Genomic DNA, 114615 nt, shown 5'->3' with positions numbered 1-114615 from the left:
CTCGAGGTGGTGTTCGGGCTCGCCGTCGCCCTTGCCTTGAACGTGCGCTTTCCCCTGCGTGGTGTGGTCCGCGCCGCCATCCTCGTGCCCTGGGCCATCCCGACCGTCGTTTCCGCCAAGATGTGGGCCTGGATGCTGAACGACCAGTTCGGGGTGATCAACTACGTGCTCATGGGCTTTGGCGTCATCACCACGCCCGTCGCCTGGACGGCGAGCGCCGACACGGCGCTATGGGCCGTACTCATCGTGGATGTGTGGAAATCCACGCCCTTCATGGCCCTGCTCTTTCTCGCCGCGCTGCAGATGTTGCCGCAGGATTGCTATGAGGCGGCCAAGGTCGATGGCGTGGGGCCGGTCCGCGCGCTCATCCACATCACCCTGCCACTGTTGCGTCCCGCGATCATCACCGCTGTCATCTTCCGCGCGCTCGATGCGCTGCGCATCTTCGACCTGATCTATGTGCTCACCTCGAACGCCCGCAGCACCATGTCGATGTCGATCTACGCGCGCCAGCAGCTCGTCGATTTCCAGGACGTCGGCTATGGCTCGGCAGCCTCGACGCTGCTCTTCCTGATCATCGCCATGATCACGATCTCGGTCATCGCGCTAGGACGGCTCGACTTCGACAAGGGGGCCACACGATGATGCCGGTCTCGGACAGGACTTATGTCGTGAGGCGGCTGCTGGCGAGGAGCGCCTTCACGCTGATCGTCTCCGGCATTTTGATCGTGGCGTTGTTTCCCTTCTACTACGCCCTGGTCTCGTCGTTTCGCACCGGCACGGAGCTCTTCATCCCCAGGCTTTGGCCGGAGCGCTTCGACCTGACGAACTACGCGCAGATCTTCACGCAGCAAGCCTTCGGATTGAATATCCTGAACTCGATGCTGGTGGCGATCGTCGTCGTGGCCGTGTCGCTCTTTCTCGGCATGACGGCGGCTTATGCGCTGGCGCGGATGCGCTTCCGCGGTCGCGGCCCCATGCTCTTTCTCATCCTCGCCGTCTCGATGTTTCCGCAGATTGCCGTGCTCTCGGGCATGTTTGAACTGGTGCGCGCGCTCGGCCTCTATGACCGGCTGCCCGGGCTCATGCTCGCCAATCTCGTACTGACACTGCCATTCACGGTCTGGATCCTGACCACCTTCATGCGCGAGCTGCCGAAAGAGCTGGAGGAAGCGGCGATCGCCGACGGCGCCACGCCCTGGCAGACGGCGCGCCTCGTCTTTCTGCCGCTCATGCTGCCGGCGATGGTGCCGACCGGCCTGCTCGCCTTCATCCTCGCATGGAACGAGTTTCTGTTCGCCTTCACGCTGACTTTGTCGTCGGAAAGCCGAACGGTGCCGGTCGCCATCGCGCTGCTGAGCGGCGGAAGCCGGCAGGAGCTGCCATGGGGGCCCATCATGGCCGCGTCAGTGGTGGTGACGCTGCCGCTCATCGTCCTGGTGCTGATCTTCCAGCGCAAGATCGTGGCCGGCCTCACCGCCGGCGCCGTGAAGGGCTAGCCGGCGTCGCAACGGGGGCAAAGGACAGCGCGATCAGATGGGAAGCGACTTCAGTGTCGAGATCGCCGTCATGACGCCGCGCAACTCGGCCAGCCCCTTGAGCCGGCCTACCGCGGAATAGCCGGGGAAGCTGCCCTTGCCGACATCGTCGAGCAATTCGTGGCCGTGGTCCGGGCGGAACGGCAGTCGCCAACGCTGGTCACCGCTATCCAGGCGTCGCTTCTGCTCGACGAGCAACGCTTCAATGACGGCGACCATGTCGGTGTCCCCGCCGAGGTGATCCGCCTCCATGAAAGACCCATCCGGCTCCTTGGCGACGTTGCGCAGATGCACGAAGTGGATCCGGCTGGCGAACCGCCGTGCCATTCCCGTCACATCGTTGTGCACGCCGGCGCCGAGCGAACCGGTGCAGAATGTGATGCCGTTGACGTCGGCGTCGACAACCTCGGTGATGAAGGCGAGATCCTCGGCGCTGGAGACGATGCGCGGCAGGCCCATCAACGGGCGCGGCGGATCATCCGGGTGGATCGCCATGCGGATGCCAAGTTCCTCGGCCAGGGGTATCACCTCACGCAGGAAGCGGGCGAGATTGGTCCGGAGGCCATCGACATCGATGCCCTTATATCGGTCAAGCATCTTGCGGAGCGCGGGAATGTCGTAGCGGTCGAAGGCTCCGGGCAGGCCTGCCATGATGCTCGCGAGCAGCGTCGCCTTGTCCTGGTCGCTGGCCGTGGCGAACCAGCTGCGCGCGCGGGCGAGCACGTCCTCGGAATGGTCGGCTTCCGCCCCAGGGCGCGCGAGCATGAAACAATCGAAAGCCGCGTATTCATGGGCGTTGAAGCGCAGCGCCCGTCCACCGCCTGGCAGGGCATGCGCGAGCTCGGTGCGTGTCCAGTCCACCACCGGCATGAAATTGTAGCAGATCGTCCTGACGCCGCAGGCCGCGAGATTGCGCATGGACTGGCGGTAGTTGTCGAACAGGGACGTGAGATCCCCCTCCCCGAGCTTGATACGCTCATGGATCGGCAGGCTCTCGACCACGTTCCAGTGCAGGCCGAGCGAAGCGTCCGCCCCGATTTCCGCCTTACGCGCCTCGATCCCCTCGACGCTCCATATTTCGCCATAGGGGATCTGATGCAGCGCCGTCACGACGCCGCTCGCGCCCGCTTGGCGGATGGCATGCAGGGGAACGACATCACCCGGTCCGAACCAACGCCAGCTTTGTTCCATCTGCCTGTCCTGCTGTGTATTCCGGTCGATACATCGGGAGGCTAGCCCTCCGATGCTGCATGAAACACTCCTTATAGAAGCGCTTTCACTCAGGGCACAGGTACTTCTCGAAGCAGCCCATCAGGTTTCACGGCGACGCCGTCAGCCGGGCAGAGGCAGCAACGCGGCGACAGGCCCGGTCGCCTCGATCCTTCGCGCCCACTGCGACAGCGCCGGATAGGCCGTGCCGATGTCGACAGCCTTAAAGTGATTCACGATGATCGGGTAAAGGGCGATATCAGCGATGCTCAGCTTGTCTGCCAAATAGGCGCGGGAGATAAGCCGCGCCTCGCATGTCGCGAGGAAGCGCGCCAGCCGCTCGCGGAAAAAGTCCCGCCCGGCGTCGTCGAGACCCGGCACGATGCCCTGGCGCGCCATGAAGCCCAGAGAGGCCGCAGCGTTCACATCGGTCATCACCTGCATCAACCAGTGCATCGTCTCATAGCGCGGCGGTCCCGCCTCCGGCAGGAAACGGCCCGACTTCTCCGCCATATAAACCAGGATCGCGCCGGACTGAGCCAAGACCAAAGGCGGCGATACGCCATGGTCGATGATGGCCGGGACGGCCGCAGCCGGGTTTATCGCCAGGAAATCTGCGGACTTCTGCTCGCCGGCGGCACGGTCGACCGGATGCACGCGGTAGGGCAAATCCATCAATGCGGCCGCCAGCAGCACACGTTGGCAATTGGCGGTTGGAGAGAAAAAGATCTCGATCATGCTTCAATTGCCCCAATCTGCGGCCTATAGATATTGTAGACAGAACAAGGGCAACATTCCATGCAAAATGCCTTTCAAACCGAGTACACGAGTGCTGAGGCGGTCTTCACCGTGGCTGCCACGGCGGCGGGTGCGGTGATCGAACGCGCCAGCCACCCGCTGCGCGGGCCACAGGGTGAACGTCTCAGCACCTTATGCGCATGGATCGGGGCCCGTGACGCGCCCCGGGTTCTTGTTACCATCAGCGGTGCGCACGGCGCGGAGGGCTTCGCGGGCTCGGGGATGCAGGTATCCTGGCTGCGGCGGATGCGCGAGCCCGCGCTGCCACGGGATACGGCCGTTCTGTTCATCCACGCTATCAACCCCTTCGGCTTCGCCTGGCTCCGCCGGACGACCGAGGAGGGCGTGGATCTCAACCGCAATTTTATCGATTTCAGCCAAAGCTTGCCGGATAATCCCGGCTATCGCGAGTTGGCCGATGCCTTCGTGACACCCTCCATCGACGAGGCAACCCTCGCGGGTGCTGAAGCGCGCTTCGCTGACTACAAGGCGCGCCACGGCGAGGCCGCCTATCTCGCGGCTCGCGGTGCCGGCCAGTATTCCAATCCCGAGGGCTTGTTCTATGGCGGCAGCGGCCCGACCTGGGCGCGGCGCACCAGTGAAGAGATCATCGACGCCTACGCGCTTGCCGGGCGCAAGGTCGCCGTCGTCGATCTGCACACCGGTCTCGGCCCCTATGGCTATGGCGAACTGATCGCCGGCGCGGATCCCATGACGGAGCCGGCGCAGCGGCTGGTAGACTGGTACGGGCCTACCTTGACGCAGCCGGCGCTGGGCGGATCGGTGATCGTGCCCCAGCTCGGCATGGCCCATCTCGGTTGGCGTGCACGGATCGGCGAGGGTCTTACCTTCGCCTATCTGGAATTTGGCACACGCGTCCCCTTCTTCATGCAGCGCGCCCTGTGCCGCGACCATTGGCTACATGCTCAGGGCACGCCGGATTGGAACGATCCGCTGACGCGGGGCATCAAGGCCGACATGCTGCACGCCTACATGCCCGCGCGGCCCGACTGGCACGAGATGGTCGCCTTCCGTGCCTCGCAGGTCTTCGATCAGGCGCTTGCCGGCCTCGTCGCGCAATGAGCGGCGCGAAAGACCGCGCAGTCTGATCAGAAGCGGGCGAAGACGCTGCCGAAACCCTCGAGCGGCGTCTCGACGCCGCACAGCCGCAGGGCTCGCCAATACAGCGCGGCATTCACCGACAGGCAGGGCTTGCCGAGCCAGCGCTCGCCTTCGTCCATCAGCTGCGCGGTGGCCAGATTGGTGCCGACCTGCAGCACCGCGTCGCAATCGCTCGCCGCGACCTTTTTGATCGCCGCGATGATCCCCTCCTCGGGCAGATCGGCAATGCTGAGGCCGGACGTTGCGTTTGTCGAATGGATCATGTCGACGGTGAAACCCGCCTCCGTAAAGAAGGCGCGAATGCGCTCGTTCGCCGCCGGCTGAAACGGAGTGATCAGGCCAAGGCGGCGAACCTCTGGCAGATGACCCAGCGCCTCCAGCAGAGCATCGTCGGCCGTGACGAACGGCACGTCGCATTGCTGTTGTAGCTCTTCGCGCAGTGCCCGTCCGCCCGCGACTCCCCGCCAGAAGCTGCCGATGGAGATGCCGAGGATGATGGCGTTCGGCGCGACCGCCGACACCCGCCGGATGGCCGCCGGCAGATCCGGCCCGATCTGCGCCACGACCTCCGCCTGGTTGGCGTCGGAAGTCAACGGCGTGTTCGGCATGTCGATCCGCGCGACGTGGTTGCTGACGCCCCGCACGCGCATTGCCTCCATTTCGGGCTGTGTGCTCGAATTAAAGGCAGGAACCAGAATGCCTATGCGCGCAGTGGCAGCGGGGAAACGAGCCATCGGAGACCTCTCTGTGGATTGTTTTACCTATACGCATGAAAAACAATGATAAATTTTGTATCGTATTTTTGTATGCGAATTGGCATGAGAAATGTATCGTATTCTCAACAGGAGGCCAGCCCAAAGGCTAGGCGAACGAGCTGATCCAGGGGTACCGATCATGAAAAGCCTTATCGCATTCGCTTTCGCAGCCGCCTTGTCCGGTGTGCTGCCGTTGCACGCCGCCCGGGCGCAGGACAACGCCCCGATTATGATCGCCTCGACCCTGCCACTCAGCGGCAATGTCGCGAGTTTCGGAGAGATGGCGCGCTGGGGCGCCGAGCTCGCGGTCGCGCAGGTGAACGCGGCGGGCGGCATCCGTGGCCGCAAGGTGCAGTTCGATGTGCAGGACAACCGCTGCAATCCCGCCGAGGCCGTCAAGGTCACTACGCAGATGCTGTCGGACCCGGCCTATGTCGCGCTGTTCGACGGCCTGTGCAGTTCCGTTGTGCTTTCAGTCATGCCGGTGGTCGAGCGCGAGCGCATTCCGCTCGTGGTCGCCACGGCGTCGGCCACATCGATCTCCGACAAGTCCGGCGTCGGCGGCAATCCATGGACCTTCAAGTTCAACCCGAGCGACGCCACCCTGGCTGTCGCCATGGTCGATTGGCTGAAGAAGCAGGGCCTCGCCGACAAGATCGCCTTTCTGGGCGAGGACACGGACTTCGGGCGCTCGGGCGCGAGCGGCTTCGAAACAGCCCTCAAGGCAGGCGGCGGCAAGCTCGCGGCCGCCGACTTCTACCAGCAGGGCACGGCGGATTTCTCGGCCGTCCTGACGAAGCTGCGCAGCATGCAGCCGAGCGTTCTCGCGCTCTATGCACTGGCCGGCGACCAGCGCAACATCGTCAGTCAGTTCATGACGTCGGGCTTGAAGATGCCGCTGACCGGCCGCCTGATCACCGATGTCATCCCGGCCGAGATCATCAAGTCCGGTGCGATCGACGGCTCGACCTCCGTCCAGCCCTACTCCTTCGAGATCGACACGCCCGAGAATAAGGCCTTCGTCGCCGCGTTCAAGGCAGCCCATGGCCGTGAGCCGAACGCGATCGCCTATTCAGCCTATGACGCCATGCGCACGTTGCTGGACGCGATCGCCCGCGCGCCGTCGGTCGACCGCACCGCCGTCCGTGATGCCTTGAAGGCCACGCGCATGCAGTCGCTGATCGGTGGCGAGATCGTCTTCGACGAGAACAATCTCGCCCACAACTATGCCGTCATCCTGCAGATCAAGGACGGCAAGGTATCGATCGTCGGTCTCAGCAAGACCTGACCACTCAAAGCGAATAATCGGATAACGCGATGGATACCGCTTTCGCGCTGCAACTGCTGGTCAATGGCCTGATGATCGGGGCGGTCTACGCCCTGATCGCTTCCGGCCTGTCGCTGACATTCGGCGTGATCGGCATCGTCAACTTTGCCCATGGCGAGCTTTACATGGTCTTCGCCATGCTCGCCTATTTCGTCGCCGGCTATCTGGAGACGCCGTTCAGCCTGTCCATCGCGCTCGTCATGCTGACCGCGCTCTGCGTCGGCGCCGTGCTCTACGAGGTGCTTCTGCGCCGCCTCGCGGGCAAGGATTTCGAGCGCAGCGTGCTCGGCACCATGGGTCTCGCCATGGTGCTGCAGAACGGGGCGATTTTCCTGTTCACCACGACGCCGCGCATGGTGCCGCATACGCTGTCCTACAGCGCCTACACCTTCGGGAGCGTGGCTGTGCCGGCGCTCAAGCTGCTCGCCGCCGCGCTCGCCACAGCGGCGCTCGGCCTCGTCTGGTGGATGCTGCATCACACCCAGCTCGGACGCGCCATGCGCGGCCTTGCCCAGAGCCACGACGCGGCGATGATGGTCGGGATCGACGTACGCGCCGTCAGCCGGCTCGCCGTCGCCATCGGCGTCGGCCTCGCGGGGCTTGCCGGCGCGGCGCTCGCGCCGGTCTATTCCATCCATCCCACCATGGGTTTCGCCTTCATCTTCAAGGCATTTGCCATCGTCACCATCGGCGGGCTGGGCAATTTCGGCGGCACGATCATCGCCGCCCTGATGATCGGCATGCTTGAGAGCTTCGCCGGAACGCTCGGCTCGCTCGTCATGGCCGACACGCTGAGCTTTGCCTTCATGATCCTCATTCTCCTGTTCAAGCCGGAAGGCTTGTTCGGGCGGGGAGTACGCATATGAACGGGCGCCTTCTTGCCGCCATCCTGATCGTAGCCGGCGTGGCTGTCGGCCTCTTCGGCAGCACCTATGTGCTCACCGTGGGCATCTCGGCGGCGATCTTCGCGACGGTGGCCACGGCCTTCAACATGGTCTACGGCTACACCGGCCTGCTGTGCCTCGGGCAGGTCGCCTTTCTCGGCATCGGCGCCTATGGCTCGGCGGTGCTGTCGAAGGACTACGGCTTGTCGTTCTGGCTGTCCGCCCCCGCCGGCGCTGCCCTTGCCAGCCTGTTCGGCCTCCTCATCGGCTATTCGTCGTTGCGCCTGTCGCGCCATTCCTTCGGCATCGCCACGCTCACCGCCTCTTTGTTGTGCGTGATCCTTGCGCGCAACTGGGTTGAGGTGACCCGTGGCTCGATGGGACTGCCCGGCTTGCCGGCGCCGCATCTCGGCAGCCTGAGCATCGAGCATCCGCGCGATTTCTTCTGGCTGGCCTTCGCCTTCGCCATAATCTCGATCGCTATCATGGCGGCCGTCCTGTCGAGCCGGATCGGCCGCGGCTTTCTGGCGGTGAAGGGCAATGAGGCGCTGGCACGCACCCAGGGGCTCAATACGCTGGGTTACAAGCTCTTGTCACTGGCGATCTCGGCCTTCTTCACCGGGCTTGGCGGCGCGCTCCTCGTGACGCATCTCACCATCGTCGATCCCTCGATATTCGACTTCTACTACACCGAGACCCTCCTCATCATGGTCGTCATCGGCGGGCTCGGTCATTTCTGGGCGGTCATCCTGTCGGCCGTCGCCTTCACGGTCATTCCGGATCTGCTCCTGTTCTCCAAGGACCTGCGCATGATCCTCTACGGCTTCGTCCTCATCGCGGCGGTGCTGAGCTTCCCCAAGGGGATAGCCGGACTGGCGCGCCAACGGGCGGTCGACGGATGGCGCAAGCGCCTTGCCGCCCAGGCACGCCAGGCCGCGCCAGCCACGTCAGGAGGCTCGAGCCATGGCTGAGCCACTGCTGCGCGTCGAAGGTCTCGTCAAAAGCTATTATGGCACCAAGGCGGTGGACGGTCTCAGCTTCACCGTTGCCGGCGGCACCATCACCGGCGTCATCGGGCCCAATGGTTCGGGCAAGAGCACGACCATCGATTGCATCTCGGGCGTGCAGAAGGCCAATGGCGGCGACTGGTTTCTGGCCGGCGCGCGCCTGACCGGGCTGTCGCCGGAAGCGCATTCACGCGCCGGCCTGGTACGCACGTTCCAGATGGTGCGCTGCTATGACGATCTGTCCGTGCTCGACAATCTGCTGGTGGCCGTTCAGGAGCATCAGAACGTCGGCTGGTTCGATGCGTTGCTGCGCACCGGACGGCTCAGGACCGCAGAACGCGAGGCCAGGGAGGCGGCAGTCGCGGCGCTTGGCAAGGTCAACCTCTCCGCCTATGCCGAAGCGCCCGCGCAGGTGCTGTCTTACGGTCAGCGCAAACTGCTCGCCATCGCGGCGCTGATCGTGGCACGCCCCAAGCTCGCCATTCTCGACGAGCCCGTGTCCGGCATCAATCCCACCATGATCGCCGAGGTCGAAAAGGCCCTGCGCGAGCTGCGGGCGCTGGGGACGACGCTGCTGGTCGTCGAGCACAACATGGATTTCCTGATGGCGCTCAGCGATCACGTCATCGTTCTCGTCGGCGGCCAGTTGCTGACGCAAGGGCGGCCGGACGACGTGCAATCCGACCCGCGCGTGCTCGATGCCTATCTCGGCACGGCCATTCCGGAGGTCGCGGCATGAATGGGGCTATCGCGAACGGGCCTATCCTCTCGCTGCGCAATCTGTCGGCCGGCTATGGCGATGAGCCGATCGTCGAGGACGTGTCGCTCGATATCGAGGCACGGACCATCACCACCATCGTCGGCTCGAACGGCGCCGGCAAATCGACACTCCTCAAGGCGCTCTACGGCCTCAATCGCCGGTTCGCCGGCACTATCATGTTGCAAGGCCAGGCGATCGAGGAACTGTCGCCGATCCGCCGTCTGGAACAGGGCCTCGCCTTCGTGCCGCAGGGGCGTTGCAATTTCCCGCTGATGAGCGTGCGCGAGAACCTCTCGCTCGGCGCCTACGGGCTGGCGCGGGAGGTGGCGGCCCGGCGTCTGGACGGGATCTTCGCCCTGTTCCCGGTACTGGCCGCGAAGCCCCATGTGGCCGCGGGCAATCTCAGCGGCGGCGAGCAGCAGATCCTCGAGATGGCCATGGTCCTGGTGAAGGAGCCACGCGTCCTGCTTCTCGACGAGCCTTCGATCGGGCTGTCGCCGAAGAATCTCGGCATCGTGCTGCAGGTCGTGCGCGACATTCAGAACGCCGGCACCACCATCATCATGGTGGAGCAGAATGTGAAGGGCGCGCTCTCGATCTCCGACACCGCCGTGGTGATGGAACTCGGCCGGGTCATCGCCGTGGACACGCCCGCGAGGATCATCGGCGATCCGACCATTTCCCGCGCCTATCTCGGCCGCCGCGCCTCGGCATCCGATGCGTGATCAGCACTCAAACTCATCGAGTATGCGACCATGACCGCAGAAACGCTCTCCGACGATCTTGCCGGTCTGGCGCAGGCCCCGACGGCGGCTTTCGATTTCGCCACCCTGAGCGGGCGCGACAAGTACAAGCTGCTGATCGGCGCCGTCGTGCCGCGCCCCATCGCCTGGGTCACGACGATCGACGGCGAAGGGCGGGTCAATGCCGCACCGTTCAGCTTTTTCAATTGCCTGTCCGCCGACCCCGCCATCCTGGCGATCGGCGTTGAGTATCGCCCCAGCGGCGCGCAGAAGGACACCGGGCGTAACATCAAGAATACGCAGGCGTTCACGGTCAACATCGCCTCCAGTCGACTGCTGGAGGCGATGAATGTAACGGCCGTTCCCTTCGGGGCCGGTATTGATGAGCTGGAGCAGGCCGGTCTTCACGCGCGGCCTGGCGTGAAGGTGGCGTGCCCGGCCATAGCCGAGGCGCCGGTCGCCTTCGAGTGCCGCCACCATGTCACGCTGTCGATCGGCAATTCACGGGAGATCGTCCTCGGCGAGATCGTCTACGCGCATCTGCATGCCGACATTGTCAACGAGCGCCTGCATGTCGATCCCCGGGCTTTGGACGCAGTCGGCCGCATGGGCGGGCAGGGCTACGCATCGACACGCGACTATTTCGACCTCGCGACCATGAGCGAGGCCGAATGGGCGAGCGGCGCCATCCCGACGCGCATACGCTGAGAACGGCGGTAAATCTGCCGCATTCCGGGACGCATACCCCGTCAACCGCTTGCGGCGGCTGGCGCGGGCTATTAGCCTGCGGCATGCCGTACAAATCGCTGTATGAATCGTATGCGATTTTCGGCGTTGGGAAGCAGGACCGGATATGACGAAAGATAAGGCGGCGGCGGGGGGGCGCTCCCCAGCGGTACATAGGGCGCTCAAGCGGGCGATCCTCGACCAGGCGCTGCCACCAGGCACCAAGCTGCCGGAGGATTCCATCGGCGAGCGCCTTGGCGTCAGCCGCACTCTGGTGCGCGAGGCCCTATTGCGGCTCAGCGAGGAAGGGCTCGTCGAACTCAGGCCCAATCGCGGCGCCGCTGTGGCGCGCCCCAGCCTCGAGGAAGGCTACGACCTGTTCGTCACGCGCTTCGCGCTTGAGAAGCTCGTCGTCGAACTGCTGGCCGGCAAGCTCACCGGTTCCCAGCAGGATGCGCTGTCACGGCATATCGACAGCGAGGACGAGGCGCGCCGCCATGGTGACGCGCGCTCCATTCGCCTCGCGGGCGAATTCCATACGCTGCTCGCCTCGATGACCGGCAACGCCACGCTCATCCGCTACGTCAACGAACTGGTGGCGCGCAGCTCGCTGATCCTCGCGCTCTATGGCCGGCCGCATTCATCCGAATGCGCGATTTCCGAACACCGGCAGTTGCTGGAGGCATTGAAGGCGGGTGATGCCGCCACCGCCACGCAGCTGATGACCCACCATCTCGAATCGGTGACGACCCGGGCCTTGCTGACGCGCGACAAGGTCGAGGACATCCGTGATGTCCTCGCCAGCTACGCAGCCGCGGAGGGGCTTTGACCACGGCGGTCAGGCGCTTGCGACGCAGTCGGTCATGTGCATCCGCTTTGAGAATCAACCGATGATTGAGCGCCATCTGGCAGCCCAAAACTCGATCAAGGCATTCACGCCAAAAAATATCCGGACCGCGCCAAGCTTTCGTCCCTGGGTGAGTTGCTTGAAATAGGCTTCGGTGTGAACAGTCGTTTTTTGATCCGGACGCCTGATAAGCCGAACGGAACCACGACAGACCCCGCCTTGAGCCTTTACGCCTCGTTAACGATTCCGGGCGTCTCTTCGTAACGATTGGCTTCGCGGCGAGAGGGATTCTCGCCCCGGGAGAGGGGATGGGAACAAATTCACCCGCCCTTCGATACTGAAAGGACGACCGGCAGTTTCTGGAGGACGCAATGAGCGACTGGCATTTTGCCACCCCTGTTCGCCTGACATTCGGGCCCTCGCAACAGCGTATGATCACCAATGCCTGGGAGGCCGTGGAGGTGCTCCTGAGGGATTGGCCAGGGCGCCGCGATCACAGGTATAAGCTCGCTCTCGTCGCCTGCCAGGACGCCTTGGAGGGTTTTCGATCCGGCCGCATCGCGCGCAAGGCCTTGGTCAGGGCCGCCAGGATGGCGGGCTTCGGCGTCTCCTCACGCTAGCCGGCCTTAGCCGGCGCGCGCCTGGCTCCTGACCGCAGCCAGTGCTGCTCAGGAAGCCTCACGCCATGTTGGGCAGCATGGACTTGGTCACTTCATGACGAAGCGTATCGCCAGCGAGGAAACGCAATGCCTCGTCAACCGCTGTCGCGCCTTGCCGCAGATAGGTCTCATGAGTGTGGCCCGCGGCATGGGGAGCGAGGATGGCATTCGGGAGCGCTCGCAGGGGACTGTCATCGGCCAGAGGCTCCTTGTCATAGACGTCGAGCACAGCCGTGAAGCGTCCCCTTCGCAATTCGGCAATGAGCGCCTCCTCGTCAATCAGGGCGCCACGCGCCGTATTGATGAAAAGCGCGCCGTCCTTTACGCGCGCAAGCTCAGCGGTGCCAATCATGTGCCGGGTTTCCGGGAGCGATGGCACATGGAGGGAGACGATATCGCTCTCCGTCAGGAGGCGATCGAGGCTCGCGAGTTCAACGCCGAGTTCCGCAGCGCGAGCGTCGTCGAGAAAGGGATCATGCATGAGGATACGCGCGTTGAAGGCCCTGAACTGCCGCACCATCATGCGGCCGATATAGCCCGCGCCCACAAGGCCGACGGTCTGCTCGCCGAGGAGGCGGCCAAGAAGGCGCGCGCGCAGTTCAAACCATGGCTCCCTGGCGCGCATTCCCTCCGCTAGCCCAACCGGATGACGCAAGAAATTGAAGACATGCGCCATCACGAACTCGGCCACCGCCTCACCGATGTGAATGGCCGAATGGGTCACGCGGATCCTGTCGCTCTCGATCGCGGCGAAGGGCACGAGCTGTCGGATGCTTCCTGCGGCGTGCGTGACGAGCTTCAGGTTCTGGCATTGCTCTAGAACCGTCTCATCCAGCCGTGGCGTGCCCCAGCCCGTGATGGCGATCGTCGCGCCTTCGAGAAGTCGCGGCAGCGCCGCGGCCGCCAACTCGCCCTCACCCGGGGCGATGACGACAGCCTGTGTCGACAGCCGTTCCTCGGCAGCCGGCGGAATGAGCTGCCCGCGCATCTGCGGTGTCAGCAAGATGGCAACGACCGGCTTTGCATGCTCCGACATGGACGCCTCCTTCCCTGGTACGGCCGCACTGCTCGTGTCAGCCCTCGCTGCACGCCTCAGTGATGCTGAGTAAAATGGCGAATACTCATGTGGACCTCAGAATGCCGCCACATGTATTTGAGTGAGTGCCAACTCCCCGAAAGCAAGAAGCAATCAAGGGTTCTCTATTTCTATTCTAAAAGCCAACACCACCGTTGATCTGGGTGATTTCCCCCGTGATGTAAGACGCGCGGTCTGACGCCAGAAACAGCACAGCGTCGGCCACGTCCTGGGGCACGCCTTCTCGCCGCAAGGGCGTCCGCTCGACAGATGCTGCCCGTCCCTGCGGCGTGTTGAAGGTGTCGTGGAAACGCGTGCCGATGAGGCCAGGCGCCACCCCATTCACACGAATGCCGCTTGGACCGACCTCCTTCGCCAACGCTCGCACGAAGGTGGCGACAGCGGCCTTGCTGGACGCATAATGCGCGGCGCCCGGCCCGCCGCCATCGAAGGCCGCCAGCGATGACATCATGACGATGGCGCCGCGCCGGCGGGGTTCCATCGACCTGAGCACGGCCTGCACGACGAGAAAAGTGCTGAAGACATTGACGGAATACGCCTCCTGCCACAGCTCGAGACTGGACTCGACACAGCGCGCCCGGCGCAGCAATCCGCCTGCGTTAGCGAACAGCACGTCGACTGGCCCGAGCTCGCTTTCGGTTTTCGCGACGATCGCTGCCACCTCCTCCGGCTTGCTCATGTCGGCCTTGAACCCGCGGGCGACTTGGCCCCGCGCGCCGCATTCCACCTCAATTGCACGAGCTTCCTGTTCACTGGTGATATAGGTGAACGCGACCTTGGCGCCCGCTTGCGCAAAGGCTGATGTCGTGGCGCCCCCGATGCCGGAGGCACCACCGGTGATCAGCACGACCTTGCCTGAAAAATCCATCTGCTTCTTCCCTATCTATCTCTGCATTCATGCGTTGTCGCGCAACGTCTTCGTTCGTTTCTGGCATTCATAAAGGACAAGCGCCGCATTATGCGCAGTCGATCCAGCATCGACCGGCTCTCAACGTTGACTGGGGCCAATATGCAGTTCCGCCACATGCGCCCGCGGCGGCAGGCGCATAATGAAGAGGCAAGCCGCGGCGACATCTTCCGGTCGCAGCGCGGCGGCGCGCGCTTCCGGCGCGACAGGCGTTGGCCGGCGATCAAGAAGCGGGGTATCCGTCATGCCTGGCAGGATCGCGCTGGCGCGAATGCCGTTCTGCCATTCCTCTTCCATCAGGGCGTGTGTCAACGAAAGCACCCCGGCTTTGGTCGCCTGATAGGCCGCTCCTGACTTGTCCGGTTTACGCGCGGCCGTGGATGCGATGTGAATGATCAATCCATTCCCGCGGGCGCGCATCCTGGGGAGAAATACTTTTGATAGATTGAACGCGGCAGTCAGATTGCTGTCGATCATCTTTGCCCAGCTATCGGACGTCAACTGATCGAACGCGCGCTCGGGAATATTCGTGCCCACGGAATTGACCAAGGTGTCAACCGTATCGAGATCAATTCCAGCGACGGCCTCCGCCAGGGCCGCGGCATCTGATGCATCCGCGACGAGCGTGGCGACCTTGCAGCCGGGGGCTGCCTCACGGACCAGAGCCGCCGTCATGTCGAGCCCCGCCGAATTGCGTCCGAGCAGGATGAGTGCGGCCCCCGCCCGCGCGGATGCGATCGCCGTGGCCCGCCCCATCCCGCTGCTCGCCCCCGCGATGAAGATCGTACGCCCCGCCAGGTCCTGGTTCATCTCCCGTCCTCCCTCGTCTTGCCGCATGGTCAGCCGCTGCGGACAGTCATGCGTGCCTGCGCGGTTGATCCCCGGACGATCAACTGCGGCGGCACATTGATGAAGGCTTCTTCCGTTGCGATCTCGTCGCCCTCGACCCGCCGGATCAACAATCCCACAATCTGTTCGGCCATGGCCAATACGGGCTGGCGAATGGTCGTCAGGGGGGGATAAACGATCTCCGCCATCGCGATGTCATCGAAGCCGACAATGGAGATGTCGTCCGGCACGCGAAAGCCGAGATCGCGGGCCCCGGCATAGGCGCCAAGCGCGTACATGTCGTTGCCGCAGACCACCGCGGTCGGGGGCTCATCGCGGCTAAGGAGCTCCCGGATACCGATCCGTCCAAGCTCGGACCCCTCCATGTCGCCGAAACCGATGACCCCGCCACCCTGCCAGCGCAGTTCCTCGGGAAGCTCCAGCCCGGCGCGCGCCAGCGCCGCGCGCACACCGCTGACACGATCGATGCGGCTGTTGGTCTTGATCGGGCCTGTGACCACGCCAATACGCTTGTGGCCGAGCCCAATCAGGTGTTGCGCGGCCAGCATGCCGCTCAGCGCCTGGTCGACACTGATGCTGCAGGTGACGCAATACTGTTCGTCGTCACCGATGCGCTGGTCGAACGCCGCGATCTTCAATCCACGCGTGACGAGATCGCGCAGGTGATCGAAATTGAGCGGTGAGGATCCGAGAATGACGCCGGTAACACCTGAACCAAGCAGCGCCTCCGCATAGCGCGCCTCCACGTCGGGATCGCGCTCCGCGTTACAGATCAGCAGACGATAGCCATGGTTCCGCGCCGCGCGCTCGACATGATGCGCGACCGCCCCCCAAAAAGGATTGGCAGCGGACGGAATGATGAGGCCGAGCGATGTATTCAGCCCTGACTTGAGCTGCCGCGCCGCGCTATTGGGCGTATACTTGAGCCATTCGATGGCATCGAGAACACGCTGGCGGGTTTCCGGGCGCATCTTGTTGCCCCGGCCATTGATCACATTCGATACGGTGCTGGCCGACACTCCCGCGACCTTTGCCACATCGTGAATTCCCGGCATTTCCCCACCGCGTTTAAAACTTGTGATCGCTTACTGCAACGATTTACCGATATGATCGATCCAGCCGCTTGTCAAATGCTCGATCGGAGGAAGATCGCGTAAGGCTACGCGAAACAAGGGAGTATAGCTGGGTTGACGACCCGCCTGTTTTGGTGTTTCGTTGCACTAACGATGACCGGCTACAGGTCCATATAACGGGGAGGAAACCCATGTCGGTACTTATGAACCGGCGCGCCGTGCTGCGCCAAGGCGGGGCCTTGATCGGCGCTGCCGCCGCATCCAGCTTGCCACTTGCGTCCAGCTTCGCTCAGGAAAAAGTGCGCGTGCGCTTCGCCGGATATGTTGAATCTCAGGAGCAGCTCACCCAAACGCTGGCCGCGCTCAAGCTTTACACGCAGAAGAACCCGAACGTTGAAATCATTCCCGAATTTACAAGCTTCGGTGCATTCACGGACAAGATTGCGACAGAAACGGCTGGGGGGAATTCCCCTGACATGTTCAGCGTCAACGTCGATTTGCTCGCGGAATATGCGCGCCGGGGTGTGACGACACCGCTCGACGCTTATGTTCCAAATCCCATAAACTTGTCCGACTATCTGCAGAGTGCCGTCAATGCCGCCAAGTTCGACGGCAAGCAGTACGCCATTCCGAATGACGCGATTGGCCCGACCATCATCACCAATGCGTCAGCCTTCGAGAAAGCCGGCATCAAGATTCCCGCTGATATGTGGACCTGGGAAGAACTAGCCGAGACAGCAACGGCTCTGAACAAGGCGCTCGGGCCGCGCTTCTGGGGCGTCGAAGACGCCGGCGGGAACTATATTCCCTGCGATATTTTCCTGCGTTCGCGTGGAAAGTCGATGTTCACCCAGGATCACCGCCTCGGCTTTGAGCTTGAGGACATGGAGGCGTGGTACGCCTATTGGCAAAAGCTGCGTGAAACACGAGCGACGCCGCCCGGGGACGTACAAGCCCTGGCGGGTAATGACGATCCCAGTACCTCGGGCATCGTCGCAGGCCGCGCGGCGATGAACATCACGCTGACTGACAGCTTCGCCGGCTTCCAGGCGCTCAGCCAGGATAATCTCATTCTTCATATGATGCCGAATGGTTTCCGTGGCGGCGAGATGAAGCAAAGGCATTATTGCTACGCCGGCAATTCGACGACGGTTTCCGGCAAGTCCCCCAATCAGAAGCACGTCATCGATATTATCCGCTTCATGCATTTCGACCCCGAAGGCGCGAAGACCTACTATGTCGGCAGTGGCATGATCCCTTGTTCAAAGGCCGCCCGCGATGCCTTCGCGGCGACTGGATCTGAAGCCGATCGCAAGATCATCGCCTATCTCGACGTTCTGCAGAAGGAGCCAGCCGCGCCACGATACCCCGGCGTTCCCGGCATGACCGGCATGCTGACCCGCGCCAATGAAGGGGTCGCGTTCGGGAAGCTCACGCCCAAGCAGGCTGCGGAACAATTTGTCAGAGAAGTGAGCGCGCGACTGAAGAAATAGCGGGTTTTCTTCGAGGGCCCGGCACGCGAAAACACATGCGTGCTCCGGCAATTCCCGCACGCTGTCCATGATCACGGGGATTGCTTCCAGCACGGAAGCCGCGATGGCTGTGCAACAGCCATCGCACCCATTCTCTTAGGGATGAGCAACCATGAGCATGATCGTGCAGGCGAAACTTCCCGCCAATGCGACGTCGGCACATCCCGTTCCCCGCCGGCGCGTAAAGGTCGGCATGGACGCCAACAACAACGTTGCGGCCTTTCTGTTTCTGTCGCCATGGCTGATCGGCATGATCTGCCTGACACTCGGTCCGATTCTGGCGTCGTTCTACTTGTCCTTGACTAGCTACGATATGTTTTCTGCACCGCAATGGATAGGTTTCGACAACTATATCAAGATGGCCTTTGAGGACAGCCGTTACTACCAGTCGCTCAAAGTCACCTTTTCCTACGTCTTCCTGTCCGTGCCCCTCAAGCTGGCCTTTGCGCTTGGCATCGCGATGCTTCTCAATCGCGGCTTGCGCGGCCTCGGCTTTTACCGCTCCGTTTTCTATCTCCCATCCTTGCTGGGAGGCAGCGTCGCCGTCGCCATCATGTGGCGCCAAGTCTTTTCCTATGACGGTATCATCAACCAAGTCCTGCTGAAATTCGGCATCGACGGCCCAAGCTGGATCACGAGCACGGACTACGCGCTCTATACATTGGTCGCGCTCGCGATCTGGCAGTTCGGATCACCGATGGTGATTTTCCTCGCCGGCCTGAAGCAAATTCCGCAGGATATTTACGATGCCGCAGAGGTCGACGGAGCGGGTCCAATCCGCAAATTCGTGAGCATCACGATCCCTATGCTGACGCCGATCATCTTCTTCAACTTCGTTATGCAAATCATCGGCGCGTTTCAGGCCTTCACCCCCGCTTATATTATCAGCGGTGGAAAGGGCGGCCCAGCCGATGCAACGCTATTCTACACTCTCTATCTCTATGAGCAGGCCTTTACCAATTTTCAGATGGGCTATGCCTCCGCCATGGCCTGGGTTCTGGTCGGCATCATCGGAACCGCAACCGCCGCGTCTTTCCTGTCGGCGCGATATTGGGTGCACTACGGCGACGAACGCTGAGTTGAGGAGATCATAGCATGACCGAGGCCGCGACGGCGCAACCGAATCGTCCAAAGCCCGTCAGTTGGCGCGGACTGGCCGTTCATGCCTGTCTCATCACTGGTGCGCTCGTGATGATCTATCCTCTCCTCTGGCTGGCGAGCAGTTCGGTCAAACCGTCCAACCTGATATTTTCCGACCTCAGCCTGTGGCCCGCCCGGTTCAGGTTGCAGAACTACATCGATGGCTGGCGGGGTGCTGCGCTTCCTTTCAGTACGTTCTTCCTCAACTCGTTCATCATCTCCTGCCTTGCCGTCGTCGGTAATGTCATGGCGTGCAGCATGGTCGCCTACGCTTTCGCCCGCCTCAACTTCGCGTTCAAGAAAACTCTGTTCGCGCTGATGATGCTGACGATCATGATTCCGTTGCACGCGACGCTGATACCGCAATACGCGTTGTTCTACAGCCTCGGATGGGTCAATACGTTTCTACCACTCGTCGTGCCGAAATTTCTCGCGGTGGACGCCTTCTTCATCTTCCTCATGGTCCAGTTCATTCGCGGCATTCCGCGCGAGCTTGACGAAGCCGCCACGGTCGATGGCGCGGGACCAATCCGCATCTATTGGTCGGTCATCCTGCCATTGCTCACGCCCGCGCTGGTCACGACAGCCGTCTTCTCCTTCATCTGGACCTATGAGGATTTTCTGTCGCCACTCGTCTATCTCACATCGATGGACAAATACACCGTTCCACAGGGGTTGAGCCTCCTGATGTCGTCCAAGGGCGCGTCATCCTGGGGACCGCTGCTTGCGATGTCGCTCTTGTCACTGGTCCCGTTGTTTCTTGTGTTCTTCATTTTTCAGCGGCGCCTGATCGAGGGCATCGCGGCGACAGGCCTGAAGGGTTGAGGGGAATTCGCTCATGTCCAGGTTTCCTATCACGGTCTTCACCAAGCCTTGGGTTGCCGAGGGCTTGGCCGAACTCGCCGACAAGCTCGCCGCGACCGGTCTCGATGGCGTGGAACTCGCGGTGCGCCCGGGCTACCAGGTCACGCCGGAGACCGCGGCCAGCGGGCTCAAGGACGCGTCACGCATTTTCGCGGCGCGCGGCCTCAGGATAGCAAGCGTGGCGAGCACCGCTGACGAGGCCATGATCGCGGCCTGCGGCGATGCGGGCATACCGCTGATCCGTGTCATGGCGCCGATCGACATGCAGATTGGCTATCACAAGGCCATTGAGAACCATCAGCGTGGCTTCGACGCGCTACTGCCTGCGCTTGACCAGTATAACGTCACCATCGGTGTGCAAAACCACTACGGCTTCTTCGTTGGGAGCAGCACGGGACTGCTCCATCTTCTTGGGAAATACGAGCCGCGCCACATCTGCGCTGTGCTCGACATGGCCCATTGCGCGCTGGATGGCGAGCCTGTTTCCCTGGCGGTCGATATCATCAAGGACCATCTCCACGGCCTCGTGAATTTCAAGAGCGCCTATCGCGCGCGTGTCAACGGCCTCGAGGACGAGGCCGTTTTTAAGGTCAGATGGACCACTCACCGCCACGGCGGCTATTCATGGCGTGAATTTGCCGAATGCCTGCGAGGAATTGGGTTTCGTGGCGCGTTCTGTCTGCCGGCCGAATATTCCAATCCCGCTGGCGGCCCACAACGCATGGGCGATGATGTTCTCCCCTATCTCAGGAAAGACCTCGCCCATCTTCGAGATCTCACGGCGGACTGGTGACACGAACCGGCTTTACCGGGCTCTATGCAACAGACATCAGAGCCAGCCCGTCGGGTCTTCACGGTCGAAGCGAGGCCTTACCACCGCGTCGCGATTGAAGGGGTATCGCGCGATGACGTCGTCGGTCAGTTCGAGGCCGAGCCCCGGCGCGTTGGGCGGCAGCAGGAAGCCATCGACAACCCGCAGTGGCTCCACGAGCAAGGCATGACGCAGCGGGTTCTCGATCGTCGGGAACTCCACCATAAAGCAGTTCGCGGTCGTAAAGGCCGCATGGTAGTTTGATGTCAGCGCTGGTCCGGATCCCCAGGCATGGGGGACGACGCGCACACCGGCGGCGTTCGCCGCGGTCGCAATTCTGCAGAACTCGGCCATCCCACCGCAATGGGCGGCGTCGGGCTGCGCGACATCGAGCGCCGCGCGGTCGAAGAAATGCTTGAACTCGTGCAGCGTTGTCGAGCTTTCACCACCCGAGATCGGCATCCGCGCTTTGGCACGGACTTTGGCATAGCCGTCGTAATCATACGCGGCGCAAGGTTCTTCAAGCCAGGTCAGATCCGCATCGGCCACAGCCTCGGCCACAACAATCGCTTCAGCCGCGCTCCACGGCCGCGGGTTATGCCCCTGCACCATATCCATCATCAAGTACCGCGTCTCACCGATAGTCTCGCGTGCAAGCCGAGCGCGGGCGCCATCATAACGGGGGCCGTAACCGCCGCGGATCTTCACGGCGGTGAAGCCTTTTTCGAGATAGCCGTCGAGTTCCCGGCGAAACTCATCGGCCGTGCCATCGAGCCCGCCGGAGGCATAGATGCGAAGGCGCTCATGCACCTTGCCGCCGAGAAGCTTGTAAGCCGGCAAATCAAGAGCTTTGCCGTTGATGTCCCAGAGAGCCATCTCGATGGCGCTCAGCACACTGACAGCGAAGCCGGCCCTTCCCCAGAACAGGCCGCCCATGTAAAGGCGGCTCCAGACCCCGCCGACATCACTCGCATCGAGCCCGATCGCCATGGTCTCGTAGTGCTCCACGATCGCCTTCGCCGCTTCTGGCGCGAACAGCCCTCCATAGGTCTCGCCAAGGCCGGTGATGCCCGCATCGGTATGCACGCGCACCAGGCAGGCGCAGAACATGGGAATATGGCCGCCTGACCAGGCAACAGGTCCACTGTCAAGCGGCGCGGTCAGCAGGATCGGTTCGATCCGGGTAATTTTCATTGGTGCCTCCCTATGGGCGATCACAAGGTGGATGAGAGAAAGCGGCGCAGCTCTTCCGTGCGCGGCCGTGCGAACAGGTCCTCAGCAGCTCCGATCTCGTGAATGCGGCCGTTGTGCATGAAGGCCACCCAATGAGCGACGCTGCGCGCGAAATTCATCTCGTGGGTCACGAGCACCATGGTCATGCCTGAGCGGGCCAGACCTTCCATGGTGAGCAGCACCTCGCCGGTGAGTTCCGGATCAAGAGCCGAAGTCACTTCATCGAACAGCATGACCTGCGGCGCCATGGCGAGCGAACGCGCGATGGCAACACGCTGTTGCTGCCCCCCGGAGAGCTGGTCGGGATAGGCGTCAAACTTTTCCGACAGCCCGACGGCCGCCAGTACCTCGCGCGCTCGTGCTTCCGCGCGCTCAGACGACCATCGCAGCACGAGCCTTGGCGCCAGCATGATATTACGGCCGACGCTGAGATGCGGAAACAGATTGTAAGCCTGAAACACTATGCCAACATCCTGCCGCAGGCGACGCAGCGCGGAGGGAGCGTGGCTCAACACATGCCCGCCGATGGTTATATTGCCCCGATCGACGCGCTCCAAGCCATTCATGCAGCGGAGCAGAGTGCTTTTGCCTGAACCGCTCCGGCCGATCAAGGCCAGCATCTGGCCCCTCTCCAATCGAAGATTGATGTCCTGCAGCACCTGAAGACTGCCGAAGCGCTTCGAAACACCGTTAACCTCGAGTGCTGACATCGAGCTGCCTTTCAAATCGACGGCTGAGCATCGTCAGGGGAAAACACAGCAGGAAGTAGATGATCGCCGCGCAGAGAAAGACTTTGAACGGCTGGAACGTCGCGTTGTTGATGGCGGTAGCGGCGCGCATCAACTCCGTCATACCGACGACACTGGCGAGTGAGGAATTCTTGATGAGTTTGACAAGGAAGCCGACAGTGGGCGGAATGGCAATACGCAAGGCCTGGGGCAGGATGACATACCAGCGGATCTGCCACGGAGTGAGCGCCAGAGCATCCGCAGCCTCCCATTGCTGGCGAGGCACAGCGAGGATGCAGCCTCGCCAAATCTCCGCGAGGAACGCTGACGCGTAGCAGATGAGCCCGACCGCAGCGGCAACAAAAGGTGGCAGGCGAAAACCGAACAAACCAAGTCCATAGTAGATGAGAAAGAGCTGCACAAGCAGGGGCGTGTTCTGAAACGCTCTGATCCAGACAAGCGCGAGACTGATGCCGACGCGTGAGCCGCCCGTGCGAGCGAGGGCAAGCCACAGCCCCAGCGCGCCACCCACCAGGAAAGCGACGACGGTCAGATAGATCGTCCATTGTGTCGCGATGAGAAGATACCAGACATCATTGAAGCCGAAGCTACGCATGAACAGCACCCGCGATCGTACGCGGCGGCTTCTGCCGGCCGATGAAACGCATGGCGACGGCGTCGAGCATCCATTTGAGCACGAGTGCGAGGGCGAAATAGATCACCCAGATCAGTGCGTAAGTCTCGAACGTTCGATAGGTCTCGGATTGAATTAAATTGGCAGTTCCAGTCAGCTCCTCGACTGAGATGACCGACACGACGCTGGTGCCAAGCATCAGGAGAACGAATTCGCTTGAAAGAGCCGGATAAACGTTACGGAGCGCCGGGGGCAACACGACATAGCGGATCACCTGCCAACGTGTCAGGCCAAGGGATTCGGCCGCCTCGATCTGGCTGCGATGGACAGACTGTAGACCGGCCCTTATGATTTCGGTGGCATACGCGCCAATGTTGACGGACAGCGCGGCAAGTCCGGCAACATAGGGTGACGGCAGCCAACGCATACCGAAGGTCTTGCCGACCTCCGGTATGCCGAAGAATATCAAAAACAACTGCACCAAAAACGGGGTGTTGCGGAAGATCTCAACATAGGTCGCCACCGCAAGGCGCCCATGAGGCGGCCCGTAGGTACGGATGATCGCGCAGCCAAGGCCCAACGTGAGACCGATGACGCCCGTCAGCACTGTCAATTGCACTGTCAGTAAAAAGCCGTCGATCAGCAGTTCGGCGCGGGCGAACACCGCCCCGAACTGGAATTGATAGGTCACGTCGTCGCCCCCGCCCCTGGATTAGGCCTTGTCACTACGGCGGCGCATCTCGGACTGAGGGAGGCCGCCTGCTCTTCTTCGGGTTCACCCTGAGGTGCGCTTAATAAGACGGCAGCTCCGGCATATCAATCTTCAGCCATTTTCTGTGCATGGCTTCGAGAAATCCGTCGGTCTTGTGGTAGAATATCCACGTATTGATCCAGTGCCGCAGGTCGTAATCTGCGTGCCGCGTCCCGATCGTCGGATAGGTCATCGCACCCTCAAACTTGATCTCAAGGTTGAGATCGGGATTTTTCTCGATAATCGACTTCGCGACAGTAATACCCAGCGCAGTCGCCTCGACTTGCCCGGAGGCTAGGGCCTGAAAGGTGGTCGCGTCATCCTCAAAACGTCGAATGTTGTTTCCACCGACAAGCTGCGTCACATACTGGTCCTGGAAACTGCCCCGCGGCACGCCGATCTTGACATCTTTCATGTCCTTCCAGTTCTTGATCTCCTTTGCCTTCGGGCCGATCACGACATGAGGGACGGCGGTGTAGGGAGCTGTCAGGCTGACCACCGCCGCCCGCTGTGGCGTCAGCGTCAGCGTGGCAATGGTGATATCCGCCTGATTGGTCACAAGCGCCGGAATGCGATTGGCACCAGTGACGACAACGAATTCGGCCTCGACTCCAAGATCCTTCGCGATCTGTCGTCCCACTTCGATATCGAGGCCGTCGAGCTTATTGTTGGAGTCGAGCAACGAATAAGGCGTGACATCGTTCTGTACGGCGATGACGATCTTTTTCTTCGAAAGGATACGATCGAGAGCGCCACCATCGGCCTTCACCGTCGATACGCCCGCGACGAATGCCAGAGGGACAAGCAAGGCTGAGAGCAATCTAAGCACTTTGTGCTCCTTCCATGTTTCAAGTCATTGCCAGCTCCGGGCTGTCACGCGTGGCGTGGTCCCTGCTCGGCGCGGCGGTGGATCAACCGGGATAGCCGCCGTGCCACCAGTGCTCGAGCGGATTGGAGTAAAGAATGTGATCTATCGTTTCCTGACTGACGCGAGGCATCGGCGTGCCCTCGACGAAGCGGTTGACCGTCTGCAGCGCCTCGATCGACTCCTCGACAGTTGCAAAGGGGAAATCCGTTCCCCAAAAAATCTTGTTACGCTCAGTGATGCGATATTCCTGTGCGGCAATCAGACTGTTCCAGAATTGCCATGGTCGATAGAATATCGCTGAGACTTCCGTGTAGACATTGACGTTCTTGCGGCAGATGACAATGCACTCTTCAGCCCAGGGATGGGCGAGATGTGCCATGATCATCTTCAGATCTGGATATCGGCGAGCAATCTCGTCGACGTCGGTCGGCTTGCCATACTGGATGGGCGTGCCGGCGGCGAAGGTAGTCCCCATATGCATGGTCAACGGCAGGTTGCGTTTCACGCAATATTCGTAGACAGGAACCATGCGCGGATCGAGCAGGGATACACCGTTGTAAATCGGCCCGAACTTGACGCCCTTGAGATGAAGATCCTCGACTGCATGGACCAGAAGATCCATGGCATCGATACGGCGCGGATCGACGGCGGCGAAGCCGATGAACTTATCGGGATATTTCGCGACCGCGCGCGCGGTCACCTCGTCATTGCCATCGATGCCGGCGCTGTCGTGGTAGCGAAGGCTGAAAATGATCGCCTTGTCGACGCCCCGCATGGCCGCGTGAACGGTGTCCATATCCGCGACCGTGCCGATGGTTCCATGCCGGGCCATTGCCGTACCGCTCACGTAATGCGGTAATACATGCTCATCTTCCCAGATATTGACATGGCAATCGACGATCACGATCCGCCTCCCCTTTTTGATGATGGTTTCAGCCCAACGTACGGACGACTTTCTCTGTGACCGCGATCGTGCGGTCGATATCGTCATCGGTATGGGCAAGCGAAATACTTGATTGCTTTGTCGCCGCCGGAAAATGGAATATTCCTGCGTCTATCATAGCACGACGATATGCAATATCGCGCTCGTTATCGTTGTGAAGCGCTATATCACGCCAGTTGCGTGGCGCATGATCCATAAAGTACAAAGCGAACGCGGATCCCTGGCGCACGAATGTCGTGGGATAGTTGCGCCGCGCGAATATCGCTTCAATTCCCGCCTGCATTCTGGCGCCAAGCCGTTCGAGTTCACCGTATACCTCCGCCTCGCGCGACTTGAGACGGCGAAGGCTGGCGCGAGCCGCCGCCACGTTGACCGGATGGCCATTGTAGGTCCCGGCGATGATGACACGCCGGCTGGGGTCGGGATCGTTGCAAAGCGCCATGATATCGCGCCGGCCTCCGACGACCCCCAGCGGATATCCGTTTGCGACCGCCTTGCCGAAAGTGCAAAGGTCGGGGCGCACGCCGGCTATCGCCTGGTAGCCGCCCAACGCATGACGAAATCCGGTCTTCACCTCGTCAAAGATCAGCACTGTGCCGTAACGGTCGCACAACACGCGCAAGCCTTCCAGATAGCCGGGCAGAGGCTTGACCACACCGATGTTCTGCAGAACGGGCTCCAGGATGAGGGCGGCGACATCACCACGTGCGAGAACCTTCTCCGCGGCGGCAAGATCGTTGTATTCGATCACCCGAACCGTTTTGTCGATGACCTTCGGGACGCCTGCGGTCGTTACGCGCAACGGATATTCTTCGCCTTCCTGGTGATCCTCGACTATATCCTTGGCATCCATAAGATTATACGAGACGTAATCCGACCAGCCGTTATAGCCGCCCTGCATCACCACGACGGTGTCACGGCCGGTCGCCGCGCGAGCGAGCCGCAACGCATAGGAGACAGCTTCCGATCCGGTACTGGTCAGCTGGATCTGATCAAGTCCGGGCACGGCCTCGACGAGCAATTCGGCGATTTCCGCTTCCCATGGCATGGTACCAGCACCGATCAGCGAAGCGCCACTGCCGATGGCCGCTATAACGGCATCGTCGATTTCTTTGTCCGCGTGCCCGAACAGATAGGGCGCAAAACCCGCATGATAGTCGATATACGCATTTCCCTCGACATCCCAGAGGTAGGCGCCCTTGGCGCGTACGAATAGCTTCGCCGGGTTTATCGCGCGATTGATAGACATGGTACCACCGGCAATATACTGGCGTCGTCTGGCCACGGCTTCCGCCACAGTCTCAGTCATCTGGTATTCCTGATTGTCCGTAGGCCACGTAAGCGAATACGTGGCCGTTGGTGTTACGTTACAGTACTGGGGACAAAATCATGCAACGTTGCGCATCGTCGCAACGGATCAACTGTCTTCGGTCGCTGTGAACTCGTCTGGCCGTTCTCGGGGCCGCCTCTGAGGGTCGCTTTGCTGTCCGCTCTGGTTATCGCCACCATAAGCGATGATTTAACGTTAAGTCAACGCCTATCCTGTGGCCCGCCAAACTTTGGCGCCTTCCGATGGGCGAGCCACGCAATCTCGCGGGAATCCAACGATTTCCCCAGATAGTCGGCAACAACTTCGGAATTTCCGGCGGTGTTCCGCTTGCCGCGATCCAGAAATAAATTTAACGTAACATCATCCTATCCGGCGACAGGCGACCGGATGCAAAACCGGACAGCTATGGCCCGTCGTGACAGCGTGAGCAGGAACCCGGCCGACGAGGCCTCGTCTCTCGTGGCGCGGCCTCGGCGCCGGTCAACCCTCAAGGACGTGGCGCGCTTGGCAGGCGTTTCGCCAATGACCGTCTCTAATGTCGTCAATGGCACACTTCGGGGCTACAATGAAGAGACCCGCGACCGTGTGCTTGAAGCCATCGAGCGCGCGAATTATCGGCCGGACATTGCGGCTCGCTCGTTGCGAACGGATCGGCGGATGGCAGTCGGCATGCTCGTGGTCCAAACCGGACGCCGTTTTCTAGCGGACCCCTATATTACCAGTTTGCTGGACGGGCTGTGCGCCGGCCTCAACCAGCGCGGGTATTCCCTGGTCCTGCAGGGCCTGCATGTGGACGAACTGGCGACAGCCTCGCTCGTCCAGCAGCTGCAGACCGACGGCCTCTGCGTGCTCATGTCCGGCAACTTCATGGCGAGTACAGCGTTCCGGGCAACTCTAAAAGCCATGCGCCAGCCGATCGTCATGTTCCAGCAACCCCAACCCGATCCCGACGGCGACATCTGCTCGTTGCGGCAGGACGACTTTGACGGTGGCCGGGTAGTCTGTGAGCACCTGGTGCAACGCGGTGCCCGGCATGTCGTCGCGGTCGTACCGGAGCTGGACTGGCCCGCCATGTCGGCGCGTGTCGCCGGAGCGCGCCACTTCATCGAGGCGTCCGGCGCCCGTACCAGAATGACTGTGCTGACGTCGACCGACGAATCGGCCGCGGCCACCCAAGGCGCGGTTGAGGGCTTCATGGCCTCGCATGCGCGCTTCGACGCCATCTTCGCCGGCAATGACCAGATGGCGATCGCCACGCATCGCCTTTTGACACGTCGCCAGCTTCGCATTCCCGAGGACGTCATGGTGGCTGGGTTCAACGGCCTGGATTTCATCGACTATTTCGGCACCCGCCTGACGACCGTGCGCTCGCCAGCCTTCGAGCTTGGCCAGCTCGGCGCCTATCACATGGTCAAACGGATCGAAACCGGCGCCTTCGACAGCCGCGCGATCACCCTACCGACCGAACTCATGATAGGCACGACGACTTGACCTCGCCGAGAGGCGGATGGGGCACGAAGGGGGCATTCCTCTTGGTCCCCGCGCCTTGAGCGCTCACACCGGGCGATGACATGACATGATGCTCACAGGTCGTGCTGCTTGATATGCTGAAGTCGCTTCTCCAGGCGCTCGACGGCGATGCACGCGACCTGGGCAAGCGCCTCATGATGCTCACGCTCGGTGCTGCGTGACGTGCGCCGCTCGAGTTCAGAGAGGATGTCTCGTTTGGTATAGTGGCGTACGCAGAGGATGAACGGAAATCCGTGTCGTTCCCGATAGGCCGCGTTCAGCCTGCGGACGGCCTCGATCTCCTGGGGCTCCAGCCGGTCCAGCCCGGCGCTTGCCTGTTCGTATTCGGATTCAGGCGTCAATGCCCCCGCGAGTGCTGCCTCGCCGGCGAGCTCGGGATGAGCACGCAGCAGGCTGAGTTGCTCCTCTGCGGTCGCGGCTGCAACGACTTGCATCATTGTCTCGATCATGCTGACAGCATCGGGGAAGCCTTCCGGGCGCCACGCGCGCGCCGCCACCCACGGCGAATGCTCAAAGAGGTCGCCAAACATGGACACGAAAGTCTGCGCATTGGGCGCGGCAATCGCTGGGAATGGTGGTGGCATGTCAGATCTTTCCAGGGATTAGTGTGCGCATGGCGCTGAGAAACCTTCGCCACCGTTGAGCGGCATCCTGCGGAAATATGAGCGCGTGTGGACAGGGGCGTCCTGGCACGCGCCAGGGCAGGCATGAAACGCTCGTGCGGTCAGCCCCGCCTGTGTCGAGCGCGAGGACTATGTGGAACATTGTCGCGCGAGAAGGTAACCGGTTCGCGCAACACTCACGGGATACAAAGGCCTAGGTTCTATCGACATTCAGCACTCTCGGCTGTCATGGCCAGGCTCGTCCCGGCCATCCCGATGGATCGAGGCGCCTTTGCTATCGGGACCACCGGGACAAGCCCGGTGATGACGGTGGTATGTCTTGGGCAACACTTGAATGTCGATTGCCCCTAGGCCATGTCCTGAGCCCAAGACTTCACTGGCGCGGCAGGGCGGCGATGGCCCAGTTCGCCATCTGCGGAAAATGGATCAGCAGCGCGGTCATCACCATCATCGCGCCGACGAACGGGATCGTGCCAGCGAACACGGTACCGATATTGCCCTCTCGCCGCACAGTCTGGATGACGTAGAGGGTCATGCCCACCGGCGGGCTCAACAGCGACATCTCGCACATCAGCACGATGAAGACGCCGAACCAGACGGGATCGATCCCGGCAGCGACGACTATCGGAAACAACACCGGCACCGTTCCGACCATCATCGGCAACGTCTCGAAGAATACACCAAGGAGGAGATAGAAGATCGCGAGGATCCACTTGAGCACCAGCGGATCGGCATTCAGGCTCCCAACCCAATTGCTGAGCGTTTGCGTAATCCCGAGGAGGCCGAGCGCGTAGTTCAGGTAGAACGCCACCGCCAGGATCAACATGGTGATCGCTGTCAGGCTCGCTGTCGCGACGAAGGCTTCATGCAACATGCGAATGGTGAGCCGCCTCTGGAATACCGCCATCGCCATGGTGGCGACAACGGCCAACGCGGCCGATTCCGTCACCGTCGCCCAGCCCGTATAGACTGAGCCCATGATGATCGCGAAGACGACCAGCGGACCCGCGAGATCGACGAGGCGCCTGAGGCGCTCCGCGAAGGGCACGTAAGGCTCCTTTGCCCCGGCGAGTTCCGGCCTCGCCAGGCAGAGTGCGGCGATGACGGCCATGAACAGCAGCGTCAGGATGAGGCTCGGCAGCATGGCAGCCGCATAAAGCTGTCCGACCGAGGTATTGGTCAGCGAGGCGTAAATGATGAAGGCGATACCCGGCGGGATGAGATTGCCGAGCGAGGCGCCGGCGGCGATCGACCCAAGCACCAGCCTTTCGTCATAGCTGCGCTTCTTGAAGGAGGGCAAGGCCACGGTGGTGATCGTGGCCGCGGTCGAGACGGAGGATCCCGACACCGCGGAGAAGATGGCGGAGGCGCCGATATTCGTATGCAGCAAGCTTCCCGGCAGGCGATTGAGCCAGGGCGCCAGCGCGCCATACATCTTGTCGGTCATCCCGCTGCGCACCAGAATCTCGCCAAGAAGGATGTAAAGCGGGATCGACAGGAGGATATAATCCTCCATCGAGCTCCAAAGCTGGCTCCCGTACATTCTGAGATGCACGCCATCGAAATAGGCGCCGATGGCGGTGACGGCGGTGAGGAAAAGGGCGGTCGCCACATGGAGGCCCAGGAACAGCAGGGCGACCATGACGATGAAGCCGGCGACGACGACGCTTATGGAGATCATCAGAACGCCCTCGCCTCTTCAGCCGGCAGCGTGCCCTGGGTCTCGATCTCGATCTGTTCCTTCAGCGAAGGGGGTCCGTAGTAGAGATCGAGCCTGGCAGGATCCTTGACGATGAGGATGGCGGCGTGCGCGGCGCAGGCGGTCGCCAGTCCGGCGAACACGACGAGGCCCGCCAGCCACAGGGACTGCGGGATCCACAGGGGCGTCTGCAGGGGCGTCGCCGCATGCGCCTGCCACCGCAGCGTGTCCGAGAGCACGCCCCAACCCTGCCAGGCTGAGAAGATGGCAAGGGCCGACAGCGAGATTGCGGCGATGAGATTGAGTAGCGTCTGCACCGGCCGCGGGAAATACTGGAACAGGAAATCGACTCGCGCGTGAGCTCTCTGCAGGAGCGCCGCCGAGAATCCCCATGTGCTGGCAATCGCAAGCAGATAGGCGCCGATTTCGTTGACCCCCTGCAGCGACGCGCCGAACAGCCGCCGCCCGATGATCTCATAGGTGGTCGCGAGACAGAGGCCGACCAGGCACCATCCCATGGCGATCTGCATCCAGCGAACAGGCCGCTCGCAATACAGCGCCAGGGGATTGTGCTCCAGCGGCGCCCCGGGTGAGGTGCCATCATCAGAACGTGTCATGATCCAACCGATCGTGGGAGGGCATGGGGCTCTTTCGGGGACGACGCGGGCGCGGGACCGTTATTTGCCTGCAATCTTCAGGCCGAGGGCAGCGCCGATCGAGCCGTTCCAGACCTTGGCGCAGTCGGGGAAAGTCGATGCGCAGCGGCCGGCCCACTCGCCGAGAATCTTGTCCGTCGTGATCTGCTTGATCTTCCCCTTGTCCGCCTCGGAAACTGTGACAAGCGTCATCTTGTAGGGCATGTAGAGCCCAGGCGCGCATTCGCCGCCCGTGCTGCAGGCCAGCGCCTTGTCGTTGGTGGTGACGGCCAGATCCCAGAGCCCCTGCTCAAGGGCCTTGAATTCACTTTCAAGCGCGGCGCGACGATCGGCCGGGAGCTTGTTCCACCAGTCAAGGTTCACGATGTGGGCTTGCACGGAACCGGATACCGAGAGCGGCAGCAGATGATTTGTCACCTCAGGCCACTTGCCCGTGTTAGCCGATGTCGGCGATGTCACGCCGCAGGACGCGACGCCGCGCTCAAGCGCGGAATAGACCTCCGGGAAACTCAGCGTGACCGGGGTTGCGCCCAGATCGGTCAGCAAGCTCGACATGGACGCGGTAAACGAACGCACCTTCTGCCCCTTGAGGTCAGCGAGACTCTTGATGGGCTGGTTGCAGAAGAACACCTGCGGGCCGAACGGCCAGATCGCCAACGCCTTCACGCCAAAGCGCTCCGCGAGCCGGGCATTGAACGGCTCGCGGTAGGCATCGACGGCCTTGCGCAATTCGCCCATGTCAGTCGAGACGCCGATGAGGTCGACGCCCTCGAGAAACGGGTCATCCTTGGCTACGCTTCCGATCTGGGTCGTCACCACCTGAAAGGCGCCGGAACTCGCCGTGCGCAACGCATCCGCGAGGTTCAGCCCAAGCACCTGGAATTCGTTGCGCTGGATCGTGAAGCCTTTCGACCCTAGCGCATTGATGACGCCAATCTCAACCGGATACTGGGCATTCTGCTGTTGCGTCTGGGTCAGCCAGCGGATGGTCTCGGCGCTGGCGGACTGGACGGACGCCAATGGCGTCGATGCCACGAGCGCGAGAACAGCGAGCGGACGAAAGAAGCGGTTCATGGTGAGCTCCTACGTGGCGACAGGTCACGCAACGAGCCATGCAAGGGCGGGACCTCGCCCCATCGGGAAAATTGAATATATGTCATATGGAATTTCGAATAATCGAAAAAGCCGTGACGACCTCACTCTCAGGCCATCTGACGGTGTCGCAGCGGGCTGCTTCGCGCGCCATGCAGCGTCGCCGTCGACCAGTTTACGGCAGAAACGGCCAAGGGCCGGCCCACGCCCGCATCCCACGCCCATGGTCAGTCGCCACAGGAATTCCAGCATTGCACATAGCAATTGATCAATTCGCAGCCGCATGCTGACCGATTGGGCAAATGGCGGGATTACCCTAGCCGGCGTAATCGACAACAAGGCCGATGTCGAACGTGTCCCGGCGCCCTGACGGCGAAAGCGCATTTGCGACGACCATATGGATTGTCGAATGAGTACGCAGTTGCCACACTCCCGCCTGACCATTCCGCCGGAGGACGCCGATGCGCAACCCGCAAAACCCGCTCAGCGCTTTCCATCTCAACGTGCTCACTGTGCTATTCGAGGAAAGGAACGTCACGCGGGCAGCGCGCCGGCTCCGTCTGTCGCAACCGGCCACCAGCCTCGTCCTGAAGCAGCTCCGAGAGATGTTCGGCGATCCGCTGCTCGTGCGTGGCCAGGGGGGCATGGTTCTCACGGAACGGGCGCGCGTTCTGCAGGGCATGGCGGCGAAAGTTCTCGAGGAACTCGATGGCCTGCTCGTCGATCCCGAGGATTTTGATCCCTCGTCGACCCAGCAGACCTTCACGATCGCCCTGCCCGATCAGATTCTGCCGCTCACGCTGAGCAGCGTCATGCAGGAATTTCGGCGACGCGCTCCGCTGGCACGTCTCACCATGCGCGCCCTGGGCCCGGATTTCGATTTCGAGGGCGCGCTCGCCAACGGCACAGTCGACCTCGTCATCAGCAATTGGCCAGCGCCGCCGCCCTCCCTGCGCCGCTCCATCCTGTTCGAGGACGAGTTCGTCTGCCTTGTCGATCGCAATCATCACTTCACACGGCACCCACCATCGGCCGATGCCTATCTCGCCGCCGATCACGTGGTGCCGGCTGACTATGCCATTGCCCACCGTGGCGTCGTCGAAACCCATCTCAGCGTGATACGGGCGGTCCGCGAGCGACGGGTCGTCAGCGCCTATTTTTCAATGGCCCCGTATCTGCTCGTCGACACCGACCTGGTTTTCACGGTGACCCGGCATTTTGCCGAACACTTCGCCAACATCCTGCCACTGGCGATCATTCCATCACCAATCGTCTATCCGCCTATCCAGTTCTATCAGCTCTGGCATGAACGCATGCATCACGCGCCGACGCACCGCTGGTTTCGCCAGGTCATCGGCCGCATGCGGGCGACGGGGATGCGCATTCCACGCGGGGACTAGAGCGCGGTCATGCCCCTCGACAAGAAGCCGCCGCACCCAGACGGGCATGGCGGCTCCTTATCATCGCTTTTCAGAGCGCAAGCCGACTGCGATCAGTGACTGATCATCCACGGGCGGGCCGACGGGAAGGACTTGGCGGCCTGTCCCGCGCTTACCCCCTCGCCGGCACCGCTTCCTTTTCCGCCCCGGCCCTTGAGCGCGAGGGATTTTCCGGAGCAGCATCCGCATCCCGCGCCATGCCCGGACGACCGTCGCGGTTCATGTGCGCTGCGTTCGTTGGCGGCATGGGCAAGGTGTGACGACCGGTTCGCCATGCCGATCGCGGGCGCGGTCAGCAGGACCCGCGGTGCCTCCTCGCCGCAATCCGGGCAATCGCAAGGTGCCGCGAAGTCCGCCATCGGCCGCAGTGCGGTGAAGGGTCCGCAGGCATGGCATTCATAGTCATACACAGGCATGGGCGCCTCACAGATCCGGTGCGAGCGGCATATCGACGGAGCCGTCCAGGAATTTCTGCGGCCCGGATGCGCTCGGATTGATGTCGAAGTCGAAGATCTGCGTCGGCAACCACAAGGTTGCGCAAGCATTCGGAATATCGACGACGCCGGAGATGTGGCCCTGGACGGGAGCCGTTCCGAGGATCGAATAGGCCTGCGCGCCGGAATATCCGAATTTCTTCAGGTATTCGATGGCGTTGAGACAGGCCTGCCGATAGGCGACATGGACATCGAGATAGTGCTGGCCACCCTGCTCGTCGACGGAAATGCCCTCGAAGATGAGGTAGTCATTGTAGTTCGGCGTGATCGGCGACGGCTTGAAGATCGGGTTCTTGATCCCGTATTTCGCCATTCCGCCCTTGATGAGGTCCACCTTCACATGCACCCATCCCGCCATCTCGATGGCGCCGCAAAAGGTGATCTCGCCATCACCCTGGCTGAAGTGCAGGTCGCCCATGGAAAGGCCGGCACCCGGCACATAGACCGGGAAAAAGATCTTCGAGCCGCGCGAGAGATCCTTGATGTCGCAATTGCCGCCGTGCTCACGCGGGGGCACCGTGCGCGCGCCCTCGGCCGCCGCCTTGGCCTTCGCCTCGCCCTTCAGCCGCCCCATATGGGCCGTCGGCCCGAAGGGCGGGTTGGCAAGCGGCGGCACGCGCTCCGGATTTGTCTTGATGAAGCCGACCTCGCGCTCGTTCCAGGTAGCGAGCAGTTTGGGGTCGGGCAGGCAACCGATGAGCCCCGGATGGATCAGGCCGGCGTACCGCACGCCCGGGACGTGACGCGATTTCGTGAAGAGGCCCTCGAAATCCCAGATCGACTTCTGCGCCTCAGGGAAATGATCGGTGAGGAAGCCGCCGCCGTTCTTCTTGGAGAAGAACCCGTTGAAGCCCCACTGGCTCTCCGGCAAGGCCCCGATATCGAGGAGATCGACGACAAGGAGATCACCGGGCTCGGCACCCTCGACACCGATCGGCCCCGACAGGAAATGCACGATCGACAGATCAATATCACGCACATCGGACGCGTCGTCGTTGTTCTTGATGAAACCGCCCGTCCAATCATAGGTCTCGACGATGAAATCATCGCCGGGCTTCACCATCGCCACCATCGGAATATCCGGATGCCAACGGTTGTGAACCTTGTCATTTTCATAGGCCGACTGGTTGAGATCGATCTTGATGATTGTATCGGGCATGGACGGGCTCCCTGGAAAACAGTCTAAGCGTTGGTTAAACCGAGAGAAAACTTGAGATCTTGGCTTCGTCGACGGCCTGGCGATCCTCCTCGTGGACAATTTCGCCATTCTCGATGACGAGGATGCGGTCCGCGATATCGAGGGCGAAGGACAGCACCTGCTCGGACACGACAATGGACAAGCCGCGCTCGTCGCGGATGCGTTTCAAGGTGCGGGCCATGTCGCGGATGATCGACGGCTGAATACCCTCCGTCGGCTCGTCGAGCAGGAGAACCTTGGGCTTACTCGCCAGCGCGCGGGCAATAGCGAGCTGCTGCTGCTGACCACCTGAGAGATTTCCGCCGCGCCGGCCCTTCATTTCGAGCAGCACGGGAAAAAGTTCGTAGATGCTCTCGGGCACCTCCGACTCGCCCGTGGTCGTCAGGCCGGTCTCGATGTTCTCCTTGACCGTCATCGTCGAGAAAATCATCCGCCCTTGCGGCACATAGGCCACGCCCTTGGCGACGCGCTCATAGCTCTTGAGCCCGGTGATCTCGTCGGAACCGACGGTCACATGGCCACTCTTCGTGGGAACGACGCCCATCAGCGCCTTCATGAGCGTTGTCTTGCCCATGCCGTTGCGCCCCATGATGGCGACGATCTCGCCGGGCGCGATACGGAAGTCGAGGCCATGGAGAACCTCGCTCTGGCCATAGGCGACATGCAGGTCCTGGACTGTCAGCATGGCAAGCCCTCAATGCCCGAGATAGACTTCGATGACACGCGGATCATGTTTCACGCGGTCCATCGAGCCCTCCGAGAGAACCTTGCCCTGGTGCAGCACGGTGACGCGATGGGCGATGTCCTCGACGAATTTCATGTCGTGCTCGATGACGATCACCGAGCGGTTCTTGATGATCTTGTGCAGGAGTTCTGCGGTCTTCTTGCGCTCGCTCACACTCATGCCGGCAACCGGTTCATCGAGCATCATGAGATCCGGATCCTGGATCAGCAGCATGCCGATCTCCAGCCACTGTTTCTGGCCGTGGCTGAGAAACTCGGCCCGTTCATCGAGATGATCGGCGAGGAAGATGGTCTCGGCGATGTCCTCGACCCGCGCACGCACCTCCGCGTCGCGCCTGAACGTCAGCGCACCAAAGACGGAGCGCCCGCGCGGAAAGGAAATCTCCAGGTTCTCGAAGACCGTCAGGTCATCGTAGATGGAGGGATTCTGGAACTTCCGGCCGACGCCGGCCAGCACGATGTTGCTCTCTGACATCTTCGTCAGTTCCATGTCGCGGAACTTGATGGAGCCAGATGTCGCCCTGGTACGCCCACAGATGAGATCAAGAACGGTTGTCTTACCGGCCCCGTTTGGACCGATGATAACGCGGATTTCATTCTCGTCCACATAGAACGAGACGTCGTTCACCGCCTTGAACCCATCAAAGGACACGGTCAGAGCCTCGACAGCGAGGACGAACTGCTTCTGCGGATCTTTCGGGGGAATGATCATGTCTCACCTCACTCCGCGGGAGCGCCGTGCAAAGGCTGCTCGGTTTCCGCCGGCCGCCGCCGCGTGACACGCGCGACCAGCGGGGCGACATAGCTGTGGTAGATGCCGGCGAGCCCGTTCGGGAACACCATCACGACGGCGATGAACAGCGCACCGAGCCCGAACAGCCAGAGCTCAGGAAAGCTCTCCGAGAAGGCCGTCTTGGCGACGTTGACCAGAAGCGTGCCGTAGACCGCCCCGAAGAGCGACAGCCGGCCGCCGACCGCGGTGTAGATCACCATCTCGATCGACGGCACGATGCCGACGAAGGACGGCGACATGAACCCCACCTGCAGCGTGAACATCGCGCCGCCGATCGCCGCGAAGGCGGCCGCCAGGCAGAAGGCGAAGATCTTGAAGTTGGCGACGGAATAGCCGGAGAACCGGACCCGGTCCTCCTTGTCGCGCATGGCGACCAGCACGCGGCCGAGCTTGGAGCGCTTTACATATTGGGCGAGCAGGATGCAGGCGATCAGAAGGCCGCCATTGACGAAATAGAGGATCTGCTTGGCGCTGTCTGTGCGGATGTCCCAGCCTTGCAGGGTCCTGAGATCCGTGATGCCGTTGATGCCGCCGGTGTACCCCTGCCGGCCAACGATCAGGATGGTGAGGATCGCCGCGATCGCCTGGGTGATGATGGCGAAGTACACGCCGCCGACACGTCGCTTGAACATGGCGGCGCCAATAAAGAAGGCAAACAGCGTTGGCACCGCGATGATGAGGATCAGCGTCAAAGTCAGGCTCTTGAACGGCAGCCAGAAGAATGGAAGTTCCGTCAGCTGGTTCCAGTCCATGAAGTCCGGGATGCCGGGCGTGGACTGGATCTTGGTGTTCTCGACGCTCGACGCCTCGAGCTTGAGATACATCGCCATGCAGTAGCCGCCGAGGCCGAAGAAGATGCCCTGGCCAAGGCTGAGAATGCCCCCGAAGCCCCAGCACAGCACGAGCCCCAGCGCCACGAAGGCATAGGTGAGATATTTGCCGACGAGGTTCAGGCGGAACGCATCGAGCGTCGCGGGGAGGACCACCAGGATCAGGGCGGCGACGATGAGGATCGAGACGACTTCCAGCGGCTTCATGAAGGCCGTGTCGTCGGCGGATTTGGAGCGAATGACCATGTCTCAGCGCCTGACCTTGAGGACGAACAGGCCCTGCGGCCGCAGCATGAGAATGCCGACCACCGCGAGCAATGTGAGAACCTTGGCGATGGAGCCGGACAGGAAGAACTCCATGATCGACTGCGCCTGCGAGATGGTGAAGGCCGAGGCGATGGTCCCGGCAAGGCTGGCGGCGCCTCCGAAGACGACCACGAGAAAGGTGTCGACGATGTAGAGCTGGCCTGCGGTTGGCCCCGTGGAGCCGATCATCGTGAAGGCCGAGCCGGCGATACCGGCAATGCCGCAACCAATGCCGAAGGTGTAACGATCGACTTTCTCGGTGTTGATGCCCACCGCGCCCGCCATGACACGGTTCTGCACCACGGCACGCACCTGCATGCCCCAGCGCGAGCGATACATCATGACAGCGACGGCGATGGTGATGATGGTTGTCAGGGCCATCACGAAGAGGCCGTTGATCTGGATCTCGATGACATCCGTCACCGGAAGCGAGCCCAGCATCCACTGAGGCAGCTCGACGCCGACCTCGCGCGGACCGAAAACCGACCGGTAGAACTGCTGCAGGATGAGCGAGAGCCCCCAGGTGGCCAGCAGCGTATCCAGCGGTCGCTTGTAGAGCCGTCTGATCATCAGCCACTCCACGGCGACGCCCAGCGCGCCGGAGGCAAGGAAGGCCAGGATCATCGCGATGAAGAAGTAGATCGGCACCAGCGCGGGCAAGTAGCTGTGAAAGAATGTTGAGCACATCCAGGTCACATAGGCGCCAAGGATCATGAATTCGCCATGGGCCATGTTGATGACGCCCATCTGGCCGAAGATGATGGCAAGCCCCAGCGCCATCAATAGGAATACCGAAAATAAGATAAGGCCGGCGAAGCCCTGCATCACGAATATCGATGTAAGCTCGCCGAGCGAATAATCGCCGAACATCTCAGCCTCCCGGCCAATGGACTGATGGGGACGATCGTCAATGGTGAAGGCACGACTTGGGTGAAGACACGACTTACCGCCGCCCAGGCATGAAGCCTGGGCGACCTCCCCCCAGCGTTTCCCGTCTCGATTAGGTCAGCCTTCCCAGCGGCTTATTGGCAGCGCTTATTGATAGCCCTTGGGGAAGGGGTCCGGCTCCATCAGCTCGGCGGTCTCGTAGATCACATCATATTGTCCATCAGGGCGCGCGCGTCCGACGCGGGTCTTGGACCACAGGTGGTGATTGGGATGGATCTTCACATAGCCTTCTGGCGCCTGCTTGAATTCCACCCCGGCGGACGCTTCCGCGATCTTGTCCACGTCGAAGGACCCGGCCTTCTCCACCGTCAGTTTCCACAGCCAGGGCCCGAGATAGGCCGCCTGCGTGACGTCACCGATGACAGTTTTCTCGCCCCACATCTTCTTGAAGGCGGAGACGAACTGCTTGTTGTTCGGATTATCGAGCGACTGGAAATACTTCATGCAGGCATAGGCGCCCGCGATGTTTTCACCACCGATACCATCGATCTCGTCTTCCGTGACCGAAATCGTGACCAGCGTCTGCTTGTTGAGGTCGATACCGGCCGCCTTGAGCTGCTTGTAGAAAGCGACGTTCGAACCACCCACGATAATGGCGTAGATCACGTCCGGCTTCGTCAACTTGATTTTGTTGATGACGGAATTGAACTGCGTATGCCCGAGCGGGAAATATTCCTCGCCGACGACCTTCGTTTTGAGGACGTTCTCGATGTGCTTGCGCGCGATCTTGTTGGACGTGCGCGGCCAGATATAGTCCGAGCCGAGCAGATAGAAGGTCTTGGCACCCTTCTCCTTGGAGACCCAATCGAGGCCCGCGAGGATTTGCTGCGTCGCCTCCTGACCCGTATAGATGACGTTCTTTGACTGCTCCAGTCCTTCATAGAACGTCGGATAGTAGAGCATACCGTTATATTGCTCGAAGACGGGCAGAACCGCCTTGCGGGAGGCCGAAGTCCAGCAACCCATGACGGCCGCGCATTTGTCGTTGACGAGAAGTTTCTTCGCCTTTTCAGCGAAGGTCGGCCAGTCGCTGGCGCCGTCCTCCTGGATGAACTTGATCTTCCGCCCGAGAACGCCGCCTTCGGCGTTGATCTGCTCGATGGCGAGCTTCTCGGCCTGGACAGAGCCCGTTTCCGAGATGGCCATCGTACCCGTTACGGAGTGAAGGATACCGACGGTGACCTCGGTATCGGTGACGGCAAGGCCGGTCGTGTTGACGGCGGAGGTCGCCGGCGCCTGCGCGAAGGCAGTCCGTGGCAAGGCAAGTCCGGCAAATGGCATGGCGGCCATGCCGAGAAGCATCCTGCGTCGAAGATCTGATTGCGGACGATCCTTATCGTACGCCATGGCGTCTTACCCCTCTTGATGTTTTGGGAGCAGGGTCTCTTGCCCCGCGACGCCATCATCGTTGGATAAATGCCGCAGTGCAGCAATACGTAGGATCACGTATACTGCACCGCGAAACACCTGACATACTGGTGCCGGATAACAGGGGGCGGGACAGGTATGAGCGGCCAGCAGCGGATCGACCGGGTCCGTCGCGAATATAATCAATGGGTCACGAACCAGACCCTTGAGGATTTCGCGTTGCGTTTCACGGCCAAGCGCGCGCGCCGGTGGTCGCCGTTACGCGTCGCCAACACGGCGCTCGGGGCAATCTCGTTTCTCGCCCTGGAGGCCATCGGCGCCGCGACAACGCTCAGCTATGGCTTCACCAACGCGAGCCTCGCGATCCTGGCGGTCAGCACCCTGATTTTCATGACCGGCGTGCCGATTTCCTACTATGCGTCACGCTATGGGGTGGATATCGACCTGCTGACACGTGGCGCGGGCTTTGGATACATTGGCTCGACCATAACATCGCTGATCTACGCGTCATTCACTTTCATCTTTTTCGCCATCGAGGCCGTCATCCTCGCCATCGCCATCGAGATGATGACGGGGCTGCCTCGGGCGATTGGCTACCTCGTCAGCGCGCTCGTCGTCATCCCGCTCGTCACGCATGGCATCACCCTCATCAGCCGCTTCCAGCTGTGGACCCAGCCCCTCTGGATCGTCCTGCAGATTGCCCCCTTCATCGCCATCCTGCATTATGAGCCGGATGTACTGTCGGACTGGACGGGCTTCACCGGACGCCATGGCGACCTCGGCGGGGGCTTTTCGCTGATTCTGTTCGGCGCCGCCTCCAGCGTCATGTTCTCGCTCGTCGCGCAGATCGGCGAGCAAGTGGACTTCCTGCGCTTCCTTCCGCGAGAGCGCAGCGGCAAGCGATGGTCCTGGTGGCTGGCATTGGTCTCCGCGGGACCTGGATGGATCATCATCGGCGCGCTGAAGATGCTGGCCGGCTCCTTTCTTGCCGTCTATGCGCTGAAGCAGGGCGTGACGGAGGAGCAGGCCGTCGAACCGGCCGAGATGTATGTGATGGCCTTCGAGACCATTTTCGGCGATCCACGCGTCGCGCTCTATGTCGCCTGCGCCTTCGTCATCCTGTGCCAGCTCAAGATCAATGTGACAAACGCCTATGCCGGGTCCATCGCCTGGTCGAATTTCTTCTCCCGCCTCACCCACAGCCATCCGGGCCGTGTCGTATGGCTTGTATTCAACCTCGGCGTGGCCGTCCTTCTGATGGAACTCGGCGTCTACCGCGCCCTGGAAAACACCCTCGCGCTCTATTCTAATGTCGCCATCGGCTGGGTCGGCGCCATTGTCGCTGACCTGATCATCAACAAGCCGCTGAAGCTCTCACCGGCGCATATCGAATTCAAGCGCGCCCATCTCTACGATATCAATCCCGTCGGGGTCGGCGCCATGCTGGTCGCCACGACCGTCGGCATATCGACCTTTTTCGGCCTCGCCGGCGAGCTGGCAAAGGCGCTGTCGCCCTTTCTGGCGCTGGGCGCCGCCCTCGTCACGGCGCCCCTTATCGCCTGGGGGACGGGCGGGAAATATTATCTGGCGCGGACGCCCAAGAAGAGTTGGCAGAAGCGCGACTCGATCAAATGCTGCATCTGCGAGCACGCCTTCGAGCCCGAGGACATGGCCTCCTGCCCGGCCTATGCGGGGCCGATCTGCTCGCTCTGCTGTTCGCTCGATGCGCGTTGCGACGATCTCTGCAAGCCGCATGCGCGCTATCCCGTGCAGATGCGAGCCGCGCTGACGCGCATCATGCCGGTCAAGCTCCATGGGTGGCTGACGGCCGACGTTACCTATTTCCTGGGCGTGTTCTTCCTGGCGGGCGGCGTCATCGCCCTCACGCTCACTCTGATCTATCTGCAGAGCACAAGCGATCCGTCCGTCGACCCGGCCATCGCCGCTGGTCTCCTCTGGAAGGCCTTCTTCGTCCTCGCCATCATCATCGGCGTCGCCGCCTGGCTGTTCGTCCTCGTCCAGGCGAGCCGCACCGCGGCCCAGGAAGAATCCCGCCGGCAGACAGCGCTCCTGATGAACGAGATCGAGGCGCACAACCGGACCGATGCGGCACTGCAGCGCGCCAAGGACGCGGCCGAAGCCGCCAACCATGCCAAGAGCCGCTATGTGGTGGGGCTGAGCCACGAATTGCGCACGCCGCTCAACGCCATCGTCGGCTATGCCCAGATCCTCGAGAATGACACCGCGATCGCCGCGAAGCAGCGCGGGCAGATCCATGTCGTCCGCCGCAGCGCCGATCACCTGTCCGGCCTGATCGACGGCATTCTCGACATATCCAAGATCGAGGCTGGTCGGCTCGATCTGTCACGCGACGAAATCCCGCTGGTCGAATTCCTCGATCAGATCGTCGGCATGTTCAAGCTGCAGGCCGCTGCCAAGGGTCTCGAATTCTGCTTCGACAGACCCGCAAACCTGCCCGCGGTCGTCTATGCCGATGGTAACCGTCTGCGTCAGGTCCTGATCAACCTCCTCTCCAATGCCATCAAGTTTACCACGGAAGGCAAGGTCACCTTCGCGCTGGCCTATCGCAGCCCCGTTGCCGACTTCACCATAGCGGATACAGGGCCCGGCATCCCGGCGGCGGATCTGGAGCGCATCTTCGAGCCCTTCGAGCGGGGCGCGGGGCGTCCCGGGCAGATGCCGCCCGGCACGGGGCTTGGACTGACCATCTCGAAGCTTCTCGCCGGCGTGATGGGCGGCAGCATCACCGTGACGAGCAAGCTCGGCATTGGCACTGCCTTCAAGGTCAAGCTGCTTCTTTCGGAAGTGACGGATCCCCGCCCGATCATCGGGAGCGAGGACCATATCACGGGCTATGTCGGTCGCCGGCGGACGATCTTCGTGGTCGATGACGACCCCGTGCACCACGACCTCATGCGCGAGATCCTCGGGCCGCTCGGCTTCATCATTCTCCATGCGACCCATGGCGAGGCCTGCATCGACATGGCACGCCACGTCCGTCCGGATCTCTTCCTCATCGACGTCTCCATGGCTGGCATGGATGGCTGGGCCCTGGCGCAGGCCCTGCGCGAGCAGGGGCAGGATCAGGCGCGCATTGTCATGTTTTCGGCCAGCGCTGTTGAAGCCTACAGAGCCGCAATGGCCCGCCCTTTCCATGACGGCTATCTGCTGAAGCCGGTCGAGATCCGCCAGCTTCTCCGCGAGATCCAGATTCAACTCGGGCTCGAATGGGAGCATGGAGACGATCCCATAATGGCCCTGGCACAGGCCCCAACCGGTCACGCGCCCCTCCAGGCCGCCGACGTCATTGACCTCCGGCGCCTTGGCGAGCTTGGCCATATTCGCGGCCTGCAGTCCAGACTGGAGGTGATCGGGCGCGCGAACCCCGCGCAACGCGGCACCGTTGCTGACCTCGCGCGCCTCGTCGACACGATCGATCTTCCCGGCTTCATGGCCGCCCTCAATGCGATGGATCAGCATGACGCATAGCCACGACAGCCGCCGCATCGCCCTGGTGGTCGACGATTCGCCCGAGACCCTGCGTTTGCTGACGGACGCGCTCGACGCGGCCGGCTTCACCGTCATGGTGGCGCTCGACGGCGAATCCGCTCTGAAGATCGCGGTGCACATCACCCCGGATGTGGTTCTGCTCGACGCGGTCATGCCCGGGATGAGCGGCTTCGAGGCGTGCCGACGCCTGAAGCAGGAGCCCCTGCTCGCCCATGTCCCGGTCATCTTCATGACGGGATTGACCGAAACCGCCCATATTCTCGAGGGATTGGCGGCAGGTGGCGTCGACTATGTCACCAAGCCCATCGTCATCGACGAGATGCTGGCGCGCATCCGCGTCCATTCCACCAATGCGCGCCTCACGGAAAGCGCGCAGGCCGCCCTCGACACATCCGGCCGGACGCTGCTCGCCGTCGATCTCTCCGGTGATGTGCTCTGGCTCACGCCCGTGGCGCGCAAACGGCTCGGCCCGACCCTCGTCGAGGGAAAGGCGCGACCATCGGCCCTGCCCGCCAGCCTGACGCGCTGGCTCCGGGACGCTGTTGCGATCGCCGAAAGCGAGCGCCAGCGGGAACTCGTCACGCCCCTGCCTGGCGATCCAAGCTCCACGCTGACATTCATCGGCCGCATGGGCGAGGACGAGTATCTGCTGCGGCTCGGCTCCGGGCAGGTTGATGACGCCCCCGGACGACTGCGGCAGAGCTTCGACCTGACCCAGCGCGAGGGCGAGGTGCTGTGGTGGATCGCCGCCGGCAAGTCCAATCGCGACATAGCCGCGATCCTGTCACTCAGCCCCCGGACAGTCGACAAGCATCTGGAGCAGGTCTACCTGAAGCTGCGCGTCGAGAATCGAACGGCAGCCGCGACGCTCGCGTTGCGATCGCTTGGGCAGTTGTAGCGCCGTCGCTATCCGCTGAATTTCAGGCGATCAGCGCCAGCGTATCGCGATCGGCGAAGGCTATCAGCCTCAATCCACGTTTCCATCGTCGCGGACGAACCGATTCTCGCCCTCGACGTATCAATCAGCCCTAAATTCTCAATTTGCTCATGGATATTCGGGATGGCACGGATCTATCCCATTTCTTCATTTCGCATGATCTGAGAGTGGTAAAATATTTCTGCGATCGTGTGGCTGCCTTACGGAAAGGCCGCGTCGTTGAGCTGGCGCCGGCTGATGAATTATTACGGATTTCCCAGTATCCCTATACGCGACGACTGCATCAGACGGACTTCTTCTAGTCGACGCGATTGATTCCCTCGGGCGCCGACCGCGTTGCAAAAACCAGGCTTTCCTGGAGTTCGTCGCGCATCTTATCCAGATGCCTGATGGCATCCTGCAGATGCGAGCCGTCCATACGCTGGGAAATGGCACTCATGCTGAGTGCGGCAAAAGGCCTGCCGCTTCCGTCGCACAGGGCGGTGGCTACCGTGGTGGCGCCCAGATCGGAGAGGCGCCTGATCGCATGTCCTGAGGCAGCGGTCTCTTCCATCTCCGCCAACAGGATTTCGACCGGGCGCCCGGCCTCGCGATAGGCAGCCTTGTTGCGGACGAGAAGTGTCATGGCCTCGTCCTTCGGCAGGCGGGCAAGCACGGCGAGGCCGCCGGCACCGAGACCGAGCAGCCGGCGCGTACCGACCTCCGTGAGGAGGGTCTTGACCGGAAAGGAGCCTGAAGTCCGGCTGACACACAGCATTTCCGCTCCGGTACGGCGCAGGAAGAACGCCGTATCACCGGTGAGTTCTGCAAGACGCTCAGTCGCGGCCCGCGCGACGGTCTCCAGATCCGGCGGCGGTCCTAGCTGCATGCAGAGCTGCTGCAGGAGCGGCCCCAACACATAACGCCGATCCGATGAGCGCTGATGGGCGAACCCAACATCGACGAGCGCCCGCAACATGCGATGAACTGTCGGCCCGGTTAGTCCTGTCGCTTCTGACAGCTCGGTCATCCCACTCCCAAGACTATTCCGGTTCGCAAGCTCTTTAAGGATAGCTACGGCCCGGTAGATGGATTGAGCCCCCTGCTCCATTCTCCGCTCCACATTATGGAGTTAAAATTAGATTCTTCCATGTCCATTGACATGATTACCCATATTATGGTGATCTCACCCAAGAAAGCAACAGTTAATCCATATTGTGGAGTTTATTATGCTGATGCATACCCCGGTCAATACTTCTGCGGGTGCCCGCTTCCGCCAGGCGCTCGTCGAGGAGCAGCCGCTTCAGATCGTCGGCGCGATCAATGCCTACACCGCTATGATGGCCAAGCGCGTGGGGTACAAGGCAATCTACCTCGCGGGTGCAGGCGTCGCCAACGCCAGCTACGGTCTGCCCGATCTCGGCATTACGACCATCAACGATGTCCTCGCCGATCTGCGTAAGGTGTCGGATGCGAGCGACCTGCCTGTGCTCGTCGATGTCGACACAGGCTTCGGCGGCGCCTACTCGATCGCCCGTCTCGTGCGCGGCCTGATCAAGGATGGTGCGGGTGCGATGCATATGGAAGATCAGGTCGCGCTGAAGCGCTGCGGTCATCGTCCGGGCAAGGCAATCGTCTCCAAGGATGAGATGCTCGACCGCGTCAAGGCCGCCGTCGATGCGCGCTATGATGAGAACTTCGTCATCGTCGCCCGCACCGATGCACTGGCGATCGAAGGGCTCGATGGCGCCATCGAGCGCGCATGCGCCTACATCGAGGCTGGCGCGGACATGATCTTCGCCGAGGCCTTCACGGATCTCGATCAGTACAGGCAACTCGCCAAGGCACTGAACAAGCCCTATTCCGTGCTCGCCAATATCACCGAATTTTCGAAGACGCCCAATTTCACCACCCAGGAATTGCGCGACGCCAGCGTGTCCGCGGCGCTCTACCCGCTGTCGGCAGCGCGGGCGATGAACGCTGCCGCGCTCAACGTCTATGAAACCATCCGTCATGCGGGTACGCAGAAGGGCGTTCTCGATCGGATGCAGACGCGCGAGCAGCTCTACGACTACCTCGATTATCATGCCTACGAGCGCAAGATCGACGAACTCTTCGCAGCCAAGCAAGGCTAACGGCACGAGTCGCCGGCTCCAACGCGGGCCGGCGGAACCGCATAATGAAATTCTAGGGAGGAAGACATGAAGCTATTCGTCAAGGCGGCGCAGTTTGCCGCCCTCGGCATCTCTCTCAGCCTTGGTGCGGTGGGAACGACAAGCGCCGACACCTTCCCGAAGGGGCCCGTGCGTTTCATCGTGCCGTTCAACGCGGGCGGCGGCACCGACGTCGTCGCGCGCGTCGTCGCCGAGGAAATGTCGAAGAACCTCGGCCAGCCGGTCCTCGTCGACAACCGGCCTGGGGCGCAAGGCATCGCCGGCACCAAGATTGGCGCGATGTCGACGCCGGACGGCCAGACTATAACCTTCGTGCTGCAGGCGACACTCGCACTCAATCCGAATCTCTACAAGGCCACGAACTACGATCCCGTGAAGGATTTCGCGCCGATCTCGCAACTGTCGGCGGCGCCCTATCTGATCGTGGTCAATCCCAATCTCGGCGTGAAGGATATCAAGTCGCTGGTCGCCAAGGCGAAGGAAGCTCCCGGCAAGATCAACTACGCCAGCGGCGCGGCCGCCGCCCATCTCGCCTCCCTGCTGTTCCAGAAGACAGTGGGTGCAAAGATGACGCATATTCCCTACTCGGGATCCGGACAGGCCCTGACAGACCTGCTGGCAGGTCGCGTCGGGGTGATGCTATCGAGCCCCGTCTCCGTTCTCTCGCACATCAAGTCGGGCGCCCTCGTGCCACTTGCCGTGACGGGCGCCGAGCGTATCCCTTCCCTGCCCGACGTGCCGACCGTCGCCGAACTCGGTTACCCCGACTTCGATGTCTCCGGCTGGTACGGCGTCGCGGCTCCCGCCGGCACCGATCCGGCGGTGGTCGCCCGGCTGAACGAGGCCGTCGCCAAGGCACTTGCGCAGGATAGCGTACGCGAGAGCCTGATGAAGGCCGGTGTCGAGGCCAAGGGCTCGACACCCCAAGAGTTCAAGGCGCTCATTGACACAGAGATCAAGCGCTGGACCGCGCTGATCAAGGAAGAAGGCATCCCCGCCGAATAAACGCGTGAGGGGTCGCTGGCCACGCCCGCGGCCCCTCTTCCTCAAGTTTCATCAGGAGTTCCCATCGTGCCTCACGCGTGGATCGAAGTTTCGGCCAACATCGCCGATGAGCCGGAAATCCGGCAGCTCAAGGAATTAGTTTACGAAGCAGCGCTGGAAACCGGGATTTTTCCGCTTGGTGGCGTGCGCGTGCGCTTTCAGGTGATCAACGACTATCTCGTCGGGGATCGTCACCCGGACAATGCCTTTGTGCATATCGTTCTGCGGATCGGCGCCGGCCGTGATCTCGACACACGAAAGCGCGCGGCTGATGCCGTGTTCGAGAGGGTCTGCGCTCTGCTGAAGCCTCTGAATGCGCGCGCGCCGCTTGCCGTGGCCTTCGAGGTCCAGGAGATGAGCGAGGAGCTCAACTACAAGTTCAACAATCTGCACGAGCACATCAAGAAGCGGTCGGCGGCCTGAAGCCGTCCTCCAGCCACGCTCGCGGTAAAGGGAGGGTGTCCATGCCGATTACCAAGGACGGCATTGGCGGCGTTTTGTTCATCGCCATTGGTCTGACGGCACTCATGCTGGCGCGTCACTATCCGGCGGGCTCGGCGCTCAGCATGGGGCCGGGCTTCGTGCCGGTCATCGTTTCCTCGCTTCTGCTGGGTTTGGGCGTCCTGCTGTTCTGTCGGGGCATTCTGCACCGGAATGAGGAGCAGGAGCGCGTGACGATCGCATGGCGTCCACTCCTCCTCGTCACGGCGGCCATTGTCGGCTTCGCCCTCCTCATCCAGTTCGGACTTATCGTGGCTGTCACTTATCTCGTGATCGCCGCATGGGTCGCCGACCCGAACAGGTCGATCCGTGCCCTGCCCGCCCTCATCGTGGTCGGGATCGGCATGACCATGCTGATCTTCAAGGTCGGTCTCCAGCTCCCAATCTCTCTGTGAGGCGGTCATGCTCGACGGTCTGATACTCGGCTTCCAAGTCGCCCTGTCGCTGGACAACCTGCTCTACTGCCTCATCGGTGTCACGCTCGGCACCTTCATCGGCATGCTTCCAGGCGTCGGCCCGTTGGTGACGATCGCCATGCTGCTACCGATGACCTATGGGTTGTCGCCGATCGCCTCCATGATCATGCTGGCCGGCATCTACTATGGCGCCTCCTACGGCGGCTCATCCACGGCAATCCTGGTGAATTTGCCGGGCGAATCCTCGTCCGTCGTCACCTGTATCGACGGCTACCAGATGGCGCGCAAAGGCCGCGCGGGCGCGGCACTCGCCATCGCCGCCATCGGCTCCTTCGTCGCCGGCTGCATCGGCACATTCGGCATCGCCCTCTTCGCCCCGATGCTCGGCAGGGCCGCGCTTGCCTTCGGCCCGGCGGAATATGCCTCGCTTATCGTGATGGCCCTGGTGGCGACATCCGTGCTGGTGCAGGGCGCGCTGGTGAAGGGTCTGCTGATGGCCCTGCTCGGTATTCTCATCGGCCTGGTCGGCATGGATGTGAATTCCGGCGCGATGCGATTCACGTTCGGCTTGCCATCCCTAATGGAAGGGATCGACTTCGTCGTCGTGGCAGTCGGCACCTTCGCCTTCGCGGAAATCATCCGGGAACTGCGCCCGACCAAGGACGAGCCTCCCCATCAGGTCGTTGCCGTGGACTCGCTGATGCCGACGGCCGAGGAACTGCGCCAATCCGTGAAGCCAATTCTGCGCGGTACGGGCGTCGGCATGATCTGCGGCGTTCTTCCAGGGATTGGCGCTACCGTCAGCTCCTTCGCCTCCTACATCCTGGAAAAGCGCTGCGCCAAGGATCCGAGCCGCTTTGGCCAAGGCGCCATCGAGGGTGTCGCCGGTCCTGAATCGGCGAATAACGCCGCCTCCCAGACGACCTTCATACCGACGCTGACCCTCGGCGTTCCCGGAAGTGCCACCATGGCGCTGATGCTTGGCGCGCTGATGATCCACGGCATCACGCCCGGCCCCAATATCATCACCGAACGGCCCTCGCTGTTCTGGGGCCTGGTCGCCAGCATGTGGATCGGCAATCTGATGCTGGTGATCCTCAATCTGCCGCTGATCCGGCTCTGGATCGTGCTGCTGAAGGTCCCCTATTCCTGGCTGTTTCCGATGATTCTCATCCTGTCGTGCCTCGGCATCTACACGCTGTCGAACGAACCGATGGATGTGCTGCTCGGCGCCGGCTTTGGAATCTTCGGCTATGTCGTTCTGCAGCTCGGCTTCTCGCTGGCGCCCTTCATCCTCGGTCTCGTACTTGGACCGATGCTGGAAGAAAACCTGCGCCGCGCGCTGCTGATTTCCCACGGTGACCCCCGGATTTTCATCGAGAGCCCAATTAGCGCGGGGTTCCTGCTCGCCTCGGCGGTGATGCTCGCGCTCCTGGTGCTTCCAGCGGTGCGTCGCTCCAAGCCGCATCTTGAGCAGGAAGCCTGAACGGCGCCCCCATGCCCGGCTCCTTCCCTTCCCAGCCTTTCCTAGGACTTTGGATATGAAACTTCTCAGCTTTGCTGTCGGCAGCCACGAAAGCTTCGGCCTGGAACACGAGCGCGGAATCGCAGACCTCGGCGCGCGGACCAGCTTTTCCTCCATGCGCGCGCTCATTGCGGCCCCGGATGGGCTCCAGGCGGCCCGGCGTGTAGCCGCCGAAGCTCCCGCCGATTTCGCGCCAAACGAAATCCGTTATCGGATCCCCGTCCCCGACGCCGACAAGATCATCTGCATCGGCGTGAACTATCCGGACCGCAACGCCGAGTATAAGGACGGATCGGACGCCCCGAAATATCCGAGCATGTTCCTGCGCACCCGCGGATCCTTCACCGGCCATGGTGAGCCCTTGATGTTGCCGCCGGAATCACCGCAGTTCGACTACGAGGGCGAGATCGTTGTCGTCATCGGCAAGGCCGGCCGCCGCATAGCGCGCGAGAACGCGCTCTCGCATATCTTCGGCGTCAGCATCTGCAACGAGGGTAGTGTCCGCGACTGGATGCGCCATGCGAAGTTCAACGTGACCCAGGGTAAGAATTTCGAAAAGTCGGGCAGCATCGGCCCCTGGATCGTCCCCGTTGGCGAGGCCGGTGAGCTCAAGGAATTGCGCGTCTCCTCGTGGGTGAACGACGAGCTTCGTCAGGATGATGTGGCGGGTCGCATGCTCTTCCCGCTCGACTATCTCATCAGCTATATCTCCGCCTTCACTGCACTCCTGCCCGGCGACATCATCGTCACAGGCACGCCGACAGGCTCTGGTGCGCGCTTCGACCCACCTCGTTACCTTGTCGACGGCGATGCCGTTCGGGTGAGCGTCTCGGGAATCGGGACCCTCGAGAACCGGGTGCAGCGTGAGGCCATTTAATCGGAGGTCTTCCCAATGCTGAGCGAGAGCGACATCACCACGGCGGCGGCGGATCTGGTGAACGCCGAGCGAGAGCAGCGCCAGATCGCCCTGCTGAGCTTGCGCCATCCCCATATGGACATGGCCGATGCCTACCGCATTCAGGAAGCCTTCGTCGCCGCCAAGCGCGCGGAGGGGGATCGCCACGTTGGCTGGAAAATCGGCCTCACCTCCCGCGCGATGCAGCAGGCCCTCGCCATCGATACGCCGGATTCAGGCTACCTGCTGGCCAGCATGCGGTTTGACGATGGTGCCACAGTCCCTTCCGGGCGCTTTATTCAGCCGCGCGTGGAGGCCGAGCTCGCCTTCGTGATGAAGCGTGATCCCGGCGTGGGCGCGAGTGTGCATGAGGTTATGGACGCGACCGACTATGTGGTGCCGGTGCTTGAGATCCTCGACACACGCATCGCGCGGCGCGACGCCGCAACCGGCACGCTTCGCAACGTCTGCGACACGATCGCCGACAACGCGGCCAATGCCGGTTTCGTTCTCGGCGGTCGGCCCATGCGCCCGCGGGATCTCGATCTGCGCTGGGCAGGAGCGATCGTCTCGCGAAACGCCGTGGTGGAGGAAACGGGTGTCGGTGCCGGTGTGCTCAATCACCCCGCCAAGGGCATCGCCTGGCTCGCCGACCGGCTGGCCGCCAACGGCCACAGGCTCGAGCCCGGACAGATCGTACTGAGCGGCTCGTTCGTCCGTCCAATCGAGTGTCCGCCCGGCTCGACGATCAATGCCGATTACGGCCCGCTTGGCACCATCGCCTGCCATTTCGCCTGAGAGGTATGAATGCCCGCCCCCGTGAACCCCTTCAAGGCGGCATTGGCCGCGGGACGGCGCCAGACAGGCCTTTGGCTGGCGCTCGGCAATGCGCTGAGCGCCGAACTGGTGGCGCGTGTCGGCTATGACTGGCTGGTTATCGATCTGGAACACGCGCCCAATGATCTGCGTTCGGCGGTCGCGCAAATGCAGGCTATCGCGCCCTACCCAGTCGAGGCGGTTATCCGGCCGCCGATCGGCGAAGCATGGATGCTCAAGCAACTCCTTGACGGCGGTGCGCGAACGTTTCTCATCCCGATGGTGGAAAGCGTGGCACAGGCACGCGATCTGGTGGCAGCGGTGCGCTATCCTCCCCATGGTGTTCGCGGCGTCGGAGCGGCCTTGGCGCGCGCCTCGGGCTTCGGCGATATCGGCGATTACCTCAAAACCGCGAATGGTGAGATCTGCCTGCTGATGCAGATTGAATCCGCGCGCGGTGTAAAAGCCATCGAGGACATCGCGGCGATCGATGGTGTGGACGGGCTCTTCATCGGCCCCGCTGATCTCGCGGCGGATCTCGGCTATCTCGGACAACCAGGACACGAGGCGGTGCGAGAGGCGGTGTGCGACGCGCTACGGCGGATCAAGGCGGCGGGCAAGCCGGCGGGTGTCCTCACCTCCGATCCCGAGTTGCTTCAGCTTTATACCGCAGCAAGAGCGGACTTCGTCGCGATCGGTTCAGACGTCGGCTTCCTGCGTGAGGCGGCCAGCTTGCAGCTGAAAAAATATAATTCAGCATAGGCGGATATATACGTATCTTACCTGGAACACAGGAAAATAAAGAATACAATACTCGAATAAAGCCGGCTATATTAGCTTCCGATCCCATCCAGCTCCTGAGACTTCATTGTCGTGATCGGGCCAGTCCCCTGCGACCTTTTGTGAAGTTTCGGTGAAGCCCCCTCCAGGCAGCGAGGGGCTCACTGGCCATGAACGCGCACCCAGTCTAAATTGCTTTTTGTGTCAGCCGTTCGAATGCGGCGCACGCGCGCTTCCGGGGAAGCGACGCACCAAGGGCGAGGGATGACGGGTTGATGGACATGGGCGGGGTTCCTTGATGAGACTTTCGATCCGTCAGCTCGAAATCCTGCAGATCTTCATCGAGACATGCAGTGCAACGGAGACGGCGCATACGCTTCACATCACCCAATCCGCGGTCAGCCAGTCCTTGAGGGAGATCGAGAATTATTTCTCGATCAAGCTGTTCTACCGCAAGAGCGCGCAGCTCCATCTCACACGAGAGGCGCTGGAACTGATGCCCTATGTGAACGCGGTCATCCGTGATGTGACGCGCCTCGAGCAGCAGGTCGATCTCCTGCGTGGCGCAGATGCCGGGGTCATTTCGGTCGCCGCAATGTCGACCATGACGGCCCGCCTCCTGCCGGAGACCATCGCCCGCTTCAAATCATACCGGCCGCAGGTGCGTTTCCAGCTCGAGCAGCTCCCGAACGGCAGTATCGTCCGCCAGGTGAAGGACGAGATGCTCGACATGGGCGTGACGATCGGACCTGTCGAAGGTCCCGGCGTCGAGGTCGAGCCGGTATGGCGCCTGCCGGTCGTCTGCGCGTCGCCGGCTGGCCATCGCTTCGGCAAGCTGAAGGCGGTGACGCTCAAGGATCTCGAGAGCGAGTCGGTCATCGCGAGCACCGCCGCAACCCAGGCGGGACGCCTGCTGCGTAGCCATTTCGACGCGGAGACCTATCGCCGGATCACCTCGATCGAGACAAACCTCTCCATGGCGACGATGGAACTGGTTCGGCGCGGCGCGGGTGTGGGGCTCATTCACCCCCTCGATTTCATCGATGACGCCGTGGATTCGATCAACCTGACGCCGCTAGATCCGCCGGTCGAGCTGGAGCTTGTCTTCCTGTTCTCAAGCGCGCGGCCGAAGTCGCTGCTTCTCCAGGGCTTTGTCGACGAGGTCCGGGCGACCATCGCCGCCTTCGCCAGCCGCACGGAACAGGCAGGTTTCAGGACAACGCTTCTGCCTGAGGCGGTCAGAGTCGCTTGAGCTTCCGGATTTCCGGAAAGAGCCAGATCCAGGCAAAACCGATGGCCATGGCCCCGACGCCGCCGAGTGCCACGGCGAGAACCGGGCCGACGAGTGCTGCGGTCACGCCCGCCTGGAAAGCGCCGAGATGGTTCGATGTGCCTGTGAACAGCGAGTTCACCGCCGCCACGCGGCCCCGCAATTCGTCGGGCGTCTCCATTTGCACCAGGGACTGGCGAATAACGACGCCAACCACATTGGCTGCGCCCATCAGGAAAAGAATGAGCAACGAGAGGACAAGCGATGTCGAGAAGGCGAAGGCTGCGGTGAAGAGACCGAAGGCGATGGAACTCTTCAGCATGGTCGCCCCGACCCCAGCAAATGTGACCCGCGTAAGCAGGAAGGCGGTGACCAGGGCGCCGGCCGCCGGGGCGCTGCGCAACAGGCCAAGGCCGAAGGCGTCGATGTGAAGCACATCGACAGCAAAAACGGGTAAAAGCGCGACCGCGCTGCCGAAGAGGACCGTGAAAAGGTCAAGCGATATCGCGCCGAGAACGATGCGGCGCGACATGATGAAACTCAGGCCCGACAGGACAAAGTCAAACGACAGCTTCACCCGCGCGTTCGACCGTTCCTGCGGTGGGAGGCTGAGTGCGGCTGCGGCCGCCACCACAAGCAACAGCGCAACGGCGCCATAAGGGATCGCTGGCCCGAAGCCGTAGAAAAGCCCGCCGATCGCCGGGCCAAGAACAACGCAGCCCTGATTGAGGGACGTGGCAAAAGCGACGACGCGGGGGAAATCCTGGCGTGCCACGAGATTGGGCAGAAGCGCCTGTTCGGTCGGCTGCTCGCAGGCCCGCGCCGACGCGGCGATCGCGACGAGGGCGAAGATCGCGGGCACGCTGAGCCAGCCCATCAGCGAGCCGAGCGCCAGCAAGCCCGCGACAACGCACTGAACGATCTGACAGCATGCCACCAGAAGGCGGCGATCGAGACGGTCGGCGAGATAGCCGGCGAGAAAAGTGACGATCAGCATGGCGCCGAATTGCGTGAGGCCAATGAGGCCCAGCGCGAGCGGGCTGCTGGTCAGCATGTAGACCTGGAAGCCGACCACAACCCCCTGCATCTGGAACGCGATGGTGGAGGCCGAGCGCGCGAAGACGAAGAGCAGCACGCTCGACGAACGCCATGGCGCGCGGGTGGAGAGAACGCTGTCCGCGGGGGTCATGACAGCCCCCGGCTTCGCCCGCGCGTCATGCCGGTGTCGGCTCGCGCGTCCGCTCCGCCGGATAGGCCGTGACCGCCGCGTAATGGGCCGCGACCTCGCCGGCCGTGGCGAACCATAGGCCGGGAATGGCCGCGAGCTCCGCCAGCGCCATCTCCAGATACTTGATGCGGTGCGAGGCGCCCATGACCCATGGGCGCAAGCCGATCGACATGAAACGGCCCGTCGTCACGCCGTCCTCGGCCAGCTGGCGCGCGCCGGATGCGATGATGTCAGGATAATGCACCATCGGCACATGCCGGTCCCAGATCGTAAAGACGTCATCGAAGAGCACGTGGTTCGGCACCGACACCAGCCGGTCATAGGTCATCCAGTAAGGCTGCTCGTCGTTGGCCCAGTCAGCGCAGTAGTCGAAGCCGGCCTCCGCGATCAGACGCGGCGTGCGGATGGAATTGCCGAAATCCTGGCTCATCCACCCCCGCGGCCGCTGGCCTGTGGCAGCCTCCAGGCGGCTCGCGGACGTGGCGATCAAACGTGCCTCCTCCGCTTCGGACATGTGGCTGTGCTGCATTTCCGTCGCCGTCAGGCCATGGGCGACAAATTCAGCGCCGAGGTCCGCGAGATCCCTGACCAGGCGCGGATTGCGTTCAGCGGCGACGGCGTTGGTCGGCACCGTGATGCGCATGCCGTGCGCCGTGAGCGCATCGAGAATGCGGAAGATACCGATCCGGTTGCCGTATTCGAACCACGAGTGGTGCAACACATCGGGAGCGCTGCGCGAATTGTAGCGGCTGTCGCGAATGGTCGTCGGGCCCTGTTCCATCTCGTAGTATTCGAGATGCAGGTAGACGCTCACGGCGAGCCTGGCGCCGTTCGGCCAGAGGAGGCGCGGGCGGTCCGGTAGTGCGGAATAGAGGTAGTGGCCATGGTCCATACCTGGAGCGGGCACAGTCATCAGGCGGCTCCCCTGCGATCGGCCACCTCGGCGAGATGGGCATTCAGCTTGTCGAGATGGGTGTCCACGAACCAGCGGGTGATTTCGACACCTGTCGCCTGCCACACCCCCTCGTGCGAGAATATGTAGTCGAACAGTTTCTTCAGATAGCCGATGCGATGCGGCTGGCCCATGACATAGGGATGCAGCGCCAGCGTCATGACGAGGCCCGTTTCCTCACTCTCCCGGTAAAGGCGATCGAACTGATCCTTGATCGAGGCGATGAAATCGGCCGCCTCGATGAACGGCTCGCGGAAGTTGCGGCCATCGTTCGGGTCCATCGAATAAGGCATGGAAATCAGCTGTCGCGACTTGACGTTCATCGGGAACGGCTGGTCGTCGTACATCCAGTCGACGAAGTACTCGATACCGGCTTCCGCCAGGATGTCCGGGGTCCTCAAGCTCGGCGCCCCGGCGGCGGAGTACCAGCCCGTCAGCTTGCGGCCACCGCTATGGGTCTCGAACAGCTCCTGGGTGCGGCGAATGTCCGCGCGCTCCTCGGCCGGGGACAGCTCCGAGATATATTCGGTATTGTAGATGCCGTGCGACATCGCATCATAGCCGCGCGCCTCGCAGGCATCGCGCAACGCGGGGAAATGGGCGTAGGAAGCGACGTTCAGCGACATGGTCGCCCGGATATTGTATTCGTCGAACGCCTCGATCATCCGCCAGAACCCGACGCGCGGACCGTAATCCCGCAGGCTGTAGCCGCGGATGTCGGGATGCGGCATGCGAGGCCACGGGTCCCGGGTATGCGGCCGTCCAGGCAGATATTCGAAGAACTCGATGTTGGGCACGATCCACAGGGCGAGCCTTGCATTGTTCGGCCAGACAAGCCGTGGCCGGTCTCGCAAGGCCGAATAGACGACGCGCTCAGGTCCCATGAGTGTCTCCGGGATGGGTCATTGGTGGTGGCGGGAACCCGTCATTCCCCTGCGATCTGCAGCGACGGCGCCGGGGGCTCGCCACCGAGCGCCTGTCCGTCGGCGCCGAAATAGGTGAGTTTGGCGGGGGGAAGGTGGATGCGCAGCGTGTTGCCGGCCACGGTTTCGGGCAAGGAGAGTGTGACGGGTGTACCAAGCAGCTCGGCCACGACCTCGACCGAACTTCCAAAATAGGTCTGCTTGAGCACGGATAACTCGAAGACATTGGCGCGCCCGGCCGGATTGGGACACAGCACGGCATCCTCCGGCTTGAAGCCCACCGTGCCCGCCGCCTGCGAGCGGGCGGGCATCAAGGCCATGCGCTGACCCTTGACCTCGACGGTATGCAGGGCGTCCGTGCCGGCGAGCGGCGAGGCCGGCAGGAAGTTGAAGCGACCTATGAAGTCGGCGATGAAGGCGGTCGCGGGCGTGTCGTAGATCTCGCGGCCAGTGCCCACCTGATCGATGACACCGCCGCGCATGACGATGATGCGGTCCGAGAGCGCCATGGCCTCGGCCTTGTCGTGGGTGACATAGAGCGTGGTGATGCCGAGTTTACGAAGCAGGTCATGCAGCTCGCTGCGAACCCGCTCGCGGATACGCGCATCGAGATTTGAGAGCGGTTCGTCGAAAAGCAGGATTTCCGGCTCCATGACGATCGCCCGCGCGACCGCGACACGCTGCTGCTGGCCACCGGAGAGCTGCGACGGCAGGCGGTCGGCAAGGCCGGCGAGTTCGAGCGTCTCAAGCACAGCCGCAACACGGGTCGCCACTTCCTTCGCCGGGCGTCGGCGCACTTTCAGGCCCATCGCGACATTGGCGAAGACGGTGAGATGCGGCCACAAGGCATAGGACTGGAAGACCATGCCGATGTTGCGGCGTTCAGGCGGCAGGAACAGGGCCTTCGACGAGACGACGCGGTTGTTGATCGCGATCTCGCCATCGTCGATGGCCTCGAGACCGGCCACACAGCGCAGGAGCGTGGTCTTGCCACAGCCCGACGGCCCGAGGATGGAGACGATCTCACCCTGCTCGATGGTGCATGCGAGATGGTTCACCGCGCAATGTGACCCATGGAACTTGACGATTTGGGAGAGGGAGAGGGCCGGAGCCACTGGTGTCCTCCTATGACGCCATTGTCGGCAGGGAACCGACCAATCGCCGCACGACAATGAGCCCGGCAGAGATCAGCACAAGCTGCACCACCGCGAGGGTGAAGCCGAGCACCGTGCCGGTGGATTGCATCGCGTTGAAAATGGCGACCGCCATAGTCGCCGTCTTCGGCGTGTAAAGCAGGATCGCCGTGGAAACCTCGACCACGATGAAGGCGAAGACCAGCGTCCACGCCGAGATCATGCTCGGGCTGACGATGCCGAACGCGACGCGGCGGATGACGCCGAGCCGGGTCATGCCGACCATGCGACCCGCCTCCTCCAGGCTTGGGTCGATCTGCTGGAAGCTGGTCGACGCGAGCCGCGCCGCATAGCCGATGAAGCGGGCCACGAAGGCGATCACCAGGATGATGGCGGTGCCATAGACCGGCAGCGGCAAGACGGCGTAGGTCCAGAGCAGGCCGACCGCCATCGCGATACCGGGAAGCGCGATCGGCAACGAACTGACATAGTCGGCGCCGGCGACCGCCACGCCTTTCAGCCGCGTGGCGAGATACCCGATGAGAAAGCCGAGCGCGACCGTAATCAATGCGCCGATGGCCGCGAGGCTGATGGTGTTCCAGATGATACGCAGGTAGTTCGGCTCGAACACGGTCACGTAGTTGGCCAATGTCCAGTTCGACAGGCTGAAGCGGGACGTGAGAAATTTCTGGAACGAACCGATCACCAGCGCCAGGCATGGGAGCACCACAGCGAGCGCGAAATAACTGCCGATGGCGATCAGTGCCGCCCATTGCCAGCGGCCGAGCTGCACGAGCTTGGAGGCGCTGCCCTTACCGGTGACCACGACATACTTCCGCGCGACACGGACCATTCGCCGGTAGAGGAAGACGCCCAACATGGTGACCGCGACGAGTTGCGTCGCTAGCGCCGCCACCTCGCCGGGCGGAATCATGCCGCTCTCGAAGCCTTGATAGAGAATGACGGGGATCGTGATGAAGCGCCCCTGCACGCCGAGCATCGCGGGGACGGCGAACTGCTCGGCCGCCAGGATGAAGATCATGAGGAAGGCTGACACGATGGTCGGCCAGAGCAGGGGAAGGGTCACGCGGAACCAGACCCCGACCGGCGTCATGCCGACCGTCCGGCCGGCCTCCTCCAATGTACCATCGAGCCGCATGAGATTGCCAACCGTCAGGAGGTAGGAGAGCGGCACGTAGAACAGGCTCATCACGAAGACGATAGAGGGAAAGGAATAGATATTCAGGAGATTGCTGGTGAGGCCGAGCAGTCCGCGTCCGATCCATGCATTGATCAGTCCGGAATCCGGCGCGGCGAGCGCGATCCAGGCCAACGCCCCGAGCAGTGGCGAGATGAAGATCGGCACCGTGATGAGGAAGCCGATGGTCTCCTTGCCCCTGAGATCCGTACGCGCCACCAGCCACGCGAGGAGGACGCCGCAGGGCGTAACCACGATCGCGGTCAGGAAGGCGAGGTAGAGCGTGTTGAACAGTGGCTGCAGATAGCTGGTCGAGGCATAGACCTTGGCGACATGCGTCAAGGTGAAGGCATTAGTCGGATCGCCGGGATACCCGCCGCTGAGGGCCGCGTAGACGAGGAAGCCGACCGGCACAGCGACGATCCAGGTCGTCAGCAGGAAGGTCGACCAGGAGATCGCGCGGTCGAATCCCGATGTGAGCTGGCTGGACATCTCCTGATCCCCGTGTGCTGAAGATGGCTATCGCGGGCGTTCAGTTGGCGAGGCGCGCCTTGCCGGCGGCGGCGTCCCATTTGGCTCTCACGCCCTCGAGACCCTTGTCGACCTCATCCCAGGAAAAGCTGTAGAGCTCGGCCGGCGCCTGGTACCACGCCTCTCCCGTCACCGCCCGCTTGTCCGCGACGTCGATGCGCGCAGGGCCGAGGCCGAGGCCCTCGTTGACGAGTTGCTGGCCCTTCTTGCTCAGCATGAATTCGATCCAAAGGCGCGCGGCGTTAGGATGGGGCGCCTTGGCGGGAATGAACTGGAAGTCGTTGAGAACAAGACCGGGCGTAGGACATTTCCACTTCAGTGGCGCGCCCGCGCGCTTCAGCTTGTGCAGATTGCCGTCATTGGCGAAGAACGCGACGCTGATGCCGCCGGAAGCCAGGCGCTCGATCATGGTCGGCACGCTCGGGAACAGAAGCGCGTCCTGCTTGACGATCAGCGTCTCGAAGTCCGTCGGTTTTTCCTTGTCGACGAAGGTATAGGCCAACGCCGTCACACCACCGGCCGCCATGCGGTTGATGCCGACTTTCCCCGTCCACTGAAGATCGCCGATCGCGTTCCAGCTGCCGAGGCCAGCCGCCTGAGCGTCGGTGACAAGGTCGCTATTGTAAGCATTGCAAAGCATAATACGATCGAAGGGGTAGTAGGCGCCCTCGCGAAAGCCTGTCTTTATTGCATCCGCTGATGTCGGCTTGTAGTGCGCGATAAGCCCTTCCTTGTCCAAGGCATTGACCGCGCCCGGGATGGCGTTCATGACCACATCGGCCACATTGCGCCCCGATCGCGCCTCTGCGCTGAAGCGCTGCAGGAGTGGTGCGACCGTCGCCTCGAACTCTGTGATCGCGATGAAGGGAAAGAGCTTCTTGAACTCCGGGAAGATGATGCCCGGGAAGTCATATCCCACACGGTAGATGGTGAGCTCCCCCTCTTTCTGCGCGCCGGCGAAGATTTCCACCGGCAGACCGGGGATTTCCTGGGCGGCCTTGTCGTAGAGGGCCTGTGATGCGGCATCGAGCGTAACCTGGCTCCAGGCCGATCCCACGCTGACCGCCAGCATGGACGTGGCAACAGCAGATACGGCGAAAGCAAATCTCGCGACCTCGAACACGGAATCGGCCTTGAATACGGAGGCCGCATTGAGCAAAGAATTGCTTTTTGACTTGTTCATGTCCCGCTCCATCGCCCGACTTCGCTCGGTCATCTTGCAATCGACTCTGGCGCATCGCCGCTCGCCGCCAGAACGCGCTGAATCCATCGACTGTATTTCCGGATATTGTAAGGCGGTTGGCAACTTCACAAGATCAATATTTGTAGATTACGAGGAGAGTTTGTGCAGACCGGGAAGTAGTCGTTCCTAATGCAGGCATTAGAGCGACGCGTCACGGCCTGATTTCATCGCGAAACGCATCAGAGAACGGGATTGGCACGGTGAATGCATCACTGTTCCGCAGACCGGTCAGGCTTGAGGCCAGACACGGTATGCCTCGCACATCGGCAGCCAGCTTCGGGGAGACAGCATTGGGGAGACAGCATTGAGCGCACTCTGGTCCCTGGACGCGGTTCAGCTTTCGGCCGGCTTCCGCGATGGCCGGTTCACGCCCAGCGAGGCGCTCGACGCCATCCTCGCGCGGATCGAGGAGATCAACCCGAAGCTCAATGCCTTCGCGGCCCTCGACATGAGCGAGATGCGCAGCGCCGCCAAAGCCAGCGACGCGCGCTGGCACGCCGGTCAGCCGGCCAGCGCGCTCGATGGTGTGCCGGTGTCGATCAAGGACAATATTCCGGTGAAGGAGCTTCCCTGCACCTGGGGAACGGCCGTGTTCCGGGACTTCGTTCCCAGCGAGGATGAGGTTCCGGTGGAGCGCTTGCGCGAGGCTGGCGCGATCATTCTCGGCAAGACCCGCTGCTCGGAGTTCTCCACCGGGCGCGGCATTGTAAGTACGCCCCTGTTCGGCACGACGCGCAACCCGTGGCGACTCGACCTGACGCCGGGCTCCTCCAGCGCCGGCGCGGCCGCGGCCGTCGCGAGTGGAATGGGCCCGCTGGCGATCGGCACCGATGGCGGCGGTTCGATCCGCACGCCATGCAGCCACAGCGGCCTCGTCGGTCTGAAGCCGACCGTGGGTCGCGTCGCCAGAGGGCGCGGCCTGCCCATTACGCTCGGCGGCCGCGAGGTCGTTGGTCCTATGGCGCGTACCGTGGAAAGCCTGGCGCTGGCTTTCTCCATCATCGCCAAGCCGCATCCGCTGGATGGCGGATCGTGGGCATTCGCCGCGACACCAGACGCGGAGGTCACGGAGCGGCGGCTTCGTATCCGCTACATGCCCCAGGTCAAGCAATATCCGGTCTTCCCCGAAGTGACATCGGCCTGCGAGCGGGTCGCTGAGGCGTTTCGCGGCATGGGGCACACCGTGGAGATCGGCGGCGCGCCTTACGACGAGCAGATCCAGGAGACATCGGCCAGAACGATTGGCGCCGCCGGCCTCGCCTGGCTCCTGGCGGACAAGCATGACTGGAAGGGACGGATCGATCCCTATTACGAGGATCAGGCGGCACGGGGCGCGGCGCTGACCGCCGCCGACTATGTCGCAGCGACCAACGGTTTGCGCCAGGTCCAGTCGCAGGTCGGCCAGTTCTTCAGCGCGTTTGATCTGTTGCTGTCCCCAGTCTCGGGGTCCCCAGCGTGGGGGGCGGAAGAGATGGTGAAGCCGTTCTTCAACGTGTTTACGAGCTTCGTGAATAGTGCCGGCGTACCGGCCATCGCCATTCCGGCCGGCCTCTCGTCGGATGGCCGTCCCATCGGCTTTCAGCTGGTGGGGCCTTTCGGGTCCGATTGGCAGCTCATCCAGCTCGCCCGTGCGTTCGAACAGCTCCATCCCTGGTCACACCGCTGGCCGCAGCTGTGATCAGTCCCGCCACTAATCGCCCCGTCGACGGCATGTCAGGCCGCCAAGCCTTCCTCCCGACACCGCATTGAGGTCTTCGTCGATGCCCACACTCAGCAGTTCCTCCACCGAAGATGACATATACGTGCTTCTCAGGCGCACGGCTGAATTGACCTGGGGGGACATGCGCGCGGCTGAACTCGATGCCGCCATCCGCGCCGCCAGCCACAACGTGAAAGTCCTTTTCTCGGTGCCGCTCGGGCTGCGCGACAGCGAGCCCGACTACTACGACAACGCGTCTGAAGACGGGGGTGACCGCTCATGACACTATGGAGCCGTCCCGCGGACGAGGCTGTCACGGCCATGCAGACAGGGGACCTGCGGGTCGAGGACTATGTCGCCGCGCATCTCGCCCGTATCGAGGCGACCGAGGACCGGGTTCGGGCTTGGGAGGTCCTGGATTACGACGGAGCGATGGCCCAGGCTGAGAAGGCGGGGAAGCTCAAGCCGGCGGAGCGCGCAGGTCTGCCGCTGTTCGGCTTGCCTGTTGGCGTCAAGGACGTCATCGATGTCGCGGGCTTCCCGACGGCCGCCAACTTCGCGCCTTATCGTGACAAGGTACGTGACGAAGATGCAACGGTTATCAGGCGCTTGCGGGAAGCCGGCGCGATCATCTTCGGCAAGAACACGACTACCCAATTTGCGTGGGGCCAGGATCCGTCCAAGACCCGCAATCCACGCAATCTCGACCATACGCCCGGCGGCTCATCGAGCGGCCCACCCGCCGCCGTCGCCGCTGGCCATATCCAGATCGGTGTCGGCACGCAGACAGCCAGCTCGCTGCTCAGGCCCGCGTCCTATTGCGGCGTTGTCGGGCTGAAGCCGACCTATGGGCGGCTGAGCTGCTTTGGCGTGCTCCCCACCAGCTGGACTTCCGACCATCCCGGCTTTGTCACGCGCTCGGTCACGGATGCCGCGGCCGCCCTGCAGGCCACCGCCGGCGCGGACCCCCGCGATCCCCACGCCTCCAAAGAACCGGTCCAGAACTTTGTCGCCGCGGCGGCGGCCTCGCGCAAACCGCGTCTCGGGGTGTTGCGCGATTATGTTGACCGCGCCACGCCCGAGGTGCGCGCAGGCTTCGAAGCCGCGATGCAGCGGCTCAGCGCGGCAGGCGCTGACCTCATCGAGGTCAGGCTGCCTGTGCCGCTCGAAGTCATCCTCGCCCTCCATGCCGTGACGTCAGGCGTCGAGGGCGCAGCCAATCATGCCGAACAGTTCAGCCGACACGCCGAGCACTACCTCCCCACAGTGAAAGCGACATTTCAGGTCTGTTCTCTTCTGCCCGCCGCGGCCTATATCCAGGCTCGACGCGTGCATCGCCAGATCCGGCCGCAGCTCGCGAGCTTGTTTCGCGAAATCGACGCGCTCGTCGCCCCGACGTCGTCCGACATGGCGCCGCGCCTTGATCGGCAAGGGCCGAAACCCCTTGGCGATACGACCTTCCAGGTCATGTCATCCGCCTTCGGCTATCCGAACATCTCCCTTCCGGCGGGCTCACGGGCCGATGGTCTCGCCTACGCGATCCAACTGATCGCAAAACCTTTCGCGGAGATATCGCTCTTGGGCGCTGCCGCATGGTGCGAAGAGGAACTCGGCCGCATCGAGCCTGTAAGGCTCTAGCTGACTGCCCCAAGAGGCGAATTTGAAACCACAATTCGCCTAGCCGTGTCGGGCAGGAATGCCGCGCACATCAGCCAACTCGCGCGCCAGCGTCTCGACAAGTTCAGCAGCATGGAGCGTCCGCGCGAGAGGCGCGCCTTGCCCGGCCCAATGCGCACCAAAGCCATGCTCACCTTTTGCCTTGGCCGCAGCGTGCAGTGCCTTCCCGGCGTCATAAGCGATGGGATAGTCGGGCGGCTGCCGCCCTGAAGCCAGCTCCTGCAGCGCCGTGAAGCGGTTGGCCAAGGCACGCGCCGGCCGGCCCGAGACAAAGGTCGTGAGACGCGTGTGATAGGCCCCTTCGCCAGCCAAAGCTTTACGATAACCTTCATCGGCCGCGGACTCCGGGCAAGATACGAACGCGGTGCCAAGCTGGGCCGCGACAGCCCCGAGATCGAGCGCGGCGGCGATGCCGGCGCCATCCATGATGCCGCCGGCCGCGATAATCGGCACATTGGCCTGTCGCACGAGCTGCCGTGTCAGGGCAAAGGTGCCCAAGCCATCGTCGGGGCCGGCTGGGTCAAACATGCCGCGATGCCCGCCGGCCTCGATTCCTTGCGCCACGATGGCATCGATACCGGCGGCCTCGATCTTGCGGGCTTCATTCAGGCTGGTTGCTGTCGCCAACAGGGTGATCCCTGCGGCTTTCAGAGCCGCGATCGTCTCAGCGGGCGGCAAGCCAAAATGCAGGCTGACAACCGCCGGCCTTGTCTCAAGCAGCAACGCCAGCATGTCCGCATCGTCAACGAAGCTTCTGTAAATTATGCGCAGTTCCTTGGGACCTTCCGCATCGAACTCGGCGAAAAGCGGAGCCAACCAGTCCAGCCAAGCCGCCTCCAGAGCGGGATCGGCTTTCGCCGCGCCATGTGCGAAGACATTGACGTTGAATGCGCGATCGGTCCTGCCGCGCAATTCCTCAATCATCCTTCTGGCACCGGCAGCATCCGTCGCCCCAACGCCGATGGATCCAAGCCCTCCGGCATTCGACACCTCGGCAGCGAGAGCCGGTGTCGAGACCCCCGCCATCGGCGCCTGAATGATCGGCAACAACACTCCGAGCTTGTCCAGCATCTCATTTTCCCTTGAACAGCCAATACGCATCAGCATCCTGCCCCGCAGCGTTGTTGATCTTATGCGGCATCTGGGCCCGATCGAAGAACATCCCCTGATGATGGTCGACACCTATCTGGCGTGCCGGCCGGGCTTCGCCACACTGGCCTTCTCCGAATTCCGCAAGACGCTCGAGCGATTTTCAGACATTAAGGATGGAAGCAAGGCGAAACAGTCCTGAAACTGGTGTGAAAATTGGTCTGGCGCCTTTGGGATCAGCCCATAGAGGCACGGTTGAACGCGAAGTTCTCATTCGCGCGGACTAGGAGGGAATGCTTATGAATCTCACGGACATTCTGGGCTATGCCGCCGCGGCTCTCGTACTGCTGACGTTCTCCATGAAGACGATGGTGCAGCTGCGTGTCATCGGCATCCTAAGCAATCTCTGCTTTATCGCCTATGGCTATGTCAATCATGCAAGCCCCATCCTTATTTTGCACCTCATCCTGCTGCCATTGAACGCCTTCCGCCTGGCGCAGATTCTCTCGCTCAACCGCCGGATTGAGGCCGCGACACGGGGCGGGATCGACATGAGCTGGCTGAGGAGCGTCACAAGGCGTCGGCTCGTCAACGCTGGCGATTATCTGTTCCGCAAGGGTGACAGGGCGGATAGCATGATATTTGTCGTCTCCGGCAGCTTTCGCGTCATGGAGATCGATATCACTATTACGTCAGGGGAGATCGTCGGCGAAATTGGTCTCCTTGCGCGAGATAGGCATCGTACGCAAACAGTCAAGTGTGTGGCGCCAAGCGAGGTTCTTGAGATCACTTATGAACAAGTGAGAGCGCTCTACTTCCAAAGCCCACAATTCGGATTTTACTTGCTGCAGCTTGCCGGCCGGCGCCTCATCGAGAACATCGAACTCCTTGAGAGGAACGGCGCCGCGATTGGCGCGGCAGTTCGATCTCCCACGTAAAAGCTGGTCCACCTGTTGCGGAATGACTCTGCCTACGATGAACGCGCAAATTCTCAACTTGGACGGGAGTATCTGACTGCATACGGGTCGGATTTGCCTGAGCCCACCGCGTCCCAAAATCCCCCCCCTCACCTTCTCCATTTTGATCCTACCCGCCCTGAAGGCGGGCATTCCCGATCGCCAGGGCGAGCCCGCATGCCGTCATCGCGGCGCCCGCGACGGCCAGGGCGGGAAAGCCAAAGCCATGGTCGATCAAGGCCCCGCCGACGGCGGCACCACCGGCATTGCCAAGGTTAAAGCCGGCGATGTTCAATGACGAGGCCAAGGCGGGCGCCGACGGCGAGGACAGCACCACCCGTGTCTGCAGAGGAGCGATCGTGGCGAAAGCCGCGACGCCCCAGCAGAACAACAAGAGGTATGTCGGGGTGAGATGAAACATCGCCCAGCCGAACAGCAGCTGGATGAGCGACAACGCCACCAGGATGGCGATCAACGAGGGCATCAGGGCGCGATCCGCGAGCCGGCCCCCTACGGGATTGCCGAGGGTGAGGCCCGCCCCAAAAACGAGAAGCGCGATGGCCACCGTGTCGGGGGACATACCTGTTGCGTCACGGAGAATGGGTGCGATGAAGGTGAGGATGACGAAGACGCCCCCGAACCCGAAAACCGTCGTGCCAAGGGCCATCCACAAACCCGGACTGCGCAGGGCCGTGAACTCGGACGCCAACCCGTCCGACGGAGGGGCCGGCATCGGACGGATCAACAGGGCGATCGCGACAGTTGCCAGTCCACCGATGGCGCTGACGCACCAGAACGTGGCGCGCCAGCCGAACATCTGGCCGACGGCCGTCCCACCCGGTACGCCCAGGATGTTGGCCAGCGCCAAACCGGTGAACATCAGGGCGATGGCGCTGGCCTGCCGCTCCGCCGCGACCAGGCTGGCGGCAACCACCGCCCCCACGCCAAAGAAGGTACCATGGCAAAGCGCGGCGACGACACGCGCGATCATCAGCACAGTGTAGGTAGGCGCCACGGCGGCAATAACATTCCCAGCGATGAACAGGCCCATCAGGCTGAGGAGAAGCGACTTGCGCTCCAGACGAAGAGTGCCCAGTGTCAGGACCGGCGCACCGACGACCACGCCCAGCGCATAGCCGGCAACGAGAAACCCGGCAGCCGGGATGGAGACCTTGAGATCCATCGCGATCTCTGGCAAAAGCCCCATGATCACGAATTCCGTGGTACCGATGGCGAAGGCTGCCGCGGTCAGGGCGTAGATCTGCAAGGGGAGCGGTGTCCGGAGGGCGCGGTCAGCGGAAGCGGTCATGTTACAGTTTCCTCCGTGCCGCGACGGCCCTGGGTTCCAGTAGCCTTCGTGGATCCGGCGTCGCCTTGGTGCGTCGCTGCACGGTCATCAATCTGGAATGTTCAGTAATTCGACAGTCTTGAGCGCGGGGCCGAAGACGACTCAGCCGTTGAACTCGAGAATGTGGAGACCGCCGTTGTAATCGTTGGTGTAGACCAGCCCGCTCTTGTCGACATAGACATCGCAGCTCTGAATCACCTTCGTGCGGTTGGGCCGCCTGTCCACAAGCCGCGCCGGTTCCGGTGGCACGAAAGCGCCCACTTCCTCGGGCCGGTAGGGATTGCTGATATCGAAGACGCGAATACCGGCGTTCTGATAGGTCGCGAAAATAAGCTCCGAGCTGACGAGGCCATCCGGCCGGTTCTCGTAGATGTTATGCGGGCCGAAATGGCCCCCCTTCGCCTTGTAGTCGGCCTCGGCCGGCTCAGGGAAAGTTGCGACGCTGATCGGGTTTCCGGGATCTCGCATGTCGAACAGCCAGATCGGTTTGAAACCGTCCTCGTAGTTGTCAAGAACCGCCTCGTCAGCCACGACCAGAAGATCCCGATCCGGCAGCATAAGACAATTATGTGTGCCACCGTTGAAGGGAGGGGACCAGTTCTTGTGCAACTTCAGCGCGGGCTTGGTGGGGTCCTTCACATCGATGATGACGAGCCCCGCGTCGCGCCAGGCTCCATAGGCGGTATCACCCGACACGGTGGCATGATGGAGCCCCGCGCGCCTGTCGGATGTCGGGACCTCTCCCGCCGCCTCGTTCATGCCAGGCAGCCAGTAACGTCCCGCCTCAACGGGATTAGCGGGGTCGGACATGTCTATGGTGATGAAGATGTAGTCCGTAAATCCGTCGAGAAGCGCCGAGGCATAGGCGTAGCGCCCCCCAGTGTACCAGATGCGGTGGATGCCCCCGCCCTGGACAGGCATGAAGCCGATCTTGCGAGGCTTCCCCGGTGTGGCGATATCGTAGACGCTCATCCCAGCGGTCCAGTCACGCTCAGTCACGGCGCCCGACGCCGTGCCGACCTTCTTGCCGATCTGGCCGGTGTAGTAGGCCTTCTCGTCCTGGAATTCGGCGGAGGCGAACATGTCCTTGGCGTTGATCACCAGGAGCAGGTCGCCATAGGTCTGCAGATGGATGTTCCATGTATTGGGCGGTGCCGCGAAATATTCGACCGCGACCGGATTACGCGGATCGCGCACGTCGATCACACTGAAACCCTTGGAGAACATGTGGCCGATATAGGCATAGCCTTTGTTGACCATCAGCTGCACACCATCGGGCCTGCCACCCTGGTCGCTGTGCCCGATGAGCGTCATGTTCTTCGCGAAGTCAGGCTTGGGAAGTTGAGGCGCGGACATGGGTGAACGTCCCGTTGTTCGAAGGCCAAGGGAATGCACGAACGGCGATAGTCGGGGAGACGGCACGGGCCGCCTCCCCCGGTGCTCGGGCTACTTCACGCCCCAGATCTTGGCATAGGCATCCGCGTATCCATTGCCCGGGTCATAGATATTCTTCGGGCCACCATCAGATCCGATGTTGGACACAAGAAAAAGGTGTGCCGGGGCAACGAAACCACTTTCCTTTTCCTTGCTGAGCGCGCGGTTCGCTTCATCCACGATCTGCCAGCCCTGGAGGATCAGCGGCTCAGCCACGGTGGCCGCCTGATATTCACCAGAGCGGATACGCTGGAACGCAACCTCGCTACCGTCGCCCGCGGAGATGGCGACCGGATTGTCCTTGCCGCCGAGGCCCGCCGCGGAAAGCGACGGCGCCATGAAGTCGAATGTCAGATCGTTGATGCTCAGCGATGTCGTCCATTGCTTGCCGTAGCGCTGGAGCAGCGATGTCGTCAGCTGAGGCATGCGGTTCGATGCGTCGGCAAGTGGTGTATCGACGATCTCGAGCACCTTGCTGTCGCCGCAGGCCTTGATGACTTCAGCCATCGCATTGGATTTTCTGACGGCGATCTCATAAGTGCTGTCGGTGAAGATGACCGCGCCGACCTTGCCGTTGAGCTCGGCGCAGGGATATGAGGCGGCCGCGCGCGCAACTTCGAGCGGATCCGTGGTGATGTTGGTGAAGATCGGCAGCTTGTCATGCGGGCCCGACTTGCCATAGGCGTGCCAGCCGATGACGACGATGCCCTGCTTGGCGGCCTCCTCGATGACAGCAGCCTGCTCTGTCGCGTCGATGCCGCCGAGGACGATGACGTCGGGCTTGGATGCGATGGCCTGGTTGAGGGCGGTCGCGCGGCCCGCGACGGAGCCCTGGCCGTCACTTTCTTTGTAGGTCCAGCCGATCCGGGCAGCCGCGGCCTTTACCCCTTCGCCCGCGCCCCGCGCGCCGCCGTTACGCTGATCCGTGGATACATAAATGATGCTTTTGCCCGGCAGCGCTTTCGGCCCAGTGGTCGGCCCGCTCCAGGGCGCGTTCGGCGCGCTCAGCTTGGCGACAAAGTCCTTCGCGTCCGATACCGCATCGGCGGATGCGGAGGCGATGCCCAGGGCTGAGACCAAGGCGGAGACAAGACCATAGGTTGCGGCCCACTTCAGTTTTTCGGCATTTTTCATTATATCTTTCCTCCCGAAGTTAGTATCCCCGATAGGTGAATCCTATTTCATCTATCGGCAGATCGATGAATAGTCTGAGGTGAGCTCGGTACACCTCGCGCGACAACTCGGCCGTGACGCTTTTGTGCATAACCCGCGAGGCCGATGGCGATCAGCAAGGTCACGCCATTGAAGAGCGGCTCGATGTAGAAGGCCCCGCCGAACTGCTGGATGCCCGAGATGCCGACCGCGAGGATCGCGACACCGACGATCGTGCCCCAGACATTGACGCGGCCGGGGCGTATCGTGGTCGATCCGAGAAAGGCGCCCACAAGCGCCGGCAGCAGATATTCGAGACCGACGCTCGCCTGGCCGATCCGCAGGCGAGCCGCCAGCAAGAGGCCGGCCAGGGCACCCAGAAATCCCGCCGCGACGAAAGCCCCGATGATGAAACGCCTGTTGGGAATACCATTGAGCTCTGCGGCGCGGGGATTCGCGCCGATCGCATAAAGGCAGCGGCCGATTGGCGTATAGGCCATGATGATCCACATCACCACGCTTATGATCAGAACATAGAACGCGACGACGGGAATGCCGAAAGGCTGCCAGGAATAGAGACCGGTGAACCCGGGGGGCAGCATTCCGACGATCTGGCGGCCCTCCGTGTACCAGAGGGCGATGGCATAGAGCACCGTACCCGTGCCGAGCGTCGCGATGAAGGAATCGATGCGCGCGACCTCGACGAGGAGGCCGTTGAGCAGTCCCAGAAGGCATCCGGCCAAAAGAACGATGAGGACGGCCACGGGCCATGGCAAGCCCAGACGGGTCTGCAAGGCGATCGCCAGGATATGCCACAGAACGATGCCATAACCGACCGTCAGGTCGATGCGTCCTGCCGCCATGGGGATCATCGCGGCCAGCGACAGAATCGCTATGATGGCTTTGTCGCCCAATATCGACCGTAAGTTCAACATTGTCGGAAATGTATTCGGCAACAAGATGGAGAATATGACGATCATGATAAGCGTGAAAATAAGAAGCCCGTAGACCGGGATCAGCCTTTTTATCTTCTGGCCGAGCGACATTTGCTCCAGCTCAACGATGGTCGGCTCCAGAGCTGTCGATTTGATCGATTGCATATGGTTATCGCCCCCCTGCCGTTATCAAAGCCTCATTGGACGAAGAGCTGCCCGCCATCGACGAGGCCAAGGTGACCGCCTCAACACTCATCGCATCCGCGTCGATCTCGCTTTCGATGTTTCCGCCCCGGAACACGAGCGCACGATGGCAAATGGCCGCGACCTCCTCGAAGTCCGTGGAGATCAGGAGAATGGCCCGGCCGGCCTGCAGCTGGCGCGCCAACAGCCTGTAGATCTCGTTCTTGGCCCCGACATCGACGCCGGCCGTCGGATCTTCCAGAATGAGCACGTCAGGCGCGATGTGGATCCATCGCGAGAGCACAACCTTCTGCTGGTTGCCGCCAGACAGACTTTCGATCGGTGCCTCGGGTTCGTTTGGAACGAGCCCAATGTGACGTCCGGCCTCCCGGCATTCATCCGTCTCGATAGCAGGTGACCGCCACGAGAGCGGGTGGCTGCCGACAGCCAGGGGATTGAGATACATGTTTTCCCGAATGGAAAGGCCCGGAGCGACCGATTCGGCCAGACGATCGGCCCCGATCATCCCCAGGCCACCTGCGATAGCCCTGCTGGGCGAAGCATGGTCAAGCGGCTTGCCATGGATCGTGATGTCGCCGGCCACCTTCGGCTCATCACCGATCAGGATTCGGCTAACCACCTCGTGCCCCGCGCCGCGCAGGCCGACGAGCCCCACGATTTCCCCGCGCCGAACCGAGAAAGATACAGGGCCGACGTTTTCCCCGGTAATGTCCCTGCATTCCAGCACCGCCTGGGATGTCGGAGGTGGCGGCAACACGAAGGTGTTCTCAAGCGCGCGCCCCATGATGGCGCCCACGAGACTCTTGGGATCCGACTGCGCGGTCCGGCGCGCGTCCGCAACACGGCCGTCGCGCAGCACCAGGAGACAATCGGAGATAGCGAAGATCTCGTCCAGCCGGTGCGACACGTAGATCATGCTGACGCCGCGCTTCTTCAACCCGCGCAGGACGGAGAACAGCACCTCGACGTCATCCTTCGGCAAGCTGGCCGTCGGCTCGTCAAGAACCAATATGCTCGCGCCGACACCAACCGCGCGCGCGATGGCCACGAGAGATTTCTCCGTCCGCGACAGGTCGCTCATCCTTTTTCGCGGATCGATGGCAGGCGCGATGTCGTGAAGGGACCGACGCGCCTGCTCTTCCACATTGCGCCAGTCGATCAGACCGAAGCGTCGCTTGAAACCCTGCGCCAGGGCGATGTTTTCCGCGACCGTCATCCATTCGATCAGTCCGAGATCCTGATGCACAAAGGCGATCGCGTAACGGTCGCGGCGGAGGTCGTGGGGATTTCCATTCAGCAGCACTTCGCCGCTGTCGGCGGTGAGGACGCCCGCGAGGATTTTCACCAGAGTGGATTTGCCAGCGCCGTTCTGGCCGAGCAGGGCCAGAATCTCACCATGCGGCAACGTCAGATCGACATTCTGCACGGCCTTCGTCGCGCCGAACGCCTTGCAAAGGCCCCTGATCGTCAAGGCATCGGACGCAGTTGCGTCGGCCAGATGTGCCGGCCCTGTCGTCATTGCCGCGCCCCCTCCCAGAATGGCCCGAACTGAACAACAATGCGATACTGGCTATTTTTCAAAAAAAATACACGAACAATCTTATTTTGGCCAGCGTTCTGTGACAAAGAAAAATATGCTGATAATAGCTGCTCGCATTGGCCCTGCGTCAGCGCCAATCAGGGAGGCTATGCTGTCGAAAGGCGTCAACACAGCCGCGAGACTTGAACGGACGACCCGGCCGTTCGCGCTCATTGCAAGTCCGGCGCGCAAATTCGTGCAGAGCACCTCCGGCGAGCTTTCCGTCGCCGCTATTGAATGCGACAGGTGGAGTGAATCCTCGCGCGGCGACCGCCTTCACAAAATGATCCTCGTCGTGCGTGGACAGATCGACGTCGAGGGAGAAGCGGGAGGCTGGCTCGTCGTCCCCAATCACATGATCTTCATTCCCGCCGACCGTGCCTTTAATCTGCGCACCTCGGATGGCATGCGCGCGCATGTGGCGTTTCTCGCGCCGGACGATCACCCCTGGCATCATCACGGCTGCTGGGTCACTCAGGCCAACCCGCTGGTTCATGAACTGCTCACGCTCATGCTGAGCCTGTCGGATCGGGCTCCTGACACCGCCATGACCCTGCGCCAGTTGTTCAGGACCCTCTCGCATCTTTGCCAGGAATGGTTCTCCAATCCCAAGATGCTTTGGCTACCCGTCGCCAGATCCGACGAAATGCGCGCGCTCATCGGCTACATCAGCACGCATCTGTCCGACGTAACCGTGGCTTCCGCCTGTGCCGCCTGTCATCTGGCACCGCGAACGATGCAGCGCCTTTCGCAGGAAGAATTTTCATTTGGATTGAAGTCGCTGATCATCGAAGTTCGAATGATGCGCGCGATGGAGCTCCTGGCTCAGGACAACATGCCGATCGAGGCGGTCGCCCAGAGCGTCGGCTATGCGAGCGTAAGTTCATTCACAACGGCCTTCACCAACCGCGCCGGCCATTCGCCCGGCGAATACCGGCAACGTAACCGTACGGCGCTACAATCCTGCGGGATCTAGATGGCCTTGCGCGCGACAACGCGATCTGGGGTTTGGTTGCCCGTGTCACGATGGCATGGAGAAAGCGGTATAAGGACCCGCCGCGGCCTCCCCACCGTCCAGGGAAAGGGTTTGGCCGGTGATGTGAGATGATTTCTCGTCCGCGAGGAACAGGATCGCCGCAGCGATCTCATCCGGTTTCGCCAAGCGCCCGGATGGCACGGAGCGTGCCCGGGCCGCGACAGCCGCCTCCCCCTTCTCGCGGAGGTAGCGCGGGGTCGCCACCGGCCCGGGAGCGACAGCATTCACGGTCACGCCATCACGGGCCAATTCCACTGCAAGTCCCCGCGTCAAGGCTATGAGAGCCGCCTTGGACGTCGAATAGGGAAGTTGGCGTGGCGGCGCGAACAGGCCTGCGGAGGAGGCAACATTGACCACCCTACCCCACCCCCGGGATTGCATGGACGGCACGAGCCGGCCGCACAGCAAGGCCGGGCCGAAGAAATTGGCTTCCATGCTCCGCCTCAGCTCCCGGTCCAGCCCTTGGCCAATGGGCGCGGAATTGCCCATCAGCCCCGCGTTGTTGACCAGAATGTCGACAGTGAAAGACCGTGCCGCCAGTTGGTCGACGCCCGCTTCGATCGAACACGGCTCGGCGGCGTCCATGACAATGGCGAAGCAAGTCTTCGAAAGATGAGCCAGCGCCGCCGCCAACTTTTGCGCATCGCGGCCGGCAATAGCCACACGGTGGCCCGTGCCGCTGAAGGCCATAGCCGAGGCGAGGCCGATGCCATCGCTGCCGCCGGTCACCAAGACGTTACGGGGTGCGGGGGACGTCTGAGAGGCCGTCATGCCCGAGGCTCCATGAACACCGCTTCGTGCTTGCCGCTCGCGGCGGACCGGTAGGCGGCGGCGAGAACCCGCATGTCCTGCACACCCTTGTCCGCAGGCATCACGACTGGCCGGTGGTCGAGCATCGCGTCAACAAAACAACGATGCTGATTGTACGGGTTCTGCCAGTCGCCCATAGCGGGCGCCGACAGCCCCTCAATGACAATGCGCGTGCCGGGCTTATCATAATGAATAGCCTCACCCGCGAAGGGGCTCTCAGCTTTCAGCGAAATAACGGAATTGTCGATATAGGCGATCGATCCGGAACTGCCATGCACGGACATCTGCTCGCCTTTGACGCACCAGGCTGATTCGATCACGCCCATCGCGCCATCGGCGAACTCGACGATAGCCGACATGATGTCGTCGCCCTCGATGTGATCGCACATCAAGTTCTTACCCACAGCGGCGGTCCGCACGATTGGCTGCCCCAGAAGCCACTGGGTGAGATTGAGATAGTGGCATGCCAGCATGGCAAAGGAGCCGCCCCCAACCGCCGATCGTGATGCCCGCCAAAAATTGGCCGGGCGGTTGCGCCAGGCATGGCCCATGCCGTTCGCGAGCTTGCAGTTGATGGAGCCGACCTCGCCCAGTACGCCCTCATCGATCATCCGCTTAAGGTCGCGAAAGATCGGGTTGTCGAGCGAATTCATATAAAGCGCCAAGGTCTTTCCGCTCTCCCGTGCGATCGCGGCGAGTGTTTCCGCCTCGCCCAGGGTCACAGTCATCGGCTTCTGCAGCAGAACATGCCGCCCCGCCTTGAGCGCGGCGGAGGCCTGCGCGAGGTGGAACTGGTTTGGGGTGGATATGATCACGGCTTCAATATCGCTGTTGATCAGCGCGTCGGTGCTGTTGGCAATCCTCGCTCCGAAACGTTCAGCCAACGCGCCCAGTCCGGGATCGAAAGGATCATGAACCGCGACAAGCTGGCTGCGCGGATATTCGCCATAGAGGGACGCATATTTCGAGGCGACGCCGCCTGTGCCCAGCAGTCCAACCCGCAATGGTCTTGCGGATATCCCGTCAGTCATCGTCATGGCATCTCCCCATATCGCTTTGTGACTTATGACCTGGTGACTTCGTGTGCCGGCCAAGTGTCTGTTCGGCCAAGTGTCTGTCGTTTCTCATCATGCTGAGCCATCGTGCGGGCGTTGGCGGGCCAAGGAGGCAGAATTTCGGCGCCCACGCAAAACGGTCCCGCTCAAGGCGCCGGCGCGACGATGTCCGGCCCGGCCCCCAGCAGCGACCTCGCCCGGCGGAGCGCGTTGGCGACCTCCGCCGGGCGTTCGCTGCCGGGGAGGCGGCGGCCGTGCGTCCAGCTGCCACCGACAGCCAGGACATTGGGCAACGCGCCGTATTTCGCCAACGAAGGCTCACCTATTCCGCCAGTCGGTATGAAGTAAATACTTGGGAAAACATTGGCATAGTCTTTCAGAATAGCGGCGGCATCGTTGGGCTCAGCCGGATAGAACTTGAGCACCTGAAAACCATGCTCCGCCGCGAGCATTACTTCGCTTGGCGTCTGCGCACCGGGTATCAGCGGAAGAGACGTCGTGGCCGCGAATGCCGCGAGGGATGGCGTGAGCCCGGGGCTGATCATGAAGTCGGCGCCCGCCTCAGCCGCCCGCCGGCCCAGCTCCGTATCCATGATGGTGCCCGCCGCAAGCAGGATATGCCGGTGCCTTGTTCGGCAATGATGCAATACATCTGCTGCCCGGGGATGCCGAAACAAGATCTCGATCGCCGCCGCGCCGGCTTCCACGAGATCGTCGACGAGAGCGATCGCCTCGGCCTCCCCTCCCACGGAAACGATGGGCATCACCCGTGCCTCGGCAAGGCGCGCTGCCAAAAAGCGGTTCATCGCGACCTCTCCGCAAGAAAACGTACCACCTCGTGGCGCGCCGGAGCGCCGGCCCGCCCGCCGTAGCGCGTGCATTTGATCGCCGCCGCGGCGCTTGCGAAGCGCAGCGCGTTTTCAAGCGGCATGGCTTCCGCCATCGCCACGGCGAAAGCGCCGTGGAAGATGTCACCAGCCGCGTTGGTGTCGACCGCATCGACGGCGAATGCGGGCATCGAATTCACGGTCTTGTCCGAGAGACACCAGCTAAGCCCGCTCGAGCCGCCTGTCACAATGACGGTCGCGTCGGTCAGCGCCGCCAGGGCCGCGACAGCTTCCTGGGTCGAGGTTGCTGACGACAGGATCGATGCGCCGTCCAGCGAGGCCACGACGTGCGAGGCCCGTGGGAGAAGCATGGCGAGCGCCTCGCGCGGACCGACGTCCAGATCAAGGATGGCCGGATGTCCGCGCAGGCGCGCCGCGTCCAGTGCCAAAGCCGCCGCGGCGGGCCAGCGAACATCAGCGAGCACGCCGCGGAAATCGGAAAAAGCGAACGGGGAGGTGACCGGCGCGGTCAGGAGATCCGGTGCATAGTACGGGACGACGATACGCTCGCCCCGATCATCCAATGTAATCGACGCCAAAGCTGATGCGGTACCCGCAACGCGGCGTATGTGGGTGGTGCTGATCCCCTCCCGCGCCACCTCGGCGACAAGAAAATCGCCGACTGGATCTGTCCCGGTCGACGCCCATAAGGCACATGCATGACCGAGCCTGACGATCGCCGTCGCGGCGCTCGTCGCCATGCCGGCTGCCACAAGACCGCCGCTGTGGGCAAGATACTTCCCAGGCATTGTGGGAAGCCGGCCGACGTGAACCATCAGGTCACATGTCAGCGCACCGACGCACAGCAGCGGAGGCGCATCGATCGTCATTGCTTCGCCGCCTCCTCAAACCCGCAGGCCTTGCTCGACCGCGAGATCGAAGCCGCTGATGACCCCGCGCAGTTCCGCGAGCCCCTTCAAGCGTCCGATCGCCGAGTAGCCGGGGCGCGTATCCGCTTTCGCGACATCGTCCAGCATGAGGTGGCCGTGGTCAGGTCGAAACGGAATCTGATCGTCACGGCGCCCTTCGATCTTGCGCCGCAGCTCTTCGCGCCGCAAGGCAAAGACAACCGCCGCCATGTCGCTGCTACCGCCCAGATGTTCCGCCTCGTGGAAAACGGTATCCGACTCGCGCATCACGTTCCGCAGATGCGCGAAGTGGATGTCGGGACCGAGTTCCCGAACCATCGCGGGCAGATCGTTCTCACTTCGCACGCCCAGTGATCCGACGCAGAATGTCACGCCATTGGATGGTGATCTCACTCCGGATACGATGCGCCGCAGTTGAGCGATCGAACCCGCGATCCGGGGCAAGCCAAAAAGGTTGATCGGCGGATCGTCCGGGTGGATACAAAGCCGAACTCCATGTTCCTCAGCAACCGGCACGACCTCGCGCAGGAATTCGAGCAAGGTCTCGCGGTAGTCGTCCTCATTGATATCTTCATAACGCGCGAAAGTCGCGGCGAACTCTTGGCTGGAATAAGCAACCGTGCCGCCCGGCAAGGGGGCGAAGACCGTCGCCTCGAGCGCGGCGCGGCGCTCGGGGGACATGGCCCTGAAGCGCCGCTCGGCTTCCGCCAACATCGGCGCGTCGTAGGCCGCGGCAGCGTTCTTGCGCCGGAGGAGGAACAGATCACATGCAGCGAAATCCGCCAGGTCGAACCGCAGCGCCAGGCCGCTAGGCAGTGGATAGCGTAAATCGGTCCGCGCCCAGTCGATGACAGGAATAAAATTGTAGCAGACAACCCCGATGCCGGCAGCACCGACCGACGCAATACTGGTCTTGTAGTTATCGATGTGCCGACGGCGATCCGGTCCGCGAACCTTGATCTCGTTGCTGACTGGAATACTTTCGACAACGTCCCATCTGAATCCAGCTGCACCAATGGTTTCAGCGTGACGTTGAACCTCGTCCTCGGACCAAGCTTCACCATCGGGAATATGGTGCAGCGACGAGACGATACCAGCGGCCCCCGCCTGCCGTGCATCGGCAAGCGTGACCGGATCGGATGGGCCAAACCATCGCCAAGTTGCTTTCATGGGTGTATTCCTTCTCCGCACCGCTTCAGCGAACCGCGGAGACCGGCACGTCTTCCATGGCGTCGCCAACTGAAAGCACCTGCTCGGCGCGGTCGAGGATGATCGCGCCATTGCCAAGAAGGCGTCTCTGCAGGTCGCTGACCCTGAGCCCACGCGTCGTGGTGTGGCCCGCGCACGCCATGGCGGCGGCCGTACCGGCAGCTTCGCCCATGGCCATCGCCGTAACCGTGACGCGGCTGGAAGCCAGCGCGGAACTGTCAGCTGAATGGCAACGCCCGGCAACGATCATGTTGTCGATGCCCCGCGGCAGAAGTGTCCCGTAGCTGATATCGTAGGGACGTACGACCTCATGCATGTGGTAGCCGGAAGCCCCCTTGGGATGGCGGTCCCGATACCAGCACCCCAAGGCTATCACGTCTTCCTGGCTGCGTTGCTGATCGATGTCCTCGGCGGTCAATGTGCTGTCCCCGACGATACGCCGTGTCTCGCGTACGCCGGCGAACGGCCCGGTGCTGGAAAGGTAGGCGTCCCGAAAGGCCGGCACATGGCGTTTGAAGAGATCGAACATCAACGCCGCGTCGATGCGGCCTTGAACTTCCGCCCGGGTCAAGTCGACGGGATCGATACCGCTGCCAGCCGCGCGGCACGCGTTGAAATAGACTTCGGTATCCGCCTCAAGCCGGCCGATCCAGGGACCGCCATAGAGCAGAAGATCGCCCTTTCGGTGCGCCTCCTTCAGCACCGCGCTGCATTGATCGCGTGTATCGCGATCAATATGTACGTTGCCGATACGGAAATGCAGGCTCATAGGCTGCATTTCCTCGCTGATGTCAAAGTCGGCACCCGCATAGGCCGCAGCGTCCGCATCTCCGGAGGCATCCACGACCATCTTCGGCGTGATGACACTCAGACCAGCCTTGTTGGCGATGACGACGCCCTCGACACGGCTTCCCTTACGGATGACATCGACAACTTTGGTGTAATACAGAACTCTCGCGCCGCTTTCCTTGAACAGCCGGTCTGCCTGGCGCTTGAAGCCCTCGATATTGAAACGGATCTTGCTCCTGTCTGGCGTCTCGCTCATCTCGCGCAGTTCGTTACTCGGGCTGAAGGCCCGGTTCATGACATTCCCTCCACCGCCCGTCGCCATTCCCGCGAAATCGGAGACGATGCCGCCAACAACCGGCAGGCCACTGCGTAGATCCACGAACCCGTCAAACGACGCGCCGATCACGCCCGTAACGTATCCGCCCGAAAAGCCGAATCGCTCCACAAGCAGAACAGATGCGCCTTCACGAGCCGCCGCGATCGCCGCGACAGTACCCGCACAGCCGGCACCGCAAACAAGGACATCTGGACTGGCCGATACCTCTAGATTTCTGGAATACTGCATGATCCGGTCTCCACGGGCGTTACTGCTTTATCCTTGATAGGGGAACGACGCCGACGGCAGGCTCGGAGCGCCACGCAAAGCAACGCTCACGTAGCCGATCGTCGAGAAACGATGGCTTTACAAAGTCGCGACGGAACACCTCCATGGCGACACAAACAACTTCAAGTGCTGCGGCGGCCCCGCGCTCATCAAGGATTTGAAGCAAGCCGAAGCAGCGGCTAGCCCTTCATCCCGGACATGGTGATGCCACGCACAAAGAAGCGCTGCGCCAACGCGAAGATGATGATGACGGGCAGGATCATAGTGACCGTGCCGGCCATCACAAGATGCCACTGGCTGGCGACATCATCGCCGGTGATCAGGCTGTAAAGTCCCAGCGGCAATGTATATTTGGAGGTGTCGTTGATATAGAGCAATGGCGAAAGGAAATCGCCCCAGCTCTGCTCAAACGCCAGGATCGCCACCACGGCGAGTGCCGGTTTCGACAAAGGCAGGACGACCATCCACCAGATCTGCAATTCGTTGGCCCCGTCGATGCGCGCGGATTCAAGCGGCGCCTTTGGAATGCCGAGAAAGAACTGGTGGAGGAGAAAGATGAAGAACGCGTGGGTTCCCAGGTAAGATGGAATGATCAGCGGTAGATAAGTATTGATCCACCCCATCTCCTTGAAAATGAGGAAGAGCGGGATCATCCTCACCGCAAAGGGGAACATCATCGTCGACAGCATGATAAGAAACAAAATCCGACGGCCCGGAAACCTCAGCTGCGCGAATCCGTAGGCGATGAACGCGCTGGACAATACGTCACCGATAACGGACAGAACAGATACGATCAGACTGTTCATCACGTAGCGGGCGAACGGGAATGCCTCGACTAGAACCGTCCAGTAATTCTCCCAAGCTATCGGACTAGGAAGAATGCGTGTTGGATCATAGAGCTGAGCTTGCGTTTTAAGGGAAGTGGCCACGAGCAGGACGACAGGCATGAGCCAGACCGCGCTCAGCCCGAACAGGGCGATGTAACGTCGCCGCTCCGACCACCATTGCTCAGACGCGGTCATAGTTCACCCACTTGTCGGAGGTTTTCATGATCAGGATGGTGAGCGACAGGATGATTGCGACGAGCACCAACGCCATTGTCGAGGCATAGCCCATCTCAAGATATTCGATACCGCGCCGGTAGAGATACATGATGTAGACCATGGTCTCGTTTGCCGGGCCTCCGCGCGTGAGAATGAAGACGGCCGCGAAGGCTTGAAACGAATTGATGATACCGATGATGAGATTGAAGTAAATTGTCGGCGTCAGCATCGACAGGGTCACGAACCGTGTCTTTTGAAAAGCGCTTGCGCCATCGAGTTCCGCGGCCTCGTAGAGTTCCCTCGGTATTTCCTGCAGTCCCGCGAGGAAGATCATCATCGTGTGGCCAATCTGCCAGACACTGAGGCTGATGATCGCCAGCAAGGCAAAATTCTCGTCGCGTAGCCAGTTTGGGGCGATAACACCGAAAGTGTCGCGCAAAGTCGGATTGATAAAGCCGTATTGGGGATTGAGAAGCCATAGCCAAAGAATGGAGGCGGCGACCAGAGGCACGATGGCAGGCAGATAAAGCGCAAGGCGAAAAATACTGATGCCACGTGCTTGCGTGTTGATCAACATGGCCAGGACCAAGCCTACCGCGATGCAGAGCGGAACCCGTATCGCTGAATATTCGACCGTCACCGCAAGCGTCTTCCAGTATTCCTTATCCTCGAAGAACATGCGCGAGAAATTATCGAGACCAGCCCAGCGCGGTGCGGAGACGACATCATAGTGCGTCAGACTGAGATACATCGTCGCGAGGATCGGCCCTAGGGAGAAAAGCAGGAAGCCGATGATCCACGGGGCGATGAAAAAGTAGCCCCAAAGCGCCTCTCGTGTCGTATTGCTAAGCCCCGGCGAGCGCCCTTCTGCGCGATGGCGCGGAGCGTGCGTTACCTTCCGAAGAAGAGAAATCTCGGCCATTGCTGCGGCTCCAGTCTAGGACGGTAGGGCGCACTACGGCGCCCATCCGCGATCGCTTCGCATTAGTTGGTGCGGGCGAGGATAGCCTTTACGTCAGTGGCTGCTGCCTTTAGAGCGGCCTCGGGCGTTTCTTTGCCCAGAAGAACGGCTTCCTGCATTTGCTGAAGCCTGACGTGGATCTGTTGGAAGGAGCTGGGCGCCTGGCGGGATTGCACGAGGTCGCCATTAGCCTTGAATGCCGCGACGAATTGGGGTGGGACGTCAACCTTACAGTTACGCAGCGGCGTATCCACGCGCTGCTGCATTGTAAAAAACTGACACGCGCCCTCCCCGGCTGCAATGAATTTCAACAGTTTCCATGCCCCCTCGGGATGCTTGGCTTTCGCGGGAATGGCATAACCGGGCGTGCCATAGGCCAGATAGCGCTGCGTTGCATCCTTGTTGTCGCCGTTGATGGGCGCGACAAAAACGCCCACCTTGTCCAGCATCTGCGGCGCGTCCTTCGCCATGATATTATACAGGAACGGTCCATCCATAATCATGGCCATCTTGCCCATGTAGAAGCTGGGCCGTTGGTCCTTGAACGTGGAACCGAATTGACGCACCGCGTTCTGCCAGCTGCCTGCCGTGCGATTAGAGAAACCCTGCATCCACTTCAAGGTGTCCAGCCCCTCGGGGGAGCCAAAGGCGACATCCTTGGCGTCAGCCGTCAACACTTCCCCGCCGTTACGCGATAGCCATTCAATAAACGCATTCTCGGATCCGCTTCCGGTGGCGCAGTTCAAGCAGATATTCAGGCCGAGCTGCGAGATGACAGCCCCATCACGGACGGTGGTCTTTATCGCGGCGTCTTCCAATTCCTTCCAGGTCTTGGGCGGATTATCGGGATCAAGGCCTGCTTTCTTGAACAAGTCCTTATTGTACCAGATCATCAGCGACGTCGGCACCTTGAAGGGGAACTGAATGAGTTTGTCGCCATAGCGGGACCCCTCGATGCCACCGGAAAAGAAGATCTCATCAAGTTTTAATCCGTCACGCGCGACGAGGTCATCCAACGGCCTGAAAGCACCGAGACCGGCCCATTTCGGAAAATCATTCGCTTGGGTCATGTAGAGGTCCGGCACATCGCCGGAGGCCACAGCAGTCAGCATGCGCTGCGCCGTTGTGTCACTACTTAAAGTGACATTTTCGACGGTGTAGCCCGGATTCTGCTTCTCGAACTGGTCGAGCACCGAGCGGAGTTGCGGCGCCCTGCTTCCGTCCCAATTGTTCCAGAAAACGATCTTCTCCGCGGCATAGGCCTGCGTCATGGTGACCGCGAGTCCCATCGCCGCCGCTGCCGCTGAAAGCACACCAAATTTCTTCCTGCTCTTTGGCATTCTCTCCTCCCATTTTTATTTGGATATTGGCACGCCTTAGGTCGAATTACTTTCATTCTTGAGGCGCCTGGCCCACGAATTTGCCAAATGTCTGCGCATCGCTGTCCGGGCGGCATCCGGATCTGACGCGCGAATGGCTGCAAGAATAGCCCCGTGCTCCGCCAGAACGAGTTCCAGGCGCGCCACTTTGTTTTTTTCCTTGGTCACGTTGGATGTGAGCTCGATCCAGGCCGGCATCGCCACTTCCAGCATTTCCTGAAGCAGCGGCAGATCAGCCGCCTGCGTCACCGCCCGATGAAAGTTCACATCGCATGACAAAGTGCCGAGCCAATCGGTCCCCTCAACTTTGTGCCGCATCTCATCCAGTATCGCCTCAAGCGCCTCAATGTCGGCCTGGGTGCGATTATTTGCGGCCCGCGCCGCAGACTCCCCCTCCAGAATGCCGCGGACATCAAACAATTCATCAATGCGATGGGCATTCATGGAAGCCCATACATTGAACGGCTGCGCAAGCGGATTTTCAGCGACAAACGTTCCGCGGCCTTGCTCGATCCGTATGGCACCGGTTGCCTGCAGGGATTGCATCGCTTCGCGTACAATCGTTCGGCTCACCCCGAACATTTCCGAGAGAACGGGCTCCGGCGGCAGTTTTGTTCCGGGCTCAACCTGCCTGCTGCGAATAAAGCCTATCAATTGTTCGATGACAAAAGCGCGCCGACCGCTGTCGTTGACCTTGGTGACCTGCACGAGACCCCTCGCAAAATACGAATTCATAATACGTATGACGACCCATCATGCAGCAGTCAAGGGGATGCGGGGCTAATTTGTAGGCACTGACGTCGTGACTGCTCCCCATGGCCCTTCCCCACCCGTCAACAGCTTGCGCACGCGCTCGTCTACGCGGGTAGCCCAGTGTCCTTGCACGGGGAGACTGGCCTACAAATTGCTTTCAGCAAAAATACGGGACTCGCACTTGAAAAAATTTCATTAAAATGAAACTCTGCCCGCAGACACGGGGAACACGATCATGAATGACCAAGCCGGTGCGCAACCCGCGCCATCGGGGCATGCTATCGATCTACAAATCCAATGGGATCGGTTGACGTCGATGATGGATGAGGTCGACGCGATCCTTTTACGGACCGCGTTTTCAACCATTGTCTCGGAATCGCGGGACTATGCGATAGTCCTTCTCGATCGGCACGCCCGCTCAATTGCCCAGTCACAGATTTGCGTGCCCGCCTTCACCTGTTCGCTGCCTTCGGCAACGCGCTCCATGCTGAAGACTTTTCCAGCAGAGACACTGGTCGACGGCGATATCTTGATCACCAACGACCCCTGGCTGTGCCACGGGCATCTGCCCGACCTCTATATCGTCATGCCCGTCTTCAAGGAGGGCAAGTCTATCGTTGGTTATATTGCGACCGCCGCCCATATTTCGGACATCGGAGGGCGCCTTGACGAGCTGAATGCGCGGGATCTCTACGAGGAAGGTCTTCGCATTCCGCCGAGCAAGCTTTACGAGGCCGGGAAACCCAATCAGCAGCTCATCCGTATCATGGAAGCGAACGTTCGCTTCCCGCGGCTGGTGCTGGGTGACGTCGGCGCGATTGTGGGCGCAGCGAAGATCGGAGCGGAGCGCTACCTCTCACTTGTGAGCGAATACGGCGAAAGCGCCATGGATGCCGTCGCCGACTTCATCCTGGAACGGTCCGCGACAGCGATGCGTGCCGCTATCGCCGAGATTCCCGATGGAGATTATGAGGGCTCCGCCATATGCGACGGAGTTACCTCACCAACCAACATTAAATTGAAACTGTTAGTGCGCGGTGAGACGATGCATCTGGACTACACCGGCACGAGCCCGCAGAAATCGGACGCGGCCGTGAATGTCGTGATGAATGTCACACATGCGCATTCCCTCCTTGCCCTGAAGTGCAGTCTCTGTCCCGATCTGCCCAACAACGAAGGCCTTTTCGGCCCGATCAGCACCTACGCGCCGGAGGGGTCGATCCTCAACGCACAGTTTCCCGCGGCGGTACGCGCGCGTTCACGGACTAGTTTCCATACGCATACAGCCATATACGATGCGCTTGCAAAGGTCGCGCCCCGCATCGTTCAGGCGACCAGCGGCTCGTTCTGGTCCCTTCGATTCCTCTGCAACGATGATGAGGGACACCCCTTCATTGTTCATGTTCTGCCTAACGGCGGTGAAGGCGCCTCGATCGGTATTGATGGTCATTCGACGACCGCATTTCCGGGCTGTTCAATGATTACGCCCGCCGAGATCATCGAAGCCAATGGGCCTGTCCTCGTTTGCGAGCGCAGCTTGCGACAGGATTCGGGTGGTGCAGGCGAGTATCGCGGCGGCCTTGGACAGACGATACGCGTGACGCCGCGCGGCAGCGCACCAGTACGCATCACAATTCGCCCTGATCGCACCAAATATCCGGCTCCAGGATTGCTGATGGGACATGATGGCGGCATCGGCGAATTGCTTGTCGACGACGTCTCCATTGAGCCAAACCCCTTCTCCCTTAAGCCAGGAGAGATATTCACCCTCAATCTGCCCGGCGGGGGCGGCATCGGAAACCCCTTAGAGCGCAGCTCCGACCGGGTTGAGCGCGATCTGGAGCTTGGACTTATCAGCATGGATGCCGCGACGAGCATTTATGGACGGCGGCGGCCATAAACCTTCGCCAGGAACGATCCGGGGTTAATTGTATGTCAAATCTATATCGTCTTGGTTTCGACATCGGCGGAACATTTACGGATTTTGTTCTGACCAATACCACCACCGGCGCCATGGAGCTGGAGAAATGCCTCACGACGCCTGATGATCCCTCTCGTGGTGTCGCCAAGGGCCTTCGGTCTCTCTTCGAACGCTTTGATATCACCGGATCGGCGATCGATATTTCCATTCACGCGACCACGCTGATAACGAATGCACTCATCGAGCGTCGCGGCCTCAAGACCGTCTTAGTCACGACGCGCGGGTTTCGCGATATCGTCGAGATGGGCAGCGAAGTGCGTTATGATCTCTATGATCTCTTCATGGAGAAGCCCGAACCTCTGATCAGCCGTGACTTGCGTTTCGAGGTGACCGAACGGGTCGACAGTGACGGCACTGTTCTGGCGGCGATTGACGAGACGGAGGTGATAAGGCTGGCGCAGCAGCTGCGCGACCTCCATGTCCAATCCATCGCGATCTCCTTCATGCACGCCTATCGTAACCCTGACAACGAACGGCGCGTGGCGGATATTCTCGCCCGTGAACTACCTCATGCGGCGATCAGCCTTTCGTCATCGGTCGCACCAGAAATTCGCGAGTATGAGCGAACCAGCACGACTGTGGCGAACGCCTACGCCAAGCCGATTACAGCAACGTATCTCGACAAGGTATCGGCTACACTCGACAGCTCGGAGTATGGCAGGCGCCTTTACATGATGCTGTCATCGGGCGGCATCACCGACGCCGATGTCGCCAAGGAATTTCCGATCCGCATGCTGGAATCCGGCCCAGCCGCTGGTGTATTGGCCGCGATATTCTACGCACGGCAGATGCAGATCCCCAGTCTCGTTACGTTCGACATGGGTGGCACGACCGCTAAGGTCGGCTTGATCAAGAATTACGAGGCTGAGAAATCGGGACTGTTTGAATTCGGGCGGGTGGCGCGCTTCAAGAAGGGCAGCGGCCTGCCCGTCAAAGTTCCCATCATCGAGCTCATCGAAATTGGCGCAGGCGGCGGAAGCATCGCAAGCATCGACAAGCTCGGTCTGATAAAAGTCGGGCCGCGCAGTGCGGGTGCTCACCCCGGACCGGCGTGCTACGGCCTTGGTGGCAGCTCACCGACTGTCACGGACAGCAATGTCGTCCTTGGGTACCTCAACCCGGACTACTTCCTGGGCGGATCGATGCAGCTGGACAAAGCGGCCGCCACAGAGGCACTTGAGAAAAACGTTGGATCGCCTTTGGGAATTTCCGCGGAGAAGGCCGCGACTGGCATCTATGAGATCGTCAACCAGAGCATGGTGTCGGCGATGAAGGTGCATATCGCCGAGCGAGGCGACGATCCGCGCAAGTTCTACCTGTTCGCATTCGGAGGTGCTGGACCGGCGCACGCCTATGAGCTCGCCAGAGCCGCGCAAATGAAGGGCGTGATCGTTCCCAGTGGCGCGGGCGCAGCGTCCGCGATGGGGCTTGTCACGTCTGCCGTCTCCTTCGATTTCGCCCGCTCCCTAATTCTCCGCATGAACCGCGATACCTGGCCCCAGATCGAGGCATTGCTGCGGGAGATGGAAGCGAACGGCAGAGAGATCATCGCGGGCGTCGATGCCGCCGCCGTCGGCGAGGCTGTCACTGTCACCTACCAGCTTGACCTGCGCCACAAGGGCCAGGGGCACGAGATGACCTTGACCGTGCCGACCGACTTGGTGCGCGCTGGCAACGTGGACGCGATCCGTGCCTTGTTCTTCGATACCCATGAGGCCCGATTTGGCCATGCGCATCGCCACCTCCCTGTCCAGTTGATCACATGCCGTCTGACGGTCAGCGCGCCGCCCCCACCAGTCACGCTCGTTCGTCATGAGAAGACGGGAGATGATCCGAAGATCGCACTGAAAGGAAGGCGGACTGTCTACTTCCCTGAGCTGCGGCAATTTACGGAAGCCGATGTCTACGATCGCTATAAGCTCGGACCGGATATGACTTTCGCGGGTCCTGCAGTCATCGAAGAACGCGAGTGTACGATTGTCGTCGGGCCATCCGGGGTCGTCCGAATCGACGAATTCGGGAGTGTATTTATCGACATTCAGAAGGAAAGAGCCGCCCGGGCCTAAAATCTGTCGACTGGGCTCATTCCATTATCGTTCGAGTCAAATATAAAAAGGGGAAAACAGTGCTCAATCGCATCACATGTAACGCGCGGAAACTGCTCCACGCCACCGCGCTGATAGGCGTCGCATCGCTCGGCCTCATGCTGCCATCCAGCGATCAAGCCAAGGCTGGCACGCTGACGGTTGCCCAGAGCTACGATCCTCAGTCGCTATGGCCGAATTTCTCGACGTCGCAGGAACAGATGAACGTCGGAAACGCGGTGGTGGAATCGCTTTTATGGCTTGATCCCGCGACCGACAAGGCAGAGCCGATACTGGCCACAGGGTTTGAATTCATCGATGATACGACGATCAAGCTTTCATTGAGAAAGGATGTCGTCTTTTCAAACGGCGAGCCCATGAATGCCGATGCCGTGATCGAAAGCATCAGGATATTCAGAGACAAGGCGATCACACCCGCCTACGCGCGCGACGCGGCCAAGATCGGCTCGGCCGAAAAGATCGACGACCATACCATCCTTATCAAGCTGTCCCAGAAATATCCCGCGGTTCCCCTGCTCCTCAGCCAGATTTACATCGTCCCGCCCAAGTATTGGGCCGAGGCTGGTCCGGATGGGTTCGGCCGCAAGCCTATCGGCACGGGACCGTACAAACTTACGGAATGGGTGCGCGACGATCGCGTGGTGATGGACCGCAATCCGACCTTCTGGGGCAAGCCTCCGGTGGGTATCGACAAGATCGTCTGGAAGCCCGTCCCTGATGACACCGCGCGCGCGGCCGGCGTGATGACGGGTGCCTACGACATTGCGGCCAACCTGCCGGCGACCGCCCTGCCGCAGCTGGAAGGACGGCCGGGAGTTTCGGCGATCTCGGTGCCCAGCTATCGCATCTTCAAGATCGATTTTTCGACCCTCGACATTCATCCCGGCGCCCAGCACGATCTGCGGGTGCGGCAGGCCATGAACTATGCAATCGACAAGAAAGCCATCCGCGATGTGCTGTTCTCAGGTCTGGCCTCACCGTTGCATGGCCAAATCCTGAGATCCAACCAGCTCGGTTTCAACCCCGACATCGAAGATTATCCCTTCGATCCCGCGAAGGCGAAAGCTCTCCTCGCCGAGGTCGGTGGAAAGGTTGAAATCACCTTCAAGTTTCCCTCCGGCCGCTACGCTCAAGACAAGGAAGTTTCCGAAGCGGTTGCCGGAATGCTCAGCGATGTCGGTGTCAAGGTGAACATGGTCCAGCTCGAGGCTGGCGAGTTCCTGACCCAGTTGAACAATCGCGAGCTCTTTCAGATGGCTTTGCGTGGATCAGCACCCCAGGACGATCCGGACGCCATGCTGTCGGCTTATCTGTCGGATTGGCGTTACTCCCACATCCAGGATCCGGAACTGGACGTCCTGATCAAGGCGGGCTCCGGCGAGCTCGATACCGCCAAGCGCGCGGACATCTACAAGAAGGCCATGAAGCTCATCTACGACAAGGCCTATATGATCTTCCTGTATCAGGCCAACGATCTCTATGGCGCGACCGCGAGAGTCAAGAATTTCACGCCGCGCGGCGACCAGCGTTTCGCGCTCTACAACGTCACTCTCGAATAGGCCGGCTCGAAGGCGGCGCATCTCGGATGCGCCTTGCCATCCAGCTACCCGATATCACCTGCAGGATAGCACTTATGGTGAATTATATACTCCGCAGGATACTGTTGACGGTGCCAACGCTGATCGCAGTGCTTATCATCTGCTTTGGACTCACGAGGATAAGTGGCGACCCCGCTGATCTGATGCTGCCGATCGATGTCTCGGACGATGCCCGCGCCGCGTTTCGGCAGACGCATGGATTGGACAAGCCAATTGCCGAACAGTTTCTGACATTCACCGTGAATGCCCTGCAAGGCGATATGGGGCGCTCTCTCCGATTTGGAGAGCCTTCGTTACAGCTCGTGTCCGAAAGGCTGGCTGCAACGTCCGAGCTCGCGCTCGCCGCGCTCGGTCTATCAATCGCCATGGGCATCCCATTGGGAGTGATTGCCGCCCAACGCTACGGGAGTTGGCCAGACCGGCTAATCCGCAACGGAATCGCCGTAAGTCAGGCGGTGCCGTCCTTCTATGTCGGCATTCTCTTGATGATGGTCTTCGCGGTCGGCTTTGGGATGCTCCCGATCGGTGGACGGCAAGGGCCAGCCAATCTTGTCCTTCCCGCCCTCACCCTGGCTAGTGGCCTCGTGCCGCTGATAGCCCGCGTGACCCGATCATGCATGCTGGACGAGCTCGGCCGCGACTATATCCGCACTGCGCGCGCCAAGGGCGTGAAGGAAACACTCATCGTCTGGAAACATTCGTTGCGCAACGCCTGCATCCCCCTCGTCACGGTTATCGGACTGCAGGTCGGCGCGCTGATGAGCGGTGTCGTCGTGACAGAGACCGTCTTCGCCTGGCCGGGGATCGGGCGTCTCGCGATTCAGGCCATCTATGCGAGAGATTTTCCGGTTGTCCAGGCCGTCGTGCTGTTCTTCTCCGTCGTCTTCATCCTCGTCAATCTCTTTGTCGACATTCTCTATGCGGTTATGGACCCCCGGGTAGGTTATAAATGACGATGACGTCCCCATCCTATGTTACTTACAATCCTCTGCGTATCCTGTTGCGCTCGGATGGGACATTCTCTCGCCGAAAGGCGGAGACCGCCTTCCTGTTGCTGTGTTTCATCATTCTTCTGGCGCTCGCGGCTTTCCCACAATTTTTCGCACCCCAGGATCCCTACAAGCAGTCGATCATCAACCGGCTGAAACCCCCGGCCTTTATGGCGGGTGGACGGGATGGCTTCTGGCTCGGCACGGATCAGCTGGGTCGTGATATACTGTCCAGGTTGATATATGGCGTCCGCGTTACCATTATCGCAAGCAGCCTGGCCGTTGCGATCGCCGCCGTTGTTGGAACGACGGTTGGTTTGCTCGGAGCCTATTTCCGCGGCTGGGTCGACGCGCTTGTGGTGCGCGTCATAGACATCCAATTGTCATTCCCTGTTGTTCTCCTGGTAATCGCGATTGTCGCGGTGGTCGGGCCATCGCTGACCAACCTGGTCATCGTCATGGGTCTCTCGGCATGGCCACAATTCGCCCGGATCACGCGCGGCGCGGTGATCGCTGTCCGCGATCTCGAGTATATAGAAGCCGCCCGCGCCATCGGGGTCGGCGACATGCGCATCATGTTTTTTCATGTGCTGCGCAATGTCATGTCCTCGATCATTGTCTACGCCACATTCGAGATGGGGCGGATGATGCTGGTTGAAGCAACGCTCAGCTTTCTCGGGCTCGGGGTGCAACCACCAATCCCGACGTGGGGAGGCATGATCAGCGATGGGTCGAAGTATCTGGCCCTGTCGTGGTCGGTCTCGTTCTATCCCGGCTTGGCGATCGTGCTGGCTGTCATTCTGTTCAATGCATTGGGAGATCGACTGCGAGATCACCTTGATCCGCATATGCGCAGCCAAGATTAGTTGGCATGCCGGCGCCCCGATCAAAACGCTTTGTCCTCTCAACAATGAGATTTCGCGTCAGCCGCGCGTCAACGCGCGCGTCTGAGATCTAATCGAACAAAGAATGGTGCGCTTCGCGACCGCGATGAAGGCGACGCGGGCGGAAAATATTCAACGACACCGTGGAGTACTGTGCGCAAGCCGCGCATATCATAAGGAGATGTCCAAAGATGATTGAAATCGGCACGGCTCGCGCCAAGCCCGGCATGGTCGCGCGCGGCTTCCTGCGCGTGGGACGCATGGCGGATGCCTCCGAGATCAACCTGCCCGTCTCCATCGCGTCGGGCCACAAGCCTGGTCCGACCGTCTGGCTCGAGGCCTGCATTCACGGCGACGAATACGGCGGTGCCGCGGCGATCATGAATTTCATGCGGGATCTCGATGCCGCGGAAATTTCCGGAACCATCATCGCGGTCCCTGTCGCCAATCCACCTTCGTATAATCACCGCTCGCGATTTTCTTATATAGACGGGCAGAACTTGAACCGCGTTTTCCCGGGAAGCACGGGCGGATCCTACAGCTTCCAACTCGCGGCCGTCCTCAGAGAACATCTGCAAAAGCACGCCGATTATATACTTGACTTGCACAGTGGTGGCATCGGGGCGGAGGTGCCTTTCTATGCGATCTACAAGGATAACGGCTCGGCGGCGGTGGAACGCTCGCGAGAGCTCGCCAAGTTGGTCGGATGCGACGTTATTTGGCGAGCTGAGGGGGGTGAAGGGCTCGGTAGCACGGTGACTTCGGAAGCTTTGAGGCTAGGCGTGCCAGCTGTGACAATTGAATGCGGCGGCGGCACCGTCACGCCGGAGCATCTGCGCGATTTCCGCAAAGCGATCGAAAGTTTTCTGCGGGCGGTAGGAGTACTTTCCGGGGAGCCCGAAAGACAGAATGGCTACAGGATCGTTTCGAATGGATCGTTCCTGCACAACCGCGAAGGCGGCATGTTCATCCCCGCCTGCAAGGTGGGAGATTTCGTCGCCAAGGGGCAGGTGATGGGCCGGATCGTCGATCTATTTGGGAATACGCTCGAAGAGATTGTATCTCCGCATGACGACGCCTTTGTCGCGGCCCTGCGCTGCAACTGTTTCCCCACGCACGCGGGTGAGATCGTCGGCGAGGCCGTCCCCCTTCAGTCGATCGAGATGGGCTGAGGCCTGAAGTCTCATCCGGCTGTGCCGGACAACCGAGAAGCCGAGGAGGCTCAATGTATAGGCTCGGCACAATTGAATGCGCGGCTGGCAAGGCAGAAACCGGCGAGCTCACGATTGCCTACGGGATGGACGGAAGGCCGGTCACCATCCCCGTTGCTGTCGTCTGTGGAAGTCGGCCCGGGCCGACGCTCCTTGTCGCGGGAGGGTTGCATGGTATCGAGATCGTCACGATCGAGATCCTGCGCGTTCTCCTGCAAGAAAAGCTCGACCCCACGGCGCTGGCTGGCACGGTCGTCCTCGCGCCACTGCTCAACCCTTGGGCCTTCCATGCCTCGCATCGGCTCACACCGCACGATGCGCAGGACATGAACCGCGTCTTCCCGGGAACGAGGGGATCCACCCTGACGGGCCATGCCGCGCACATCATCACCCATGAACTGCTGGATCGTGCCGACTACCTCATCGACTGTCACTCCTGCAATCCGCCCTCCCTGCATTTCACGATCGTCAGCGAGGACGGAGATCCCGATATCACCCAGCGCTCGATCGATATGGCGGAAGCCTTCGGGTACCCCATCATTTATGCGAGCAGCAACCATGCGGGAACGGCGAGGGGTTACTTCGTGTCCTGCGGAAAGCCCGCCATCACGCCTGAGTTCGTCTTCTCCCGACGCATAGATCCGGTGTCGCTCGCGACCGGCGTTGTCGGCATTCAGAACGTGATGAAATCGCTCGCCATGCTGGAAGGTGCGGCAGAGGCCGTTTCCGTTGCGGGACATTTCGATGAGCGGTTGAGCTATAAGGTCCTTTCCGCAAAGCGGGGAGGACTATGCCGCCTGCTGAGGACATGCGGAGATCGGGTCAAGGCAGGTGAAGCCCTGGCATCTTTACATGGCATCTGGGGCGACGAAACAGAGACCATCACCGCGCCCGTGGATGGCATTCTCCTCGCTTACCCCATCCAGGGGAACCAAGCTGCGGCGAGTGGCGACAAGGTCGCCTATTTGGCCTATGACAGGCGCAGACAATCGTAAATTCGCCGCTCGCCGGCTTTGAGACCAAGTATGAAGGACGTCTCGTGGGTTTAACGAAGCCTAGCAGGCAACCGCGCCCCAAGGTTACGCAGATGGAGGACACGCCGATGGAGATCGGGACGACGGTCGGCGGTCGCATCCGCCGAACACGCGTCGCCCTCGGCATTTCGCTGAAACAGCTTTCTGATTCCGCCGGGGTTTCGATTGGCACTCTCAGTCAGATCGAACGCGGCATCGCGAACCCGTCCTTCAAGACGATGCAGAAAATTCAATCGGCTCTGGGGGTCACACAGCAGACACTATTTCCCACGGTGCCCGCACGCGCGGAGGATCCAGAGTTCATCCGCAGAAAGGATCGGCGTCCCTTCTGCGACCTCGGTGTTCTCACCAAGGAGCTCATCTCGACAGGGACCTCGCGCTCCCTGGACATGATGATACTTCACATCCCACCGGGCGGCTCCACGGGCGAAACACCGCTTGTATCACTCACCGAAAAATCAGGTTTGGTATTGGTGGGAGAAGTTGTTCTGCAGTACGGCGATGAAACGTGCCTGCTGAGCGAAGGGGACAGTTTCCAGTTCGAGGGAACAACGCCCCATTCTATCCGCAATACGAGTTCAGCTGACGCGCGGGTTCTCTGGCTCGTGAGTAACATCACTTTTGACAGACATCTATGAAAGCCCTGGCGTGCCGGAGGCCTCACGCCTGACTGAGGTCGTTGCGCGTCCTTCCAGCCGCGGCGAAGCTTGGGACTGTGGGCCATTACAATCACCGCTGATCAAGTCGCACAAACCGTCGCGACAGGGGCGCTAGGCCTTGTCAAACCAGGCACGCCAATGCGGCCATTGCGCGATCATATCAGCCACGTAGGCGTAGCCCTCTCCGGCGGGATTGCTGCCATCACCCGCCTGGGTGAGCGCCATCCAGCGTGGATCTTCCATCAGCGGCGTATGGAGATCCAAGAACGGTACACCGATTTCAGCGGCCACCTCGGCATATCTGGCGTTGTATTCAGCCTGCCGCGCGTTTGAGAAGCGATACTGCGGGCCGCTCAGGAGTTGCGGATAGGGCAGCGTGTCGTTCATCGGAATGAGGCCGATCCACAATGTCGGGAGCCATTGCGAGGCTTCGCGGAGGATGGCGCGCGCATTGTCCACCGATTCCTCCAGCGGCACTTCAATCCCTCTGCCTATTTCCTCCTTGGCGTCGTTGCCGCCAAACATGAAGACAAGCCGGCCGTTCGCGGCGGCTGGAATCCTGGCCTCGCATTCACGGCGCCAGCGTTCGGCGATCATGCGGGTGGAGTTTCCGCGAATGCCGAGATTGTAGAGCGAGATGTCGTGGTTTCTCGCCCACTCGCCCGCAACGAGGCGGCCGGTCCAACCGAGCGCGGTTTCATCACCGGCACCGACCGTGAAGGCATCGCCGATGAAGCAGATACGGCTGAAACTGTTCCGGCTTGGGGGAAATGCCTTCATCATGCGTTCTCTGTTGAGGTAGCGCGATCAACGGGCGCCGCGCGTCGCACCAGGGTTACGCGGGCCACTGAGCTGCAGCGGCATGCTGGACAGCTCCGTGATGTCCCGTGCAGCACCTATGATTTCCGCAGCCATTGCAGATCTTAGCGCATCGTCGGCCGCGTGGTCGGGAAATGACACGGACATGCTGATATCCGGCTGGCTAGCATTGCGTGCCTTGATGACCGCGCCGATCGACGTGATCCCCGGCGCCGTCGCGCAGGCCACCTCGATCCATCCCGCCTCCCGGCAGCGCCTCACGTCCACCAATGTATCCGCGAGTGGTATCGCCTCTCCTGTCACCGGATGGACGACGGACGGTCCCAGACGCTCGGCGACAACAGCGTCCTCGCAGTTCGAGAGCAAGGCGAGCCCCAGCGCCGTCTGCTCCGCGGGGAGGCGCGAGCCGACATCGAGGACAAGGCGAAGCGGATGGCTGCCTTGCCATTGACGAAGGACGACAACATCCGCGCCATCCAGGATACCAGCATAGGCCGTGAAACCGAATGTCTCGACCAGGCGCGACAGCGAGCGGTCGACAAGATCGAGCACGCTATGCGTCGAGACATAAAGCCCGCCAAGTTGGAGTAACAGCGGGCCTACACTATATTCCCTGCCGCCATCCTGCCGCTCCAGAATCCCGCCTTCGCTCAACGTTTTCAGGAGCCGGGAAACAGTGCTTTTAGGGATATCCAGCTCGGCAGCCGCATCCGATACCCGAAGGGTCGGCTTCTGGACGGACAGAGATTGCAGAATCCGGATGGCGCTTTCCAGACTGCTCATTATTGCATCAACCCTGTGATTGTTTCATCTGCAGCAACTGGTTGACAGATTTGGTACAAGATGAGCAGTCTAGCGTCAAGTTGAGCCTGCCTCTGTACCGATCCCTCGCGTTGCGACGCCGGTGCACGGTCTGGTATCGCGAGACAAGGGAGCATGGGGAATGGTCGGATTTGCAAGGCTTGCGGCAATCGCCCTGGGCTTGGGAGCAGTGGGACTGAGTATGCTGGCGCCAGCGCCGGTGAAGGCGCAGGAGCCTCTCGTGGTGGTTGCCTCGGGCGGTGTCTGGCTGGAGTCGGCGAAGAAGAATTTCGCGGCTTGTTACAAGGAAAAAACCGGGCAGTCGCCGGAGATCCTGGTGCTCAATTCGAGCGATGTCATGAGCAAGATCAGGGCGAATCCGAAGAATCCCCCGATCCATGTGGCGCTGCTCAGCGAGATCGATGCCATTCGGGCCGGCCGCGAAGGGCTGCTTGACAAGCTTGACCCCGCCAAAGCGCCAAATCTCAAGGATGTCCCGCAGATTTTCCGTGAACAATGGGACGACTTCGCCACTATTCAGAACTTCGGGGCGATGATCGTCCTGTACAACAAGGACAAGATCCCCACGCCGCCCGCCGACTGGAAGACTCTGATTGACGATGTCATCGCCGGCAAGTTCGGCGATCGGGTGTCTTTCCCGGCGGTCACGATGGCTTGGGGACCGATGTTCACCTGGTTCCTCAGCACCCTTTACGGCGGCGACGAGAATGTCGTCTTTGAGAAGTACAAGGCGATGGCGCCGCATGTGGCTAAGTTCTGGACATCGCCGGTCGACGCCATGAACATGTTCGCGGCGAAGGAGATAGACCTGCTCGTTTACTGGGATGGGCGCGCCTATTCGTTTGCCAATGAGAACAAATGGGCCGGCGCCTATATTCCGGAACCTGGCGCGTTCCAGTCCGCCGCCATGTTGGCGAAAGTCAAGAACGCGCCTGAGTCAGCCTGGACGTATATCGACTGTGTGCTCTCGCCCAAGGCACAGCTGGGTCATGCCGAAACCATCATCTATCCTGTCGTCAATTCAAAGGTCGTCTATCCCGACGCCCTGAAGGCCCAGCTAACACCACTCGAGAAAGTGCGCCAGCCAGAGTTCAAATCGTTCATCGACAAGATCCCGGCGTGGATTGATCGCTGGAACAAGGAAATCCGCTGACATGGCAACCGCTGGCGGTAGCATGCTGTGATGACCGAAGCGGCTCGCGCGAGGCCGGGTGTTGCACCCGGCCTCCTTCTATCCCTGCCGGCTGTCGTTTTTCTTCTTGCGTTCTTTGTCGGGCCGCTCGCGCTCAACACCGGACGCAGTCTTGAGACGCCGGACGGCCTTGGGATCTACCAATATGCGCGCGCGCTCGGCGACACCTATTATCTCGGTGTTCTCGGGGTCACGATCGCGCTGAGCATAGCGGTCACCTTGGCCACGCTCGTGCTGGGCTATCCCCTGGCTCTCGCCATCGCGCGGTCGTCGGGGCGCACGAAAAGCCTCTTGATCTTCATGATCGTTACACCGCTTCTCATCAATGTCGTGGTCCGCACTTTTGGGTGGATGATCATCCTGGGGCGCAGTGGCGTCATCAATGCGATCCTCAAGGCGCTCAACCTCGATACGGTCAATATCGGCAGCGGCTGGTTCGCGATCTGGCTGGCGCTGGTCCACGTCCTCCTCCCGTTCATGGTACTGTCCATCGCCAGCACGCTCGAAGGCATTGACGGCGCGCTGGAGGAAGCCGCGACGACCCTTGGCGCCTCCCCTTTCAGAAGTTTTATGCATGTTGTCCTACCTCTCAGCGCCCAGGGCGTCATGACAGGTATGCTGCTGGTCTTCGCGTTGAGCATGGGCAGTTTCGTGACCGTGATGCTCATGGGCAGCAATGCAACGATGGTTCTCCCGCTGCTCATCTATCAGCAACTCAACCTTGCGTCGGACTGGCCGTTTGCGGCCGCCCTCGGCAATATCCTGCTCATCACCGCTATCATCGTGATCGCAGCGCAGTTGCGTCTCGCCGGGTCGAGGGCTGGCCGATGAGGCAGGTCGAGAAACTCGGCAAAGGCTTGAGGATCTATGTCGTCCTCGCCGCCCTGTTCATCATGGCGCCGCAGGCGATCGTCTTCGTCGTCGCCTTTTCATCCGCAAGCTTCGTATCCTTCCCGCCCCCCGGCTTCTCGCTACGGTGGTTTGAGCAGGTTCTGGCCGACCCCGCCTTCATGCGGCCCATGTGGAACAGCGTCGTGCTCGGGTTGATGGCGACCGTGTTTGCCGCGATTGTCGCGGTACCCGCCGCCATCGCCCTCGTCCGGCATCCCTTTCGCTTCTCGACGGCGATCCAGACCTTTCTCCTGTCGCCGCTCAGCATGCCGGCGCTCATCCTGGCGATAGCCTTGCTGTTCTACCTCAGCGCCATCGGCCTCGGAAACACCTTCACGGGCCTCGTGATCGGCCATGTCGTGATCACCATCCCCTATCTCCTGCGCACGATCGTGGCCGTCTATGCGAGCACAGACCCTCGGATCGAGGAGGCCTCCTACACCCTCGGCGCGCCGCCGCTCGCGACCTTCTGGCATGTGACATTGCCGATGCTCCGACCCGCGCTGTTCGCGGGAGGAATGTTTGCCTTCCTGATTTCCTTTGACGAAGTCGCGATTTCGCTGCTGCTGTCCAACGCGCGGTCGATGACACTTCCGGTCGCGATACTCGGCTATCTCGTCAACAACTACGATCCCGCCGTCGCGGCGATTTCCGTGGTCAAGATGATCATTGTCATCATCGGGCTTATCGCGCTCGAATACACCTATGGACTGCGCAACCTCACCCTGCCGAGCAACCAGGAACAGCGCCGCAATGGCTGAACCCGCCCCCCGCCCGACGCGTGGGCGCATCGCGATCCGGGATGTCGCCAAATCCTACGATGGCGCCCCCGCGCTGCGTGACATCAATCTCGACGCGGCGCCCGGCGAATTCATCGCCCTGCTCGGTCCCTCAGGTTGCGGCAAGACGACCCTGTTGCGGTGTATCGCGGGCCTTATCAACGCGGATCGCGGTGACATCCGCGTTGACGATCGCTCACTCGTGGAAACGGCGCCCTGGAAGCGGGACATCAGCGTGGTCTTCCAAAGCTACGCGCTCTTTCCCCACATGAGCGTCGCGCAAAATGTCGCCTTCGGCCTCAAGATGCGGCGCCTCGACAAAGCTGTGGTTGCCAGGCGCGTTGCCCACGCCCTGGATCTCGTCCAGATGACGACCTTCGCCGAAAGGCGGCCGGCGCAACTCTCAGGTGGCCAGCAGCAACGTGTGGCGCTGGCACGCGCCATCGTCGTGGAACCGACGATCCTGCTGCTCGATGAACCTCTCGCGGCGCTGGACGCCAAGCTCAGGGCGTCCGTCCAGATCGAGATACGCAGTCTACAGAAAAGACTTGGCGTCACGACGATTCTCGTCACGCATGATCAGGCGGAGGCGATGACGATGTCGGATCGCATTGCCGTGATGAATGCCGGGCGGATCGAACAGATCGGCAGGCCGCTCGACCTCTACAACCAGCCGGCGACACCATTCGTGGCCGATTTCGTTGGCGAGACCAACAGGCTCCATGGTGAGACCAGGCCGACCTCCGCCGGATCGATGTTTCATCTCGTCGAGGCAACACGTGATTTTCCTCTGTCCCAGTCGCATCTGTCCCCTGGCCCCGCCACGCTCATGGTACGACCGGAGAACATCCGCCTCGGGCGCGACGCGGCAGGGCTGCCGGGCACCGTGGAACATACCGCGCTCATCGGCGATCGGTTTCAGATCACCCTGTCCGCCCTCGGGCTCACCCTGCGCGCGACGGTGCTGAACAACACCGCTGCAGGCGGCATCCCCGCGCCCGGTGATCGGGTCTCGGTGGCGTGGCGCGCGGAAGATGCGCTGGCCTTCCCCGGCCATGTCTGATCACATGACGTTATATCCAGCGGGATCATCTGTTGGACGCCTGAGCTTAGCAAAGTACCCGGTGTCTACACGGGGCAGTTCCGCCAAGCCAGCGCATGACCTTCGATCTCGCGTCACCGCACGTCGCCCACAGCTGCGGAGGCTGGAGAAACATCACGACCAGGGATAGGATCCCGGAATATTCAGGAAATCGCCGTGATGACATGCGCCTGCATTTTGGCGGCGACTGCGCCACGGCCATGCTTGTCTGCGATCGCGGCTTCGACGTAATCGGTTGTATGGTCTAGCTTGCCTGGTTCTCGGGCCTCTATCTCGTTGCGAAGCAGAGTTCCCTGGCAGTAAGCCACGGCGGGAATACGCGACGAAGACGCACGGCTTTGTTCAGATCTCGTCTCGACAGTCACATGGGAAAAGCCTGCCCTCCCCAGCTCATCTCGGATCAAGTCCGTGTCGTGATAGCCATGGGGCGTTCGGGCCAGAAAGCGCGGCGGATCGTCAGGAAAAATCTTGGCGAGAGCATTCGTCACGTCGTCCGCAAAAACATTCTCCTCTATGCGATCCCATACGCTGAGCAAGAAGCATCCCCCGGGCTTCAACACGCGCCTTGCTTCACGGTAAGCAGACAGACGATCGGGAAAGAACATCGCGCCGAATTGACAACACACGAGATCGAAGGCGGCATCGTCAAATGGCAGAGCCAACGCATCCGCGCAGCGCCATTTGACGCGCGCGTCCGGCGCTTGCTGCGAGGCGGCATAGTCTAGCATCGGCTGGTTGAGATCGGTCACGACATAGCGCGCAGCCGATGGCAGTCTCGGAGCCAACGCCCGGGTGACGACGCCGCTACCCGCGGCGGTTTCCAGGACCGCGGATGGTGAGAGAGATGCCGCGCGTCGCGCCATGTCGGCCGCATAGGGCTCGAAAATCAACGGCACCATATACCGGTCATAATTTTCCGGAATCGAGCCCGCGAACACCCTGTCAGTTTCCAACATGGCTTATCACGCATCGTTGGTTCAACCGCCACGATGAGTTTATCATAAGATCGACGGCTTGCGGACAGTCATCCAACGTCAGATCGTGGACGCTGACCAGCGTGATTGAGTTCCGACCGCCTTGCGTTCAGATGCTCCAGAATGGTGGACAGCGCTTCAGCACTCAACCTGGAGCGCCGGGCTCGTCGACATAGCGCCTTTCAAGACCGTCCCAGTAAGATTTGCGCACCACGTTTTGCCGATCCTCGAACGTCGCCAACCGATGGAGCACCGTCTCTGCACCGCCCTCGGCGCGAATTCCCGACAGGACATCGCGAATGGCGACAATAGACGCCTGCAACGCCGCGTTGGCGTAGAGAACCAGGGAAAAACCGATTTCCCTCAACACAGTTTGGGAAAGAAGCGGTGTCTTGCCGCCGATCACCAGATTGATGACCTGCGGGGCTGCCAGGCGCTTGACGATCTCCCGCAGTTGGGCCTCGCTTGTCGGGGCCTCGACGAATGTAATATCGGCCCCTGCCTCGATATAGGCTGCGGCGCGGTCAAGCGCCGCGTCGAGACCTTCAATGGCACAGGCGTCCGTTCTCGCGATGATCAGAAGATCCTCTGTGGAGCGACTGTCAACTGCCGCCTTGACCTTCTCGCACATCTCGGCGCGCGAGATCACGGACTTGCCGGCGAAGTGTCCGCAGCGTTTGGGAAACTGTTGGTCCTCGATCTGCAACGCATTCGCACCGGCGCGCTCGAGCAGACGGACGGTCCTGATCATGTTCAAGGGATTGCCGAAGCCGGTATCGGCATCAACGATGAGCGGCAGATCACAGCAGTCGGAAATCGCCGCCACTGTATTGGCGACCTCCGTTACGGTGGTCAGACCGATATCGGGAACGCCATAACCCGTATTAGCGATGCCGGCGCCGGTGATATAGACCGTCTCGTATCCGAGATCCTCCGCGATCCTTGCCGTCAAGGCGTTGGCTGCGCCCGGAGCGAGCAACGCCCGGCGTTCCTCCACGGCTACGCGAAGTCTTTTCCCACGTTCAAGATGCGTCATGCGCTTGTCGCCAGTACCCGATCACCATTCCAGATCATTTTCTGGACCGCTGGTATTTTGTCAACAAAAATTGACCTGATTAGCCATGCCCTGAAAATTCTGATGATTCAGATATAATTCTGTCGACAATTATGCATCGCAAGGCTTGACCCTTGGCTTGTCGACATCTCGATGGCGTTCCCCTAAGTTCCCGGCATGGATGACACCGTGGACAGCACTTTTTCGGAAGGCGCGGCCGGCGACGAGCAAACATTGTCCGATCGTGCTTTCAGGCAAATCAGTGACGCCATCGTGCGGGGGGAGATTAAACCTGGCGCGAAACTGAGCGAGCCTGATTTGTCACGTCGGCTCGGCGTCAGCCGCGGGCCGCTTCGCGAGGCCATCAGGCGGCTGGAGGAGCGACGCCTCGTGACCCGCTCACCGCGCCTCGGCGCGCGCGTTGTCATCATTACCCAAGATATGATGAGCGAGACTTTCGCCATCCGCGAAGTTCTCGAGGGACTGGCGGCACGCGAGGCGGCTGGGCGGATCACCGACGCACAGGTGGATGAACTCTATGCGATGCTTGAGGCGCATGAAGCGCAGCTCAATCGGGGCTCGGGGGGCTATGTTCAGAATGGCGCCGACGAGGACTTCCATTTCGCGATCGTGCGCTACAGCCGGAGCGCGAGCCTTTTTCATCTCTTGTGCGATGAATATTATCAGTTGATCCGCCTCTACCGCTATCAGCATGCTGTCGTCAGCGGCCGGGCACAGCGCGCCTTTATCGAACACCAGCGTATCGCGGCCGCGATTGCTGATCGCGACGCGGATCTGGCTGAAATGCTGATGCGCCGGCATATCCAAGCCTCACGCGCCAACATGGAGAAGGCCCTTTTGGCCCGTGAGGAACAAGACGCAGCGAGCGCGTCGACACGGCGCCCTCGCAAGAGCTGAAGCGGAAAGTGTCTGCGTTAGGTGATGAGATCGTCAGGTGCGTCATCGCCTTGAAGCTAAGTCCCGCAGCGCATCGCGCCGCGCCACAAAACTGTGACACGGCGCGCGGATTTCAGATCGCCTCAAGTGCCCTTCAGCCTAGGCGCGGCCATTCCTCTCGCTGGCCCTTCCCATGCAAGTCGGTGGCCTTGCAGGCCCTTGAGAGGCCTTTTCGTTCCTTAACGACCAGCCTTGCTGGTCAAGAGCGGCAAAGGCTCAGCCCGGCCGACGATGAAGGCGTAGGAGAACGCCCCGAGAACCGCGAAGCCCGCCGCCACCGCGAAGGACGGCGTGTAGTCGCCATGGAACTTGTCGAGCAGGAAGCCGAACATGAACGGGCTGACGATGCCGGCGATATTCGACGCGAAGTTCTGGATTCCACCGATCGAGGCGACATGGTTCGAGCTTGGCGCCACATCGGCTGGCAAAGACCAGATGCCTGTCGCGGCGACGGCCAGGCTGCTGTAGGAAATGGCGAGGAAGAACAGCGCCATATAGACGGTTGATGCAAATGCGGCCGGCAGGATGGCCGCCCCACCGAGAAGCCCACCCACCATCACGACCTTGCGCACAACGGTGACGTTGGCACCACCGCGGATGAGCCTGTCGGCATAAGCCCCGGCAGCCCAGGCCGTCACGACCGCGGCGAGGCCGGGCAGCATACCGAGGGTGCCGAGCTGCGTCAGGTTGAGCCCCCGGGCGGTCTTGAGATAATCGGGGAACCAAGTCAGGAAGAAGTAGATAACGAAATTCAGGCAGAAGAAGCCCAACATCATCCCCCAAACCGTGCGATAGCGGAACAGCTGGGACCACGGGATCTTCGCGGCCTCACTGTTGTCGCTCGCCTCGCTACGGCTGCCGTTCTCAGCGATATACTGGCGCTCGAGATCATTGGCCGAGGTATGCTCGGTGGGATCGCGATAATACCAATACCAGACGCCCGCCCAGATGAGACCAACCACGCCCAACACGACGAACGAATAGTGCCAGGTGGTCAGGGCGATCAGGCTCGTCACGATCGGCAGCGACAGAACCGTGCCGACGCGCGAGCCGGAGTCGATCACCGCCGTCGAGAATGCGCGTTCACCCACCGGAAACCAGCGCGAAGCCGCCTTCGTGGCGCTGGGATAGGCCGGTGCCTCACCGGCGCCCAGCATGAAGCGGAAGGCGAAGAATCCCCAGAAGCTCTTGGCGAGCGGCGTCAAAGCGGTGAAGATAGACCACCAGATGGCCGCGAGCGTGAAGGCCCGGCGCGATCCGACCTTGTCCGTGAACCAGCCCGCGAACAGCATCATGCCGTCATAGGCCCAGAAGAACGCCCCGAGGATGAGGCCCTTTTCCGTATTGGTGAGATTGAGCTGGAGCTCGGCGTCGATATAGGGCAAGGCCACGCTCATGTTGGCCCTGTCGAGATAGTTGATGACGAGCCCAAAGAAACACAGCGTCAAGATGACATAGCGGATCTTTGTGGCGCCTGCCGGTGCTTTGGCGCTGCCCTTGGGGGGTGCGACATGCTTCATGGGAAGCTCCCTTGAGTATTTCCTACGGCCCTCGACAGCTCTGCTTGACCGGTCCATGCCGATCACGCGCGATGTCTTGCCGCGATGTCTTGCAACGGGGGAATTGATATGGCTCGAAGGTCAGAAATGTATCTGGCGGGAGCCGTCAGGCTCCAAAACGATAGTCCTTCAGGCTTGCAGGCTTCATCTCGATTGAAAACCCGGGTGCCGTCGGCGGCATATAGGCCGCATTGCGCACGACACACGGATCCTTGAAATGCTCATGCAGGTGATCGACATATTCAATCACCCGCCCCTCGCGGGTGCCGGAGACGCAGACGAAGTCGATCATCGACAGGTGCTGGACGTATTCACACAAGCCGACACCGCCCGCGTGCGGACAAACGGGCAGGCCATATTTGGCGGCCATGAGCAGAACGGCCAGGATCTCGTTGACCCCGCCGAGGCGGCACGAGTCGATCTGCACGACGTCGATCGCGCCGCGCATGATGAACTGCTTGAACATGATGCGATTCTGGCACATCTCGCCAGTCGCCACCTTGACCGGCTCGACACCCTCGCGAATTTTCCGGTGGCCCTCAATATCGTCGGGGCTCGTCGGCTCCTCGATGAACCAGGGCTCGGCAAAAGCCAGCTGGCGGACATGTTCGATAGCCTCGCCAACCTCCCAGACCTGGTTGGCATCGATCATCAGCTGCCGGTCCGGCCCGATGACCTCCCGCGCGATGCGCAGGCGGCGCTTGTCATCTTCAATGTCCCGCCCGACCTTCAGCTTCACATGGTTGAAGCCCTTGTCGACGGCCTCCTGGCACAACCGTCGCAGCTTCTCGTCGTCATAACCCAGCCAACCCGCCGAGGTGGTGTAGCAAGGGTAGCCTTCACGCTCCAGAATAGCGATCCGTTCCGCCTTGCCAGCTTCCTTCTCGCGAAGCATGGCCAGGGCTTCGTCGGGTGTGATGCAATCGGCGAGGTAGCGAAAGTCGATCGCCCGGACGAATTCTTCCGGGGTCATATCGCTGACAAGGCGCCAAACGGGCTTACCCGCCATCTTGGCGAGCAGGTCCCATACGGCGTTGACCACAGCGCCCGTTGCGAGATGGATGGCACCCTTATCCGGGCCGATCCAGCGCAGCTGGCTGTCGGAGGTGATGTGACGCCAGAAAGCGCCGAGATCCGCGCGCACCTCCTCAAGCGACAACCCAACGACGAGATGCTCCATGGCCTTGATGGCCGCGCAGCAAATCTCGTTGCCCCGGCCGATCGTGAAGGTCAGTCCGTGTCCCTGGAGATCAGGCTGGTCCGTCTTCAGAATAACGTAAGCCGCCGAATAGTCCGGATCGGGGTTCATGGCATCCGACCCGTCGAGATGCTGGGAGGTCGGAAAGCGAAGATCAATCACCTCGATGTCGACGATCCTGGTCATGTCGAGTTCTCCGATGCGGCGCCGGGCGCGCCGATCACCCACGCAAAACAAGGCTCCCGACCATCATCGCTCGCAGCCGGACAGACAGCGGTGCGATGAAAAACGCGCTTCTCGCCCAGGTGCACAGTACCGCCTCCCTAGCAATCACGCATCGTCGTCGTTGACGGATCAAATATGAACATTATATTCATATGTCAATAAAAGACCGCGCCGCGCGGCGCACAGGGGGGATCGTGGATTGACAAGCGCTACTGACGATTTGACCAAGTCGATGAGCCGTGAGGAGCTCTATCGCGCGCCCGCGCTCGACAAGGGCCTCGATATTCTGGAATTGCTGGCATCGCGCTCCGACGCGTTGACCCGGGCGGAAATCGTCAAGGAGCTAGGCCGCGGCGCGAGTGAAATCTACCGGATGCTCGAGCGGCTGGTGGCGCGTGGATATGTGTACCGATCGGCGGAGGGGGATCGGTTTGCGTTGAGCATGAAACTCTTCGTGCTTGGCCAGCACCATCCGCCACTGCGACGCCTTACGTCCCGTGCCGCCCCCATGATGGATGCTTTCGCCCTTGAGGCCGGCCAGTCATGCCATCTCGTGGTGCGCGAGCGCGATGCCGCCGTCGTCGTGGCGAACGCGGCAGCGTCGGGTGACTGGGTTTTCACCGTCCGCGTCGGCACCCCGATCGATCTGCTGGCGACCAGTTCCGGGCAGCTTTTCCTTGCCTATCAGGATGACCAGTCCCGATCCGAGCTTGTTGCGCACTGGAGGGGTACTGACAAGGAAAAGACCCTGCGTCAGCTCGAACCGCTGCTGACCGACTATCACAAGGCGGGCCATCGCATCGACAAGAGCCGGCAGATCTTCGGCGTGAGCGACATCAGCGTGCCCATCCTCTCAGCGGAGGGGCACGCGATTGCGATACTGACCTGTCCCTATATCCAGCGGGTGGGAGAGCAGCCTGTCGATATGCAGCGCACACTCGCACTGCTGCAGCACGTCGCCCGCGAGCTCGGGGTGTAGAGAACAGGCGGGGGCCGGGAATTCCCGGTCGCATTCTCCAGGTACATTCACGCCGCGCTCGTCGCGGAGATCATCGGGACGATAGTGTCCGTCTCAGGCGGCGCCCTGGTCCGCGGCGCAGAGCATGATCATCTCGACCTTGAGATCGGGGCTCGCCAATCTTGCCTCGAAACAGGCGCGGGCCGGTGGCGTGACGTCGGAGACCCACGCGTCCCATACGGCGTTCACCGCATCCTTGTCATTCATGTCGGCGACAATGATGGCAACGAACAAGAGCTTGTCCTTGCCGCTGCCGATCTCAGCCAGTCGGCTGTCGGCCTTCGCGAACAGCTGGCGGGCCTGATCCGCCGCGGGCAGGGTTCCGTCATAAGGCGCCTGGGGCGTTACCGCGAAATATCCAACGCCATTGTGGGTGACGGCAATGCTCGCCCGCGCGCCGACCCCGAAATGCTGGATAAGGCTGGATATATCGCTTTTCGCCGTCATCGTCTTCCTCTTCCAGCAGACCGACGCCTGATGCCCTGCCTGCCGGCATTCTCGTAGCAAAGGCGTCGCGCGGCCTCAAGCCTCGTGGGCGAGGCGGGCAGCCCTCGTCAGCGCGCGCGATTTCCGTAGCCGAGCTTCCCGGATAACTCCCGCGCGCCCTCGACGACGATTTCCGCCAGCCGCAGTTGCTGCTCCCCATCAAAACGGTACTTGGGAATAGCGATGTTGAGAACCGTCGCGACCTTGCCGTTGAAATCATAGGCCGCAGACGCGACGCCGCAGGATTCGAGTTCGTTCTCTTCGACATTGAGCGCGTAACCGGTTTGCCGGATCCGGGCGATCTCGGCCGCCATCTTGTCGGGATCCACAATGGTGAACTCCGTGAACCTCTCGAGAGGCGCCGCCAGGATGGGCCGCACCTCACTGTCGGGCAGAAACGACAGGAAGATCTTTCCGACAGCGGTGGAGTGGGCAGGCACCGCCTTGCCACGCCATGTATAGTGCACCACGGTTCGCGTCCCAAGGACCTGCTCCACCATGACGGCCTCCTTCCCATTCCAAAGGGCAAGGCTCACCGTTTCGCCCGTCGTATTGGCGATACGTTCCAGCACAGGTCGGCCAATGGCGATGACATCCATGGCGCCGAGCATCGGCCCGGCGAGCGCCACGACCCCCAGCCCAAGGCTGATCCGCCCATGGGTGGCGTCGCGCTGAATGAAATGATGATTCTCGAGGGTCCTGAGAAGGCGGGAGACCGTGCTCTTGTGCAGGCCGATCCGCCGGGCCAATTCGTTGACGCCCAGCGGCTCTGCGCTCGTGGCGAGCGTTTTCAACACGGCCAGGGCGTGATCAACCGCCGCGATGCTCTGGAACCCGCCCTGCGTCTCCGCGCTCATTCGATCCAAGCTGCCCTCCATTGATGCCTCTCTTTTTTGCCTGGCAGCGCCAAAGTTACGTTGACATTCATTTTAGCTGTAGTTTAGATTTATTGAAGACGCAACACTGTTGCGACAGTCGCAACACCTCAAGATAGACTGCAGTATCCGATGATCTGCTAGTAAATGAGCGTTGGACGGGGACGAGTTTCTTTTGTTGTTCGGCCGGACCCAAAAAATCCGGTGCGTTTGCCGTATCCAGAAGCCAAGAATAGAAGCTTCGGCCGCTTCTGATTCGGCATTTTATCGTTAAATTACGAGTATATCGTCGGCCCCTTACAGCGGCATGTCTTTCGTTACATTAATTACGCGCCCGATGCGAAGCTCAAGATGATCGCATCGACGCGACTGCTTCCGGCTTGCCATATCCGGCACCCAGACTACACCGTGTGACAACCAGCCAGTCGACGAGAGAGATAGCACTCGATGGATCTCTTATTGCAGGTAATCACCAACGGATTGACGGTAGGAGGGACCTATGCGCTGGGCGCGATTGGCGTATCCCTTGTATTCGGCGTTCTGAATATTATCAATTTCGGCCAGGGCGCTTCTTACACGGTCGCGGCTTACATCGCGATGGTCCTCATGGTGAGCGCCGGCGCCCCCGTTGTGCTTGCGTTTGCGGGCGGCATCGTCGCGGCTTTCGTTGTCGGCTGGATCGTCGAGCGCATCGCCGTGCGCCCCCTCAGGGACCAGCCGTTGCTGATGTCGCTGATCACCACCATGGGCCTCGGGCTCATCATCGAGAACCTCGCCCATTTCATTTTTGGTCCACAGACGCAGCCGCTGTCTCCGACCCTCACCGCGGACGTCTTCCAGCTCGGCACGATCACGGTCAGCACATGGGAAGTGGTGACGCTCGCTGTCGTCGTCGGGGCGATCGCCTGCCTTCACTACGTCCTGCACCATACGGATTTCGGCACGGCGGTCCGGGCCGTCGCAGAGGACAGGCGCGCCGCGCAACTCCTCGGCATCGATGTCGATCGCCTGATCGTGGTGTCCTTCTGCATCGCATCGGCCATGGGCGGCGCGGCAGGTGTTCTCGGCGCGGCGCTCTACAATTCGATTTATCCCACCATGGGCTCGCTCAGCATGACGAAGGCCTTCGCGGCCTCCGTGCTCGGCGGGATGGAACAGATCGCGGGTGCCATCGTCGGCGGCCTGCTGCTCGGGATCGCGGAATCCGTCACGAGCGTCTATCTCTCCTCAGCCTGGCGTGACGCCATCGCCTTCGGGCTTCTCGTCGCGGTCCTGGTCGTCAAGCCGACGGGATTGCTCGGCCGGCGTGGGCTCGACAAGGTCGAGCGGACGAACCTCAGCATTTTTCCGCTTCCCCCCGTACCGAAGCTCGATCTGCGGCAACCCTTTCTGGTGCTGCCCATCGTGGTCGCGGCCGCCTTGCCGCTGGTCATCACGGACGCCTACTACCTGCGCGTTCTCACCATCATGGCGATGTCCGGAACGATCGCGCTCAGCCTCAATCTCATCGCCGGCTTCGCCGGACTGGTCTCCCTCGGGCATGCGGCGTTTTATGGCTTCGGCGCCTATGCCACCGCCATCCTGAGCACGCGCTACGGTGTGCCGACGTGGATCAGCATGGGCCTTGCCATTGCGGCCACCGGACTGTTCGGCGCGGTGTTCGCCTGGCCGATGATGCGCCTGCGCGGCCACTACGTCGCGATGGGAACGTTCGGATTGTCCGGCGTCGTCTGGATGGTCATGCTGAACTGGATCGATCTCACACGCGGGCCGATGGGTATTCGCGCCATTCCCGCCCCAAGCTTCTTTGGAAGCGAGTTGCGTGGCGTCGGCTTTTACTACCTTATACTGGCCATCCTGGTCATCTCGACCTTTGTCGTCCTGGCGCTGCTCAATTCACCGTTCGGCCGCGCGCTGCGCGCCATGCGCGACGATGAATTGGGAATGGCGAGCGTGGGTGTCGATCCGCGCGTCGTGAAGGCGAAAGTGTTCATTGTTTCGGCGGCAATCGCAGGCGCTGCCGGCGCATTCTGGGCGCATTACATCAGCTTCATCAGCCCGGACAGCTTCACCCCCGTTGTCTCCATCTCGTACCTCGCCATGGTGGTGCTGGGAGGCCTTGGCAGCGTGCCCGGCGCCATCTTCGGAGGGGCCGTTCTCGCTGCGCTTCCCGAACTCCTTCGCTTTGCCTCCGAGTACAGGCTCGCGATCTACGGACTGATCATGGTCCTCATCATTCTGTTCAGGCCGCAGGGCCTGCTCGGCCGGCGTCATGACGCGCCGACGCGCAAGGCACCTGTGGCGCGCGGCGCGGTCGTGAAGGAGGTCGGTTGATGGAAAACGCCCTCCTTGCGGTCACCGATCTGAGCCGCCGCTTTGGCGGGCTTACCGCGGTCGATGGCTTGAGCTTTCACGTCAATGATGGGGAGATCGTCAGCATCATCGGCCCCAATGGCGCCGGCAAGACCACCGCGTTCAATCTGATCACCTGCATCTATCCGCCATCGGGAGGCGCGATTTCTTTCGACGGGACGAGCCTTGTGGGGCTGCCCCTGCATCGCATCGCCGCGGCCGGCATAGGCCGCACGTTCCAGAACCTGCGGGTGTTCGCCAACCTCACCGCGCGCGAGAATGTCCTCGTGGGCATGACCCGGCAGGCGCGTGCCTCCTTCCTCGAAATCCTGTGCCACGGCGGGCGCGTGCGCGCGGAGGAGAAGCAGCTGGCGGCGGAGGCCGACCGCCTCATCGCATTGCTCGAACTTGGGCCCGTGGCGGACCAGCTGGTGCGCAACCTCCCCTACGGGGATCAGCGGCGGGTCGAGATCGCCCGCGCGCTCGCGACCAACCCCAGGATCCTTCTGCTGGACGAGCCCGCCGCCGGCATGACGCCGCCGGAAATCGAGGACCTGAACGCGTTGATCCGCCGCCTGCGGGACGAGCTCGGAAAGACGGTGCTCATGGTCGAGCATCATATGAGCCTGGTGATGGAGATCTCGGACCGCATCATCGTCATGGACCAGGGACGCAAGATCGCGGAAGGCACGCCGGACGAGGTGCGCAGTAATCCGCTCGTCATCAGCGCCTATCTCGGATCGGGAGTGGTCTAGCGATGTTGCTTGAAACGCGCGATCTTCACGTCTCCTACGGGCCCATCGTCGCCGTGCGCGGTGTGTCTCTCGCCATTCCCCAGGGCCATATCGTCTCGATCGTCGGCGCCAATGGGGCGGGCAAGAGCACGATCGTGCGCGCCATCTCCGGCGAGCTCGCGCCAGCGCGCGGAGAGGTGGTCTATCGTGGGACGTCCCTCACCGGTATGCCGGCCTTCCAAGTGGCGCGGCAGGGCATCGTGCAATGTCCCGAGGGGCGGCGCGTCTTTGCCGGCCTCTCGGTCATGGAAAACCTGCGTCTCGGCGCCTATGGGCGGGGACAGCTCACGCAGGCCGCCGAGACCCTGGAGCGCATCTTCACCATCTTTCCCCGGCTCAAGGAACGGCGGACGCAGACGGCCGGTACCCTGTCCGGCGGCGAACAGCAGATGCTGGCCATCGGCCGGGCCATGATGGCCGCGCCGGACATCCTCCTTCTCGACGAACCGTCCCTCGGGCTGGCGCCCATCCTCGTTCAAACGATGTTCGAAGCGATCCGCGCCATCAATGCGGGCGGCACCTCGGTGCTGCTCATCGAACAGAACGCCTTCATGGCTCTCAATGTTGCCCATTACGCCTATGTGCTCAGGACCGGGACGGTCGTGGCCGAGGGCCCGGGCATCGACCTTCTCAAGGATGAAGACACCATCCGTGCGTACCTCGGCTGACATTCCGATCCGAACGTCCGCATAAAAACTGGAAATGACACGACAGATGGACACCACCCTTTCGATAGCGATCGACGTCGGCGGAACCTTCACCGATGTCGTGGGCATGACGGACGGCGGCGAGATGACCCTGATCAAGGTCCCCAGCACGCCTGCCAACCCCTCCCTCGGTGTTGTCGACGGCATGACGCGCCTGCTCGGTGGAACAGCTCTCACCCCCGCCAATGTCACGCGTTTCATCCACGGCACCACCGTCGCCACCAATGCGGTCGTGGAACAGAAAGGCGCGGTGACCGGACTTCTCACCACCGAGGGCTTCGAGGATGTGCTGGTCATCGGGCGTCAGAAGCGCTCCGAGCTCTATAACCTCTTCATCGATGCCGAGACGCCGGGCTTTCTCGCGCCACGGCGGCGGCGCATCGGCATTCGCGAACGCATCGCGGCCGATGGCTCGGTCCTCAAGCCGCTCGATGAGCAGGGCGTGCGCGCCGCCGTGCGCGAGCTGGTTGAAAGCCAGGGCGCCGAAGTCATATCGGTCTGTTACCTGTTCTCTTTCCTTCATCCCGCCCATGAATTGCGGACGAGGGCGATCATCAACGAGATGTATCCGCATCTGCCGGTTTCACTGTCCTCGGCCATCGACCCCACCTTTCGCGAATACGAGCGAACACTGGTGACGACTTTCGACGCCTATGTCCGCCCGAAGGTCGCCAATTACATCGATGCCCTGGAAGGCAAGCTCACGGAGACGGGCGTACCGGCGAGGCTCGAGATCATGCAGTCGCGCGGCGGCATCGCGGCCGCGCGCACCGCCGTCGAGCGACCGGTCAGCCTGCTGCGCTCGGGGCCGGCGGCTGGCGTCGTCGCCGCGCAGATGGTGGGGGAGCTGTGCGGTGAGAAGAACCTGATCTCCAACGACATCGGCGGCACGACAGCCGACATCGGCCTCGTCGTCGACGGCAAGCCGCTGACCTCGGCGGAAGGCAAGGTG

At 61.6% G+C, this 114615-nt stretch carries 108 protein-coding genes (1 of these 108 only partly in view); 52 read left to right on the top strand and 56 right to left on the bottom strand.

What is annotated here, in order from left to right:
- On the top strand, positions 1-645 hold the 3' portion of the coding sequence (locus KIO74_RS21635; RefSeq protein WP_213339119.1) for a carbohydrate ABC transporter permease. It extends 300 nt beyond the left edge of the window; 645 of the gene's 945 nt are visible here — the last part of the coding sequence; the start codon falls outside the window, past its left edge; the stop codon is at positions 643-645.
- A gap of 26 nt (positions 646-671) precedes the next feature.
- Positions 672-1499, top strand: coding sequence for a carbohydrate ABC transporter permease (locus KIO74_RS21630; protein ID WP_213339117.1), 828 nt, complete (start codon positions 672-674; stop codon positions 1497-1499).
- A 33-nt stretch (positions 1500-1532) separates the two neighbouring features.
- On the opposite strand, the gene uxuA (KIO74_RS21625) is transcribed toward KIO74_RS21630, so the two are convergent.
- Both uxuA (KIO74_RS21625) and KIO74_RS21620 read right to left on the bottom strand, forming a co-directional pair.
- On the bottom strand, positions 1533-2729 hold the full coding sequence (gene uxuA / locus KIO74_RS21625; RefSeq protein WP_213336482.1) for a mannonate dehydratase: 1197 nt from the start codon (positions 2727-2729) through the stop codon (positions 1533-1535).
- A 141-nt stretch (positions 2730-2870) separates the two neighbouring features.
- Positions 2871-3485: a glutathione S-transferase family protein gene (locus KIO74_RS21620; protein ID WP_213336479.1), complete on the bottom strand. Its 615-nt coding sequence runs from the start codon at positions 3483-3485 to the stop codon at positions 2871-2873.
- A 60-nt stretch (positions 3486-3545) separates the two neighbouring features.
- On the opposite strand from KIO74_RS21620, the gene KIO74_RS21615 reads away from it, so the two are divergent.
- On the top strand, positions 3546-4628 hold the full coding sequence (locus KIO74_RS21615; RefSeq protein ID WP_213336476.1) for a DUF2817 domain-containing protein: 1083 nt from the start codon (positions 3546-3548) through the stop codon (positions 4626-4628).
- Between the two features lie 26 nt (positions 4629-4654).
- On the opposite strand, the gene KIO74_RS21610 is transcribed toward KIO74_RS21615, so the two are convergent.
- Positions 4655-5401 (bottom strand): maleate cis-trans isomerase family protein, encoded by a 747-nt coding sequence (locus tag KIO74_RS21610; protein ID WP_213336473.1) that lies wholly within the window; start codon positions 5399-5401, stop codon positions 4655-4657.
- A gap of 160 nt (positions 5402-5561) precedes the next feature.
- Between KIO74_RS21610 and KIO74_RS21605 the strand changes: the two genes are divergently transcribed.
- From KIO74_RS21605 to KIO74_RS21570, 8 genes are all read left to right on the top strand, one after another.
- Positions 5562-6710 (top strand): ABC transporter substrate-binding protein, encoded by a 1149-nt coding sequence (locus KIO74_RS21605; RefSeq protein ID WP_213336470.1) that lies wholly within the window; start codon positions 5562-5564, stop codon positions 6708-6710.
- A 29-nt stretch (positions 6711-6739) separates the two neighbouring features.
- Positions 6740-7615 carry a branched-chain amino acid ABC transporter permease gene (locus KIO74_RS21600; protein WP_213336467.1) on the top strand — a complete coding sequence of 292 codons (876 nt, stop codon included), beginning with the start codon at positions 6740-6742 and terminating at the stop codon, positions 7613-7615.
- Entirely contained in the window at positions 7612-8604 is a 993-nt protein-coding gene (locus KIO74_RS21595) for a branched-chain amino acid ABC transporter permease (protein ID WP_213336464.1), read from the top strand. Before KIO74_RS21600 ends, KIO74_RS21595 begins: the two co-directional genes overlap by 4 nt.
- Positions 8597-9379, top strand: coding sequence for an ABC transporter ATP-binding protein (locus tag KIO74_RS21590; protein WP_213336462.1), 783 nt, complete (start codon positions 8597-8599; stop codon positions 9377-9379). The genes KIO74_RS21595 and KIO74_RS21590 overlap by 8 nt, the downstream gene beginning before the upstream one ends.
- A complete protein-coding gene (locus KIO74_RS21585; protein ID WP_249731427.1) occupies positions 9376-10125 on the top strand; it encodes a branched-chain amino acid ABC transporter ATP-binding protein in 750 nt (249 codons plus the stop codon). The genes KIO74_RS21590 and KIO74_RS21585 overlap by 4 nt, the downstream gene beginning before the upstream one ends.
- A 30-nt stretch (positions 10126-10155) precedes the next feature.
- A complete protein-coding gene (locus KIO74_RS21580; protein WP_213336459.1) occupies positions 10156-10851 on the top strand; it encodes a flavin reductase family protein in 696 nt (231 codons plus the stop codon).
- A 145-nt stretch (positions 10852-10996) separates the two neighbouring features.
- Positions 10997-11698 carry a GntR family transcriptional regulator gene (locus KIO74_RS21575; RefSeq protein WP_213336456.1) on the top strand — a complete coding sequence of 234 codons (702 nt, stop codon included), beginning with the start codon at positions 10997-10999 and terminating at the stop codon, positions 11696-11698.
- A 389-nt stretch (positions 11699-12087) separates the two neighbouring features.
- Entirely contained in the window at positions 12088-12336 is a 249-nt protein-coding gene (locus KIO74_RS21570; RefSeq protein WP_213336452.1) for a DUF982 domain-containing protein, read from the top strand.
- A gap of 58 nt (positions 12337-12394) precedes the next feature.
- Here KIO74_RS21570 and KIO74_RS21565 read toward each other — a convergent pair whose 3' ends face one another.
- The 4 genes from KIO74_RS21565 to KIO74_RS21550 form a co-directional block, all read right to left on the bottom strand.
- Complete coding sequence (locus KIO74_RS21565; RefSeq protein WP_213336449.1) at positions 12395-13411, bottom strand: hydroxyacid dehydrogenase; 1017 nt, start codon at positions 13409-13411, stop codon at positions 12395-12397.
- A 175-nt stretch (positions 13412-13586) separates the two neighbouring features.
- The gene (locus KIO74_RS21560) at positions 13587-14339 is read right to left on the bottom strand and encodes an SDR family NAD(P)-dependent oxidoreductase (protein WP_213336446.1); all 753 of its coding nucleotides are present in this window, start codon (positions 14337-14339) and stop codon (positions 13587-13589) included.
- Positions 14340-14459: 120 nt separating this feature from the next.
- The gene (locus tag KIO74_RS21555) at positions 14460-15188 is read right to left on the bottom strand and encodes an SDR family oxidoreductase (protein WP_213336444.1); all 729 of its coding nucleotides are present in this window, start codon (positions 15186-15188) and stop codon (positions 14460-14462) included.
- Positions 15189-15217: 29 nt separating this feature from the next.
- Complete coding sequence (locus KIO74_RS21550; protein ID WP_213336441.1) at positions 15218-16264, bottom strand: LacI family DNA-binding transcriptional regulator; 1047 nt, start codon at positions 16262-16264, stop codon at positions 15218-15220.
- A gap of 227 nt (positions 16265-16491) precedes the next feature.
- Between KIO74_RS21550 and KIO74_RS21545 the strand changes: the two genes are divergently transcribed.
- The 4 genes from KIO74_RS21545 to KIO74_RS21530 all read left to right on the top strand — a co-directional run bounded on the left by KIO74_RS21545 (position 16492) and on the right by KIO74_RS21530 (position 20629).
- The gene (locus KIO74_RS21545) at positions 16492-17793 is read left to right on the top strand and encodes an ABC transporter substrate-binding protein (protein ID WP_213336438.1); all 1302 of its coding nucleotides are present in this window, start codon (positions 16492-16494) and stop codon (positions 17791-17793) included.
- A gap of 232 nt (positions 17794-18025) precedes the next feature.
- Positions 18026-18910 carry a carbohydrate ABC transporter permease gene (locus KIO74_RS21540; protein WP_249731529.1) on the top strand — a complete coding sequence of 295 codons (885 nt, stop codon included), beginning with the start codon at positions 18026-18028 and terminating at the stop codon, positions 18908-18910.
- 17 nt (positions 18911-18927) lie between these two features.
- Positions 18928-19797, top strand: coding sequence for a carbohydrate ABC transporter permease (locus tag KIO74_RS21535; protein WP_213336436.1), 870 nt, complete (start codon positions 18928-18930; stop codon positions 19795-19797).
- A 13-nt stretch (positions 19798-19810) separates the two neighbouring features.
- Positions 19811-20629, top strand: a complete 819-nt coding sequence (locus tag KIO74_RS21530) for a sugar phosphate isomerase/epimerase family protein (RefSeq protein WP_213336434.1) — start codon at positions 19811-19813, stop codon at positions 20627-20629.
- 36 nt (positions 20630-20665) lie between these two features.
- Here KIO74_RS21530 and KIO74_RS21525 read toward each other — a convergent pair whose 3' ends face one another.
- From KIO74_RS21525 to KIO74_RS21495, 7 genes are all read right to left on the bottom strand, one after another.
- Positions 20666-21841, bottom strand: a complete 1176-nt coding sequence (locus tag KIO74_RS21525) for a mandelate racemase/muconate lactonizing enzyme family protein (protein ID WP_213336431.1) — start codon at positions 21839-21841, stop codon at positions 20666-20668.
- 20 nt (positions 21842-21861) lie between these two features.
- Positions 21862-22590: an amino acid ABC transporter ATP-binding protein gene (locus KIO74_RS21520; RefSeq protein WP_213336428.1), complete on the bottom strand. Its 729-nt coding sequence runs from the start codon at positions 22588-22590 to the stop codon at positions 21862-21864.
- Positions 22571-23224, bottom strand: coding sequence for an amino acid ABC transporter permease (locus KIO74_RS21515; protein WP_502762122.1), 654 nt, complete (start codon positions 23222-23224; stop codon positions 22571-22573). The genes KIO74_RS21520 and KIO74_RS21515 overlap by 20 nt, the downstream gene beginning before the upstream one ends.
- Positions 23217-23933: an amino acid ABC transporter permease gene (locus KIO74_RS21510; RefSeq protein WP_291978323.1), complete on the bottom strand. Its 717-nt coding sequence runs from the start codon at positions 23931-23933 to the stop codon at positions 23217-23219. Before KIO74_RS21510 ends, KIO74_RS21515 begins: the two co-directional genes overlap by 8 nt.
- A 100-nt stretch (positions 23934-24033) precedes the next feature.
- On the bottom strand, positions 24034-24822 hold the full coding sequence (locus tag KIO74_RS21505) for a transporter substrate-binding domain-containing protein (protein ID WP_213336425.1): 789 nt from the start codon (positions 24820-24822) through the stop codon (positions 24034-24036).
- A gap of 82 nt (positions 24823-24904) precedes the next feature.
- A complete protein-coding gene (locus tag KIO74_RS21500) occupies positions 24905-25765 on the bottom strand; it encodes an amidohydrolase family protein (RefSeq protein WP_213336422.1) in 861 nt (286 codons plus the stop codon).
- A gap of 28 nt (positions 25766-25793) precedes the next feature.
- Complete coding sequence (locus KIO74_RS21495; protein WP_213336419.1) at positions 25794-27113, bottom strand: aspartate aminotransferase family protein; 1320 nt, start codon at positions 27111-27113, stop codon at positions 25794-25796.
- Positions 27114-27521: 408 nt separating this feature from the next.
- Here KIO74_RS21495 and KIO74_RS21490 point away from each other — a divergent pair, with 408 nt between their 5' ends.
- Entirely contained in the window at positions 27522-28625 is a 1104-nt protein-coding gene (locus tag KIO74_RS21490) for a LacI family DNA-binding transcriptional regulator (protein WP_349629227.1), read from the top strand.
- Positions 28626-28717: 92 nt separating this feature from the next.
- Here KIO74_RS21490 and uraD read toward each other — a convergent pair whose 3' ends face one another.
- The 4 genes from uraD to KIO74_RS21470 all read right to left on the bottom strand — a co-directional run bounded on the left by uraD (position 28718) and on the right by KIO74_RS21470 (position 32716).
- The gene (gene uraD / locus KIO74_RS21485) at positions 28718-29248 is read right to left on the bottom strand and encodes a 2-oxo-4-hydroxy-4-carboxy-5-ureidoimidazoline decarboxylase (protein ID WP_213336416.1); all 531 of its coding nucleotides are present in this window, start codon (positions 29246-29248) and stop codon (positions 28718-28720) included.
- Between the two features lie 412 nt (positions 29249-29660).
- On the bottom strand, positions 29661-30968 hold the full coding sequence (locus KIO74_RS21480; protein WP_213336414.1) for a TRAP transporter large permease: 1308 nt from the start codon (positions 30966-30968) through the stop codon (positions 29661-29663).
- Complete coding sequence (locus KIO74_RS21475) at positions 30968-31603, bottom strand: TRAP transporter small permease subunit (RefSeq protein WP_213336411.1); 636 nt, start codon at positions 31601-31603, stop codon at positions 30968-30970. Before KIO74_RS21475 ends, KIO74_RS21480 begins: the two co-directional genes overlap by 1 nt.
- A 60-nt stretch (positions 31604-31663) precedes the next feature.
- Positions 31664-32716: a TRAP transporter substrate-binding protein gene (locus KIO74_RS21470; protein ID WP_213336408.1), complete on the bottom strand. Its 1053-nt coding sequence runs from the start codon at positions 32714-32716 to the stop codon at positions 31664-31666.
- A 479-nt stretch (positions 32717-33195) separates the two neighbouring features.
- On the opposite strand from KIO74_RS21470, the gene KIO74_RS21465 reads away from it, so the two are divergent.
- The gene (locus KIO74_RS21465) at positions 33196-34134 is read left to right on the top strand and encodes a LysR family transcriptional regulator (protein WP_213336405.1); all 939 of its coding nucleotides are present in this window, start codon (positions 33196-33198) and stop codon (positions 34132-34134) included.
- A gap of 92 nt (positions 34135-34226) precedes the next feature.
- On the opposite strand, the gene KIO74_RS21460 is transcribed toward KIO74_RS21465, so the two are convergent.
- The 7 genes from KIO74_RS21460 to urtA form a co-directional block, all read right to left on the bottom strand.
- A complete protein-coding gene (locus KIO74_RS21460) occupies positions 34227-34589 on the bottom strand; it encodes an FmdB family zinc ribbon protein (RefSeq protein WP_213336402.1) in 363 nt (120 codons plus the stop codon).
- Positions 34590-34596: 7 nt separating this feature from the next.
- Positions 34597-35826: a formamidase gene (gene fmdA, locus KIO74_RS21455; protein WP_213336399.1), complete on the bottom strand. Its 1230-nt coding sequence runs from the start codon at positions 35824-35826 to the stop codon at positions 34597-34599.
- 34 nt (positions 35827-35860) lie between these two features.
- Entirely contained in the window at positions 35861-36550 is a 690-nt protein-coding gene (gene urtE, locus KIO74_RS21450; protein ID WP_213336396.1) for an urea ABC transporter ATP-binding subunit UrtE, read from the bottom strand.
- Positions 36551-36559: 9 nt separating this feature from the next.
- Positions 36560-37321: an urea ABC transporter ATP-binding protein UrtD gene (gene urtD / locus KIO74_RS21445; protein ID WP_213336393.1), complete on the bottom strand. Its 762-nt coding sequence runs from the start codon at positions 37319-37321 to the stop codon at positions 36560-36562.
- An 8-nt stretch (positions 37322-37329) separates the two neighbouring features.
- On the bottom strand, positions 37330-38478 hold the full coding sequence (gene urtC, locus KIO74_RS21440) for an urea ABC transporter permease subunit UrtC (RefSeq protein WP_213336390.1): 1149 nt from the start codon (positions 38476-38478) through the stop codon (positions 37330-37332).
- Positions 38479-38481: 3 nt separating this feature from the next.
- Positions 38482-39408: an urea ABC transporter permease subunit UrtB gene (gene urtB, locus KIO74_RS21435; RefSeq protein WP_213326944.1), complete on the bottom strand. Its 927-nt coding sequence runs from the start codon at positions 39406-39408 to the stop codon at positions 38482-38484.
- 165 nt (positions 39409-39573) lie between these two features.
- The gene (urtA, locus tag KIO74_RS21430; protein WP_502762132.1) at positions 39574-40776 is read right to left on the bottom strand and encodes an urea ABC transporter substrate-binding protein; all 1203 of its coding nucleotides are present in this window, start codon (positions 40774-40776) and stop codon (positions 39574-39576) included.
- Positions 40777-40992: 216 nt separating this feature from the next.
- Here urtA and KIO74_RS21425 point away from each other — a divergent pair, with 216 nt between their 5' ends.
- Positions 40993-44364 carry a hybrid sensor histidine kinase/response regulator gene (locus KIO74_RS21425; protein WP_213336385.1) on the top strand — a complete coding sequence of 1124 codons (3372 nt, stop codon included), beginning with the start codon at positions 40993-40995 and terminating at the stop codon, positions 44362-44364.
- The gene (locus tag KIO74_RS21420) at positions 44354-45283 is read left to right on the top strand and encodes a response regulator transcription factor (protein WP_213336382.1); all 930 of its coding nucleotides are present in this window, start codon (positions 44354-44356) and stop codon (positions 45281-45283) included. The genes KIO74_RS21425 and KIO74_RS21420 overlap by 11 nt, the downstream gene beginning before the upstream one ends.
- Positions 45284-45620: 337 nt before the next feature.
- Here KIO74_RS21420 and KIO74_RS21415 read toward each other — a convergent pair whose 3' ends face one another.
- Positions 45621-46412: an IclR family transcriptional regulator gene (locus KIO74_RS21415; RefSeq protein ID WP_213336379.1), complete on the bottom strand. Its 792-nt coding sequence runs from the start codon at positions 46410-46412 to the stop codon at positions 45621-45623.
- 118 nt (positions 46413-46530) lie between these two features.
- Between KIO74_RS21415 and prpB the strand changes: the two genes are divergently transcribed.
- The 9 genes from prpB to KIO74_RS21370 all read left to right on the top strand — a co-directional run bounded on the left by prpB (position 46531) and on the right by KIO74_RS21370 (position 54704).
- Entirely contained in the window at positions 46531-47436 is a 906-nt protein-coding gene (gene prpB, locus KIO74_RS21410; protein ID WP_249731424.1) for a methylisocitrate lyase, read from the top strand.
- 66 nt (positions 47437-47502) lie between these two features.
- Entirely contained in the window at positions 47503-48480 is a 978-nt protein-coding gene (locus tag KIO74_RS21405; RefSeq protein WP_213336376.1) for a Bug family tripartite tricarboxylate transporter substrate binding protein, read from the top strand.
- Positions 48481-48546: 66 nt separating this feature from the next.
- Positions 48547-48942, top strand: a complete 396-nt coding sequence (locus KIO74_RS21400) for a 5-carboxymethyl-2-hydroxymuconate isomerase (RefSeq protein WP_213336373.1) — start codon at positions 48547-48549, stop codon at positions 48940-48942.
- 41 nt (positions 48943-48983) lie between these two features.
- On the top strand, positions 48984-49415 hold the full coding sequence (locus KIO74_RS21395) for a tripartite tricarboxylate transporter TctB family protein (protein ID WP_213336370.1): 432 nt from the start codon (positions 48984-48986) through the stop codon (positions 49413-49415).
- Positions 49416-49422: 7 nt separating this feature from the next.
- Positions 49423-50922, top strand: coding sequence for a tripartite tricarboxylate transporter permease (locus KIO74_RS21390; protein WP_213336367.1), 1500 nt, complete (start codon positions 49423-49425; stop codon positions 50920-50922).
- Between the two features lie 55 nt (positions 50923-50977).
- Entirely contained in the window at positions 50978-51838 is an 861-nt protein-coding gene (locus KIO74_RS21385) for a fumarylacetoacetate hydrolase family protein (protein ID WP_213336364.1), read from the top strand.
- A gap of 15 nt (positions 51839-51853) precedes the next feature.
- Positions 51854-52654, top strand: coding sequence for a 2-oxo-hept-4-ene-1,7-dioate hydratase (gene hpaH, locus KIO74_RS21380; RefSeq protein WP_213336362.1), 801 nt, complete (start codon positions 51854-51856; stop codon positions 52652-52654).
- 9 nt (positions 52655-52663) lie between these two features.
- Positions 52664-53434 carry an HpcH/HpaI aldolase family protein gene (locus tag KIO74_RS21375; protein ID WP_213336359.1) on the top strand — a complete coding sequence of 257 codons (771 nt, stop codon included), beginning with the start codon at positions 52664-52666 and terminating at the stop codon, positions 53432-53434.
- A gap of 316 nt (positions 53435-53750) precedes the next feature.
- Positions 53751-54704 (top strand): LysR family transcriptional regulator, encoded by a 954-nt coding sequence (locus KIO74_RS21370; RefSeq protein ID WP_213336356.1) that lies wholly within the window; start codon positions 53751-53753, stop codon positions 54702-54704.
- Here the strand turns inward: KIO74_RS21370 and KIO74_RS21365 are convergent.
- Genes KIO74_RS21365 through KIO74_RS21340 form a run of 6 tightly spaced genes read right to left on the bottom strand, consistent with a single transcriptional unit; the run spans position 54691 to position 61870 of the window.
- Complete coding sequence (locus KIO74_RS21365; protein ID WP_213336353.1) at positions 54691-55911, bottom strand: MFS transporter; 1221 nt, start codon at positions 55909-55911, stop codon at positions 54691-54693. The genes KIO74_RS21370 and KIO74_RS21365 overlap by 14 nt on opposite strands.
- A 25-nt stretch (positions 55912-55936) precedes the next feature.
- Complete coding sequence (locus tag KIO74_RS21360; RefSeq protein WP_213336350.1) at positions 55937-56863, bottom strand: polysaccharide deacetylase family protein; 927 nt, start codon at positions 56861-56863, stop codon at positions 55937-55939.
- Positions 56863-57786, bottom strand: coding sequence for a polysaccharide deacetylase family protein (locus tag KIO74_RS21355; RefSeq protein ID WP_213336347.1), 924 nt, complete (start codon positions 57784-57786; stop codon positions 56863-56865). Before KIO74_RS21355 ends, KIO74_RS21360 begins: the two co-directional genes overlap by 1 nt.
- 41 nt (positions 57787-57827) lie before the next feature.
- Positions 57828-58940 (bottom strand): ABC transporter ATP-binding protein, encoded by a 1113-nt coding sequence (locus KIO74_RS21350; protein ID WP_213336344.1) that lies wholly within the window; start codon positions 58938-58940, stop codon positions 57828-57830.
- 10 nt (positions 58941-58950) lie between these two features.
- Complete coding sequence (locus KIO74_RS21345; protein ID WP_213336341.1) at positions 58951-60648, bottom strand: ABC transporter permease; 1698 nt, start codon at positions 60646-60648, stop codon at positions 58951-58953.
- A 40-nt stretch (positions 60649-60688) separates the two neighbouring features.
- Positions 60689-61870: an ABC transporter substrate-binding protein gene (locus KIO74_RS21340; RefSeq protein ID WP_213336338.1), complete on the bottom strand. Its 1182-nt coding sequence runs from the start codon at positions 61868-61870 to the stop codon at positions 60689-60691.
- A 364-nt stretch (positions 61871-62234) separates the two neighbouring features.
- Between KIO74_RS21340 and KIO74_RS21335 the strand changes: the two genes are divergently transcribed.
- From KIO74_RS21335 to KIO74_RS21325, 3 genes are all read left to right on the top strand, one after another.
- Positions 62235-63608: an amidase gene (locus KIO74_RS21335; protein ID WP_213336336.1), complete on the top strand. Its 1374-nt coding sequence runs from the start codon at positions 62235-62237 to the stop codon at positions 63606-63608.
- An 82-nt stretch (positions 63609-63690) separates the two neighbouring features.
- Positions 63691-63912: a hypothetical protein gene (locus KIO74_RS21330; protein WP_213336333.1), complete on the top strand. Its 222-nt coding sequence runs from the start codon at positions 63691-63693 to the stop codon at positions 63910-63912.
- Entirely contained in the window at positions 63909-65267 is a 1359-nt protein-coding gene (locus KIO74_RS21325) for an amidase (RefSeq protein ID WP_213336330.1), read from the top strand. Before KIO74_RS21330 ends, KIO74_RS21325 begins: the two co-directional genes overlap by 4 nt.
- A 39-nt stretch (positions 65268-65306) precedes the next feature.
- Here the strand turns inward: KIO74_RS21325 and KIO74_RS21320 are convergent, their stop codons facing one another.
- Positions 65307-66359, bottom strand: coding sequence for an NAD(P)H-dependent flavin oxidoreductase (locus KIO74_RS21320; RefSeq protein ID WP_297257891.1), 1053 nt, complete (start codon positions 66357-66359; stop codon positions 65307-65309).
- Here KIO74_RS21320 and KIO74_RS21315 point away from each other — a divergent pair.
- Together KIO74_RS21315 and KIO74_RS21310 are read left to right on the top strand one after the other, a co-directional pair.
- Complete coding sequence (locus tag KIO74_RS21315; protein WP_213336325.1) at positions 66343-66597, top strand: type 2 periplasmic-binding domain-containing protein; 255 nt, start codon at positions 66343-66345, stop codon at positions 66595-66597. The genes KIO74_RS21320 and KIO74_RS21315 overlap by 17 nt on opposite strands.
- Before the next feature lie 97 nt (positions 66598-66694).
- The gene (locus KIO74_RS21310) at positions 66695-67333 is read left to right on the top strand and encodes a Crp/Fnr family transcriptional regulator (protein ID WP_213336322.1); all 639 of its coding nucleotides are present in this window, start codon (positions 66695-66697) and stop codon (positions 67331-67333) included.
- 148 nt (positions 67334-67481) lie between these two features.
- On the opposite strand, the gene KIO74_RS21305 is transcribed toward KIO74_RS21310, so the two are convergent.
- The 5 genes from KIO74_RS21305 to KIO74_RS21285 all read right to left on the bottom strand — a co-directional run bounded on the left by KIO74_RS21305 (position 67482) and on the right by KIO74_RS21285 (position 73943).
- On the bottom strand, positions 67482-68660 hold the full coding sequence (locus KIO74_RS21305) for an MFS transporter (protein ID WP_213336320.1): 1179 nt from the start codon (positions 68658-68660) through the stop codon (positions 67482-67484).
- Between the two features lie 141 nt (positions 68661-68801).
- The gene (locus KIO74_RS21300) at positions 68802-70055 is read right to left on the bottom strand and encodes an LVIVD repeat-containing protein (protein WP_213336318.1); all 1254 of its coding nucleotides are present in this window, start codon (positions 70053-70055) and stop codon (positions 68802-68804) included.
- Between the two features lie 90 nt (positions 70056-70145).
- Entirely contained in the window at positions 70146-71267 is a 1122-nt protein-coding gene (locus KIO74_RS21295; protein ID WP_213336315.1) for a substrate-binding domain-containing protein, read from the bottom strand.
- A gap of 47 nt (positions 71268-71314) precedes the next feature.
- Positions 71315-72385 (bottom strand): ABC transporter permease, encoded by a 1071-nt coding sequence (locus KIO74_RS21290; RefSeq protein ID WP_213336312.1) that lies wholly within the window; start codon positions 72383-72385, stop codon positions 71315-71317.
- A gap of 4 nt (positions 72386-72389) precedes the next feature.
- A complete protein-coding gene (locus KIO74_RS21285; protein WP_213336309.1) occupies positions 72390-73943 on the bottom strand; it encodes a sugar ABC transporter ATP-binding protein in 1554 nt (517 codons plus the stop codon).
- 19 nt (positions 73944-73962) lie between these two features.
- Here KIO74_RS21285 and KIO74_RS21280 point away from each other — a divergent pair, with 19 nt between their 5' ends.
- Complete coding sequence (locus tag KIO74_RS21280) at positions 73963-74979, top strand: helix-turn-helix domain-containing protein (protein WP_213336306.1); 1017 nt, start codon at positions 73963-73965, stop codon at positions 74977-74979.
- A 45-nt stretch (positions 74980-75024) separates the two neighbouring features.
- On the opposite strand, the gene KIO74_RS21275 is transcribed toward KIO74_RS21280, so the two are convergent.
- From KIO74_RS21275 to KIO74_RS21230, 10 genes are all read right to left on the bottom strand, one after another.
- Positions 75025-75810, bottom strand: a complete 786-nt coding sequence (locus KIO74_RS21275; protein ID WP_213336303.1) for an SDR family NAD(P)-dependent oxidoreductase — start codon at positions 75808-75810, stop codon at positions 75025-75027.
- The gene (locus tag KIO74_RS21270; protein WP_213336300.1) at positions 75807-76886 is read right to left on the bottom strand and encodes a Gfo/Idh/MocA family protein; all 1080 of its coding nucleotides are present in this window, start codon (positions 76884-76886) and stop codon (positions 75807-75809) included. Before KIO74_RS21270 ends, KIO74_RS21275 begins: the two co-directional genes overlap by 4 nt.
- A gap of 164 nt (positions 76887-77050) precedes the next feature.
- On the bottom strand, positions 77051-77710 hold the full coding sequence (gene eda, locus KIO74_RS21265; RefSeq protein ID WP_213336298.1) for a bifunctional 4-hydroxy-2-oxoglutarate aldolase/2-dehydro-3-deoxy-phosphogluconate aldolase: 660 nt from the start codon (positions 77708-77710) through the stop codon (positions 77051-77053).
- The gene (locus tag KIO74_RS21260; RefSeq protein WP_213336295.1) at positions 77707-78621 is read right to left on the bottom strand and encodes a PfkB family carbohydrate kinase; all 915 of its coding nucleotides are present in this window, start codon (positions 78619-78621) and stop codon (positions 77707-77709) included. The genes eda and KIO74_RS21260 overlap by 4 nt, the downstream gene beginning before the upstream one ends.
- Positions 78622-78636: 15 nt before the next feature.
- Positions 78637-79830 carry a mannonate dehydratase gene (gene uxuA / locus KIO74_RS21255; RefSeq protein WP_213336292.1) on the bottom strand — a complete coding sequence of 398 codons (1194 nt, stop codon included), beginning with the start codon at positions 79828-79830 and terminating at the stop codon, positions 78637-78639.
- 25 nt (positions 79831-79855) lie between these two features.
- Positions 79856-81223 (bottom strand): FAD-dependent oxidoreductase, encoded by a 1368-nt coding sequence (locus KIO74_RS21250; protein ID WP_213336289.1) that lies wholly within the window; start codon positions 81221-81223, stop codon positions 79856-79858.
- Between the two features lie 218 nt (positions 81224-81441).
- Positions 81442-82284 carry a carbohydrate ABC transporter permease gene (locus KIO74_RS21245; RefSeq protein ID WP_213336285.1) on the bottom strand — a complete coding sequence of 281 codons (843 nt, stop codon included), beginning with the start codon at positions 82282-82284 and terminating at the stop codon, positions 81442-81444.
- A complete protein-coding gene (locus KIO74_RS21240; protein WP_213336282.1) occupies positions 82271-83227 on the bottom strand; it encodes a carbohydrate ABC transporter permease in 957 nt (318 codons plus the stop codon). Before KIO74_RS21240 ends, KIO74_RS21245 begins: the two co-directional genes overlap by 14 nt.
- Positions 83228-83289: 62 nt before the next feature.
- Entirely contained in the window at positions 83290-84606 is a 1317-nt protein-coding gene (locus KIO74_RS21235; RefSeq protein ID WP_213336278.1) for an ABC transporter substrate-binding protein, read from the bottom strand.
- 36 nt (positions 84607-84642) lie between these two features.
- Complete coding sequence (locus KIO74_RS21230) at positions 84643-85353, bottom strand: FadR/GntR family transcriptional regulator (protein WP_213336275.1); 711 nt, start codon at positions 85351-85353, stop codon at positions 84643-84645.
- A 280-nt stretch (positions 85354-85633) separates the two neighbouring features.
- Here KIO74_RS21230 and KIO74_RS21225 point away from each other — a divergent pair, with 280 nt between their 5' ends.
- The 8 genes from KIO74_RS21225 to KIO74_RS21190 all read left to right on the top strand — a co-directional run bounded on the left by KIO74_RS21225 (position 85634) and on the right by KIO74_RS21190 (position 95838).
- A complete protein-coding gene (locus tag KIO74_RS21225) occupies positions 85634-87298 on the top strand; it encodes a hydantoinase B/oxoprolinase family protein (protein WP_213336272.1) in 1665 nt (554 codons plus the stop codon).
- A 32-nt stretch (positions 87299-87330) separates the two neighbouring features.
- Positions 87331-89445 carry a hydantoinase/oxoprolinase family protein gene (locus KIO74_RS21220; RefSeq protein WP_213336269.1) on the top strand — a complete coding sequence of 705 codons (2115 nt, stop codon included), beginning with the start codon at positions 87331-87333 and terminating at the stop codon, positions 89443-89445.
- A gap of 59 nt (positions 89446-89504) precedes the next feature.
- Complete coding sequence (locus KIO74_RS21215) at positions 89505-91043, top strand: ABC transporter substrate-binding protein (RefSeq protein WP_213336267.1); 1539 nt, start codon at positions 89505-89507, stop codon at positions 91041-91043.
- Positions 91044-91117: 74 nt separating this feature from the next.
- On the top strand, positions 91118-92035 hold the full coding sequence (locus KIO74_RS21210; RefSeq protein ID WP_213336264.1) for an ABC transporter permease: 918 nt from the start codon (positions 91118-91120) through the stop codon (positions 92033-92035).
- Complete coding sequence (locus tag KIO74_RS21205) at positions 92032-92937, top strand: ABC transporter permease (RefSeq protein ID WP_213336261.1); 906 nt, start codon at positions 92032-92034, stop codon at positions 92935-92937. Before KIO74_RS21210 ends, KIO74_RS21205 begins: the two co-directional genes overlap by 4 nt.
- Before the next feature lie 209 nt (positions 92938-93146).
- Positions 93147-94127: a succinylglutamate desuccinylase/aspartoacylase family protein gene (locus KIO74_RS21200; protein ID WP_213336258.1), complete on the top strand. Its 981-nt coding sequence runs from the start codon at positions 93147-93149 to the stop codon at positions 94125-94127.
- Between the two features lie 53 nt (positions 94128-94180).
- Positions 94181-95161 (top strand): succinylglutamate desuccinylase/aspartoacylase family protein, encoded by a 981-nt coding sequence (locus tag KIO74_RS21195; RefSeq protein WP_213336255.1) that lies wholly within the window; start codon positions 94181-94183, stop codon positions 95159-95161.
- 92 nt (positions 95162-95253) lie between these two features.
- Positions 95254-95838, top strand: a complete 585-nt coding sequence (locus KIO74_RS21190; RefSeq protein ID WP_213336252.1) for a helix-turn-helix domain-containing protein — start codon at positions 95254-95256, stop codon at positions 95836-95838.
- A 132-nt stretch (positions 95839-95970) separates the two neighbouring features.
- Here KIO74_RS21190 and KIO74_RS21185 read toward each other — a convergent pair whose 3' ends face one another.
- Together KIO74_RS21185 and KIO74_RS21180 are read right to left on the bottom strand one after the other, a co-directional pair.
- Positions 95971-96639 (bottom strand): GDSL-type esterase/lipase family protein, encoded by a 669-nt coding sequence (locus tag KIO74_RS21185; protein WP_213336249.1) that lies wholly within the window; start codon positions 96637-96639, stop codon positions 95971-95973.
- Between the two features lie 27 nt (positions 96640-96666).
- Positions 96667-97461 carry an IclR family transcriptional regulator gene (locus KIO74_RS21180; RefSeq protein ID WP_213336246.1) on the bottom strand — a complete coding sequence of 265 codons (795 nt, stop codon included), beginning with the start codon at positions 97459-97461 and terminating at the stop codon, positions 96667-96669.
- Positions 97462-97621: 160 nt separating this feature from the next.
- Here KIO74_RS21180 and KIO74_RS21175 point away from each other — a divergent pair, with 160 nt between their 5' ends.
- The 4 genes from KIO74_RS21175 to KIO74_RS21160 are packed head-to-tail and all read left to right on the top strand — an operon-like array spanning position 97622 to position 101425.
- On the top strand, positions 97622-98653 hold the full coding sequence (locus tag KIO74_RS21175) for an extracellular solute-binding protein (protein ID WP_213336243.1): 1032 nt from the start codon (positions 97622-97624) through the stop codon (positions 98651-98653).
- A gap of 30 nt (positions 98654-98683) precedes the next feature.
- Positions 98684-99523 carry an ABC transporter permease gene (locus KIO74_RS21170; protein ID WP_213336239.1) on the top strand — a complete coding sequence of 280 codons (840 nt, stop codon included), beginning with the start codon at positions 98684-98686 and terminating at the stop codon, positions 99521-99523.
- The gene (locus tag KIO74_RS21165; RefSeq protein WP_213336236.1) at positions 99520-100344 is read left to right on the top strand and encodes an ABC transporter permease; all 825 of its coding nucleotides are present in this window, start codon (positions 99520-99522) and stop codon (positions 100342-100344) included. The genes KIO74_RS21170 and KIO74_RS21165 overlap by 4 nt, the downstream gene beginning before the upstream one ends.
- Entirely contained in the window at positions 100337-101425 is a 1089-nt protein-coding gene (locus KIO74_RS21160; RefSeq protein ID WP_213336233.1) for an ABC transporter ATP-binding protein, read from the top strand. Before KIO74_RS21165 ends, KIO74_RS21160 begins: the two co-directional genes overlap by 8 nt.
- Positions 101426-101607: 182 nt before the next feature.
- On the opposite strand, the gene KIO74_RS21155 is transcribed toward KIO74_RS21160, so the two are convergent.
- Both KIO74_RS21155 and KIO74_RS21150 read right to left on the bottom strand, forming a co-directional pair.
- Positions 101608-102420, bottom strand: a complete 813-nt coding sequence (locus tag KIO74_RS21155; protein WP_213336230.1) for a class I SAM-dependent methyltransferase — start codon at positions 102418-102420, stop codon at positions 101608-101610.
- A 163-nt stretch (positions 102421-102583) separates the two neighbouring features.
- On the bottom strand, positions 102584-103474 hold the full coding sequence (locus tag KIO74_RS21150) for an isocitrate lyase/PEP mutase family protein (protein ID WP_213336227.1): 891 nt from the start codon (positions 103472-103474) through the stop codon (positions 102584-102586).
- Between the two features lie 207 nt (positions 103475-103681).
- Here KIO74_RS21150 and KIO74_RS21145 point away from each other — a divergent pair, with 207 nt between their 5' ends.
- Positions 103682-104410 (top strand): GntR family transcriptional regulator, encoded by a 729-nt coding sequence (locus KIO74_RS21145; RefSeq protein ID WP_291978328.1) that lies wholly within the window; start codon positions 103682-103684, stop codon positions 104408-104410.
- Between the two features lie 218 nt (positions 104411-104628).
- Here the strand turns inward: KIO74_RS21145 and KIO74_RS21140 are convergent, their stop codons facing one another.
- A complete protein-coding gene (locus tag KIO74_RS21140) occupies positions 104629-105969 on the bottom strand; it encodes an MFS transporter (RefSeq protein ID WP_213336223.1) in 1341 nt (446 codons plus the stop codon).
- A gap of 145 nt (positions 105970-106114) precedes the next feature.
- Complete coding sequence (locus tag KIO74_RS21135; protein WP_213336221.1) at positions 106115-107392, bottom strand: L-fuconate dehydratase; 1278 nt, start codon at positions 107390-107392, stop codon at positions 106115-106117.
- A 238-nt stretch (positions 107393-107630) separates the two neighbouring features.
- Between KIO74_RS21135 and KIO74_RS21130 the strand changes: the two genes are divergently transcribed.
- On the top strand, positions 107631-108410 hold the full coding sequence (locus tag KIO74_RS21130; RefSeq protein WP_249731421.1) for an IclR family transcriptional regulator: 780 nt from the start codon (positions 107631-107633) through the stop codon (positions 108408-108410).
- 93 nt (positions 108411-108503) lie between these two features.
- On the opposite strand, the gene KIO74_RS21125 is transcribed toward KIO74_RS21130, so the two are convergent.
- Positions 108504-108896: a RidA family protein gene (locus tag KIO74_RS21125; RefSeq protein ID WP_213336219.1), complete on the bottom strand. Its 393-nt coding sequence runs from the start codon at positions 108894-108896 to the stop codon at positions 108504-108506.
- Between the two features lie 107 nt (positions 108897-109003).
- Entirely contained in the window at positions 109004-109792 is a 789-nt protein-coding gene (locus KIO74_RS21120; RefSeq protein ID WP_249731523.1) for an IclR family transcriptional regulator, read from the bottom strand.
- Positions 109793-110257: 465 nt separating this feature from the next.
- Here KIO74_RS21120 and KIO74_RS21115 point away from each other — a divergent pair, with 465 nt between their 5' ends.
- From KIO74_RS21115 to KIO74_RS21100, 4 genes are all read left to right on the top strand, one after another.
- Positions 110258-112144 (top strand): ABC transporter permease, encoded by a 1887-nt coding sequence (locus KIO74_RS21115; protein WP_213336216.1) that lies wholly within the window; start codon positions 110258-110260, stop codon positions 112142-112144.
- Positions 112144-112917: an ABC transporter ATP-binding protein gene (locus tag KIO74_RS21110; RefSeq protein WP_213336214.1), complete on the top strand. Its 774-nt coding sequence runs from the start codon at positions 112144-112146 to the stop codon at positions 112915-112917. Before KIO74_RS21115 ends, KIO74_RS21110 begins: the two co-directional genes overlap by 1 nt.
- A gap of 2 nt (positions 112918-112919) precedes the next feature.
- On the top strand, positions 112920-113624 hold the full coding sequence (locus KIO74_RS21105; RefSeq protein WP_349629226.1) for an ABC transporter ATP-binding protein: 705 nt from the start codon (positions 112920-112922) through the stop codon (positions 113622-113624).
- 46 nt (positions 113625-113670) lie between these two features.
- A partial coding sequence (locus KIO74_RS21100; protein ID WP_213336212.1) for a hydantoinase/oxoprolinase N-terminal domain-containing protein occupies positions 113671-114615 on the top strand: 945 nt, incomplete at its 3' end.

The organism is Chelatococcus sp. HY11, assembly GCF_018398335.1.
Taxonomy (GTDB): Bacteria; Pseudomonadota; Alphaproteobacteria; order Rhizobiales; family Beijerinckiaceae; genus Chelatococcus.
This window is presented reverse-complemented; position numbering and strand designations above follow the sequence as displayed.

Bases quoted from the DNA above. Each gene is read 5' to 3' on its own strand.
- KIO74_RS21315 (WP_213336325.1), top strand. From the start codon at position 66,343: ATGATCGGCAACAACACTCCGAGCTTGTCCAGCATCTCATTTTCCCTT.
- KIO74_RS21310 (WP_213336322.1), top strand. From the start codon at position 66,695: ATGAATCTCACGGACATTCTGGGCTATGCCGCCGCGGCTCTCGTACTG.
- KIO74_RS21620 (WP_213336479.1), bottom strand. From the start codon at position 3,485: ATGATCGAGATCTTTTTCTCTCCAACCGCCAATTGCCAACGTGTGCTG.
- KIO74_RS21345 (WP_213336341.1), bottom strand. From the start codon at position 60,648: ATGTCCAGCCAGCTCACATCGGGATTCGACCGCGCGATCTCCTGGTCG.
- KIO74_RS21580 (WP_213336459.1), top strand. From the start codon at position 10,156: ATGACCGCAGAAACGCTCTCCGACGATCTTGCCGGTCTGGCGCAGGCC.
- KIO74_RS21415 (WP_213336379.1), bottom strand. From the start codon at position 46,412: ATGGAGCAGGGGGCTCAATCCATCTACCGGGCCGTAGCTATCCTTAAA.
- KIO74_RS21340 (WP_213336338.1), bottom strand. From the start codon at position 61,870: ATGAACAAGTCAAAAAGCAATTCTTTGCTCAATGCGGCCTCCGTATTC.
- KIO74_RS21470 (WP_213336408.1), bottom strand. From the start codon at position 32,716: ATGAACCGCTTCTTTCGTCCGCTCGCTGTTCTCGCGCTCGTGGCATCG.
- urtA (WP_502762132.1), bottom strand. From the start codon at position 40,776: ATGGCCGCCATGCCATTTGCCGGACTTGCCTTGCCACGGACTGCCTTC.
- KIO74_RS21475 (WP_213336411.1), bottom strand. From the start codon at position 31,603: ATGACACGTTCTGATGATGGCACCTCACCCGGGGCGCCGCTGGAGCAC.
- KIO74_RS21135 (WP_213336221.1), bottom strand. From the start codon at position 107,392: ATGACCAGGATCGTCGACATCGAGGTGATTGATCTTCGCTTTCCGACC.
- KIO74_RS21220 (WP_213336269.1), top strand. From the start codon at position 87,331: ATGTCAAATCTATATCGTCTTGGTTTCGACATCGGCGGAACATTTACG.
- KIO74_RS21195 (WP_213336255.1), top strand. From the start codon at position 94,181: ATGTATAGGCTCGGCACAATTGAATGCGCGGCTGGCAAGGCAGAAACC.
- KIO74_RS21360 (WP_213336350.1), bottom strand. From the start codon at position 56,863: ATGACTGTGCCCGCTCCAGGTATGGACCATGGCCACTACCTCTATTCC.
- KIO74_RS21115 (WP_213336216.1), top strand. From the start codon at position 110,258: ATGGATCTCTTATTGCAGGTAATCACCAACGGATTGACGGTAGGAGGG.
- KIO74_RS21490 (WP_349629227.1), top strand. From the start codon at position 27,522: ATGCAAAACCGGACAGCTATGGCCCGTCGTGACAGCGTGAGCAGGAAC.
- KIO74_RS21190 (WP_213336252.1), top strand. From the start codon at position 95,254: ATGGAGGACACGCCGATGGAGATCGGGACGACGGTCGGCGGTCGCATC.
- KIO74_RS21365 (WP_213336353.1), bottom strand. From the start codon at position 55,911: ATGACCCCCGCGGACAGCGTTCTCTCCACCCGCGCGCCATGGCGTTCG.
- KIO74_RS21575 (WP_213336456.1), top strand. From the start codon at position 10,997: ATGACGAAAGATAAGGCGGCGGCGGGGGGGCGCTCCCCAGCGGTACAT.
- urtE (WP_213336396.1), bottom strand. From the start codon at position 36,550: ATGCTGACAGTCCAGGACCTGCATGTCGCCTATGGCCAGAGCGAGGTT.
- KIO74_RS21385 (WP_213336364.1), top strand. From the start codon at position 50,978: ATGAAACTTCTCAGCTTTGCTGTCGGCAGCCACGAAAGCTTCGGCCTG.
- KIO74_RS21245 (WP_213336285.1), bottom strand. From the start codon at position 82,284: ATGACCGCGTCTGAGCAATGGTGGTCGGAGCGGCGACGTTACATCGCC.
- KIO74_RS21105 (WP_349629226.1), top strand. From the start codon at position 112,920: ATGTTGCTTGAAACGCGCGATCTTCACGTCTCCTACGGGCCCATCGTC.
- uxuA (WP_213336292.1), bottom strand. From the start codon at position 79,830: ATGAAAGCAACTTGGCGATGGTTTGGCCCATCCGATCCGGTCACGCTT.
- KIO74_RS21585 (WP_249731427.1), top strand. From the start codon at position 9,376: ATGAATGGGGCTATCGCGAACGGGCCTATCCTCTCGCTGCGCAATCTG.
- KIO74_RS21240 (WP_213336282.1), bottom strand. From the start codon at position 83,227: ATGGCCGAGATTTCTCTTCTTCGGAAGGTAACGCACGCTCCGCGCCAT.
- KIO74_RS21615 (WP_213336476.1), top strand. From the start codon at position 3,546: ATGCAAAATGCCTTTCAAACCGAGTACACGAGTGCTGAGGCGGTCTTC.
- uraD (WP_213336416.1), bottom strand. From the start codon at position 29,248: ATGCCACCACCATTCCCAGCGATTGCCGCGCCCAATGCGCAGACTTTC.
- KIO74_RS21120 (WP_249731523.1), bottom strand. From the start codon at position 109,792: ATGAGCGCGGAGACGCAGGGCGGGTTCCAGAGCATCGCGGCGGTTGAT.
- KIO74_RS21125 (WP_213336219.1), bottom strand. From the start codon at position 108,896: ATGACGGCGAAAAGCGATATATCCAGCCTTATCCAGCATTTCGGGGTC.
- KIO74_RS21525 (WP_213336431.1), bottom strand. From the start codon at position 21,841: ATGAAAATTACCCGGATCGAACCGATCCTGCTGACCGCGCCGCTTGAC.
- KIO74_RS21290 (WP_213336312.1), bottom strand. From the start codon at position 72,385: ATGCAATCGATCAAATCGACAGCTCTGGAGCCGACCATCGTTGAGCTG.
- KIO74_RS21460 (WP_213336402.1), bottom strand. From the start codon at position 34,589: ATGCCTGTGTATGACTATGAATGCCATGCCTGCGGACCCTTCACCGCA.
- KIO74_RS21295 (WP_213336315.1), bottom strand. From the start codon at position 71,267: ATGAAAAATGCCGAAAAACTGAAGTGGGCCGCAACCTATGGTCTTGTC.
- KIO74_RS21480 (WP_213336414.1), bottom strand. From the start codon at position 30,968: ATGATCTCCATAAGCGTCGTCGTCGCCGGCTTCATCGTCATGGTCGCC.
- urtD (WP_213336393.1), bottom strand. From the start codon at position 37,321: ATGATCATTCCCCCGAAAGATCCGCAGAAGCAGTTCGTCCTCGCTGTC.
- KIO74_RS21280 (WP_213336306.1), top strand. From the start codon at position 73,963: ATGGCCCGAACTGAACAACAATGCGATACTGGCTATTTTTCAAAAAAA.
- KIO74_RS21530 (WP_213336434.1), top strand. From the start codon at position 19,811: ATGTCCAGGTTTCCTATCACGGTCTTCACCAAGCCTTGGGTTGCCGAG.
- prpB (WP_249731424.1), top strand. From the start codon at position 46,531: ATGCTGATGCATACCCCGGTCAATACTTCTGCGGGTGCCCGCTTCCGC.
- KIO74_RS21570 (WP_213336452.1), top strand. From the start codon at position 12,088: ATGAGCGACTGGCATTTTGCCACCCCTGTTCGCCTGACATTCGGGCCC.
- KIO74_RS21285 (WP_213336309.1), bottom strand. From the start codon at position 73,943: ATGACGACAGGGCCGGCACATCTGGCCGACGCAACTGCGTCCGATGCC.
- KIO74_RS21235 (WP_213336278.1), bottom strand. From the start codon at position 84,606: ATGCCAAAGAGCAGGAAGAAATTTGGTGTGCTTTCAGCGGCAGCGGCG.
- KIO74_RS21605 (WP_213336470.1), top strand. From the start codon at position 5,562: ATGAAAAGCCTTATCGCATTCGCTTTCGCAGCCGCCTTGTCCGGTGTG.
- KIO74_RS21425 (WP_213336385.1), top strand. From the start codon at position 40,993: ATGAGCGGCCAGCAGCGGATCGACCGGGTCCGTCGCGAATATAATCAA.
- KIO74_RS21545 (WP_213336438.1), top strand. From the start codon at position 16,492: ATGTCGGTACTTATGAACCGGCGCGCCGTGCTGCGCCAAGGCGGGGCC.
- KIO74_RS21405 (WP_213336376.1), top strand. From the start codon at position 47,503: ATGAAGCTATTCGTCAAGGCGGCGCAGTTTGCCGCCCTCGGCATCTCT.
- KIO74_RS21565 (WP_213336449.1), bottom strand. From the start codon at position 13,411: ATGTCGGAGCATGCAAAGCCGGTCGTTGCCATCTTGCTGACACCGCAG.
- KIO74_RS21515 (WP_502762122.1), bottom strand. From the start codon at position 23,224: ATGCGTAGCTTCGGCTTCAATGATGTCTGGTATCTTCTCATCGCGACA.
- KIO74_RS21420 (WP_213336382.1), top strand. From the start codon at position 44,354: ATGACGCATAGCCACGACAGCCGCCGCATCGCCCTGGTGGTCGACGAT.
- eda (WP_213336298.1), bottom strand. From the start codon at position 77,710: ATGAACCGCTTTTTGGCAGCGCGCCTTGCCGAGGCACGGGTGATGCCC.
- KIO74_RS21330 (WP_213336333.1), top strand. From the start codon at position 63,691: ATGCCCACACTCAGCAGTTCCTCCACCGAAGATGACATATACGTGCTT.
- urtC (WP_213336390.1), bottom strand. From the start codon at position 38,478: ATGGTCATTCGCTCCAAATCCGCCGACGACACGGCCTTCATGAAGCCG.
- hpaH (WP_213336362.1), top strand. From the start codon at position 51,854: ATGCTGAGCGAGAGCGACATCACCACGGCGGCGGCGGATCTGGTGAAC.
- KIO74_RS21520 (WP_213336428.1), bottom strand. From the start codon at position 22,590: ATGTCAGCACTCGAGGTTAACGGTGTTTCGAAGCGCTTCGGCAGTCTT.
- KIO74_RS21300 (WP_213336318.1), bottom strand. From the start codon at position 70,055: ATGTCCGCGCCTCAACTTCCCAAGCCTGACTTCGCGAAGAACATGACG.
- KIO74_RS21160 (WP_213336233.1), top strand. From the start codon at position 100,337: ATGGCTGAACCCGCCCCCCGCCCGACGCGTGGGCGCATCGCGATCCGG.
- KIO74_RS21495 (WP_213336419.1), bottom strand. From the start codon at position 27,113: ATGACTGAGACTGTGGCGGAAGCCGTGGCCAGACGACGCCAGTATATT.
- KIO74_RS21165 (WP_213336236.1), top strand. From the start codon at position 99,520: ATGAGGCAGGTCGAGAAACTCGGCAAAGGCTTGAGGATCTATGTCGTC.
- KIO74_RS21150 (WP_213336227.1), bottom strand. From the start codon at position 103,474: ATGACGCATCTTGAACGTGGGAAAAGACTTCGCGTAGCCGTGGAGGAA.
- KIO74_RS21305 (WP_213336320.1), bottom strand. From the start codon at position 68,660: ATGACCGCTTCCGCTGACCGCGCCCTCCGGACACCGCTCCCCTTGCAG.
- KIO74_RS21225 (WP_213336272.1), top strand. From the start codon at position 85,634: ATGAATGACCAAGCCGGTGCGCAACCCGCGCCATCGGGGCATGCTATC.
- KIO74_RS21210 (WP_213336264.1), top strand. From the start codon at position 91,118: ATGGTGAATTATATACTCCGCAGGATACTGTTGACGGTGCCAACGCTG.
- KIO74_RS21175 (WP_213336243.1), top strand. From the start codon at position 97,622: ATGGTCGGATTTGCAAGGCTTGCGGCAATCGCCCTGGGCTTGGGAGCA.
- KIO74_RS21275 (WP_213336303.1), bottom strand. From the start codon at position 75,810: ATGACGGCCTCTCAGACGTCCCCCGCACCCCGTAACGTCTTGGTGACC.
- urtB (WP_213326944.1), bottom strand. From the start codon at position 39,408: ATGTTCGGCGATTATTCGCTCGGCGAGCTTACATCGATATTCGTGATG.
- KIO74_RS21555 (WP_213336444.1), bottom strand. From the start codon at position 15,188: ATGAACCAGGACCTGGCGGGGCGTACGATCTTCATCGCGGGGGCGAGC.
- KIO74_RS21560 (WP_213336446.1), bottom strand. From the start codon at position 14,339: ATGGATTTTTCAGGCAAGGTCGTGCTGATCACCGGTGGTGCCTCCGGC.
- KIO74_RS21370 (WP_213336356.1), top strand. From the start codon at position 53,751: ATGAGACTTTCGATCCGTCAGCTCGAAATCCTGCAGATCTTCATCGAG.
- KIO74_RS21270 (WP_213336300.1), bottom strand. From the start codon at position 76,886: ATGACGATGACTGACGGGATATCCGCAAGACCATTGCGGGTTGGACTG.
- KIO74_RS21110 (WP_213336214.1), top strand. From the start codon at position 112,144: ATGGAAAACGCCCTCCTTGCGGTCACCGATCTGAGCCGCCGCTTTGGC.
- KIO74_RS21375 (WP_213336359.1), top strand. From the start codon at position 52,664: ATGCCCGCCCCCGTGAACCCCTTCAAGGCGGCATTGGCCGCGGGACGG.
- KIO74_RS21205 (WP_213336261.1), top strand. From the start codon at position 92,032: ATGACGATGACGTCCCCATCCTATGTTACTTACAATCCTCTGCGTATC.
- KIO74_RS21250 (WP_213336289.1), bottom strand. From the start codon at position 81,223: ATGCAGTATTCCAGAAATCTAGAGGTATCGGCCAGTCCAGATGTCCTT.
- KIO74_RS21180 (WP_213336246.1), bottom strand. From the start codon at position 97,461: ATGAGCAGTCTGGAAAGCGCCATCCGGATTCTGCAATCTCTGTCCGTC.
- KIO74_RS21260 (WP_213336295.1), bottom strand. From the start codon at position 78,621: ATGACGATCGATGCGCCTCCGCTGCTGTGCGTCGGTGCGCTGACATGT.
- KIO74_RS21170 (WP_213336239.1), top strand. From the start codon at position 98,684: ATGACCGAAGCGGCTCGCGCGAGGCCGGGTGTTGCACCCGGCCTCCTT.
- KIO74_RS21140 (WP_213336223.1), bottom strand. From the start codon at position 105,969: ATGAAGCATGTCGCACCCCCCAAGGGCAGCGCCAAAGCACCGGCAGGC.
- KIO74_RS21355 (WP_213336347.1), bottom strand. From the start codon at position 57,786: ATGGGACCTGAGCGCGTCGTCTATTCGGCCTTGCGAGACCGGCCACGG.
- KIO74_RS21325 (WP_213336330.1), top strand. From the start codon at position 63,909: ATGACACTATGGAGCCGTCCCGCGGACGAGGCTGTCACGGCCATGCAG.
- KIO74_RS21465 (WP_213336405.1), top strand. From the start codon at position 33,196: ATGCGCAACCCGCAAAACCCGCTCAGCGCTTTCCATCTCAACGTGCTC.
- KIO74_RS21535 (WP_213336436.1), top strand. From the start codon at position 18,928: ATGACCGAGGCCGCGACGGCGCAACCGAATCGTCCAAAGCCCGTCAGT.
- fmdA (WP_213336399.1), bottom strand. From the start codon at position 35,826: ATGCCCGATACAATCATCAAGATCGATCTCAACCAGTCGGCCTATGAA.
- KIO74_RS21600 (WP_213336467.1), top strand. From the start codon at position 6,740: ATGGATACCGCTTTCGCGCTGCAACTGCTGGTCAATGGCCTGATGATC.
- KIO74_RS21155 (WP_213336230.1), bottom strand. From the start codon at position 102,420: ATGTTGGAAACTGACAGGGTGTTCGCGGGCTCGATTCCGGAAAATTAT.
- KIO74_RS21185 (WP_213336249.1), bottom strand. From the start codon at position 96,639: ATGAAGGCATTTCCCCCAAGCCGGAACAGTTTCAGCCGTATCTGCTTC.
- KIO74_RS21540 (WP_249731529.1), top strand. From the start codon at position 18,026: ATGGACGCCAACAACAACGTTGCGGCCTTTCTGTTTCTGTCGCCATGG.
- KIO74_RS21610 (WP_213336473.1), bottom strand. From the start codon at position 5,401: ATGGCTCGTTTCCCCGCTGCCACTGCGCGCATAGGCATTCTGGTTCCT.
- KIO74_RS21200 (WP_213336258.1), top strand. From the start codon at position 93,147: ATGATTGAAATCGGCACGGCTCGCGCCAAGCCCGGCATGGTCGCGCGC.
- KIO74_RS21595 (WP_213336464.1), top strand. From the start codon at position 7,612: ATGAACGGGCGCCTTCTTGCCGCCATCCTGATCGTAGCCGGCGTGGCT.
- uxuA (WP_213336482.1), bottom strand. From the start codon at position 2,729: ATGGAACAAAGCTGGCGTTGGTTCGGACCGGGTGATGTCGTTCCCCTG.
- KIO74_RS21590 (WP_213336462.1), top strand. From the start codon at position 8,597: ATGGCTGAGCCACTGCTGCGCGTCGAAGGTCTCGTCAAAAGCTATTAT.
- KIO74_RS21395 (WP_213336370.1), top strand. From the start codon at position 48,984: ATGCCGATTACCAAGGACGGCATTGGCGGCGTTTTGTTCATCGCCATT.
- KIO74_RS21390 (WP_213336367.1), top strand. From the start codon at position 49,423: ATGCTCGACGGTCTGATACTCGGCTTCCAAGTCGCCCTGTCGCTGGAC.